Below are 112,211 nucleotides of genomic sequence, written 5' to 3'. Positions count from 1 at the left end.
GCTCGACAAAGCAGTATCGTCTGAACTGGCCCCATTGAAAATGGAACGTGCTGTCTTTGCGACCCAGATCACACCCGAGGACGCCGGGCCAGAGGGCCGCGATGCGGTGTCCTTCACTGTGGCCACCAACCCCGGTGCGCCCGCGGGGCCATTGGGCAAAATCGCGTCGGGCGGGGAACTGAGCCGGTTTCTTCTGGCGCTCAAGGTCTGCCTGACCCAAGGCCAATCCGGTCTGACGTTGATTTTTGACGAGATTGACCGCGGTGTCGGCGGTGCCACCGCAGATGCGGTGGGCCGGCGGTTGGCGGCATTGGCCGAAGATGGACAGGTATTGGTCGTAACCCATTCACCGCAGGTGGCCGCCCTTGGCGCGCATCATTGGCGGGTGGAAAAGGCCGTGAGCAAGGGTATGACGACGTCGACTGTGACGCCGCTGTCACCAGCCGAGCGTGTTGACGAGGTTGCGCGCATGCTGGCGGGCGATGTCATTACCGATGCCGCACGCGGGGCCGCCGAGGTGCTGTTGGCCGGGTGATGTCAGTGTTTTCGAATAAAATCGACTGTATTTCGGTTCTGATTTCCATCACGTACTTGACCTTGACACCCGCGCTCCGTGATCATGAAATCTTATGAGTGAACCTGACCCTTCCTTTTTGTCGCAACAACTTCAGTTGGCAAAGGCGTCGATCAAACGCGGGTATGAGGTGATCCGACTGCGCGGCCCGGGCAAGGTGACATTTTGGTTCATCGCGCTGTTGATCGGCATTGCAGCGGGCTTTGCGGCGTTGTTTTTCCGCAAGGGGATCAACTGGTTGCAGGCCACTCTTTATGGAACAGATGATGTGCAGCAGTTGCACAGTTTCATCACTGGCCTGCCGTGGTACTGGGTGGTCCTGATCCCGACATTTGGCGGGCTTACTGTCGGGCTGATCTTGCATCATTTCACCCGGGATGCGCGCGCGCGTTCGGTGGGCGATGTCATTCTGGGGGCCGCCTTGCATGATGGCCGGGTCGAGACCCGCGCCGGGATCGCATCGGCCATCGCCTCCTGGATCACGTTGAGCACAGGCGGTTCGTCAGGCCGCGAAGGGCCGGTTGTGCACATGGCCGGGGTCATCTCCACCTGGGTCAGCCGCCGGATAAACGCGGATGGCATCACCGGGCGCGATCTTTTGGGCTGTGCGGTGGCGGCCGGGGTCTCTGCGAGCTTTAACGCGCCTATTGCGGGGGCGCTATTCGCGTTGGAGGTCGTGTTGCGCCATTTCGCGGTACATGCTTTTGCCCCCATCGTCATCGCCTCGGTTGCGGGCACCGTGATCAACCGCCTTGAATTTGGCGGTGTCACTGAATTTGTGCTGCCGACCTATGGCGATTTGCAGTTCTATGTCGAATTGCCCGCATTCTTGTTGCTGGGGCTGACGTGCGGATTGATCGCCGTGGCATTGATGCGCAGTATATTTTGGGCTGAGGATTTTGGGAATTATGTGCAAAAACGCACCGGGTTGCCGCGCTGGTTGCGCCCTGCCGTGGCGGGCGCGCTGCTTGGCATATTGGCCCTGTGGTTTCCCCATATCATTGGCGTCGGCTATGAGACAATGTCGTTGGCGCTGACCGGGCAGTTGGGTCTTTATGAGGTGATCATCTTTGCGATGCTCAAGGTCGCGGCTGTTTCCATCACGCTTGGGGGGCGCATGGGCGGCGGGGTGTTTTCACCCTCATTGATGATCGGGGCGTTGTCGGGGTTGGCCTTTGGCCTGATTGCGACGGGCATATTTCCGGACGTATCCGGGGCATCAACGCTTTATGCGCTGGCGGGCATGGGGGCTGTGGCGGCGGCGGTCCTTGGGGCACCGATTTCCACCACACTGATCGTATTTGAACTTACCGGGGACTGGCAGACAGGATTGGCGGTGATGGTCGCGGTCAGCATGTCGACCGCGCTTGCGTCGCGCATCGTTGACCGCAGTTTTTTCCTGACCCAGATGGAGCGGCGGGGCATTCACCTTGCGGCCGGGCCACAGGCCTATCTGCTCGCGATGTTCACGGCGGCCCGCATCATGCGCCGCCCAGAGGACGACCGCGCCGCCGATGAAGACGAATGCTGGGACTTGATCAATGCGGGCACGTACATTGACGGCACCGCGACACTTGAGGCGGCGATGCCGATCTTTGAACAATCATCAGCGCGGTTCATTCCGGTGGTCACGCTTTCCGCAGACGCGCCGCCTGAATTGATGGGCGCGTTGTTCCATGTCGATGCACTTAAGGCCTATAACCGCGCTTTGGCTGCGACGGCGGCAGAAGAACATTCTTGAGCGATGAGCGCTCAGATCTGTTCGACCGTGATCTCATCAATGGGGTAAAACGCAAGGTGATCTTTGATTGCCGCGACGGCGTCATTGGGGTTTTCATAGGACCAGACAGCATCGTTCAAGGTGCGGCTTTTGGTCACCACGGAAAAATAACTGGCATCGCCTTTGTGCGGGCAGTGTGTTGTCTTGTCTGAAGAATCCAGAAACGCCATGGCAATATCGCCGCGTGGGAAATAGATGACGGGCGGATAATCCCCTTCGGTCAATTTAAGCGCGTTTGTGGTTTCACCAAGAACGGCACCGCCCGCGCGGACGCTCCATGTGCCTTCGGCTTTCGTGATCTTGATATGGTCGGCCATAGTGAACCCTTTCAAACGCGTGATTTTACAGGTGCCTAGAGCGGCGCTGTTGCGGCATCCAACCACAGTTTCGCCTCTGGTGAAAGCCGCGGGCCAATTTTTTGCGCAACCTGTGCGTGGTAGTCATTCAGCCAGTTACGCGCGGCAACTTCGAGCATTTCTGCGACGATCAGACGTCGGTCTATCGGTGCAAAGCTAAGCGTTTGCCAATACAACATCTTACGGTGTGCATCGCCGCCGGGCAGGGCGGGGGCGTCGCGCACCACCAACAGGTTTTCGAGGCGGATGCCAAAGGCTCCCTCGCGGTAATATCCCGGCTCGTTGGACAGGATCATGCCCGCCAACAAGGGGACATGGCTGATCTTGCTTAACCTTTGTGGCCCTTCGTGCACACTTAAGTATGCACCGACACCGTGGCCCAGCCCGTGGTCGAAATCTTGACCCGCAAGCCACAGCGGCACCCGGCCAATCATCTCGATGTCACGTCCGGCAAGACCCTGGGGCCAGCGCAGTCGGCTCATCGCGATCATCCCGGCCAGTACGCGGGTGAACGCGACGCGTGCGTCATCGCTGGGTGTGCCGATTGGGACTGTGCGGGTGATGTCGGTGGTCCCATCCAGATACTGCCCGCCCGAATCCAGTACCAGCAGGTGACCATCCTCAAGGGTGCTGTCGGTTTCCGTCGTCACACGGTAATGCATGATTGCGCCGTTCGGCCCGGTGCCGGCAATGGTCTCAAAACTGATGTCCTGCAAGGCATTGTCACGGCGGCGGAAGGTTTCAAGCTGGGTCACCACCTCGGTCTCGGTCAAACTGCCGGGGGCCTTTGTATCGAGCCATGCCAGCAGTTCACACAATGCCGCGCCATCCCGCAGATGTGCTTCGGCTGACCCTGCAATCTCGGCGTCGTTCTTGCAGGCCTTTGGCAAGGCACACGGGTCATCCCCCCACACCGCCCGTTCGCCCAGGGTATCGGCGATGATCACCGGGACAGATTGCTTGTCCACCCGCACCGGGCCGGTCAGGGTCCCCAGATGCGCCAGTAGGTGATCAGGTGCATGTACCGTTACCTGATCGCCCAGATGGTCACCAAGGGCGGCAACTTTTTGTGGTTCCATAAAAAGATCAACGGCACCGTCTGCATGTAGCACGCCAAACCCATGCGCCACCGGGTTGCGCGGAATGTCGGCGCCGCGAATGTTCAGCAGCCAGTTAAGGCTGTCGGGCAGGGTGATCACCGCCGCAGTCTGTTTTGCGTCGGTTAGTGTTTTGCCCAACCGCGCGCGTTTGTCATTGTGGCTTTCACCGGCAAATTCAAGGGCGTGCGCTTTTGCGTCTTGCATCGGGGGGCTGGGTTGGTCCGCCCAGATGCGGTCGACCAGATTGGCACAGCGCCGCATTTCAATGCCGCTGTCCGCCAGCGCCTCATCCAGTTGTTCCAACTGTTCTGCGGTATGCAGCCACGGGTCAAATCCCACCACACCGCCATTTGGCAATTGTTCAATCAACCACTCAGCGAGGCTGACCTCGGGCCAGGGCACCGGGGTAAAATCGGATGCCACCTGGGCCTTGACCTGCGTGCGGTACCGCCCGTCGATGAACACCCCCGCGACATCCATCAGGGCGGCGCAGAACCCGGCAGATCCGGTGAAGCCTGTGAGCCATGCCAGTCGTTCATCATGGGCCGCGACATATTCGCCTTGATGCGCGTCGGCGCGGGGGATCAGGAAACCGGCAAGCCCTTCAGCCGCCAATTTAGCGCGCAACGCCTTGAGGCGGGGTGGTCCTTGTTCCGGCCGTGCCGTGACCTCGAAACTCTGGAACATCGCGTTCTCCCTCAATTGCCCAATAGGTCTGTGGAATGAGTGCCTTAGCTGACGCGGCGCATCCCCATGACGCGCGCGCGCGCCCGTGGATCGCTGTCAAACAGCGCTGCAAGTTGTTCGGTCATGGCACCGGCCAACTGATCCACATCGGTGATCGTAACGGCGCGTTCATAATAGCGCGTTACGTCATGCCCGATGCCAATCGCCAGCAACTCAACCGCTTTGCGTTTTTCGACCATCGCAATCACATCGCGCAGGTGCTTTTCAAGGTAGTTCGCAGGGTTCACCGACAAGGTGCTGTCATCGACCGGCGCACCATCACTGATCACCATCAGGATTTTGCGGGACTCGTGCCGCGCCATCATGCGGCGGTGCGCCCATTCCAGCGCCTCACCGTCGATATTTTCCTTCAGCAGACCTTCTTTCATCATCAGCCCCAGATTGAGATGGGTGCGCCGCCAGGGCGCATCTGCGGATTTATAGATGATGTGACGCAAATCATTCAGGCGACCGGGCTGCACCGGGCGGCCCGCGTTCAGCCATGCCTCGCGGGCCTGGCCCCCTTTCCAGGCGCGGGTGGTAAAGCCAAGGATCTCGACCTTTACATTGCACCGCTCCAGCGTTCGGGCCAGCACGTCCGCACAGATCGCCGCGATTGAAATGGGGCGGCCGCGCATCGACCCAGAGTTATCAAGCAGCAGTGTCACGCAGGTGTCGCGGAATTCGGTGTCTTTTTCGACCTTAAAGCTGAGCGGTGTTGTCGGCGTCGCCACAATCCGCGCCAGCCGGCCCGCATCAAGCGTGCCTTCCTCCAGATCAAATTCCCAGGACCGGTTTTGTTGGGCTTGCAGGCGGCGCTGGAGTTTGTTGGCCAAACGACTTACCGCGCCTTTCAAAGGCTCCAACTGTTGATCCAGATAGGCCCGCAGGCGTTCCAGTTCAATCGGGTCGGCGAGATGTTCGGCACCGATCACCTCGTCTTCGCTGTCCATATAGACCAGATAATTGGGGTCGGCGTCTGACACGGGCTGCGGGGCAGGCGGCTCCAGCGGGGCGTCGCCTTCGGGCATTTCCGCCTCGTCTCCAAGCTCCTGATCGGCCATGTCGTCCATGCTGACCTGAGCTTGTGATGCATCCTGGCTGTCTTCCTGCGACTGTTCGGGCGATCCTTCGGCTTCTTCATCGTCCTGGTCGTCCTGACCGGTGCTGTCTGGGTCTTGCTCTTCTTCGGCCCCTTCTTCGGCTTCGTCTTCCTGATCTTCGTCCAGCGTATCAGGGTCGTCGCCCAGCTGGTCGCCATAGCCCAGATCACTGATCATCTGGCGGGCAAATTTGGCAAAAGCGGATTGGTCATCGAGGATATCGGTCAGGTTTTCCAGTGTGCCGCCCGCGCTGTCCTCAATGAACCCGCGCCACAGTTCCATCGCGTTGTCAGCGCCCGCAGGCAGGGGGCGACCGGTGGCCAGATGGCGCACCAGATACCCCGCAGCGGTGGCCAGCGGAATGTCACTGGCCTGCTTGGCCTGATCATAGCCCTTGCGCAGCGCGTCATGCTTGATCTTGACGTCGATGTTGCCAGCAGTGCCCGGCATGTCCCGAGCGCCCACAGCCTCGCAGCGCGCGGTTTCCATCGCTTCATAAAGATCGCGTGCCATTTCGCCTTGCGGCTCGTAACGCGCATGGGTCTGTCCGTTGTGATAGCGGCGGTTCAACGCCAGCGCGTCAGCGGTGCCACGGGCCAGCAAAACTTCCTCGCGGGTCATGCGGCGGCTGACCTGCGGCAGGCGCATGTTATCGCCCGACAAGCCCGAGGGATCGACTGAATAGCTGACGTTCAGATCAGGGTCATTGGCCATCACCTTGGAGGCTTCGGCCAGCGCCTTTTTGAACGCGTCTGCGGGGTTGTCAGATGGTTTGCTCATATCGCCTCCGTCCGAACCTTGGGTGAAAAACTCTTCAAAGAGTTTTGGCAAATTTCTTTGAAGAAATTTTCACCGCTCACCCCAAACTCACACTCGCCGCTGATTCCGGCAATTCCTCATCAAACAAACGCTGATAGAATTCTGCCACGGTCTGGCGCTCCAATTCATCACATTTGTTCAGGAATGACAGCCTAAAGGCATAGCCGACGTTGCGGAAAATCTCGGCATTCTGCGCCCATGAGATGACGGTCCGGGGCGACATCACCGTTGACAGCTCGCCATTCATGAAGGCCGTTCGGGTCAGGTCCGCAACGGTGACCATCTGTTTGATGGTCTTGCGACCCTTGTCGGTGTTGTAATGCGGGTTTTTGGACAGCACGATGGCGACTTCGGCATCAATCGACAGATAGTTCAGCGTCGCCACCAGTGACCAGCGGTCCATCTGACCCTGGTTGATCTGCTGGGTGCCGTGGTAAAGGCCGGTTGTGTCACCCAGACCCACGGTATTGGCGGTCGCAAAGATGCGGAAATAGGGGTGCGGCGTGATCACCTTGTTCTGGTCCAGCAATGTCAGCTTGCCGTCCGTTTCCAGCACGCGCTGGATCACGAACATCACATCGGCGCGGCCTGCGTCGTATTCATCAAACACAATGGCGGTGGGGTTGCGCAGCGCCCAGGGCAGGATGCCTTCCTGAAACGCCGTGACCTGCTTGCCATCCACCAGCTTGATCGCGTCTTTGCCGATCAGGTCAATCCGGCTGATGTGGCTGTCAAGGTTGACGCGCACGCAGGGCCAGTTGAGCAGGCTTGCCACCTGTTCGATGTGGGTCGATTTGCCCGTCCCGTGGTAGCCTTGGATCATGACGCGGCGGTTGTGCGTGAACCCGGCCAAAATGGCCAATGTGGTATCGGGATCAAACTTGTAGGTGCTGTCCAGCGCCGGCACGCGGTCAGTGCGATCGGCAAAGCGTTTGGCCACCATGTCAGTATCGATGCCAAAGACGTCACGAACGGAAATCTCTTCGGTTGGTCTTGCGTTGATGTCCAGTGCGCCGTCGTCCATGCCGTATCTTCCTTTTGCCCCATGCGCCGCGACTTTGCGACGCGCGTATCTGGTGCAACATATCTTGGTGAGGCGCAAGGGAAAGAGGCAACTGGCATCATCCGGTGTCGCCAGTTATCGGGGCGCTGGAAAAACGTCACTTCTCTGCGCAAATGTTGCACAAAGGTGTACGATTTAGGGTCAAAACACTCTGTGGCTGATCCAGAGAATGTGCGCAGAAATAACTTCGCAAGAATATCCTGCCGCCCAGCGGTGCCGGGCGGGCATGAAAAACTCAGTCTTTGAAGTTGCGGCTGCCTTTGATCTGGTCCCATGCCCAGACGACTTGCTGCAATTGTTCTTCCTGGGATCGGTCGCCGCCGTTCATGTCGGGATGCAGCACCTTGATCAACAGTTTATAGGCTTTGCGGATTTCCGGCTTGGTCCAGGTGTCCTTGGCTTCCAGAATTTCCAATGACCGCCGCTCCGTCGGGGGCAGGCGTCGCCCGGCCTGGGGGCCTCTGCCGGGATTTTGCGTGGCATTTGCACCCAGCACCTGATGGGGGTCCTCAATACCAAGCCGCGCCCAAGCCCGTGCCTCAGGATCGCCCAATGGTTTGGTCGGGCGTTCCCATACCTTGTCGCTGGACATCTGCGCGTTCAGTTCGGCCTCGGTGGTGCCGTCAAAGAAATTCCACTTGAGATTATATTCGCGCACATGGGCCTGACAGAACCAAAAGAAGTCGTCCAACACGTCCGGCGCTTTTGGCGCGCGGTATTTGCCCGCCTCGTCACATCCCGCATGATCGCAGGTCCGCCGAGATGTCTCTGACGCGCCGGACATGCCGCGCCTGCCGCGTGGATTTTTCTTTTTCGAAGACGACACGGACATGTCGAATCCGAAGGGATCAGCTTTGGGCATGGGTTAGACCTTTCCGACTCAGGCCGGTCACTTTAGACGCTGTGGGGCGAGATTGAAGGGGGTAGGATAAAAAAATGTCAGTTAACAAAGGAACGGTCACCCGCGAAATTGAGGAGAAGCTGCTCGCGGCGCTTGCGCCACGTGTGTTGGAGGTTGTCGACGACAGCGAAAGTCACCGAGGGCATGGCGGATATCGCGAGGGCGGTGAAAGCCATTTCAACGTGATGATCCGTGCCGATCATTTCAAGGGCTTAAGTCGTGTGGCGCGGCATCGTGCGGTCCATGCGGCACTTGGCCCGGACCTCATCGCGCGCATTCATGCCCTTGCACTTGATCTAGATGTTTAAGAACGTCACCTAATTACTTGATTTTCCAGAGTCTCGCACCGCTGCAAGATTTGTGAGCGAGGCACCGACACGGTCCATGCTGTCGGTATCCTCGACGCCGTTGTCGAAAGGCTCGTCTTTTCCTGGCACTGCATCTTGCTGCTGGGGATCGGCCTTGGGCGCGGTCTCTTCCTGTTTGGCCGCAAGCGGTGCGACCTTTTCCTCTACGCGCGGTGTGTCGGCCTTTGCAGCAGGTGCCGCGACGGTTTCCGGTGGAGTCTCGTCAGGTGCTGGCAGCAACTCGGGCGCAAACAACTCTGCTTCATTTTCACGCATCCGGCGGAACACCAGCACATTGCGCCATTCAGTCGTGGAGCCGGTCAGCCCCACACGTTCCAACGATGGCAGGGTCTCGGCGCGCTGATATTCCCAGCCGTCTGCGGCCAGGCCATTCATCAATTCCTGCAGCGCATGGGAAAACCGCGCCTCGGCCCCTTTGATACCTTTTCCCTTGAGGCCTTTGGCGGGGGCGGGAACAACTTTGTACTCAAAACGCGGCATAAGCGGATTTCTCATATTTGGACGTGACAATTGTAGCAAGCGTGGCGCGATTGGGGAAGGGAGACGGTGCCACCCTCAACCGCCCAGTTTTTTCGCCACCAGTTCATTCACGGCCTTCGGATTGGCCTTGCCGCCCGTGGCTTTCATCACCTGACCCACGAACCAACCGGCAAGCTTTGGGTTCTCGCGGGCTTTGGCGACCTGATCGGGGTTCGCGGCAATGATCTGATCTACGGCGGCCTCAATTGCACCCGTGTCTGTGACCTGCTTCATGCCTTCGGTTTCCACAATCTCGGCGGGGTCACGGCCTGTGGTATAGGTGATCTCGAACACGTCCTTGGCAATCTTGCCCGATATCGCGTCAGAGGCGATCAGGTCGATGATGCCACCCAGATGGGCCGGGCTGACCGGGCTGTCAGCGATGTCTTTCTCGTCCTTTTTCAGGCGGCCAAAAAGCTCGTTGATCACCCAGTTCGCTGCCATCTTTCCATCACGATCCCGTGCGACTTCCTCAAAATAACCAGCCGAATCCAGATCCGCGGTCAGCACGGATGCATCATAATCGCTGATGCCGAAGTCGCTGATAAAGCGCGCCTTTTTGGCGTCGGGCAATTCGGGAAGGGTGGCGGCGATGCCATCGACCCATGCCTGTTCAATTTCCAAAGGCAGCAGATCGGGGTCCGGGAAATAGCGGTAATCATGCGCCTCTTCCTTGGACCGCATCGACCGGGTTTCCTGTTTGTCTGGATCAAACAGCCGGGTTTCCTGTACCACTTCGCCGCCCGCCTCAACGATGGCAATCTGGCGGCGGGCCTCAACCTCAATCGCTTGCTGGATAAAGCGCATGGAGTTCATGTTCTTGATCTCGCAGCGGGTGCCAAGGTGCGAGAAGTCCTGAGATTCGTGATACTTTTCGTACTGGCCGGGACGGCAGATAGACACGTTGACGTCCGCGCGCATCGCGCCGGACTGCATGTCGCCATTGCAGGTGCCCAAGTACCGCAAGATCTGGCGCAGTTTGGCGAGGTAGGCGGCGGCCTCTTCGGGGCCACGAATGTCGGGACGGCTGACGATTTCCATCAGGCAAACGCCGGTGCGGTTCAGATCAACAAAGGACATGTTGGGGTCCATGTCGTGAATGGATTTGCCTGCGTCCTGTTCCATGTGGATGCGTTCAATACGGACCAGACGCGCGGTTCCGTCGCCCATCTCGACCAGAACTTCGCCTTCGCCCACGATGGGGTGATAAAGCTGCGAAATCTGATAGCCCTGCGGCAGGTCCGGATAGAAATAGTTCTTGCGGTCGAAGGCAGATTTCAGGTTGATTTCGGCCTTGAGGCCAAGCCCGGTGCGCACCGCCTGTTCCACGCAGTAATCGTTGATGACCGGCAACATGCCGGGCATGGCCGCGTCGACAAAAGCCACGTTCGAATTGGGTTCGGCCCCAAATTTGGTCGAGGCCCCAGAGAACAGTTTGGCATTGGACTGCACCTGCGCATGCACTTCCATGCCGATGACCAGTTCCCAGTCATGCTTGGCCCCTGCAATCACACGGGGTTTCGGGGTGTCATAGGTCAGGTCAAGCATTGGTCGCCTCGCGCACGATGTGGATCAGTTGGGTCTTAGATCACGTGCCAAGGCGTCGCAAGTGGGATGAGGGTTGAGGTGCTGTCGCGACGGTCGCTTGAAAGGGCGCTCAAGGTCAGCCGCAGGGGGTTTAGCTCGCCATCGCAACCGGGCCCGTTTCGGTAAAGACGATCTTTTGACCTGAAGAAATTTCGCGTTGAAACAGCATTGAGATGATGCGCATTGCGTCATCGCGGCCCGACGCCGCAAAGCGGGAGAGCGAATGAACGCGCAAATTGTTGTCAAATCCGCGGGCTGCATGGGCCCAGATCATCGGATGCAATTCGGTCAGATATTCGCGCACGATCCAGCGGGCGGCATCCGCAATCTGGGTACGGACCTGATCGGCTTCGTCGTTGCCTGAAAAAGTGAGGCCGACAGCATTGGCACAATAGGCAGCCAGAAGGTTGGTGGTGTAGGGATCCGCGCGTCGATCAAGGATGTCACGCAAGCCTTCGATAAAGAATGGCAAATCCAGATTTGCGCAGGCCTGATCGTCGCAGGCAATTGCGTCAAACATCACCCAAGTATAACCGCCAGCGCCCCAAATACTTTGGGTGCGTGCCGCAGTGCGCCGCGCCTCAAGCTCCAACTCGGCGTAGCTGCCGCACCAGCGTGGTAGCAGGTAATTGCCCATCGCGCGCATGGATCGCGGGTTGGACGGGTTCAGATCAATCAGCTTTTCATAAAGGTCTGCGACGGTCAGCCGGCCCTGTTCTGTGCCGCCGACCAAGGCGCAACAGGTTGCGGCAAGAAGGGGGGAATCCAATGCCTGACCGCAATACGGTTTCAGGATGTCGCGCGCGCGGTCAAAGTGCGCAGAGAATGCTTCGCGGTTCTGGCTCGACAATTCTGCGTCCCACCCGGTGCCGCGCCATGCCCAGCCGATATCAATATGGGCTTGTGCCACGATCGCAGCGATGACGTAATTTCCTGGAAATTCGGATAGAATATATTCGAGCGCCTCAATGCCAGCCATCATGGGGGCCCCTTTTGGGGGTCTGCCATCCTGCAGGGCATGTTCGACAGCCAGAACCACATCCGCCCGTGCGCCAAACGCCATCAGGTCCGCAATTGGCATGGCACCGGGGGTCATTTCGCGGTTTTGATCAGCATGATAAATCATCTCTGCAAGATCGGCCCAGCGTTCTTGCCGCGCGAGGCGCTGGGCGCTGCGCTGATGTTTGTCGCGCAACATTTCTTCTGCCGTCGGATCAGGGCAACTGATGTTCAGAAGCGCTTCAATGGGTTGAGCGAGGTTTTGGTGCATTGGGACGGGGCGCCGGCGCAAGGACGTGGCAAGATGGCCCTCATCCAATGTCTCAATAAGGCTATCTGACGGGTAGTCGCCTTGTTGGCTCAGCACCCTTTTGAAAAAACTGGTTAAACGTTTCATACCTGAAATCCGAACTTAATACTTCACATGCCCGAGAATATGCGGGTCCATTGGGGCGTAACGGTGGCGCAGGCACGGTAATATCGCGATTTTAGTACACCTTTAACGTGCAATAACAAATGAATGCCGCATTCTCGGCGCGAATGGTTCAATAAGCTGAGCGAATCAAAATTGCGTATCGCTTTGTTTCGCCACATGCGGGTGTTTGCGTGAATTGCTTGCAAAATTCCCATAAGAGCGTTTAAATCATGGGTGATGAAACATGTTCTTTGGGGGGGCGCGCTGGCTTTGTTGGCGGCGTCGGTTGCTGCGGAAACGCCAAGAAGCGTTCGCTTGTCCGGGAATCATGTGCAAATATCACAACCCCTGATTGTGTCTGAGTCTGGCGAATTGGCCAAATCGACCGTTGGCGTGGATGATGTCGCGCTGGCTGGAAAAAGGACCTTTTTGATGTCGCCGGACCACCCTCTGACATTGGCGTCACGAAGCGATGCCCCCGCTGACCTGACTGTCCAGGTGCCAAGATTTTACACGGATGTCCGCCCCCCGGCACGCAGCAGTTATTTACCGCGCACAAGGTGGCAACACATGGGCGGACATGAGGTTTGGACGCGCGCTGCCCTTTCTGCGCTCAAGGCGCATGGTAAGCCTTTGGTTGATCTGGTGCCCGGTGATATTGAAACGTGGTGTCCTGCATACAAGACCGCCACAGATCAGACGCGCGGTGCGTTCTGGGTTGGGTTCCTGTCCGCTTTGGCCAAACACGAAAGTACCTACAAGCCCTGGGCCGTGGGCGGCGGTGGCCGCTGGTATGGATTATTGCAAATTCTGCCGGGCACTGCGCGGGGGTATAAATGCAACGTCGGATCGGGCCAGGCGCTCAAGAATGGTGCCGCAAATTTAAGCTGTGCCGTGCGTATCATGGCTGTAACCGTGCCGCGGGACGGGGTGATCTATGGCCGGGGCGGGCGTGGTGTTGCCGCCGATTGGGGACCGATGCGCAGTGCAGCCAAGCGTCGGGACATGGCAGGGTGGTTGCGCGGGCAGAATTACTGCAAACCCGTCAATGCAACCCGACCCAAAGAACGCCCGTAATCCTTTATCATTGCAACAACTGAAAATGGTGCCTCTGGGTTTTGACCCCGCGGGCTTCCAACGCGTTCTGGAATGCCTGATGTGGCGGGGTCGATTCAAATGGCAACCTGATCTTGCGCCCTGTGGTCAACACTGCCGTGACCCGCACCGAAAAATCGAGCCGCGTATCAAGGCGAATGTGATCAATCTCGGACAGTTCCAGCGTTCCGTTTCGGCGGCCGGAAAACCAACTGAGGGTCTGGTTGTTCAGCGTAAGCCCGCTGAGCGGATTGCGGATCAGGTCAGAGACGGCGGGCAGGGTGAAGGCCGCCAGAAAAGCCACGATCCACAGTGCCGCATCCAACCAGATCCAAGCAGCCACGAGTGCCACCCAGATGCTGACCACAATCAGCAGGGTTTTGCGGCTGCGCGCCTGTTGGTCAAAAACAAAGGGTGCCGTCATTTCAGCCGAAAGACCCGTGCCAGATCGCTTAGCGCTTTGGTTTGCCGGGTGCTTGGACCGCCTGCGCTGGTGTGGGTCATGTCGTTCAGAATTGCCATCAGATCATCGAAATAAGATGCGCCATCCATTTTGTGCAGCTTTTTCGCCAGACGGGGAAACGCCTGAACCGGCCCGTGGCATTCCTCGACAAACCAGCGGCCCAGAATGGCAATTTCCTGCGCTGTATCTGCATCAAGGTTCAAATGCTTGCGCATTGAGATATCCATCTGGGCCCGCGCATCTGTTGTCGGCAGGTCGTCCATCTCAAGAAAAGCGACCGCAAGCCCGCCGATGGCGAGTTTGGGATCGTCAATGCCCTCAACCGGGTGCTGGTTGGCCCGGCGGCGAAACCCAAAGCGGCGTGCGGCGTTTTTCACGTCACCGGCGGCATCCATCAATTCTCCGGCAATTTCGGTACCCCGTTTGACGCGGTTCATCCAAATATAGGCGGTGATGGCGATGCCGATCAGGGCAATGAGAAACGGCATGGTCTACGCGCCCCTGATGCGGGTCAGCATTTCAGTAGTGTCGGGGCTTAGCTCAGACGTTGCAAGGATGCGGTCCAGTTGCGCTGCGATCTTTGCCTGTCGGTCAGCATCATAACGTGCCCATGTCTGAAATGCCGAACACATGCGCGCTGTGGTTTGCGGGTTCACCGGATCAAGCCGGATCAGCCAGTCGGCCATCAGGGTATAGCCCTTGCCGCTCGCGTGGTGGAACCCGGCATGATGCATGGACAGCGCGCCCAGAACGGCGCGGAACCGGTTCGGGTTCTTCCAGTTGAAATCGGGGTGCCGGGTCAGGGCATCAGCAACATGAGCGGCGTCCTGGGGGTCCGCTTCAAGCACCTGCAGGCCGAACCATTTGTCCATGACCAGCCGGTCGTCCTTCCATTGCGTCTCGAACGCCTGCAACAGCCCGTCGCCCTGGCCCGCGCGCAGCGCGCAGCCGAGCGCGGAGAGTTGTAGTGTCATATTATCGGCAGCTTTGTATTGCTGCGCTGCCAGTTCCGCGCCCTCGCGACGAGAGATCAAGCTGAGCATGGCCCCTGCCAGCGCCCGTTTGCCCGATTGTTCTGCATCGGGGCGATAGGTTTCCTCAACTTGATGCGCGTCATAGAGAATGCGCAAGTCATCACCCAAATGGCGGGCGATGATGTCTCGCAGGCTTTCGAGCGCATCGTAGATTGCCGCCGGATCTGGCGTTTCGCCTGAATCGTGAAGGGCTGTGGCAAGGTCAGACTGGCTGGGCAGCCCCAGCATCAGCGCGCGGTAGGCAGGATCGAGCGTGCCATCGGTCACGACATTACGCAGCCCGTCAAGGTAACGGTCGGCAGGCGCAGCACCTGTTCGGATGATCGCCAGAAGCGCCTGCCGGGCCAGTGTGCGCCCCTGTTCCCAGCGGTTGAAGGGGTCCGTGTCATGGGCAAGCAGATGTGCCCGGTCCGCGTCGCTAAGTGGCTGATCCAGTACAACAGGCGCGGAAAAGCCGCGCAGGATCGATGCAACTGGGGCGGCGTCCAACCCGTCAAAAGTGAAGCTCTGCTCGGCTTTTGTCATCTCCAGAATATCTGTTGGTACGACTTCACTGCCATCTTTCGCAATAAGACCCACGGAAATTGGAATGACATACGGCTGCGGATCGGGCGTTGCTGTGCTGGCCGGTGTGGACTGCGTGAACGCCAGCGTCAGTGTGCCGTTCTCAAAGCTTTCTTTGACAGAAAGCCGTGGCGTTCCGGCCTGCGAATACCAGCGTTTGAATTGTGTAAGGTCACGACCCGTGGTGTCCTCAAATACCTTGAGCCAGTCCTCGATCGTGGCTGCATCGCCATCATGGCGGTCGAAATAGAGGTCAAGCGCCTTTGCATAAGCCTTATCCCCGACCAACCGTTTGAGCATGCCAATCACTTCGGCCCCTTTTTCATAAACGGTGGCCGTGTAGAAGTTATTGATCTCCTGAAAACTTTCTGGCCGGACAGGGTGCGCCAGTGGGCCTTGATCTTCGGCAAACTGACGCCCGCGCAGATCGATGACATCCGAGATGCGCTTGACCGGGGCTGATCGCATGTCCGAGGTGAACTGACTGTCGCGGAAAACAGTCAGGCCTTCCTTTAGACACAACTGAAACCAATCACGGCAGGTGATGCGGTTGCCGGTCCAGTTGTGGAAATATTCATGCGCGATGATCGCCTCGATCCGTTCAAAATTCGTGTCGGTCGAGGTTTCGGGCGAGGCCAGCACAGCAGAGGAGTTGAAAACGTTCAGCCCCTTGTTCTCCATCGCGCCCATGTTGAAATCATCCACAGCCACGATATTGAAAAGCGCCAGATCGTATTCGCGGCCATAGACATCCTCGTCCCATTTCATCGACGCTTTCAGCGCTTCCATGCCAAAAGCGCATTTGCCCTCGTCACCGGGGCGGACATAGAGGTTCAGTTCAACCTCGCGCCCGTTCATGGTGGTGAAATGATCGGAGTGGGCGACCAGTTCGCCGGCCACCAGCGCAAAGAGATAGGCCGGTTTGGGCCATGGGTCATGCCATTCGGCATGGTGAATGTCAGAGACCGCGAGATTGCCGTTGGACAGCAACACAGGATGCGGGCCGTTGATGGTGACGCCAAAGGTCGCCATCACATCGGGGCGGTCGGGGTAATAGGTGATCTTGCGAAATCCTTCGGCCTCACATTGAGTGCAATACATGCCGTTCGACATATAAAGCCCCTCAAGTGCTGTGTTGCCTTTTGGGTCAATCTCAACCTCGGCCTCCCAGATGAACGGCGCGTTCGGCACGGGGCAGGTCAGCCCCGCATCGGTGAGCGTGGGGGTGACAGGTGCGCCATCAATGGCCGCACTGATGAGTTTGAGCATTTCACCGTGCAGAAAGAACGTGTTGTCCTTGGCATCGGGATTGGGGCGAAACGCGATGCGGCTTTTGACGCGGGTGTGATGGGGGTCCAGATCAAAGGTCAGCTTGACATCGTCCACTACGAAGCCAAATGGGGAATAATCGGCCAGATAAATGGTATGGGGGGCAGCATCACGCATCGCGGAACCTCAACTTGGAACGAACTTGTTGGCCATACGTTATGTCCGTAGCAATGGACCCGCAAGCAGGGTTCCCAACTGAATGAAACACGAGATAGGAGAAGAATATGTCAGCTCCCGATACGAACGTTGAAAAGCAAAAAGACCGTCACAAGGCCCCGCTACTGGGGATGAAGGGTGTGATCGTTTTCGCTGCCCTGATGCTTATTGGTCTGGTGTTCTACACCGTCCTACAAAGTGACGAGGCAGAGACCGAAGCGGTGATCGAGAGCACACCGACTGTGGATACGACTGTCGGCAACTAAGCATATTGCGATGATTGAAAGAAAGGTGCGGGGCCATTGGCCGCCGCACTTTCTTTTTTGTACCAGTGACAGTGGCGGCAATGCTGAGCAGTCCAATTCACCTTACATGCGAAAATTGGTAATAAGTTTTTACCAGTTATGCTTGATCATCCAAAATTTTCTGGGTAAGCCTTCGCTAAGGCTGGCTTTTACGAGATGTCTGAGGGGCGAATAATGACAAGAGTTGATAAAGATGGCTTGCAGGTTGATCTGCAGCTTGTTGATTTCCTAGAGAAAAAGGCCCTTCCCGGGACGGGCGTCGCCGCAGACGTCTTTTGGACGCAGTTTTCCAGACTTGTCCATGAGCTCGGCCCCAAAAATCTCGCTCTGCTGGCCAAACGTGAATACATTCAAAAGCAGGTCGACAGCTGGCACGTGCAGCACAGAGGTCAGGATCATGATGCGGAAAGCTATACCGCGTTTCTGCGTGAGATCGGCTATCTGATCCCCGAAGGACCGGCGTTCGAGATTGAAACCGAAAATGTCGATCCCGAGATTGCACAGGTGCCGGGACCACAGCTTGTTGTTCCGATCACAAATGCCCGGTTTGCGCTGAATGCGGCGAACGCCCGTTGGGGCAGCCTTTATGATGCGCTTTATGGGACTGATGCGCTGGGCGATCTGCCGAGCGGCAAAGGGTATGATGCGGCGCGGGGTTTGCGGGTCGTTGCAAAGGCAAAGGCATTTCTGGACGAGGTGGCACCGCTCGCCGTCGGGTCGCATGTGTCTGCCGAAGGATACCGCATTGAGGATGGCAAATTGATTGCCGCCGTGGGGGACGGTGTTCCGCTTGCTGTCTCATCACAGTTTGTAGGGTTTCAGGGCGCTGCCGAGGCACCGACAAGTATCTTGTTGAAAAACAATGGGCTGCACATCGATATTCATGTGAACTCAGATCATCCGATTGGCAAGGACGATCCTGCGCATGTCTCAGACATCACGCTGGAATCGGCGATGTCCACGATCATGGATTGCGAAGACAGCGTTGCAGCCGTCGATGCCGAAGACAAAGTTGTGGCCTATAGCAACTGGTTGGGCCTCATGAAAGGCGATCTGACGGAAACCTTTGAAAAGGGCGGAAAAACCCTGACGCGGGTGATGAACACCGATCGCGTCTATGAAGGACCGGACGGTGACGCGGTGACGCTTAAGGGGCGGTCGTTGATGTTGATCCGAAATGTCGGGCATTTGATGACCAATCCGGCGGTGCTGGACCGCGATGGGGCGGAAGTGGGCGAAGGCCTGATGGATGCGATGATCACCACACTGATTGCGATGCACGATCTGCAGCGCGAGGGCGGCAATTCGGTCACCGGCAGCGTCTATGTCGTCAAACCGAAAATGCATGGTCCCGAAGAGGTCGCCTTTGCTGACGAGATATTCACGCATGTTGAGACCGCATTGGGCCTGCCACAGAACACGGTCAAGCTGGGTATCATGGACGAAGAACGGCGCACCTCGGCCAATCTGGCTGAATGCATTCGCGCCGCAAAGCACCGGGTCGCCTTTATCAACACAGGGTTTCTGGACCGGACGGGGGATGAAATTCATACCTCTATGGAAGCCGGACCGATGGTGCCGAAAGGCGACATGAAGAACACCGCGTGGATTGCAGCCTATGAGGATCGCAATGTCGATATCGGCCTTGCCTGCGGGTTGCAGGGGCGGGCGCAGATCGGCAAAGGCATGTGGGCGATGCCCGACCTTATGGAAGATATGCTGAAAACAAAGATCGGCCACCCAAAATCTGGTGCCAATTGCGCCTGGGTGCCGTCACCAACCGCGGCCACATTGCACGCCACGCATTACCACCAGGTTGACGTGCTGGCCCGTCAGGAAGAGATCAAAGAGGGCGGTGCGCGTGGCACATTGGCGGATCTGCTGACGATACCGGTGATGGCCGGACGCAACCTTTCTGAGGCCGAAATTACCCGCGAGATTGAAAATAACGCCCAAGGCATTCTGGGATATGTGGTGCGCTGGATTGATCAGGGTGTGGGGTGTTCCAAGGTGCCCGACATCCATGATGTTGCACTGATGGAGGACCGCGCAACATGCCGCATTTCGGCGCAGGCATTGGCAAACTGGTTGCATCATGGTGTGATCAGCGAAGACCAAGTACTGGCCGGACTGAAAAAGATGGCCGCAGTTGTGGACCGCCAGAATGCCGGTGATCCGCTTTATACGCCAATGGCACCGGGATTTGACGGCATCGCGTTTCAGGCGGCCTGTGATCTGGTTCTCAAGGGGCGCGAGCAGCCGTCGGGATACACTGAGCCTGTTTTGCACGCGCGGCGTCTTGAACTGAAAGCCGCAGCGGGCTGACGCTTGCCTGACCATGTGGGTGTGAGGGCCTCTTGCCCCACGCCTTCGACGCGCAGAATATCAACAGGGACATAAAGGAAATTTTCATGGCACTATCGCTCAACAAAGCCCGCACGATTATCCGGAATACCTTGAAGAAAGGCCGCGAGATGGAGCTGAAACCTCTGTCTGTTGTGGTGCTGGACGCAGGCGGCCATGTGCAGGCGTTTGAGCGCGAAGATGGGGCGTCTCCCGGTCGTTTTGCGATTGCCCATGGCAAGGCATACGGTGCGGTCATGCTTGGCATGGCCGGCACCGCCCAGATGAAGCGCGCTGATGAACAGGCGTATTTCATGGCCGCCGTTAACGGTGTTTTTGGTGGCCAGGTGATCCCGGTGCCGGGGGGCGTGTTACTGCGCGATAAGAAAAACCAGGTCATTGGTGCCGTGGGTGTGACGGGCGATACGTCGGGCAATGACGCGATTGCGGCCATGGCGGGCATCGAGGCGGCGGGTGTCATCGGAGAGATTTAAGCGTTGCCCGGTTGAGGTGGCAGATTTCTGAGCGTATCATCTGCCAAAAAGACTGGGATAAGGTGAGTTATGGCGCGACCTATCGTCGGAATTATTGGAAATTCATATCTTTTGAATGACCAATATCCCGTTCATGCTGGCGGGCAGATGAATTCGGATGCAATATCCGAAGTGTCAGGTTGTGTTCCCCTGATCATTCCCAGCGATCCGCGCCACGTGAGCGTGGCCGAGTTGCTGGACATCTGCGACGGTTTCTTGCTGACCGGCGGGCGACCCAATGTGCATCCCGAAGAATACGGCGAGGCCGAAACCGCAGCCCATGGTGAATTTGACCGGGCGCGTGATGCCATTGCATTGCCGCTGGTGCGCGCCTGCGTCGAGCGGGGACAGCCGTTCTTGGGAATTTGCCGCGGCTTTCAGGAGGTGAATGTCGCCATGGGTGGCACGCTCTATCCCGAAATTCGCGATCTGCCGGGCCGGATGAACCACCGGATGCCCCCCGATGGGTCGCTGGAAGAGAAATTTGAGCTGCGCCATGATGTGACCTTTGCGCAGGGGGGCGTGTTTCATGATGTCATGGGCGCGCAGATCGTGCGCACCAATACGCTGCACGGGCAGGGTATCAAAGAACCGGGGATGCGCATCGTGGTTGACGGGCACGCCGAGGACGGCACGCCAGAAGCGATTTATGTCAAAGGTGCTCTGGGCTTTACGCTGGCGGTGCAATGGCATCCTGAATGGGATGCGGCAAATGATCCGGTGTCACGCCCCCTGTTTGAGCGTTTTGGCGATGCGGTTCGCGGATGGACGGCAAAGACTGACGTGCCTGCGCTCAAAGCTGTCTGATTGCCATAGCGGTGGCGCATACGTCACATGGCGCGCTGAATATCGTCGCGGTAGCGATGGGGAGGAGGCGGCATATGGTTCAATCGTGCTGCACCGTAGCCGATCGGGTCGGGTGCCCGAACCCCGGTGGCCATATCTCGGTGCAGTGACGTGTGGGGCCAGTCTTGCGGAGTTTCACAAAGACCCGCGTGGACCGGGCTGAGATAGACCAGATCGCGGTGGCGGGCAAAGTCCAGGCTGTCGTTGATCTGATGTTCCCAATGGCGACGTTGCCAGATGCCTTTTTCACCACGTTGGATTTGATGCAGGGTGCGATGGGCAGGCATCGGCTGGCTGCGTGAAAACCTGGATTTGAACATGCGGATGCGATTCGCATAGCCGGTTTCGCCCTCTGGCAAGGTCCAGATTGTGTGGATCACAGAGGGCAATACGCAGATTGCGTCGATCTGGAAGGCATGGCGCAGCTTTGTTTCGCGCATGGCGGTGCGCAGGTGCGCAATGTGCCGGATCAGCAGGTCACTGCTGCGGTCCGCAAGGCGGATCGTGAAAAAGAAGGTGCCACCGGGGCAGCGTCTGGGAATTTGGTCTGACATGAGCACGAAGGTAGGGTCTGGGTGGTTAACGCGCATTTAACGGATGCCACAGGTGCCGCCCCTCATGACGTCACATCTGCCCGCCCGCAATCTCGATGCATTGGCCATTGATGCTGCCTGATCCGGGTCCGATCAACCACGCGGCGGCGGCGGCAACTTCGCTGGGTTCAATCAGGCGCTGGTGGCGGTTGGCCTTGATCATCATGTCGCGGGCCTTGTCTTCGGTCACACCGGCACGTTCAGCGATAGAGGTTGTGTTGCGTGTCACGATGGGGGTGTCCACATAACCGGGGCAGAGCGCGTTAAACGTAAAAGCAGACCCCATGTAATCCTCGCTCAGCGACCGGATCAGCCCGATCATCCCGTGCTTTGACGCAGAATAGCAGGCGGCCCCCGGCAGGCCCCGTAATCCTGCCATGGAAGACACGCCAATGACCCGGCCCCAATCGGTCTGGCGCATGGTTTTCAGGCTTTCACGGATGGTCAGAAACGCCCCATCCAGATTGGTTGCCATCATGTTGCGCCAGAACGCCATGTCGGTCTTGTGCAGGGATTTACCTTCGGCGATGCCCGCGTTGGCGATGCATATCTGAACCGGACCCCGGGCCGCGACCGCGGCAGCAATGGCGTCAGTGACGCTTTGCTCATCCCGCACATCCATCGTCAAGCCGGATATCCCGTCGGTGGCGACCTCATCCAGGACCGCCTGACGCCGCCCGGTGATTGTCACCTGCGCGCCTTTGGCCGCAAGATCCTGCGCGATGGCCAGACCGATGCCGGTCCCGCCGCCGGTGACAAGCGCGTGTTTGCCTTGCAGATACATACATAGCCTCCCTTTGAATGGCCTGATGCTGGCCCTTAGCGGGCCAAGGTGCAAGAGATCGTTTTCAGGTGCTGGAGACGCGCTTTATCGCAATCTTGCTGCTCTTTAACGACAATCTGATGCGGCGGGCACAATTCCAGATTGTTCTTTTGATTTGAGAAAGATAGCATGTCCATCACGGCAACCTGAAAACAGGGCCAGTTTTAAAAACCCGTATTGGAGCAGTAAAAATGAAAATCCTTCCGCTCGCCGTTTTCGGCGCAACTTCCCTGTGGATGCAGGCCGCGCATGCGGTCGAAGTCACGGGTGGCTCCATTGGGCTGTCCTATTCCGCGTTCACCGAAGACACGAGCGTCAGCCGGGTTGGCATCGACGGGTCAGTTGAGCTGGGTTTTAACAGGAACATCAGCGCGCAGGTCGATTTGGGATACAGTGACTTCAACATCACGGGGCTGAACACCACCACCTTGGGTTTGCACGGCATCTATCATGTGAATGACGCGACATCGTTTGGTGCGTTCTATGCCAACGAAAACGCCAATGGGGGCGGTGATGCGGATATTTACGGCATCGAGGCTGGTCATGAAGCAGGACAATTCGAATTTGAAGGCTATCTCGCACGGGTTGATGGGGCCACTTCGGATGGCGACATGCTGGGTGTTATGGCGCGGTATGAATTTGCAACCGCGCTGGGCGTGACAGGGTCGTACGATTACGTTGACGCTGCCGGGTCGGACTTTTCCAAATTGGCGGTCAAATTGGACCGGGACGTGGCACCCAACGTCAACCTATATGTGGAGCTTGGCACAGCCAAGGCCAGTAGCGGTGGTCTATCTGGCACCGAACCCTTTGTCGGGCTTGGCGGCAAATTCGTATTCGGTGCCGAGCGTGGGGCGACATTCGAACAACGCGGCTTTACGCGGGTTTTCCCCGGTCTTTAAGGGGCTGCCCAAATCAAAGAAGTAAAAAGGCTGGAATCCATGGGTTCCAGCCTTTTTTATTGTTGGCTAAGTGCCTCACATGCTGTCCCCGTGTCTTGTGAAAAACGACGTGGCACGTTATCGCTGGATAGGAAAATCGTGCCACGGGGGACACGATCAGATCGATGCGGGGAATTCTGAATTGAAGATCGGAACACCAAAAGAGATTTTTGAGGGCGAAGCCCGGGTTGCAATGACGCCAGACTCAGCGCAGCAACTGCAAAAGCTGGGTCATGAGTGTGTGATCGAGGCGGGCGCGGGTGCTGCGGCAGGGTTCGATGATGCGTCCTACAAGGCGGCGGGCGTTGAGGTTGTGAAAACTGCGGCGGCCCTTTGGAAAGCCGCTGATGTGGTTGCCAAGGTTCGCGCGCCGGATGCCGCAGAAATGAAAAGACTTCGCGAGGGACAGACGCTGATCTCGTTCTTCAGCCCTGTCGCCAATGAAAAAGAGATGAAGCAGGCTGCCGACAAAGGTGTCACCGTGGTTGCGATGGAGATGATCCCCCGTATCAGCCGGGCCCAGAAGATGGACGCGCTTAGCTCCATGGCGAATATCGCGGGCTACCGGGCTGTGATCGAGGCGGGCAATAACTTTGGTCGTTTCTTTACCGGGCAAATCACTGCGGCGGGTAAAATGCCGCCCGCAAAAGTGCTTGTCGTGGGCGGCGGCGTCGCTGGTTTGGCTGCGATCGGCACATCGACATCGCTTGGTGCCATCACACTGGCGTTTGACGTGCGCCCCGAAGTGGCCGAGCAGGTTGAATCGATGGGTGCCGAATTTGTGTACCTCGATTTTGAAGAAGAACAGGCAGATGGCTCCGCTTCTGGTGGGTATGCTTCGGTGTCGTCCCCCGAATTCCGCGAGGCACAGCTTGCCAAGTTCCGCGAATTGGCCCCTGAAGTTGATATTGTCATCACAACGGCGCTGATCCCGAACCGCGAAGCGCCTGAATTGTGGACCGAAGATATGGTTGCGGCGATGAAGCCGGGATCGGTGATCGTCGATCTGGCGGCGGAAAAGGGCGGCAACTGTAAGCTGACCGTGATGGACGAAAAGATCGTCACCAAGAACGGCGTGACGATCATCGGCTATACGGACTTCCCCAGCCGGATGGCGGCGCAGGCTTCGACGCTTTATGCCACCAACATCCGCCATCTGATGACCGATCTTACGCCGGAAAAAGACGGTGTGATCAATCACAACATGGAAGACGACGTGATCCGGGGTGCGACCATTGCGCATGACAATGCCGTCACATTCCCGCCGCCGCCCCCAAAGGTGGCGGCCATCGCAGCCCAGCCGAAAAAACCCGCCGCCAAAGAGATGACGCCGGATGAAAAGAAAGCGGCAGAGACGGCAGCGTTCAAGGCGGCAACCAAATCTCAGGTCACTTTGCTGGCCGTTGGCGGTGCTGTGATGCTGTTGATCGGTGCCTTCGCACCGGCCAGCTTTATGCAACACTTTATCGTGTTTGCGCTGGCCTGTTTCATCGGCTTTCAAGTGATCTGGAACGTCAGCCATGCGCTGCACACTCCGCTTATGGCGGTGACAAACGCCATTTCCGGCATCGTGATCATTGGTGCGTTGTTGCAGGTGGGGTCTGGCAGTTTCCTGGTGATCCTGCTCAGTTTCATCTCGATCCTGATTGCATCTATCAACGTGGTGGGCGGGTTCCTCGTCACGCGTCGGATGCTTGCCATGTTCCAGAAATCTTAAGGGGGTAGGGTTCCATGTTCTCACTCGGAATTACATCTGCCGCCTATATCGCGGCATCGGTACTTTTCATTCTCAGCCTTGGTGGGTTGAGCAATCAAGAAAGCGCCAAGCGCGCTGTTTGGTACGGCATCGTCGGCATGGGTGTAGCGATCTTTGCCACGGTCTTTGGCCCCGGTGTCAGCAACGTTCTGCTGATCCTCATCGCCATCGCTGCGGGCGGCTATGCCGGTCACTATGTGGCAGGCCGCGTGCAAATGACAGATATGCCACAGCTGGTGGCGGCGCTGCATTCCTTCGTGGGCCTCGCGGCGGTCTTTATCGGCTTGAATGCTGATCTGATGCTGGGCTCTGTGGTGGCGATGCGCGACAGCGGCTTGTCGATCTATGACGCGGATCTCACGGGCTTTGGTGAAAAGCTCTGGAAAAAGGATGCAGTGGAAATTGCGATCCTCAAAGTTGAAGTGTTCCTGGGCATCTTTATTGGTGCAGTGACCTTCACAGGGTCGGTCATTGCCTTTGGCAAACTGGCGGGCAAGGTCGATGGGAAACCAACGCAACTGCCGGGCGGTCACATGCTCAATGCCGCAGCCTTGATCGTCGCGCTGATCCTGGGCGTGATGTACTTTAACGGTTCTGGCATCTGGACGATGGTGCTGGTCACGTTGATTGCCGGTTTTATCGGCTGGCATCTGATCCTTGGTATTGGTGGCGCGGACATGCCCGTCGTCGTCTCGATGCTCAACAGCTATTCAGGCTGGGCGGCGGCGGCGATTGGTTTCACGCTTGGCAACGATTTGCTGATTGTTACCGGTGCGCTGGTTGGCTCGTCTGGTGCGATCCTCAGCTACATCATGTGCAAGGCGATGAACCGCAAGTTCATCAACGTGATCCTTGGCGGCTTTGGCGGGACAAAAGGCCCGCAGATGGAAGTCGAAGGGGAACAGATCGCCATCGAAGCGGATGGTGTCGCTGCAGCGTTGAACGATGCTGAATCGGTTATCATCATTCCGGGTTACGGCATGGCGGTGGCGCAGGCGCAGCAGGCGGTCAGCGAGTTGGTCAAGAAACTGCGTGCACGGGGCAAAAATGTGCGGTTCGCCATTCACCCCGTTGCCGGGCGTCTTCCCGGTCACATGAACGTGCTCTTGGCCGAGGCAAAGGTACCTTATGACATCGTGATGGAAATGGACGAGATCAACGATGATTTCCCCAAGACGGACGTTGCCATTGTGATCGGTTCCAACGACATCGTGAACCCGGCCGCACAGGACGATCCCAACAGCCCCATTGCCGGTATGCCGGTGCTGGAATGCTGGAAGGCTAAAACGGTTTTCGTGTCCAAACGCGGGCAGGGGACGGGCTATTCAGGGATCGAAAACCCGCTGTTCTTCAAAGAGAACACACGGATGTTTTACGGCGATGCCAAGGCCAGCCTTGATAAGCTGATCCCGCTGATCGACTGAAGAATGCGGCGGACCGCGGGTCCGTCGTGTTTGAGTCAGGGAAAAGGTGGGCCTTTCGAGGTCCACCTTTTTTCAGTTTAACCGGGCAAGGCGCGACGTGGCACATCAACAAGCCAGGATTCCAGCGCCAGCAGCCCGGTCGCTCGCGTCGCAACAAGGCCACCCCAGGACCCAAGCACATTGGCAACCACCGCAGCCCCCACAATCCCAGGATAGCCAAACGTCAACGCGCCAATCCACGCCAAAGGCAGATAGAGCACAAAGATGCGCCCCAGGCTGAGCGACATGGACCACAGCGCCTTGTCGCGTGCATTCATCGCCGCATTGGCAGTGATCACAATGCCGTAGCCAAACAAAGACAAACCAACATAGCGCAGGTAGGTGGCGGCATAGGACGCGTCCTCTGCGCTGGCGGCGATCAGGTTTGCAAGGGGCGTGGCGAAAAGACCCAGTACCACAGCCACAAGGGCCCCGTACCCAAGACAGAACCAAAACGTATGGCCAACGCCTTTTTGCGCGCGGTCCTTGGCATCTGCCCCCCAGTTCTGTCCAACCACTGGACCGATGCCAGCGGATAACGCCAAGAGCGGCACGATGGCCATGGATTGGACCCGCGTTGCGGCACCAAAGCCTGCCACGGCGGTTTCTCCTATGGTCGCAACGGCGGCCGTCACAAGCGCCATGCCGGCGGGATTGATCGCGTTGGAAAAGGCAGCGGGCAGGCCGACATTCAGGATATTCCGGGCGGATGCAACCGCCCCATCCAGCAGCTTGCCACACCAGCCAAGCAGGCCGCGCCGCCAGGCGATCCATAGGGCAAGGGCAACAGCAATAATGCGCCCAATCAATGTGGCGATCGCAGCCCCCAGAACGCCCAGCTCCGGCAACCCCCAAAGCCCAAAGATCAACAAGGGGTTCAGGCCAACGTTGACCACCGCCGCAAGCACCATGATCCAGGCGGATGTAATGCTGTCTCCGTGTGCGCGAAAGACTGCATTGGTGATCATCATTGTCACCAGAAAAGGAAAGCTCAGTGCCCAGAACGGCATGTATTCAGCAATCTTGCCGCTGACCTCTTCACCCGCACCCAAAGCGTAGAAAATCCAAGGATAGCAAAGCGAAACCAACCCTGCCGCCAGCAGAGACAGGCCAAGCCCAAGGCCAATACCATGCAATCCCAAACGGCGCGTGTCCTCGTCACTGTCGCCGCGCCCGACCCCTTGGCTAAGCGCGGCATTGGCACCGGCACTTAACCCGATTGACAGGGAGGTGATGGCCGTTGTGACCGGATAGATAAACCCGACTGCGGCAAGGGCGGTGCCGCCAATCTGGCCCAGAAAAACCGCATCCGCCAACCCGACACTCAGCACCGCAAAAATCCCAAAACTCATGGGCGCGGACATCGCCGCTAGGGCGCGCCACACAGGTCCTTGGGTCAAATCACGACTTTTATCTTGATCAGCGTCATCGTTTTTCGGGTCAGACAAGGCGGTATCCTTTCGCACTCAACAGCGTCTTGATCTAGGCCGCAGTGTGTGGCTGGCCAGTAGGATGGTCGCGCGCATGTGTCTCAGTATGCAGATGTACACCGCAATATCCTGAAATATATGGATTTTTATCTATTCAATCCCGATAAAATGCGTATGTTGGCCCGCAAATTGAAGCTGCTTAACGGACAGGTGATATGGTCCCGATCAAAGATTATCCGCACCGCTATGCCCTGACGGGTGAATTGCATGCGCGCCCGTTTCCAGCGCTCAATGCACCTTCGACGGCGGTGTTCCTGTCCGTCAAACAGCCTCATGATGCTGCGGCCCGTGACAAGTCGCTTGACCTCGCACATCTGAGCCAGCTGCTGGAGCATTATGGTGCGCCGCTGCCCGACCCCGCAGCGACCCATTATTACGGGGAGATGGGGAAATACTGGCTGAAATGGGAACAACACACTGAATTTGTGACCTACACCGTCTTTCTTGAAGGGGTCAGCGACCGCGCTTTTGATCCCGGCGCGTTTGAGGTGTTTCCCGATTATTGGCTCGAAGCCGCACCGGGCGGGCGGATCACCTCGGCACTGCTGCGGCTGATGCCGATGCCGCATGACGAAGGCGCAATCGCGGATCATCTGTCCGACTGGTTTGTGCCTGAGAGCCTTGCAGTGGCGTCTGTCCTGGACCGCGCTGCAGTGGTGGCGAGCGACTTTCGCATCGATTCTGCCGGGCATTTGCGGATTGCAGTGTTTGTAGACCCCTCCACCGGCAGCCGCAGGACCGGGCGCATCGTGCAGCGGCTATGTGAGATTGAAACGTATAAATCCGCTTCGATGCTTGGTTTTGAGATGGTGCGCGGCATGGGACCGCAGCTTAGCCTGCTGGATGCAAAGCTGACGGATCTGATGGCCCAGATGCGCGGGTCTTCGGCGCTGGCCGAAGATACGCTTCACGCATTGTTGGATATCTCGGTCGAACTGGAAACGCTGGCGGTGAAATCTGCGTTTCGATTTGGCGCAACAGGGGCCTATCAGGCAATTGTCAATCAACGCATTCAGGTGCTGCGCGAAGAACGGTTTATGGGGCGACAGGGCTTTGGCGAATTCATGATGCGCCGCTATGAGCCTGCGATGCGCACCGTCGCGTCCACGGATACCCGGCTGCAATCCATGTCAGCCCGCGCGATCCGGGCCAGCGAGCTGTTGCGGACCCGCGTCGATGTCGAACGGTCTGCACAAAATCAGGCGATCCTTGCCAGCATGGACAAACGCGCAGACCTGCAATTGCGGCTGCAACACACCGTTGAGGGGCTGTCGGTGGTTGCCATCAGCTATTACGCGGTGTCGCTGGTGGGGTATCTGGCCTACCCGCTGGTCGAGGTCTTTGGGGTCAGCAAAGGCATGCTGACCGCGATGATCACATTGCCGGTTGTTGCGGGCGTGTGGTGGAGCCTGCGCCGCCTTCGGAAAAAGATCGGCTGAGCAGCACGTTCATCAAAACCGCACCCGCCGCAATCATGACAATCGTAAAGATCGCAGCAACAGAAAGGGTCGGCACGCCTGACAGGCCCGCTCCCAGCGTGCATCCGCCGGCCAGCACGCCGCCCACACCCATCATGCCCGCACCCGCCATATAGCGTCCGGTCTGGCGGGCCGAGGTAAAGCTTTGCCATTCAAAGCCGCCAAAGATCAGGCTGGCCGCCAGCGCACCGACAAACACGCCACCCAAAAGCCCGGTGCCGAACCCGGCCGGGATTGCGCTGCTTGCGATGCTCCAAAAGAGTGTCTCGGCACCGGGTGATGTGAACGACAGGCTTTCCATCGCGATCGGATCAAAATCATCAAAGAGCACAAAGCCGGTTCCGACCCAGGCAAGCGGGACCAATAGACCAATGAGGGCCGCCAAAAGAAGGGATCCCGCCTTGTTGCCAGACCGTAATGCAAATGCAATTGCAGTGATCGCAATCAGGCCCGCCCAAAACAACGCCCCGCCGGGCAGGGCGGCAAGGCTCACGATATCACCGATGTCGATGGTCACGCTGCCCACCGCGACACGCAGAGGGGCCAGAATGCCCTTCAGGGTCATATGCGCCACCACAGCAAAGACCAGCACCACCAGCCCCGCACGCAGGTTGCCTGACCCGGTCAGCACGCTGAGCCGGGAAATACAGCCGCGTGTCAGCACCATACCTGCGCCAAACAAAAGCCCACCAAGGGCGATCGCCAGCACCGGCAGGTCCGACACCATGAAACGATGATCGGCAAAGGTGATCCACCCTGCAAGAACAGCCGCCTGGGTGCCAAGCACCGCGACTGCCAGGGCGGTCAGCCACACGCCTGCGGCTGCACGACGATCATCGCCAACAAGGGCACGGCGAAAACAGAATTGGGTGCGCTGGGCAAGCAGACCGAAAGCGGTGCCAATCACCAGTGCCAAGAGCACAGAAGCTTGCCGGGTCGTGACGTCTTCAAATCCAAATGACTCAAACATCGGAAAAATCCTCAAAAGCAGAATTATTTCCCAGATGAAGCCTTGCTCACGCGTAATCAAGTGCGTTTGAATATGTTGATCCAAAGCCCAGCAGAACAATATTCCAAAATTCTGACGGATCCGGACTAAAGTTCATTGTTCTTCAAATACACAAAATGCATCACCCGCAAAGGGCGATGCATTTGCTATTGTGGTTCTTATTTTACTCAGCGGCCTCTGATCCGTGGATCAAGCGCATCACGCAGCCCGTCGCCAAGGTAATTCACACTCAGCACCGTCAGCGAAATCGCAATACCGGGAAGCAGCACGCGCTCAGGAAACTCCTGCATCCGCTGAACCGCATCGGCCAACAGCTTGCCCCATGTGGGATAATCGGACGGGAAACCGACACCCAAAAAGCTCAACGCGCTTTCCGTGATGATCGCGGTTGCCAGACCCAAAGTGGCCGAGACCATGATTGGTGAGATCACATTGGGCAGCAAATGTCTGCGAATGATCTTGCCCGGCGTCGTACCGATGGACCGCGCCGCAAGGATGAATTCGCGTTCCTTGAGCGCCAGAATGTCACCGCGCACAATCCGCGCGGTCTGCATCCAGGACGTCAGACCTATGACCGAGACGATCAGAATAAACATCCCGCCTTCCGGTCCAAAGCTCGCGTTCAGCGGTTGACGGAACAAGGTAACGGCCAGCAGAACCAACGGCAGAATGGGCAGCGACAGCACCAGATCGGTAAAGCGCATCAGCCAGAAATCTATGCGCTTGAAATATCCTGCAACGACCCCGATGGCCGTACCGATGAGCAATGCCAAAATCATCGCCAGCCAGCCAACCGCCATGGACACACGTCCCCCGGCAATCATCTGGGCCATGATGTCGCGGCCCAGCTGGTCTGTGCCAAAGGGATGCGCCCAACCGGCTTTGGCCTCGCTGTCAAAGAGCAACTGATAAACGGGCCGCCAGTTCTTGTTGCGGATGTCCAACCCCTTGGGGTCTACATCCCAAAGCCAGGGGCCAAAGATCACCGCGCAGGTGATGAACAACAAAAAGCCGCCGCCAAACAACGCACCTTTGTGTTTGCGAAATTGATCCCAGACATCGCGCCACTGGCTACGCGGCGGCTTTTGCGGCTCTTTGTCTTGCAGCGCGCCGAATGTTTCCAGATCGGCTTCGATGGGGCTGGCAGGGATTGCTTGCTCAGTCATAGCGGATCCTCGGATCAAGCAGTCCGTAAAGCACGTCTGCGATAAGGTTGAAGAGCACGATCAGGATCGCAAAGATAAAGGTCAGGGTCATGACCATCGGCAGGTCATTGGCAAAAAGTGCGGTGAGCAGCAGTTGCCCGATACCGTTCACCTTGAACACGTTCTCGGTGATGATCGCACCGCCAAAGATCGCAGGCATGCCAAGTGCAATCACGGTGACGACGGGGATCATTGAGTTGCGCAGAACATGCACCATGACCACCACGCTTTCGCTCAAACCCTTGGCGCGGGCGGTGCGCACATAATCCTGATTGAGGTTGTCCAGCATCGCACCGCGCATGTAGCGGCTGATCTGTGCGGTCGTTTGCAGGGCCAAGACCATCACCGGCATGATCATCTGATAGATTTGCACTTTGAACGACGCCCAGTCTTTGACGACGTGGGTGGTGTCATAGATCGACGGCAACCAGCCAAAATAAACCGAAAAGATCACGATGAGAAGGGGGCCTGTAAAGAACGGCGGGATCGAAAAGCCGACCATGGTGACAAATGTCCCGGCCTGATCAAACAGCGAATAATGCCGATAAGCGGAATAGATCCCGATGGGGATCGCGATCACGATGCCGACAACATAGCTCAGGCCGACAACCCACAGGGTCTGCGGCATCCGCTGGACCACGATATCCATGACAGGCGAACGGGTCTGCCAGCTGATCACACGCAACTGACCTTCGGAAAATGACGTGTTGGGCAACCAGCCAAACAGGGTGGTCTTGTTGGTCAGCCAGTCGATGAACACCATCGGTTCAATCCAGAAGAACTGGATAAGCCATTTGTAATACTGGATGTACCACGCCTGACCCAGACCAAGCGCCTCGCGCATCTTCTGTTTGACCTCTGGCGGTACGGTCAACGGGACCTGCGCCATCGGATCGCCGGGGGCAAGCTGGAGCAGGCCAAAAATGATGAAACTGATGAACAAAAGCGTCGGGATTGAAAGTAGTAAACGTCGGATGGTGAAGGTCAACATCGGGCGGCGCCTTTGCAGATCGGTCTTGAGGGAATGCAGGGCGGAGTTTTATCCCCGCCCTGCGAAGAAAAAGGGTTGGCGGGTTTGCACCCGCCGTTCCCAATCACTTTTTGCGGTACCAGTCAGCCACATTCCACAGCTCAGAGTCCCAGGTGTTCAGGATCACACCACCAAGGGTGTTTGATGCTGCAGAGACACGACCACGGTCAACCAATGGGACAATTGTCATTGTCTCTTTGGTGATGATCTCGTTCAAGCGCTTTGAGATCTCTCCGCGCTTGTCGAGTTCACCAGTGCGCGACAATTCGTCGAGCAGGGTATCGTACTCTTCGTTGCAGAAGCGGTTGATGTTCTCACCCTGCCACTGGCTCGAAGGCTTGGGCTCGTTGCCGCAACGGTAGGCCGACAGATATGCCTGCGGGTCCGTGCCGTCAAAGTTGTTGGCGTACATTTCCACGTCCGCATAGAACTTCTGGAATGTGTCAGGCGACCCTGGGTCACCGCCAAAGAACACAGACGCGTCCAGATTGCGCAACTCGACTTCGACGCCGATCTGGTTCCACCAGTCTTTGATCAACGCCTGGAAATCCTGGCGCACAGCGTTGGTGGATGTCTGGTACAAGATCGATAGTTTCACGCCGTCTTTGTCACGCACGCCATCACCATCGCTGTCAACCCAGCCGGCCTCGTCCAGCAGCGCCTTGGCACCGTCAAGATCCTGCGTCAGACATTCTGTGTTGTCAGAGGCATAAAGCGCAGGGGCAGGCACGAGGTTACAGGTCGGACGACCGGCCTGACCATAGCCCACTTCAACCAGCAATTCACGGTCGATCGCCATTGAAAGCGCTTTGCGCACGTTGAAGTCGCTCAGGAACGGGTGCGGGTGTGCAACCGTTGACCGCTCGCCTTCTGGCAGATCAGGAGATGGGTTTGTGAGGTTCATCTCAAGACGCTCAACCAATGTCCCGAAAGCCGAGATTGGTGTGCCTTTGCCCGCTTCGGCCATTTTGGCCAGAACGTCCGGTGCAAGCTGCATGTTCCAGGCATAATCGTATTCGCCTGTTTCCATGACCGCACGACCGGCCGCAACCGCGTCACCACCACCTTTGAAGGTCAGCGATGCAAAGGCGGGTTTGCCTTCGTGGCGGAAGTTTTCGTTGGCTGCCATCGTGATCACGTCATTTGGACGGAATTCGGTGACCGTGAACGGACCTGTGCCAATTGGGTTAAAGTTTGCTTCGGTACATTCAGGAGCTTTCGCGCCCAGACAATCCGCGAATTGTGCCTTTTGAAGGATTGGCGACTGGCCACCCATGAAGGGGCCATAGGGATTCGGCTTGGGCTCAGAGAAGGTCACTGTGACGGTGCGGTCATCAACCGCTTCAACGCCAGAAACGCCATCGAATTTGGACGCCTGTGCACAGCCACCTTCGGGGTGCATGCAGTATTCCGCCGTAAAGACGAGGTCAGCAGAGGTCACTGGGGTGCCGTCTGACCATTCCATGCCTTCAGCGATTTTCCAGGTGATGGATGTCAGGTCTTCGCTGACGCCACCGTTTTCAACGGTCGGGATCTCTTCGGCAAGATAGGGCACCAAAGCACCGGTTTCGTCATAGCGGCCCATCGGTTCCAGGACCAGCGATGCTGATTCCAGATCTTTTGTACCACCGGACAGATAGGGGTTCAGGATCGATGGCGCTTGCCAATAGATGATCTTGACCTCGCCGTCGCGCCCGCGTTCGCCTTCATGGCCATCCGCAAGGGCGAAAGGCGCAAATGCAGTAGATGCAATAGCGCCCATCAGTAGGGTTCTCATTTTCATAACTCACTCCTTGTTGGACACATTTATGGTGTCACGTTATTGGGGCAGGTTTGTTCCCGCCGGTTTATGATCGTTCCGGGGTTGTGCAAAGAACAACAGGTAACTTCGCGTTATCGTGCGGAATTTGTTGCTTTCTGCCAATGCTTCCCCAAAGCGCATGCGCACATCGAAACAGGTTTGGACAAAAAAGCAACCCTTGTAGCGCCCCCTGACCGGCAAAATGTTCAGTTCGTAACTTTGGGCTGCCAGATTATGTGGTGTTTGACTTGTTTGGTGAATTGGCCTTAGCGTCACGAGAAACGCATTCCAAATAATTGCGATAGGGGAAAAGATGCTGGATCACGCAAACGCGGCACCGATCGCCCAGATTAGAGAGCTCAGAGTAGAGTTTCAGACCAAAGATGGTCCGGTGGTGGGCGTCGAACACGTCAGTTTTGATGTGCGGTCGGGCGAAACCGTCTGTGTGGTCGGCGAATCAGGTTCAGGCAAATCTGTCTCTTCGCTGTCACTGATGCGCCTTGTTGAATATGGGGGTGGCGAAATTGCGGGCGGTCGCCTGCTTTTTGATCGGCTGGAGGGCGGTGAGATTGATCTGGCAAAAACAGATCAGGACGTGATGCGCCACATTCGCGGCAATGAGATCGGGATGATCTTTCAGGAACCGATGACCGCGCTCAATCCGGTTTTTACCGTTGGCAAACAACTCACTGAAGGGCTGCGCCTGCATAAGGGAATGAACAAGGCGCAGGCCGAAGAACGGGCACTGGCGTTGATGAAGCAGGTGCGTATCCCGGAGCCAGAGGCGCGTCTCAAACAATATCCGCATGAGCTTTCTGGCGGCATGCGCCAGCGTGTGGTGATTGCAATGGCCCTGGCCTGTGAGCCGCGTCTGTTGATCGCGGATGAACCGACCACCGCGCTTGATGTGACGATTCAGGCCGAAATCCTGGCGCTGATGGATCGGCTGAAGCGCGAAACCGGAACTGCGGTCATGTTCATCACGCATGACATGGCGGTTGTTGCCCAGATGGCGGACCGGGTTGTTGTCATGTTCCGTGGCAAAAAGGTCGAAGAGGGCACCGTCGAAGAGATATTCGAGAACCCGCAGCATCCCTATACCAAAGCTTTGTTGGCGGCGGTGCCGAAATTGGGCGAGATGACCGGCAAACCGTACCCGGAGCCGATGAAGCTTTTGGGGACCAAGGACAAGGAAATCGTGCCGATCAAAGGGACCGACGAGGTGCTGCTGACGGTCAAAAACCTCACCACGCGGTTCCCGGTCAAAGGCGGATTTCTGCGCCAAACGGTTGCAAATGTGCATGCGGTTGAGGACTTGTCGTTTTCGATCAATAAGGGTCAGACGTTGAGCCTTGTCGGCGAAAGCGGGTGCGGTAAATCCACTGCCGGCCGGTCTATATTACGGCTGGTTGAACCGATGACCGGCGAGATCAATCTGGCCGGCAAAGACATCATGGCATTGAATTCTCACGACCTGCGCACCGCGCGGCTGGACATGCAGATGATCTTTCAGGATCCCTTTGCGTCTCTCAACCCGCAAATGCAGCTGAGCGATCAGGTCGCCGAACCGATCCATAATTTCAATACATTAACGGGCTCGGCAGTTACAGAACGGGTTGAAATGCTGTTTGACCGTGTAGAATTGCCGCGCAGTTTCATGCGGCGTTTTCCACACGAATTGTCGGGCGGTCAACGCCAACGGGTGGCCATCGCCCGCGCATTGGCGCTTAACCCCAAGCTGATCATCGCAGATGAAGCGGTGTCCGCACTTGATGTGTCGGTACAGGCGCAGGTGCTGAACCTGATGCTGGAATTGCAGCAGGAAATGGAACTGTCGTTCCTGTTCATCAGCCATGACATGGCCGTGGTTGAACGGGTCAGCCATCAGGTGGGCGTGATGTATCTGGGCCGGATTGTGGAACTGGGCCCTCGTGGCCGGGTGTTCGAGAATCCGCAACATCCCTATACGCAGGCCTTGATGAAAGCGGTTCCCATCGCCGATCCCCGCAAGCGCAAAGATGAAAAAGACTTGAATTTCAAGCCGATACCGTCACCCATTCATCCGACAAGCTATGTTGCGGAACCATCGGTTTACGACGAAGTAGAAAAAGGTCATTTCGTGTTGACCACTGACAGCGGCTACTGAAGAGCGGCATTCAAAGGACAGCTACAATGGCAGAACGCATGACCCCCTTTGCGTTGATGGAAAAGTTGATCAGCTTTCCCACAGTCAGCCGTGATACCAACATCCCGCTGATTGACTGGGTTGCCGGTTATCTGGACGGTCACGGGATCGAAAGCCACCGCTACATCGATCCAGAACAGCCCAAACATGCACTTTTTGCCCATGTTGGCCCATGGGAAGAAGGCGCAATTGTACTTTCCGGTCACACGGATGTGGTGCCTGTTGACGGCCAGCCATGGGACACTGACCCGTTCAGCGTGGTTGAAAAGAATGGCAAGTACTACGGGCGGGGCACCTGTGACATGAAAGGGTTCGACGCGCTGGCTCTTTGGGCGCTGGTTGAGGCGCATCATGCGGGGGTGAAACGTCCACTGCAAATCGCGCTCAGCTTTGATGAGGAAGTCGGATGTACCGGCGCGCCGCCGATGATCAAAGCCATGCAGCCGGTTTTGCCCAAAGGGTCGGCGGTGATTGTCGGTGAGCCGTCAACCATGCAGGCTGTGACCGGGCATAAGGGGGGTACCGGTTTCAACACCCATGTGGTTGGGTTCGAGGTTCATTCATCACTGTTGCACACCGGCGTCAACGCGATCATGGCGGGGGCCAAGCTGATTGAATGGGCCAACGAGATGAACACCGAAAACATGGGCCGCAAACCAAGCGCGCTGGCGGCGATGTTCGATCCGCCCTTCACCACCGTGCATGTCGGTATGATTGAGGGTGGCACGGCGCATAACATCACCGCCAAGGATTGCTTTTTCGCGATGGATTTCCGCGTGGTGCCGGGCGAAAACAAGGATGCCTGGGGCACCGCCTATCTCAAGAAGGTGCGTGAGGTCGAAAAGCAGATGCAAAAGGTGGTGGCAGATACCCGCATCGAGGTGACGCCGCGCTTTGATGTTCCCGCTTTGGAGCCCGAAGAAGACGGTGAGGCGGAAACGCTGGTCCGCCAGATCACAGGTGACAATGCCAGCCATAAGGTCAGCTATGGCACCGAGGCCGGGCAGTTTCAGGAGGCGGGGTATAGTGCGGTCATTTGTGGGCCCGGTGACATCGCGCAGGCCCACCAGCCCAACGAATTCATCGAAGTGGCGCAGTTCAATGCGGGCCATGATTTCATGCGCAAACTGGTGGCGCGGTTGCAAAGCTGACCTCGGGGTGGGCGATGCGCCCGTCTTGGTTGGCACAGAACGCAAGGGGCGCGCGCCGGCTGAACTTTGCCCAGAAAGCCCAAGTCAAATGACCCCGTTTCCCTTCAACGCTGCGACCCCCGTAACGTATCCGGGTCCAGCCCCGGACCGGGCTGACGTCGTTGTCATCGGCGGCGGGATCATTGGTGTTTGTACGGCACTTTTCCTGGCGCGCGGCGGTCACAGCGTTGCGTTGCTTGAAAAAGGCCGCATCGCAGCTGAACAATCTTCGCGCAATTGGGGTTGGATCCGGCAGCAAGGCCGGGACCCCGATGAAATCCCGATCATGATGGAGGCGCTGCAGTTGTGGCGCGCATTGGCGGGCGAGACCAATATCGACATAGGATTGCGTCAGCAGGGCGTGACCTATCTGGCAAAAGATGCCCGCGCGCTGGACCGTTACGAGGCGTGGTTGCCCCATGCGCGCGCCCATGGGATCAACAGCCGTATTTTGTCATCCAGTGAAACGGCGGCGATGTTTCCGGACTGCGCACAGCGCTTTGCAGGGGCGTTGACGACGCCTTCCGATATGCAGGCTGAACCCACACTTGCGGTGCCAGCCTTGGCCGCGATTGCCGCGCGGGCCAGCGTTGCGATTGTCGAGAATTGCGCCGTGCGGATGCTGGACATTGCCGCTGGCCGGGTTGCGGGGGTGATCACGGAGAATGGCCGCATCAGCACGACCCAGGTTGTATTGGCGGGCGGGGCGTGGTCATCGCTGTTTCTGCGCAACCATGGCGTGGCGTTGCCGCAACTTTCGGTGCGCGAAAATGTGGCGGCGACAGGCCCCTTGCCTGATATTCATGCCGGTGCTGCGGCTAACCAAAAAGTGGCGTTTCGCCGCCGCAAAGACGGTGGATACACATTGGCCCGCCGGGGCGCATCAGATTTATTTGTCGGGCCGGATGCGTTCCGCAGTTTACCCAAATACCTTACACAACTGCGTGCGGATCCCTTTGGTCAGCGGTTGCTGCCCGCAGCGCCAAGGGGTTTTCCGGATGCCTGGACGACACGCCGGCACTGGACCGGTGATGAGCGTACCCCGTTTGAGGACATGCGGATCCTTGATCCGGCACCAAACATGCGTGAAATCAACCATTTGTCAGGTGATTTTGCCGAAATGTTTCCGGCGCTGCCTCCTGTTACGATCAAATCTGTTTGGGCGGGTATGATCGACACAATGCCCGATATCGTTCCCGTGGTGGATGTTTGTGCGCAATTGCCGGGTCTGACCATTGGCATGGGGATGTCCGGTCACGGGTTTGGCATCGGTCCGGCGATGGGGCGGGTGCTGGCGGCTCTGGTCACTGGTGACGCGGTAGGGCATGATCTGAGCAGATTGCGTGCCACCCGATTCACCGACGGCAGCGCGATGCGGCTGGGGCCGAACGTCTGACCCCGCCGAACAGGGGAAAGCGACATGCCAATCAAGAACCGATTTGCTGAAACGCACGCCGAGATTACCGGGTGGCGCAGGCATCTGCACCAATATCCCGAGTTGCTGTTTGACGTGCATGAAACCGCAAAATTCGTTGAGCAGAAGCTGCGTGAATTTGGCATAACCGATATCACCACCGGCATTGGCCGTACGGGCGTTGTTGCGGTGATCGAAGGCAAGACCAACACATCCGGGCGCACCATCGGTCTGCGCGCGGACATGGATGCGCTGCCAATCCATGAGGCGACAGGCCTTGAATACGCGTCAAAAATACCGGGCAAAATGCATGCCTGCGGTCATGACGGGCACACGGCAATGTTGTTGGGGGCCGCCCAGTATCTGGCTGAGACGCGAAATTTCGATGGCCGCTGCGTCTTGATTTTTCAGCCCGCCGAAGAAGGCGGCGGTGGGGGCAATGAGATGGTCAAAGATGGCCTGATGGACCGCTGGGACATTCACGAAGTGTACAGCATCCACAATATGCCGGACCACCCCGTGGGCGAGTTTGCAATTCGCCCCGGTGCCTTGCTGGCCGCCACAGATCAGTTTGACATTGTGATTGAGGGGCAGGGCGGCCATGCCGCTGCACCTCACGAGGCGATTGATGCCAATCTGGCGGCAGCGCATGTGCTTGTTGCGTTGCAATCTATTGCCAGCCGCAATGTGGACCCGATCAAGCAGGTGGTTGTGTCGGTATCCACCCTGCGCAGCGATACCGATAGCTATAATGTGTTGCCGCAGCAGGTGATCTTGCGCGGCACCGTGCGCACGCTGGCCGATGACATTCGTGCTTTGACCGAAGAAAGGTTGCGTGCCGTGGTGACCCACACGGCGGCGGCCTATCAATGCACGGCTGAGATCACCTATCACGGTGGCTATCCGGTGACGGTGAACCACGAAGAGAATACGGTTTTTGCTGCCGATGCCGCCGAAAGCATCACGCCCGGTGTCTGGCGCGATACGCCGCCGATCATGGCGGGCGAGGATTTTTCCTATATGCTCAATGCGCGCCCGGGTGCCTATATCATGATCGGCAACGGTGATGGGCCAACGGTGCATCACCCCAAGTATGATTTCAACGACGATGCCATTCCGGCGGGCTGTTCCTGGTTTGCCGAAATGGTCGAAACGCGGCTGCCTGCGGCCTGACAACACCGGTGGGCGATATGCCCATCTCAAACCGACCCAAGTAGGGGGGCGCATCGCCCGCCGCGCTGACAAAAAAGGACGACCTCAATGCCCGTAAAGAACCGTTTCGCAGAATTGCATGACGACATCACCGCATGGCGGCGTGACCTGCATGAACACCCTGAGATCCTGTTTGAAACCCACCGGACCTCGGCCACGGTCGCCGAAAAGTTGCGCGCCTTTGGCTGTGACGAGGTTGTTGAAGGGATCGGGCGCACCGGCGTTGTGGGGGTGATCAAAGGCAAGGATACCAAATCGGGCAAGGTCATCGGGCTGCGCGCCGATATGGATGCGTTGCCGATCCATGAACAGACAGGGGTTGAATACGCCTCAAAAACGCCGAATGCGATGCATGCCTGCGGCCATGATGGCCATACGGCGATGCTGCTTGGGGCGGCGCAATATCTGGCTGAAACCCGAAACTTTGACGGCACTGCCGTGGTCATCTTTCAGCCCGCCGAAGAGGGCGGCGGCGGCGGTCTTGAGATGTGCAAAGACGGGATGATGGACCGCTGGGGCATTCAGGAAGTGTACGGCATGCACAATTGGCCGGGCATGCCCACGGGGCAATTTGGCATCCGTACCGGCCCGTTCTTTGCCGCAACAGATTTACTTGAGATTGAAGTTGAAGGGCTGGGCGGGCATGCCGCCAAACCCCACGAAACCATTGATACCACAGTGGTCGCCAGCCACATCGTGACCGCGCTCCAGACCATCGTGAGCCGCAATGCCGATCCGATTGGCAATATCGTGGTGTCGATCACATCATTTGAAACCTCATCCAAGGCTTTCAACGTGATCCCGCAGCGGGTGAACATGCTGGGCACCGTGCGCACGTTGAGCAATGATCTGCGCGATCTGGCAGAAAAGCGGGTTGTCGAGATATGCGAAGGCATGGCCACCTCGTTGGGGGCCAAGGCGACCGTGACATATACCCGCAACTATCCGGTTATGGTGAACCACGATGTGCAGACCGAATTTGCCGCCGATGTGGCGCGCTCGGTCTCGGGGGACTGTGTCGAGGCACCTCTGGTGATGGGGGGCGAAGACTTTGCCTTCATGCTCGAAGAGCGTCCGGGTGCCTATATCCTTATGGGTAACGGCGACGGCGCAATGGTCCATCATCCGATGTACAACTTCAACGATGAGGCGATCCCGGCGGGGTGCAGCTGGTGGGCCGGGATTGTGGAACAGCGGATGCCGGCGTCAGGTTGAAAGGCAAGGTCGGCCTCGCGCCGCCTTAACGACCGCTCTTACTTGTCCCAAAGCGCACGATAAACAGCGCCAATGCCATCCGCTTCGGCTTTGGCGCTGAAATGGGTTTCTGCGATCTCACGGGTCTGCATGGCCTGCGCACCGGGGGTGTCGGCTGATAGCCAGTCCATTGCGGCCGCAGCCGCAGCTTCGGCGTCCAGGGGGACGATGCTGCCGGCACGTCCCTGAGCCGAAAAGCTGCGGTAATATCCGGCGTCGCTGCCGACAAAGGGCACACCTGACGCCAGCCCTTCAAGGGGGACCATACCGTAGCCTTCGTAACGCGGCAGTTGCATGACCAATGACAAGGCACGCATCAACGCTGGCAGGTCTGACGCTGGAACTTCACCTACAAACAGCAATCTATCGGCAAGGCCAGCCGCTGCCACTTTGTCTTTCAGGCCCTGCAGGAAACCTTCAAATTTGCCACCTGCGCGACCTACAACCAATGCTGTGGCACCGGGTCGTTGCGGCAACAGGCGCAGCATCGCATCAACAAAGACATCCGTGCCTTTTTCGGGGCGGATGCGGCCAACGGTGGCAATGCCATGGGTGCCGCTGTACCCTAAATCGGCCCATGCGGCAGCGCGATCCGGGGCGGGGCAGAACACGTCGGTGTCTACGCCATGCGGCACCACGGCGCGTACGTGGGGGACAAATTCGGCGGCTTTATCGGTCGTGGCAATCACCGCGTCCATCCGGGAAATCAGCCAGCGGGGATAGGCGGAATGCAACCGCTGCGCGGCAGAGGTAAAGACGATTTTGATCGGCGCACGGCGCACGTCACGCAGCCAGATGGCACTGCGCATTTCAGGGTTGCGGCGGACATGCCAGATGGCAAAGGGCTTGTCCTTGGGCGCGGTCATCGACGCCCGATGGGCATCGCTGCGGCTTAGTGGGGCAGGGCAGGCGGGCAACGGTTGTCCTACCAAAGCCATGTCATAGCGCGCGGTTTGCTGGCGCACCACATTGGCGGTCGTGGCCGAGACGCCGGTGAAATGCGGGTTGTAATTGGTAACAAAAAGCTCAGGCATCCGTATCCAACCCCAGGGCTTTGATCAGCCTCGCGGCGATACTGTCCAATATGTCGGTTTGACCATCAGCAAATTCGCGCGCGGCGGTACAGGCTTTTGTGCGCGCCGCGTCATCGGACAGCCACGCCTCCAGCTTCTCAATCAAATCATCGGCATCTGCGACCAGTTGGGCGGCACCCAAACCTTCCATCTCGGCAAAGGTTTCGGCGAAATTGGTGACGTGGATACCTGACAGGACAGCCGATCCTGATTGCGCCACTTCGTAAGGGTTATGCCCCCCGATTGGGCGCAGCGACCCGCCCAGAAAAACAACATCGCTCAGCGCATACCAGGTCCCAAGCTCGCCCAGCGTGTCGGCCAGAAACACCTGTCCGCCCGGTGCATCGCCGCGCGTTCGGCGGGTCAGGCTAAGACCTGCACCGGCAATCAGATCCGCCACTTCGTCGCCGCGTTCCGGGTGGCGGGGCACCAAGATCAGGCACAGATCGGGATGGCGCTTGAGCAAGGCCCCATGCGCCCTCAGCACCACTTCCTCTTCGCCCGGATGTGTCGAGGATGCGACCCAGACCGGGCGATGGCTCAAAGCGGCGCGCGCCTCAAACACTGCATCATGATCGATGGGCAAAGGCCCGGCCATGGATTTGAGGTTGATGCCGCGCGCCACCCGATCAGCAGGCGCGTTCAATCCCACCATGGCCCCTGCCATCGCATTATTCTGGGTCAGGATCAGGTCGAACACCTCCAGCATATAGGCGCTGAGTTTTGGCATTTTGCGCCATTGCGCCATCGAAGCCTCGGACAGGCGGGCGTTGACCATCGCCATGCGCGCACCGCTTGCATAGGTCCGGCGCAGCATTTGCGGCCACAACTCGCTTTCCACAAACACGGCCGCATCTGGCCGCCAGTGTTTGAGAAAGCGTTTGAGAGGGCCGGGCGCGTCTAGAGGGGCAAATTGATGCACCGTGCGCGGCGGCATCCGCTGTGCCACCAGACGCGCGGATGTTTCCGTGCCAGAGGTGATCAGAAAATGCGCACGCGGCAGGGCCACGCCGATGCGGGTGATCAATGCCAGCACAGACAGGCTTTCCCCCACAGATGCGGCATGAAACCAGATCAGCGGGCCACCACCCTGGCGTACTTCGGTGGCATGGCCCAATTTCTCGTGGGCGCGGGTCACAGACACGCCTGCGTCGCGCAGTTTGCGGATGCTGCTGCGCGCGGCAAATGGCACGATCAGGCTGCTGGCCATCACCCAGGCACGATAAAGAAAAGGTGCGTCCATGACGCCTTAACCGCCTGTGTGGCTCATGTGGCGGGGCATTTTCCCGTCCAGCCGCTGGCGTGAATAGTCGAAATCGTGGCCCTTGGGTTTGCGATCAATCGCGGCGCGAATGGCGTCTTTCAGCGGGGTGTCATCGTGCGGATGGTCGCGCAGAGGTGCGCGCAGATCGGCTACGTCCTCTTGACCCAGGCACATGTAAATCTCGCCTGTACAGGTAATCCGCACCCGATTGCAGCTTTCGCAGAAGTTATGGGAAAGCGGCGTGATAAAGCCAATTTTCTGGCCCGTTTCCTCAAGCCTTACATAGCGCGCCGGTCCGCCCGTGCGTTCAGCCAGATCAGTGACGGTATAATGATCGGCGTAGCGCGCACGCACATCTTTAAGCGACCAGTATTGGTCCAGCCGGTCCTCATTGCCGATATCGCCCATCGGCATCACTTCGATCCACGTCAGATCCATATCGCGCGCTGCGCACCATGCGGTGATCGTGGGCAGTTCGTCTTCGTTAAATCCTTTAAGTGCGACCGCATTGATCTTGACCCGCAGTCCGGCCTTTTGCGCCGCATCCACACCGCGCAGCACCTGCGGCAGGCGGCCCCAGCGGGTGATGTCGGCAAATTTCTGATCATCCAGCGTGTCGAGTGAGATGTTCACCCGGCGCACCCCGGCGGCATAAAGATCGTCCGCAAAGCGTTCCAGCTGACTTCCGTTGGTGGTCAGGGTCAGCTCCTTGAGGGTGCCCGCCTCAAGATGGCGCGACATGCCATCAAAGAACGTCATGATGCCGCGCCGCACCAAAGGTTCGCCCCCGGTGATGCGCAGCTTTTCCACCCCAAGATCAACGAAGTTGGTGCACAGACGGTCCAGTTCCTCAAGGGTCAGCAGCTCTTTCTTAGGCAGAAAGGTCATATTTTCCGACATGCAATAGACGCAGCGAAAATCGCAGCGGTCTGTCACAGAGACCCGCAAATAGGTGATGGCGCGTGCAAAGGGGTCGATCAAAGGAGCATTCATCCTTCATAGGTAATCACCCGCCCAAGCAGGGGCAAGCGACAATTGGGTGATTGATGCCGTGCGCAGGTGTGGATAGGGTTTGGACATGACACGTATTTTTATCATTGGTCTTTTGGTAGTCGGCATCGCGGGCTGCGGCGATATGGCGGCGCGCCTTGGGATTGGACGTGGGGCGAATGCCCCGGACACCGCTTTGCCTGCTGACACGCCGGTCACCGAAGCGGCTTTGACCCCTGCAACAGCCGCGCCCCGCCCGCCCGCCGCCGCCAAGACGGCCGAGGCTTTGGATACCACGACCCCTGAACAACGCGCCGCAGCAGCAGCCCCGGCAACGGCACCGACAAGGGCGCTTGGGAAAACAATTGCTTCGCTGGGCAGTCCGACAGAACCCGGATTATGGTTAAAGACACCGCTGGTCAAAGCCGAAGCGCAGGGTCGGGTGACCAACCTTGCCAATGGCAAGTCGTCTTTGGTGACGCTGATCCCGATTGACGGGCCTGCGACCGCTGGCAGCCGCATGTCTTTGGCGGCACTCCGACTGATTGATGCGTCGCTGACGGATTTGACCGAAGTTGAGGTTGCGCTGGAAGGCTGATGCGGCGACGGGGGCCAGCCCCCATCGCGGCCAGCCGCGATTCCCCCCCGTGAGTATTTTGGCGAAAAGAAATTGGGAAGGGGCGGCTAGCGCTTGTTCAGCAACCGCATGGCTTCTTTTGCGGCAAAGGGCTTCATCTGTGGGCCATGGTTGGCGATGAACGCCCTTGTCCGGTCCGGATCATGTTTGCTGAGGTCACGCAGCCACCAGCCAATGGCCTTTTGAATGAACCAATTGCGATCCGGGACGAGGGTTGCGGCCCAGTCCAAGACGCGATCACGGATGATCAGATCCTCCGGTTTTGGGTGGTTCTGTTTGGTCCAGGGCAGGGTGCTGACCAAGGCGGCACGGCGGGTCCACATGTGATCTGAGGCGACCCATTTCTCCACCTGGTCAAGGCGGCTGGGGTCCGCCACCAGACGTTTTTGCCCGGCCATTGCGGCGTGATCGGCGATGGCCCAGCTGTCAAAGTCAGGTGTCCAGGATGCAATGAGATCCCATGCCGGGCCATCGTCAGGCCGAATGCGCGCCTGGGTGAGCAGTTTGGCGGCGGCAAGGCGTGCCTCGTAAACATCTGTTTTCCATAAAGCGTCGGCCAGGGCGACACGGGCCGGGGCATCCAGTTCGCTGCGCCAGCTTTGGGTCAGATCGTTAATCTGCGGGTTCGAGAGCCCCAGGTAAAAGCGATCCGCCTTGTGATAGCGACGCATGTCTTGTGCACGGGCGGGATCGCCAAGCGTGACGAGTTGGTCGACAAACCTTTCAATCATCAGCGTCGGCGAGAATATGCGTGGGCAGGCCATCAATGGTGGTTTGATTGCTGTTTTCCCAATGGGCGGCAATGCCTTCTGGCCCTTTGTTGGTGGCCCATTGCGCAAGCACATCGCGTGGACCTGCATGGTCGTAGAACGGCACGGCATAGCCGCAGCTTGATTGAACCAAATCAACCGTCAGATCATACATCTGACGCGCGCCTTCTGAAGGTGGGAAATGCGCGTTCAGTTCGGCAAATTCTGCATCCCGCGGATGCAATGTGCGCGCCGTGCCATACGCGCGCAGGATCATCGGGCGTTTTTCAAATCCACACCACATCAACGTCATGCGGTTGACCTGTGCCAGATGACCCGCGGTTTCATTTCCCGACCCGGTCAGGTTGCGCCAGATGATCCGGTTGGGGCCCAGCACGCGCAGGCTGTCCATCCCTTTGGGCGAGACGTTCACCCGGCCATCCGCAGCAGCAGTGCCGCAGAAAAACATGTGCTGTGCGGCGATGAAAGCCGCGTGATCATCGCTGATCTTGTCGAACTGCTTTGCCATTATTCCACCGTCACTGATTTGGCGAGGTTGCGGGGCTGATCCACATCGGTGCCTTTGGCGACCGCCGTGTGATAGGCCAGCAACTGCGCAGGGATTGCGTATAGGATCGGGGCCAGTGCGTCAGCAATGGGTGGCATTTCAATGCTGGCCCAGACGCCATCGCTGGCCTCGGCCAAGCCATTGGCGTCTGAGATCAGGATCACTTTGCCCTTGCGCGCCATGACTTCCTGCATGTTGCTGACCGTCTTATCAAAAAGCGCATCGCGGGGTGCCATGACCACAACTGGTACGTTTTCATCCACCAACGCAATTGGCCCATGTTTCAATTCGCCAGACGCATAAGCTTCGGCGTGTATATAGCTGATTTCTTTAAGTTTTAATGCGCCTTCATGGGCCAGAGGATACATCTGGCCACGCCCCAGAAACAGCACGTCGCGGGCCGAGGCAAGCTTGCGCGCCGCCGCGCGCATGGCGTCGCTTTGTGCAAGGCTGGCGTTGATCACCGAGGGCAATCCACGCAGGGCACTGATGTGATCGGCGATAGTGTCTTCGTCCAGCACCCCCCGGTCACGGGCCGCCTTGAGCACCAACATAAACAGCACTGTCAACTGGCAGGTGAACGCCTTGGTTGAGGCCACGCCCACTTCAACGCCTGCATAGATCGGCAGCGCCAGATCGCTTTCGCGTGCGATCGAGGATTCCGGCACGTTGATCACCGATGTGATGCTGCTGGCCTTGCCTTCGCAGTAGCGCAGGGCTGCCAATGTATCAGCGGTTTCGCCCGATTGGCTGACAAAGAGCGCCATGGTGCGGGGCGGGATCGGTGGCTCACGATAGCGGAACTCTGATGCCACATCGACCTCAACGGGCAGGCGGGCAATCTGTTCGAACCAGTATTTCGCGGTCAGGCAGGCATAGGACGCGGTGCCACAGGCCACCATTGTGATGCGGTCAACACTGGTGAAATCAATGCCCTTGCCGGGCAGGTTGATCGCGCCATCCTCACCGAGGTAATGCGCCAACGCCTGTCCGATCACAGCGGGCTGTTCGGCGATTTCCTTGGCCATGAAATGTTTGTGGCCGTCTTTGTCGATGCGGGTGGAGTCCATTTGAATGGTTTTGATGGCCCGATTGGCCAGCGTGCCATTGGCATCCCTGATTTCGACGGATGTTCGGGTGATGACCGCACTGTCGCCTTCCTCAAGATAGCTGATCCTGTCGGTGAGCGGCGACAGCGCAATCGCATCGCTGCCAACAAACATTTCGCCGTTGCCATAGCCGATGGCCAAAGGTGATCCCTTGCGCGCGGCAATCATCAGATCGTCGTGGTCCTCAAAAAGAAAGGCGAGTGCAAAGGCACCCTCAAGCCGGGCGAGGGTTTTTGACGCTGCTTCGATGGGGCTGTCACCTTGGGTGATATAGTGCTGGGTCAGCAGGGCAATGGTTTCGGTGTCGGTTTCCGTGACAAATTTCACGCCATGTTCGGCCAACTCGGCGCGCAATTCGCGAAAATTCTCGATGATGCCATTGTGGACAACCGCCACGCCACCGGCCTGATGGGGGTGTGCATTGGTCACGCTTGGTGCGCCGTGGGTCGCCCACCGGGTGTGGCCGATGCCGGACTTGCCTGCCAGTGGTTCATGGACCAGCAGATCGCTGAGGTTCACAAGCTTGCCCACCGCGCGGCGGCGCGCCAGTTTTCCGGCGTTTACCGTTGCGATTCCCGCGCTGTCGTAACCGCGATATTCAAGGCGTTTGAGCGCCTCAACCAATATAGGCGCTGCTTCGTGGTTGCCCAATACCCCAACAATTCCACACATTTTTAGCTGCTCCGCTGCGCTTTGGCTTTCTTTGCCTTTAACATTTCGAACATTTTTCGCGCTCTGCCCGGTTTTTCAACTTGTGGCGCACGCGACAGGGCCAAGGCCCCCGGTTCCACGTCAGAGGTGATCACAGACCCCGATCCTGTCAGGGCATCGTCGCCGATTGACACAGGGGCGACCAACATGGTGTTGGATCCGATGAAAACCCGGTCACCGATGTGGGTGTGATGCTTCATCACGCCATCATAATTGCAGGTGATTGTGCCTGCGCCGATGTTGGATTTGGTGCCGATTGTGGCGTCACCGATATAGCTCAGGTGGTTGATCTTGGCCCCTTCGGCGATCTGCGCATTCTTGATCTCGACAAAGTTGCCGACGCGGACATCTTCGGCCAGTTCAGCGCCAGGGCGCAGGCGGGCGTAGGGCCCGATGATGCCGCCGCGCGACACGTGACAGCCTTCGAGATGCGAAAAAGCGCGGATCGTTGCACCGGATTCGACGGTCACACCGGGGCCGAAAACGACGTTGGGTTCAATGGTCGTATCTCGGCCAATCACCGTATCGCGCGCCAGATAGACGGTATCGGGTGCCATGAGGGTCACGCCATCTGCCATCAGTGCCGCGCGGGCGCGCGCCTGAAAGGCGGCATCGGCCCGGGCGAGGTCGGCACGTGAATTGATGCCCATGGTCTCGGCCTCATCACAGGTGACGGCAGTTGCCGATAGCCCGCGTTCATTGGCGATACCTATGATGTCGGTCAGATAGTACTCTTCCGAAGCATTGTCATTGCCTACCGAGTCGATCAGATCGAACAGCAGATCTGCTTTACACGCGATCACGCCGCTGTTGCACAGGGTGATGGCGCGTTCATCTTCGTTTGCGTCCTTGAATTCAACAATCCGCTGCAGCGTTTCGCCCTGCAGGATCAGACGGCCATAGCGGGCAGGGTCAGCCGCCTCAAACCCCAGTACCACAAGGTCATGGCTGCCAAGGGCGGTCTGCATTTTCGCAAGTGTTTGAGGCTGCACAAACGGGGTATCGCCGTACAAAACCAAAGCCATACCATCAAACCCGGCCAAGGCATCTTTGGCCTGTGCGACGGCATGGGCGGTGCCCAGCTGTTCGACCTGTTCAACAATTTCAGCACCTTCATGAAAATCCAGTGCCGCCTTGCGCACCAGATCGGCACCATGACCCGCCACCACAACGATGCACGCAGGGTCGAGCACGGCACCCGACGCCATCGCATGTTCCAGCATCGGCGCATGGGCAATGGGGTGCAATACTTTGGGCAGGTCCGAATTCATCCGTGTGCCTTTGCCAGCGGCAAGGATGATCAGTGCGGTTTTCATTATCAGTCTCTTTATGGTCTTCTCTTGCATTCTCTTTACGCGGTTCCCAAAAAGGCGCAAGTGCGGGGCGTTCAAACAAGATTGCGGGTTGCAACATCGCGCAGAGCACAAGCGGCGGGTAACCGCCAATTAGGGATGACACATGGAAACTGTTGTTTTTGATCTTGATGGCACGCTGGCGGACACCAGTGGTGATCTGATCGCTGCTGCCAATGTGTGTTTTCGCGACATGGGGGCCGGTGATATGCTGGATGCCGCCGCTGATGCAGGCACCGCCCTGCGCGGTGGCCGTGCGATGCTGACCTTAGGGATGCAGCGGCTGGGGCGCGCTGATGATGCGGCCACAATTGACCAGTATTATCCAGTATTGCTTGAAGCTTACGCGGCCGACATTGACACCCATACGGTGCTTTACCCCGGCGCGATGGATGCGGTTGCGGCGCTGAAAGGTGGCGGATACCGGGTGGCAATTTGCACCAACAAGCCCGAAAGGCTCGCGGATTTACTGCTGACACGTCTGGGTGTGCGGGATGCCTTTGGGGCGATGCTTGGTGCTGACACATTGGCGGTGCGCAAACCTGATCCGGAACATTTATTTGAAACCGCGCGGCGGGCGGGCGGTGATCCGGCCCGCTGTATTTTGATCGGTGACACGGACACCGACCGCAAAACCGCGCGGGCGGCGGGTGTGCCTTGTGTTCTGGTGACATTCGGTCCGGCTGGTGGTGATATGGCCGCACTTGAGCCAGAGGCGCTGCTGGACGATTATGCAGATCTGCACGGCATTGTTGAACGGTTAATGGGAAAGGCTGTGGCATGAATGAGATGTTCAAGGGAAGTTTTACCCAGCAGGAAGCCATTCCCGAAGACGGGATTGCGGCGGCGATTGCCGTGATGCGGCATGGGCGATTGCATCGCTATAACACGGTAGCGGGAGAGGTGGCCGAAACCGCGCTGTTGGAGCAGGAGTTTGCCGCCCAGGTTGGTGCGAAATATTGCCTTGCGGTGGCATCTGGGGGCTATGCCATGGCAACCGCCCTGCGCGCTGTTGGCGTAAAGCCTGGTGATAAGGTGCTGACGAATACGTTCACGCTCGCCCCGGTGCCGGGGGCCATTGCCGCCGTGGGGGCCGTGCCAGTGTTTGTCGGGGTGACGGACCAATTGGTGATTGATCTCGATGATCTGGCTGCAAAGGCGGACCAGGCGGATGTGCTGCTGCTCAGCCATATGCGGGGGCATCTGGCAGATATGGACGCGTTGATGGCGATTTGTGATGCCGCAGGCGTCACGGTGATCGAGGATTGCGCGCACACGATGGGTGCCTCATGGAACCGGGTCGCATCAGGCACCCAAGGCAAAATCGGGTGCTATTCCTGCCAGACCTACAAGCATGTGAATTCCGGCGAGGGCGGGTTGTTTGTGACCAATGACGCCGAAGTTGCGGCGCGGGCGATCATCCTGTCGGGCTCCTACATGCTTTATGAACGGCACGCGGCGGGCCCTTCGAAAGAGGCGTTTGAGACCATACGGTATGAAACCCCCAATATATCCGGACGCATGGACAATCTGCGCGCGGCGATCCTGCGTCCGCAGCTGCGTAAACTTGATGCGCAACGCGCGCGTTGGAATGCGCGGTACTATGAAATTGAGAAAGGGCTGCGCGACACGCCGGGCCTGACGGTCATCGACCGCCCCGCGCAAGAGGTGATCGTTGGCTCGTCCATTCAGTTTTTGCTGAAAGACTGGGCCGAGGACGCCGTGCGCGAGGTGCTGAAACGCTGTGCCGCGCGCGGGGTCGAATTGAAATGGTTCGGCGGGGCCGAGCCGGTTGGCTTTACCAGCCGTTACGATTCATGGCGCTATGTCGATGCGCCCCGGATGCCTGCAAGCGATGCGATTTTGTCCGGGATCGTGGATATGCGTGTGCCGCTGACATTCAGTCTGGAGGACTGCGCGTTGATCGCCCGGATCATCCGGGCCGAGGTAAGCGCAGTCTATCAGTCGCAAGAATAACCCCCCTCCGAAATCGGAGAAGGGTTGAGACGTTTCAAATCAGGCCGCATTGAAATGGATGGTGCCATGGTCGCCCATGTCAGGTTTGCTGTCGGTTAGATGGGCCTTGGCGACTTCATACAGAAACTTGAGGCTGCCACCGGTTGCCCAGACTTCGGCCTCGGTCAGATCAAAGCGGATCAATTGAACATCATCATCCTGTTTTCCACCCTCAAACCAAGCGGCCGCGATCCCGTTCCAAATCTCATCCAGCTTTGCGGCATCGGTTGAAATTCTGACATGACCTTCAATGCGGGCGTAAAGCGCCTCGTCATTACTGGATATGATGTATTCTCCTGCTGCACCCTTTGTTGCCGCCTTGGCCAGATCGGTGCCTTTTGCCGTGATAAACCAGATCACCGGTTCTTTTGTGTCGTCATCGACATAGTGGCTCATTGGGACAGCGCGTGCGCCCTCTGCGGCCATCATGCCTGTGCGGGTGTCTTCAAGGCGGTCCCAGAATTTCTCTTTCAATGTATCGGTCATTTTCTGCTCTCTTTGCTAAATCATGTTATCGTCTTCGCAGGGCTAACGACGACACAGCGCTTGCAGTTCCGTGTGGCGCAAAATGCTTGACGGAAAACGGCTTGTTGCGTAAGTAATGAACAAGCGTTCAATAAATTTGGGGGAAGTCAATGTTCAACGCCAGCATGCAGTTTGATCTGGGTGAAGATGTTAACGCGCTGCGCGAGATGGTGCACCGTTGGGCGCAAGAGCGGGTCAAGCCGATGGCCGCCGACATCGACAGCAAAAATGAATTTCCCGCTGAACTTTGGACGGAAATGGGCGAACTGGGCTTGCTTGGCATGACCGTTGACGAAGAATTTGGCGGATCGGGCCTTGGGTATGTCGCGCACACCGTTGCGGTTGAGGAAATCGCGCGCGCTTCGGCGTCGGTATCGTTGTCATATGGCGCACATTCAAACCTCTGCGTTAATCAGATCAAGCTGAATGGCACGGCTGAGCAAAAGGCAAAGTATCTGCCGAAATTATGCTCGGGCGAACATGTGGGCGCGTTGGCGATGTCTGAAACAAGTGCGGGCAGCGATGTGGTCAGCATGAAACTGCGCGCCGAAAAGCGGAACGATCATTTCCGGCTATCGGGCAACAAATACTGGATCACCAATGGCCCGGATGCCGAAACGCTGGTGGTCTATGCAAAGACGGATATGGATGCCGGATCAAAAGGCATCACCGCATTTCTGATTGAAAAGTCGATGAAGGGGTTCAGCACCAGCAACCACTTTGACAAGCTGGGCATGCGCGGGTCGAACACCGCAGAGCTGATCTTTGACGATTGCGAAGTGCCGTTTGAAAATGTGTTGGGCGAAGAGGGCAAGGGCGTGCGGGTGCTTATGTCCGGCCTTGACTACGAACGCGTCGTCCTGGCGGGCATCGGCCTTGGCATCATGGCGGCCTGCCTGGACGAAATCATGCCCTATATGGCCGAGCGCAAGCAGTTTGGTCAGCCGGTTGGCAGTTTCCAACTGATGCAGGGCAAGATGGCCGATATGTACACCGCGATGAATTCGGCACGCGCCTATGTCTATGAGGTAGCCAAGGCCTGTGACCGGGGCGATGTAACCCGTCAGGATGCCGCAGCCTGCTGCCTTTATGCGTCAGAGCAAGCAATGGTGCAGGCGCATCAGGCAGTGCAGGCGATGGGCGGGGCAGGGTATTTGTCGGACAACCCGGTGGGTCGCATTTTCCGCGATGCCAAGCTCATGGAAATCGGGGCCGGCACGTCCGAGATTCGCAGGATGCTGGTGGGTCGCGAGATGATGGGGGCGATGGGGTGAGAGGTTTTGGTGTCATCGCCGCCCTGTTGGCCAGCCCGGTTTTGGCGCAGGATTGGCCCTATTCCGATGTGCAAACCCTGCAATGCCTGCAATATGCCGCCGATCCCGACGCGCAAACAGCCTGTATCGGCCTGTCATCGTCGGCCTGTATGAACACAGAATTGGGTGGGACAACCGTGGGCATGGGCGGGTGTCTGGACGCCGAATGGCAGCTTTGGGACCGGATGCTGAACCAGAACTATCAATTGCGGATGGCCGAAGCCAAACAGATTGACGCCGAGATGCGTGTTATCGGGGCGACAGTTCCTTCACAGGCCAGCGCCTTGCGCGCCATGCAACGCGCCTGGATCACGTTTCGCGATGCATCCTGCGATTATGAGCGCAGCAAATGGGGTGGTGGCACCGGAGGCGGGCCAGCGACCGTGGCCTGCTGGCTGGAATTGACCGGGCAGCAGGCGCTTGCGTTGGCCGCGACGGACAGGTGATCGGATAATGCTGCCGGGCTTGGATCAGAACGGACAATGGGACATTCCGGCGCGGCTGAACATGGCCGCGCAGTGTTTGGCACATCCTGCCGATGCTTTGGCTGTTGTTGATCTGACAGGGGAGACACGGCGCGATGTGACCTTTGGTGCACTAGGAGAAATGACCGACGATCTGGCGCGCGCGCTTGTGCAAAAGGTACAGCCTGGAGACCGGGTTGGTGTGTTGTTGTCGCAGTCACCCTGGTGTGCCGCTGCCCATCTGGCAATCTGGAAAATCGGTGCGATTTCAGTGCCTTTGTTCAAGCTCTTCAAGCGTGATGCCCTGTCGTCGCGGTGCGGTGACGCAGGTGTGGCGCTGGTTCTGACCGATGATGAAGGGGCCGCATTACTGGGCGATCTGGCGGAACCTTGGCTGGTCAAACAGGCCGGTGTCAAAGGTGATCCGATTGCCTTTGCCGACACGGGCCCGGATGATCCTGCGGTGCTGATCTACACCTCTGGAACCACTGGCAGCCCCAAAGGGGCCCTGCACGGCCACCGCGTGCTGACGGGGCATTTGCCGGGGGTGGCCCTGAGCCATGATCATTTGGGTCAAGCCGGTGATTGCCTTTGGACACCGGCGGATTGGGCGTGGATTGGCGGGCTCTTTGATGTGTTGATGCCGGGGCTGGCGCTGGGCGTTCCGGTGGTGGCGGCGCGGATGGTGAAATTTTCGCCAGACGGCTGCGCGGATGTGATCGCGCGCGGGGACGTGCGCAACGTGTTTTTCCCGCCGACAGCGCTGCGGATGCTCAAGGCCGCGAACGTGTCATTGCCCGGTCTGCGGTCTGTTGCCAGTGGCGGGGAGCCCTTGGGCGCTGAGATGCTGAACTGGGGCCGGGGCGCATTTGGTTTAGATATCAATGAGTTCTACGGCCAGACCGAATGCAACATGGTGGCCAGCAGTTGTGGCGCTGATTTCCCAGCCAAGGCGGGTTGTATCGGCAAATCGGTGCCTGGGCATGATGTCGCTGTGGTTGATGAAACAGGTCAGCCCACGCTGGACGAAGGCGATGTGGCCGTGCGCCGGGGCTCGGCCTCAATGATGCTGGGCTATTGGAACAGGCCCGATGAAACGGCCGCCAAGTTTCGCGGTGACTGGTTGATCACCGGGGATCGGGGACTGTGGGAGGGCGATTACCTGCGCTTTGTCGGCCGCGAGGACGATGTGATCACCTCGGCCGGCTATCGGATCGGCCCGGCAGAGATTGAGGATTGCCTGATGATGCACCCCGGTGTGGCGACGGTGGGGGTTGTGGGCAAGCCGGATGCTTTGCGAACCGAGGTGGTGAAGGCTTACGTTGTAAGAAATGCCGGGTCTGATGTTGGCGCGGAAGAATTGCGAAATTGGGTTAAGGAACGGCTTGCAAGCTATTCTTACCCAAGGGAAATCACGTTTCTGGAGGCGCTGCCGATGACGGTGACGGGCAAAGTTATTCGGAAGGAATTGAAGGCGATGGCTGTGGCGGAGGGTGCGGCATGACCGGCCTTCTCAACTTTGTTGCAGGTTTCCGTTGCCCCAATTGCAAATCACGGCAGGAATACTGGCATGTGCGCAAGTTGCTTTGGATCAACCGAATTTGGCCGTTTTTCGTAAAAAGTTACGGAAACTACTTTAAGATGTACAAAGAGCCGGAACTGGGGAAAGTCCGCTGCTATAGTTGTAAGATGGACTTGCGGGTCCTTAAGGGAACGATGGTTAAGCTGGAGGTTTTATGCTGGGTCATAGCCTGCGCGATTTTCTATGCAATTATGAACTGGGCTTTGCACCAGTCCGCCCTCGCAGGACCGCCCTCGTGGAATGGTAGGAACACCGAGGAAATTCTGCGTAGCATCGAGCAAATTCAAAGCGGGAAAGATCCCTTTAGTGGCAGACTGCCGCTGATCATCTTGGCGGTTTGTGTTGCGGCACCTGTAAGTTATGTGATCGGCAGGTTCCTATCCTACCGTATCGTGAGGCTGGAACGAAACCCACGTGCAGCCCCGTTGATGCCACCCGTATTTGAAAATTAGAGGCTATCCAATGAAACTCATATCCCAAGCTCTCCCATCCTCTGAGGCTTTCAAGGCCAATCAGGCGGCTCATTTGGAAGCGCTTGAAACCGTCCGAGAAGCCGCCGAAGCCGCAGCGCTCGGCGGCGGTGAAAAGTCCCGTGCACGCCATGAAAGCCGGGGCAAGATGCTGCCGCGCGAACGGGTGGCGAACCTGCTTGATCCCGGCTCACCGTTTTTGGAGATCGGGGCGACGGCGGCGCATGGGCTTTATGATGGGGCGGCCCCTTGTGCGGGGGTGATTGCGGGTATTGGCCGGGTGCACGGGCTTGAGGTCATGGTGGTCTGCAATGATGCCACGGTGAAGGGCGGCACATATTATCCGATGACGGTCAAAAAACACCTGCGCGCTCAGGAGATTGCCGAACAGAACAATCTGCCGTGCCTGTATCTGGTGGATTCAGGTGGGGCCAACCTGCCCAATCAGGATGAAGTGTTCCCGGACCGCGACCACTTTGGCCGGATTTTCTACAATCAGGCCCGGATGAGCGCTAAGGGCATTCCACAGATTGCCGTGGTGATGGGGTCCTGTACGGCGGGCGGGGCCTATGTGCCTGCAATGTCGGATGTGACGATCATCGTAAAAGAACAAGGCACGATCTTTTTGGCCGGACCACCCTTGGTCAAGGCCGCGACGGGCGAGGTTGTGACGGCCGAGGATCTGGGCGGCGGCGATGTGCACACGCGCCTTTCCGGGGTGGCGGATTATCTGGCTGAGGATGACGCCCATGCACTGGCCTTGGCGCGGCGGGCCGTGGCGTCACTGAACCGCGCCAAACCCGCGACAGTGCAATGGGAAACGCCCGAAGACCCCGCCTATGACCCGGATGAGGTCTTGGGCGTTGTGCCCAGCGATCTGCGCACGCCCTATGACATCCGCGAAGTGATCGCGCGCACGGTGGATGGGTCCCGCTTTGACGAATTCAAACCCCGCTTCGGCGAGACATTGGTGACCGGCTTTGCGCATCTCAAGGGCTGTCCCATCGGGATCATCGCCAACAACGGTGTGTTGTTTTCGGAATCCGCGCAAAAGGGCGCGCATTTTGTCGAACTGTGCTCAGCACGCGGCATCCCCTTGGTTTTCTTGCAAAACATCACCGGCTTCATGGTTGGGCGAAAGTATGAAAACGAAGGCATCGCGCGGCATGGAGCCAAGATGGTGACGGCGGTGGCCTGTACCAATGTGCCGAAAATCACCATGCTGGTAGGCGGCTCGTTTGGGGCTGGCAACTACGGCATGGCCGGGCGCGCCTATAGCCCTCGGTTCTTGTGGACATGGCCCAATTCACGCATCTCAGTCATGGGCGGGCCGCAGGCGGCGGGTGTGCTGGCCACGGTGAAACGGGACGCGATTGAGCGGGCAGGCGAGACGTGGAGCGCCGAGGATGAGGCCAGGTTCAAGCAGCCCACAATTGATATGTTCGAAGAACAATCGCACCCGCTTTATGCGTCTGCACGGCTTTGGGACGACGGCGTCATTGATCCGCGCAAAAGCCGGGACGTGCTGTTTCTAAGCCTGTCTGCGGCGCTGAATGCGCCAATCGAAGAAACGAAATTCGGCATTTTCAGAATGTAAGGATGGACCATGACAAAAACGTTGCAGCAGATCATAGATGCCAATCCGGACGCGGAAACCTTTCGGTTCGGCGATGGGCCTGAATTGTGCGCCGAGATTCTGGCTTTGGTGCGCAGTGGTCACAAAACGGCGACCTGCGATGCGGCGTCCTTTTACGGCGATGGTGGCGATGCATGGCCCGAGGTGGGACGTCGGGACATAGCTCTCAATTGGGATGGGACGCCAGCGGTCATGACCGAAACGGTAGAGGTGCAAACGCGCCGTTTTGATGAAATGGATGCCGAATTTGTCGCCGCCCAAGGCGAGTTTCGCGATCTTGAGCATTGGCGCAAAGGATATGAGGCGTATTTTCGGCGTGCCGGTGTGTTTGCGCCGGATATGAAGCTGATGTGTGAGCGGTTTAAAATGGTTGAGGATTTTGGCTGATGTTTGAAACGATTTTGATTGCGAACCGGGGCGAAATTGCCTGTCGGGTGATGGAAACGGCGCAAGCGATGGGCGTGCGCTGTGTTGCGGTTTATTCGGACGCTGATGCGCGGGCCAAACATGTGCAGATGGCAGATGTGGCTGTGCATGTCGGCGGATCGGCCCCGGCAGATTCCTATCTCAAAGGCGATGTGATCATTCAGGCGGCGCTGGATACGGGCGCGCAGGCGATCCATCCCGGCTATGGGTTTCTGTCTGAAAATCCTGATTTTGTCGAAGCGGTCGAAAAGGCCGGGCTGACCTTTATCGGGCCCTCGGCGTCGGCCATTCGGGCGATGGGCCTCAAGGACGCGGCCAAGGCGTTGATGATCAAGGCAGGCGTGCCAGTGGTGCCGGGTTATCATGGGGCCGATCAGGATGACGCGTTGCTGGAGGCGGAAGCAGACAAGATCGGCTATCCGGTGCTGATCAAGGCCGTCGCTGGTGGGGGCGGCAAGGGGATGCGTTTGGTCGAAAAGGCCAAGGAATTTCAGAGCGCGTTGGCATCCGCCCGGTCCGAGGCCAAAACTGCCTTTGGCAATACGGATGTGCTGGTTGAAAAATTTGTCAGTAAACCGCGCCATATTGAGGTGCAGGTTTTTGGCGATGGCACCCAGGCCGTGCATTTGTTTGAGCGCGATTGTTCGCTGCAGCGCCGCCATCAGAAGGTGATCGAAGAAGCGCCTGCACCGGGCATGACCGCAACGATGCGCGAGGCGATGGGGCAGGCCGCGGTCAAGGCGGCCGAGGCCATTGGGTACGCCGGGGCCGGGACGGTTGAATTCATTGTGGATGGGTCCGGCGGGCTCAGCGCGGATGGGTTCTTTTTCATGGAGATGAACACGCGGTTGCAGGTTGAACATCCGGTGACAGAGATGATCACAGGTGTCGATTTGGTCGAATGGCAGTTGCGGGTGGCGGCAGGGGACGGGTTGCCGAAACGCCAGAACGAATTGAGCATCACCGGCCATGCCTTTGAGGCGCGGCTTTATGCGGAGGACGTGCCAAAGGGTTTCTTGCCTGCAACCGGAACGCTGACGCATCTGAAATTTGCCCCGAATAGCCGTGCTGACAGTGGCGTGCGGGCGGGGGATACGATCAGTCCGTTTTACGACCCGATGATTGCCAAGATCGTTGTGCATGGACCAAACCGTGCGATCGCCCTGTCGCGTTTGCGCTCGGCGCTGGCGGGCTGTCAGGTGGGCGGCACGGTGACCAATCTGGCATTCCTTGGGGCCTTGGCGGGGCATGAAGGGTTCGGTCAGGGCGATGTCGATACCGGGCTGATCGCCCGCGACATTGACGCGCTGACCAAGGTGCCTGACATCGCGCCACGCCATGTGGCACTGGCGGGCATGGCAGCACTTGGGCTGTTGGAAACGGGGCCTGAGACCGGGTTGACCCTGTGGCGGCCCCTGCGACGGCAGGTGATGCTGGCCTGGGGCGATCAGGAACAGGTGATCAAGGTGCGCGTGCTGTCACCGGATGCGCAGATCTGGACGGTTGGCGATCAGGATGTGACCGCTGAGCGGATCGGCGGCCAGTGGCAGATCGCCGGGCAATTGGCCGCGCAGGTCGCGGTCGCGGGTCAGACCATCACCATCTTTGAAAATCACGGAATGGTTTTTTCCCTGATTGATCCGCTTGCAAGGGCCGCTGGCGCGCATGGCGATGGCAATCTGGTCGAAGCACCGATGCCCGGTCTGGTCCGAAGTGTTGATGCTAAGGTGGGTCAGGCTGTGATAAAAGGCGACAGGCTGGCGGTGCTGGAGGCTATGAAGATGGAACATTCGTTGCTGGCGGCACGCGATGGTGTGGTGGCCGAGGTGCTGGCAACCGCGGGGGATCAGGTTGAAGCAGGGGCCGCACTGGTGCGGCTGGAGGCGGAAGAAGCGGCAGCCGCATGAGGGTCCGCACATCCGCGCAATACCGGAATACGGGGCCTATAATGGACAAACTATGATCACATTGCACCACAGCCCCCAAACCCGCTCGATGCGCACCTTGTGGTTGTTGCACGAGTTGGACGTCGAGTTTCACGTCAAACTGCATGCCTTTGACAAAAGCCTGCGAGAGCCTGAATACCTCAGCCTGTCGCCAGCGGGCCGGGTTCCTGCACTTGAAATCGACGGCGAGCGGATGTTTGAGACAGGGGCAATCACGCAATATCTATGTGAACGGTTCAGCCCGGATCGGCTGGGCAGGCCGGTCCATGCGCCCGACCGGATGGCGTGGCTGGTCTGGGTGCATTTCGCCGAGACCATCAGCCAGCATACGGCCGCCCTGACACAGCAACACATTGCGCTGCGCGAGGATCACATGCGCAGCCCCATCGTGATGAAGCTGGAGGCAGCGCGGGTCGCCAAATGCTATGACGCGCTTGAGGCGCGGCTCAGCACCCCCATTGAAAACCGCGACTACATGCTGACTTCTGGGTTTTCGGCGGCGGATATCTCTGTGGGTCAGGCGGTTTACATGTCGCGCTACTTTGTGACCTTGGACAGGCATCCGGCGGTTTCAGAATGGTATGACCGGATCACTGAGCGTGCGAGTTTTGGCAAATCGCTGCCTCAAAACGGTGGGATATACGAAAAAGACTTTTATCCGCCTTGGCCTATCGAATGAAGCAAGGTTAAGGTTTGACCATATCGGTCCGAAAAAAGGGCCGGATCAAATAGGGGGACGCGATGAGTTTGGGACCATGTGAGATTTTTGAGGTCGGTCCAAGGGACGGTCTGCAAAACGAAGCGCGAGAGATCTCTGTAGATAAAAAGGTGGCGCTGGTCGATCGCCTGTCGCAGGCTGGTTTTTTCCGGATCGAATGCGCCAGTTTTGTCAGCCCGACATGGGTGCCACAGATGGCAGGTTCGGCACAGGTTCTGGCCAAGATCACCCGCGCGGATGGCGTGCGCTATGCGGCGCTGACGCCCAACATGCGGGGCTACGAAGACGCGCTGGCCGCCGGTGCTGATGAGATCGCCGTTTTTGGCTCCGCCTCCGAAGGGTTCAGCCAAAAGAACATCAACGCGAGTATCGCGGAATCGCTCGAACGGTTTGCACCCATACTTGAAGAGGCGCGGCATGTTGATATCCCGGTGCGCGGGTATGTGTCGTGTGTGGTGGAATGTCCCTATGATGGCCCGATTGCCCCGGCTGATGTGGCAAAGGTCGCCGACAAACTCTTTTCGATGGGATGTTACGAGATATCGCTGGGCGATACCATTGGCGCAGGCACCCCGGACAGCATTGCACGCATGTTGTTGGCGGTGCGCGACGTGGTGCCGGCGGGCCGGTTGGCCGGGCATTACCATGACACCAAGGGCCGGGCGATGGCCAACATCGATGCGTCGCTGTCGATGGGCGTGCGGGTGTTTGATGCGGCTGTGGGTGGGCTTGGAGGCTGTCCATATGCCCCCGGTTCGCCGGGCAACGTGGCAACAGAGGCGGTGAACCGTCATCTGACGGCACTTGGCTATCAGACGGGCCTTGACCAATCTGTGCTGGATGATGCCGCAGCGATGGCTCAGATGATGCGAACGGCATGAAACTGGCGGCCTGGGCCGAGCGGTTGATGGGCATGAACGATGTCGTCTGGGCACGTCATGCGAACCCCTGGTCGGGCTGGACCCGGATGGCCACGGGCCTGCCACTGTTCAGTCTGGCAGTCTGGAGCCGTGTGTGGCTTGGCTGGGGGGCGGTGCTTGCGGTTGCCGTGGCGATTGCGTGGATCTGGTTCAACCCGCGCGCTTTCGCGCCACCCGACAACATTGATAACTGGATGAGCAAGGGCGTTTATGGCGAGCGCATTTACCTTGAGCATAAAGCAGAGCTGCCCGCCCATCATCAGCGCGCAGCCTTGGTGCTGGGGTGGCTGACGTTGCCGGGCATTGTCATCATGACATGGGGCCTTTGGGGTTTGTGGTGGGAAGGGGCGGTGTTTGGCACGGCTTTGGCCATGCTGCCCAAGATCTGGTTCGTAGACCGGATGGTATGGATATTTGAGGATTGGCAAAGAGCCGGGCGCGCGGTGCCGGGGTTACCCCCAGAATTAACGCAAGGAGCGGACAATGTTTGACACAATCAGCTTGGATGTGGATGGACGCGGTGTCGCGACCTTGACGCTGAACCGACCGGAAAAGCACAATGCGATGTCAGCCCGGATGCTGGCAGAACTGACGCAGGCAGCGACACAGCTGGGTTCTGATGCTGCCGTGCGTGTGGTTGTCCTAACCGGGGCGGGCACGTCGTTTTGTGCCGGTGGCGATCTGGGCTGGATGCGCGATCAGGCGGATATGGATGCGGCAACCCGGTCAAAAGAAGCGGGCAAGCTGGCCGCGATGCTGGGCGCGCTCAATACCTTGCCAAAGCCGCTGATTGGCCGGGTGCAGGGCAATGCGTTTGGCGGTGGTGTTGGCATGGCAAGCGTCTGCGACGTGGCAATTGGCGTTGATACCCTGAAGATGGGGTTCACTGAAACCCGGCTGGGGATCATTCCCGCGACCATCGGGCCTTACGTTCTTGCCCGGATGGGCGAAGGACGGGCGCGCCGGGTGTTCATGTCTGCGCGGCTTTTTGGCGCGTCTGAAGCCGTTGATCTGGGATTGCTGGCGCGCAGCGTTCCACTGGCAGATCTGGATACGGCCATCGAGGCAGAGGTCACGCCCTATCTTTCCTGTGCGCCGGGGGCTGTGGCCGCGGCCAAAAAACTGGCCCGGGAATTGGGGCCGCGGATTGACGATGCGGTTGTGGCCCACACCATCGCGGCCCTGGCCGCGCGGTGGGAAACCGACGAAGCAGCCGAGGGCATCGGCGCGTTTTTCGACAAACGCAAGGCCGCCTGGGTGACTTAACCGTTGCAAAAGTTACCCAAAAGACCCGGCAGATGCCCTTAAAACGGATGTCTTTTCGGTCAATGCGGCTTTAACACTTGCTATGTATCTGCATTAGGCTATCCGGGATGGCAAAACCAAAAGAAGCAGGTCATGGCAGAAATATCGCACAACACTCCCGCAGCAGCAGCCGCCCGCGATTGGGTCAAAATACTGGCGAGTTACCGTGAACCAAACACGTTGCGCAGCAGCTTTGAATTGGCAGTCAGCCTTGTGCCTTTCGTTGTCCTGTGGATCGCAGCATGCTGGGTTGCGCAGTACAGCTATCTCGGGGCCTTTTTGCTTTCTGCGCTGAACGGCGGGTTTCTGTTGCGCCTGTTCTGCATCCAGCACGATTGTGGCCATGGGTCTTTCTTTGGCAACCGCAATGTCAGCGACTGGATCGGTCGGGCGCTTGGCGTGATCACCTTGACGCCCTATGATGTTTGGCGTCGGACCCATTCCATTCACCACAGCCATGCCGGCGATCTGGATCAGCGTGGCATTGGCGATGTCATGACCCTGACGGTTGAGGAATATCACCAGCGCACTGCCTTTGGCCGGTTCTTGTACCGCGCCTATCGCCATCCACTGGTATTGTTCGGGATCGGGCCTGCATATCTGTTCATGCTTGAGTACCGCCTACCATTGGGTCTGATGAATCAGGGCCGCTATTGGGTGTCCGCTATGGCCACAAATCTGGCAATTGCCGCAATCCTGACGGTGATCATCTATTTTGGCGGGCTGCAGGCGCTTTTCCTGGTGTTTTTGCCAACAACATTGATCGCAGCGTCCGTGGGTGTGTGGCTGTTTTATGTACAGCACCAGTTTGAGACGACCCATTGGGAAAATCACGAGACATGGCAGTTGCACGAGGCGGCGCTGCACGGCAGCTCGCACTATGACCTGCCGCCCATTCTGCGCTGGTTCACGGCCAATATTGGCATCCATCACGTGCACCACCTTTACAGCCGTATCCCGTTTTATCGGCTGTCTGAGGTTCTCAATGACCACCGCGAATTGGTGGAATGCAGCAGGATGACATTCATGCAAAGCCTGAAATGCGCCAGTCTTGATCTGTGGGACGAAAAAAGCCGCCGATTGATTTCTTTTGCCGCGGCGCGCCGACTGGCCGCTTGATGCTTGGCGGGGCAGCGCTATCGCTAGATCAGCTGTTTAATTAACGAAAACTGCTTTCCTTTTTGATTTGCGCTGATTGGTTTCAGATGAAGTTATTGAGTTTCCTTTTCAAGGAACGTGAGATCGAAAAAACCGGCGACGATGCTGCGGTTTCGTCGCTGTTGGCCTTTGTCTGGCGGATGACGCGTTGGCATCAGGTCTGGGCCTGCCTTCTGGCCGTGGTGGTTGCGGTTCTGAACCTCGCCCCGATTGAATTGCAGCGGCGGATCGTGAACGAGGTTGTCGAGACCCAGAATGTGCCGCTGCTTTTGCAGTTTGGGATGTTCTATCTTGGTATCATTGTCCTGCATCAGGCGGTCAAGTTTGCGTTAAACACCTATCAGGTCTGGATGACCGAAAGCACCAACCTCTATACGCGCCAGCATCTTTTGGGCCTTTATGGCAATGCCGTTGATGAGGACGGCAACGAAAACAGCGGCCGTGTCGTCTCTATCATAGGGACCGAGGTGGACAAACTTGGCGGTTTTGTGGGCGAGGGGTTGTCGCAATCCTGTGCCAATGTGGCGCTGCTGCTGGGCGTGCTGGGCTATATGGCTGTGGTCGAACCCTCAATTGCCCTTTTTGCCGTCGGGTTCATGGTCCCTCAGATCATTGTGACCCCTTTTATGCAAAAGTATCTCAACAAACTTGTGGAACGCCATGTGGGCTATATGCGCACGCTTGGTGATGAGGTGTCCGAACTTGACGCCACGCCAGAGGGTGGCGATCTGCCGATCCTCAAGAAAATATTCTCGAACCGATTGCGGTTCAACATGCTCAAGTTCGTCCTCAAGGCGGTTCTCAACCTGCTCAATTCATTGGGCCCGCTGTCTGTGCTGCTTTACGGGGGATACATGGTGATGATGGGCGAGACGCAAGTTGGCGTCATCGTCGCGTTCATTTCAGGGTTTGACCGCATCTCGGGCCCGGTGCGCGAATTGGTTGGTTTTTACCGGGTCTATGCACAGGCCAGCGTCCAACACACAATGATTGCCAAATGGATGGACAAGGTGAGGGATTGATATGGCGCATGTGCCTGATGATCGGCAGGGCAGACCCCGAAAAGCCCCCGCTTTCCGCCGTTGCGCCCGTTGACCCCACTGACTGCCACGGTTAAACCCGTTTTAAGTCTGTTCTGCACAGGTCTTTGCTCAAGATCAAAGACCACGCACCGCTAAAGGAGCCACCCCTTGGACGACATGCTGCGGGAATACCTGCCAATCCTCGTTTTTCTGGCCGTTGCCATCGGTTTGGGGATCGTTTTGATCCTTGCCGCTGTGGTTCTGGCTGTGCGCAACCCGGACCCTGAAAAGGTTTCTGCCTATGAATGTGGGTTCAACGCCTTTGATGATGCGCGGATGAAATTTGATGTGCGGTTCTATCTGGTATCGATTCTGTTCATCATCTTCGATCTGGAAATTGCTTTCTTGTTCCCGTGGGCCGTGGCCTTTCAAGAGGTCAGCATGGTTGGCTTCTGGTCGATGATGGTGTTCCTTGCGGTGCTGACCGCCGGATTCGCCTATGAATGGAAGAAGGGGGCGTTGGAATGGCAGTAACTCAAACGCACAGCCCGGCAACCGCAGGCATGGACCGGGACGTTGCCACCCAGAACCTGAATGCAGAATTGCAGGACAAGGGTTTTCTTGTCACATCGACCGCCGACATCATCAACTGGGCCAGAACAGGTTCGCTGCATTGGATGACATTTGGTCTGGCCTGCTGTGCGGTTGAGATGATGCACACCTCGATGCCGCGCTATGACCTTGAACGCTTTGGCACCGCGCCGCGCGCCAGCCCGCGTCAATCCGATCTGATGATCGTGGCCGGAACACTGACCAACAAGATGGCCCCCGCGCTGCGCAAGGTCTATGATCAGATGCCAGAGCCCCGCTATGTGATCTCGATGGGGTCCTGCGCCAATGGCGGTGGGTATTATCACTACAGCTATTCGGTGGTGCGCGGCTGTGACCGGATTGTTCCGGTCGATATTTATGTGCCCGGCTGCCCGCCCACAGCCGAAGCGCTGCTCTATGGCATCCTGCAATTGCAACGCAAGATGCGCCGGACAGGGACGATTGTGCGATGAGCGATGCGCGGGCAGGCCGCGTCAGCGTCGGCGACGTTGTGCGGCTCAAGAGCGGCGGGCCGGTGATGACGGTGGAAGCGACGGTCGGAGACGGCGCCGCGATCTGCTGCTGGTTCACCCACGGCCTGCAGCGTTACAACGCGACATTCGCCAGCGAGACACTGATGGCGTGCGACGCGCCGGAAACCTGGCCAGCCGGGAAGGAGGAGAACGGATGAGCGAACAACTGCAAGAGCTTGGCGCCTATATCGAAGCCAAGCGCCCCGATTGTGTGCTGGCCTGGGACGTGACCCAGGGCGAGCTGAACATGGATGTGACGCTGACCAACATTGCCGGACTGGTGGAGTTCCTGAAAGGCGATGCCACCTGCCGGTTCTCCACGCTGGTGGACATCACGGCGGTCGATTACACCGGGCGCGCCAAGCGGTTTGATGTCGTTTATCACTTTCTCAGCATGTACCAGAACCACCGCATCCGTCTGCGTGTCGCGGTGCGGGAAAAGGACATGGTGCCGTCGCTGGTCGATGTGCACCCCTCGGCCAATTGGTTCGAGCGCGAAGTCTTTGACATGTTCGGCATCCTGTTTTCCGGCCACCCCGATTTGCGCCGCATCCTGACCGACTACGGCTTTCGCGGCTATCCGCTGCGCAAGGATTTCCCGACCACGGGCTATACCGAAGTGCGTTATGACGAGGTCGAAAAGCGGGTGGTTTATGAGCCGGTGAAACTGGTTCAGGAGTACCGCCAGTTTGATTTCATGAGCCCTTGGGAAGGTGCGGAATACATCCTGCCGGGTGACGACAAGGCGGATGCGAAATAATGGAAGGCATGTGGTGGCTCATTCTTTCGGCACTGACGGCCATCCCGATGGTCAAGCTGCTGCCGTTCTTTGGCATCAATAAATATTGGGCCGCGGCGTGTCTGGTGCCGTTCGGCACGATTGCACTGCTGTGGTGGATGGGGATGAAGCTGCAAGAGTTGGAGAAACTGTGATGGAACTGCTTTTTGGCGGCGTTTTTGTGGTGGCTGCAGTACTGACAGCCCGTCTTGCTGCGATGACCGTTTCTAAAACGACCACTGGGTACACGGTTTGCGAACAGTTGGTGAAAGTGAGATCATGATGGACGGCGACATTCGTACAAACACCTATGACGATGGTTCGACCGATTTCCAAACCGGCGAACAGAAAATCCGTAACTTCAACATCAACTTTGGCCCGCAGCACCCTGCGGCGCACGGCGTGTTGCGTTTGGTGCTGGAACTGGACGGCGAAGTGGTCGAGCGCTGCGATCCGCACATCGGCTTGCTGCACCGTGGCACCGAAAAGCTGATGGAAAGCCGCACCTATCTGCAAAACCTGCCGTATTTTGACCGGCTTGATTACGTTGCCCCGATGAACCAGGAACATGCCTGGTGTCTGGCGATTGAAAAGCTGACGAATACGCCGGTGCCGCGCCGCGCCTCGCTGATCCGGGTGCTCTTTTGCGAAATTGGCCGGGTGCTGAACCACCTGTTGAACGTCACCACACAAGCGCTGGATGTTGGCGCGCTGACCCCACCGCTCTGGGGCTTTGAAGAGCGTGAGCAGTTGATGGTGTTTTATGAACGTGCCTGTGGTGCGCGTCTGCACGCCGCCTATTTCCGCCCCGGTGGGGTGCATCAGGACCTGACACCGGAATTGCTCGATGACATTGAAAAATGGGCCGAACAGTTCCTCAAAGGTTTCATGGTCGATATCGATGGGCTGCTGACCGAAAACCGGATTTTCAAACAGCGCAATGCCGATATCGGTGTGGTGACCGAACAGGACATTCTGGATTACGGGTTCAGTGGTGTGATGGTACGCGGCTCTGGTCTTGCATGGGACCTGCGCCGTGCGCAGCCTTATGAATGTTACGACGAATTTGAATTCCAGATTCCGGTGGGCAAGAACGGCGATTGCTATGATCGTTACCTCTGCCGGATGGAGGAAATGCGCCAGTCGACCTACATCATCCAGCAGGCGATTGAGAAGTTGCGCGCGCCCGAAGGACAGGGCGATGTGCTGGCCCGGGGCAAGATCACCCCGCCATCCCGCACCGCGATGAAGACCGACATGGAAAGCCTGATCCACCACTTCAAACTTTATACCGAAGGCTTCCACGTGCCTGCGGGCGAAGTCTACTGCCCGGTTGAAGCGCCCAAAGGCGAGTTTGGCGTGTACCTCGTTGCCGATGGCTCCAACAAACCCTACCGCGCCAAGATCCGCGCGCCGGGGTTTTTGCATTTGCAGGCGATGGATTTCATTTCCAAGGGCCATCAGTTGGCTGATGTTGCCGCAATCATTGGCACCATGGATGTGGTGTTTGGGGAGATTGATCGGTGATCAGCCGCCCCGTTTTTCTTTTCGCTGAAAATACTCCCGCCGGAGGCATCTGTCGCCACCGCATGCACGAAAGCCTATTCTGATGCTCCGTCGTCTACACCCCGACCAACCCGCCTCATTCGCCTTCACCCCCGCCAATCAGGCATGGGCCGAGGCGCAGATCACCAAATATCCCGAAGGCCGTCAGGCCAGCGCCATCATTCCGCTGTTGTGGCGGGCGCAGGAACAGGAAGGCTGGCTTAGCCGTCCGGCGATTGAGCATGTGTCCGAGATGCTGGGCCTTGCCTATATTCGAGGTCTCGAGGTTGCGACATTCTACTTCATGTTCCAGTTGCAACCGGTTGGTTCTGTGGCACATATTCAGGTGTGTGGCACCACCTCCTGCATGATCTGCGGGGCCGAAGATCTGGTGGCCGTTTGCAAAGAGCGCATCGCCCAGCATGCACATGAGTTGAGCAGTGATGGTAAATTCAGCTGGGAAGAGGTCGAATGCCTCGGCTCCTGCTCGAACGCGCCGATGGCCCAGATCGGCAAGGATTACTATGAGGATCTGACCAGCGCGCGTCTGAATGAGATTCTGGATGAACTGGCTGCGGGCCGGGTGCCGACACCGGGGCCGCAAAATGGCCGCTACGCCGCAGAGCCGCTCAGCGGTCTGACCAGCCTGAAAGACCATGACAGCGGTAAAACGCAGTATAATGCCAGCGTGCAATTGGCGGTGGATATTGGTGACACGGTCAAGCGCATTGATGGCACCGAAGTGCCGCTGCTGGCCCCATGGCAGGGCAAGCCGGCCAATTCGGCAAAGAAACCGAAAGCCAAGCCAGCCACCAAAGGGCCCGTTCCGAGCAAGGGACAGCCTGCGGATGCGACGGGGGTGACGGTGCAACAGGCCAAGAATCAATCCAAGGCCAAGCCACCATCAAAATCTGACCCGAAACCTGCAAAAGCAGACACAGCTGTACAAGAATATGACACACCGGGCAAAAAGCCACGCACGATGAAGGCCCCGCGAAAAGCAGGTGCGGATGACCTCAAACTGATCAGAGGGGTTGGCCCAAAGCTTGAGACCTTGCTCAACACAATGGGGTTTTACCACTACGATCAGATCGCCAAATGGGGCGCAGACGAAGTCGCATGGGTGGATCAAAACCTCGAAGGGTTCAAAGGCCGCGTGAGCCGGGACAATTGGGTCGATCAGGCCAGCAGTCTGGCCTCAGGTGAAGAAACCGAATTTTCGAAACGCGCAAAGAAAGACGGCATCTATAAATAAGCCGCATTTTCCGCAGAAGCGGGGAGAGGGACAAACATGAGTAACACATCCGAAAAAGAGGCCTGCACAAAGCGATGCTGGTATATGGGCGGCGGCATTGGATTGCTTTTGGCGCTTATTTTGTGGGGGATCGGCGGTTGGGGCTTCGTGTCATCCGTCTTTGCCGGGATCATCGTTGCGGTGATCGCAGGATGGCTTTTGCAGAATTTCCTGTGCGCAGGGATTGAAACAGCGCCATCTGCATCCAGCAGTTCAGCCTCGCAAAGCCGCCCGGCAAGCCAGTCCGCTGCGGTTGCGTCAACAGCGACAACTGCGGGCGCTGCGGCACCTGCTGCGGCCAAGGCATCAACCGCCGCCAACGCGGACCAAAACACCACGGCGTCGGGCTTGATGAGCGATCCTGTCGCGAAGGAACCGGACAACAAAACGGCGGCGAAAAAACCCGCTGCAAAGAAGAAGGCTCCGGCCGAAAAGACCACAGCGAAAAAGACTGCGGCCAAATCGGCAGGGTCGGCAACAACCAGTTCCGAACCAGTGGCAGCACCGGCAGCCAAGAAACCTGCCGCCAAGAAAGCAACCGCCAAGAAAGCAGAAGCTGCGCCAGCGGCTGCAAAAACTGCATCCAAGAAGGCGGCAGCCGCCCCCGCCAAGGCAGCAGCAAAACCAAAAGCAGCGGCCAAGCCTGCGCGCAAGCCCGTTGCGGCGGATGGCAAGCCAGAAATGCTGAGCAAAGCCCGCGCAGGCGGCGCGGATGATCTCAAGCTGATCAGCGGTGTTGGGCCAAAACTGGAAGGCACCCTGAACGAATTGGGCGTTTACCATTACGATCAGGTTGCGGGATGGCGCAAAAAGGAAATCGAATGGGTCGATGCCCGTTTGCGTTTCAAAGGCCGGATTGAGCGGGACGGTTGGATCGCACAGGCCAAGATATTGGCAAAAGGCGGCGAGACTGAGTTCTCAAAGCGCAAGAAAAAGACCTGAGCCGGGGCAGGGTGATCCATGACCAACGCCGACGACAAAGCACTTGCACGCAAAGGCCAGACAGTTGGTCTGGTCATTGCTGTAACGATGGTTTTGTGGGTGGCGGCACAATGGGTCGGCCCTGCGATGGGGTTGCCTGGGCGCTTTGCCCTGCTGTTTGATTTCGCAGCATTGGCGGCGCTTTTCTGGGCAATGGTCGTGATTTATCAGATGTGGCAGGCCCGCAGGGCCGCCAAAGAAAACCAAAGGTAGGCGTCATGCTTCAAGATAAAGACCGCATTTTTACCAACATCTACGGTATGCATGACCGCACGCTGAAAGGCGCGCAGGGGCGCGGCCATTGGGATGGCACCGCCGGCATCATCAAGAAGGGCCGCGACTGGATCATTGATCAGATGAAGGCATCCGGTCTGCGTGGACGTGGCGGTGCGGGTTTCCCTACGGGTCTTAAATGGTCCTTCATGCCCAAGGAAAGTGACGGCCGCCCCTCTTATCTGGTGGTTAATGCGGACGAATCCGAGCCCGGCACCTGTAAGGACCGTGAGATCATGCGCCATGATCCACATACGCTGGTTGAAGGTTGTCTGATCGCGAGTTTCGCGATGAACGCGCATGCCTGCTATATCTATATCCGTGGCGAGTATATTCGCGAAAAAGAGGCGCTTCAGGCCGCAATTGATGAGGCTTACGCCGCGGGTCTGCTGGGCAAGAACGCCTGCAAGTCCGGGTGGGATTTTGACCTTTATCTGGCGCATGGTGCCGGGGCCTATATCTGTGGCGAGGAAACCGCATTGCTGGAAAGCCTGGAAGGCAAAAAGGGCATGCCACGGATGAAGCCGCCGTTCCCTGCGGGTGCGGGTCTTTATGGCTGTCCGACCACGGTGAACAACGTTGAATCGATTGCCGTTGTGCCGACAATTTTGCGGCGCGGGCCGGAATGGTTCGCGGGCTTTGGGCGTCCGAACAATGCGGGTACCAAGCTCTTTGCGATATCTGGTCACGTGAACAACCCTTGCGTCGTCGAAGAGGCGATGAGCATTGGGTTTGAGGAATTGATCGAAAAACACTGCGGCGGTATTCGCGGTGGCTGGGACAATCTCAAGGCGGTGATCCCCGGTGGGTCGTCGGTGCCAATGATTCCCGGCGCGCAGATGCGCGATGCGATTATGGATTTTGATTATCTGCGCGAACAACGCTCGGGCCTCGGCACGGCAGCGGTGATCGTGATGGACAACAACACCGATGTGATCAAAGCGATCTGGCGGTTGTCGAAATTCTACAAGCACGAAAGCTGTGGCCAGTGCACACCGTGCCGTGAAGGTACCGGATGGATGATGCGGGTGATGGACCGTTTGGTGACAGGCGATGCGGAGCCTGAGGAAATCGACATGTTGCTGGATGTGACCAAGCAGGTCGAGGGGCATACGATCTGCGCTTTGGGCGATGCGGCGGCCTGGCCGATTCAAGGTCTGATCCGGCATTTCCGCGATGAGATTGAGGACCGGATCAAGCACAAGCGGACAGGACGGGTGAGCGCGGCGGTGGCGGCGGAGTGAGATTTCTACTTGTTGTTGCCGTTTTTGTGTTCGGAGGCGTACAGATGCCCCTTGCACAGGCAAACCGGGATGGCTTTCAACGCGTTCTGGTCGCGGGCCCGGTGCCTGAGATTTTGGCGGCACGGTTTTTGGCCAGACGCCTTGCAAAGGGCTGTGCACGGATTGATGTGCATGCCGATGTCGAGCTGGATGTTTCAGCCTTGCGATTTTCCCGGCCGGACGAATTTTTTGCAGTGAAGTCCATCTCGGTTGCGGCGGCAGCGCGACGTTTGTCGAATGAGTTTGATGCTGAGAACAACACGCCTTTTAGATTGGATACCTCGCGTGGCCCCCTTGATCCGGCTGTGTGCAAGGCGGCTGAGCGGCGGGTTGGTTTGGACAACCTTGTGGGCCTGATGCTGGACATTTAATCAATATTTGCGACTGGCACCGGACCTCACGTTTCTTTTTTCCAGGGAGAATGCACCATGCAGCAATTCGCTGAATACAGTCACGCCATCGCTTCGCTCGGTCTGTGGGCTTTGATCAGTCTCATTCTCGCGGGCCTGTCCACACGGGGGCGCACGCCGGAAAATCGTTGTGATTGTGGTAAGCCAAAGCGGGACTATGCCAACCCTGTCTATCGGGCTGACCGCGCGTTCATGAATGCGATTGAGAATTCCGGTCCCTTCATTGGCGCAACCATTGCTGCGATACTTGCCGGGGCCACGCCGTTCTGGGTGAACCTCTTTGCGTCGGTGTTCATCGTATCGCGCGTCGCTATGGCAATTGTTCACATCCGCACAGAAAACCAACCTGCACGTTCTGCGATGTTTATGATCGGATTTGTCTGCATGGTCGGTTTGGCCCTGCTGGCCGTGATCGCGGCTTTCTAAGACCATGAAACAACCCGCAGGCCATCACCTTGCCGAGTTGAACCTTGGTATTCTCAAATACGACTGGGACGACCCGCGGGTGCAGGGGTTTGTCGATGGCCTTGATCTGGTCAACGGTGTGGCGCAACGCAGCCCCGGTTTTATCTGGATGATGTCCGAAGATGAGATGAACCAGGAGCAGCGTGCCTCGGATGGCGCTTTGGGCGGCAATCCTCGCACGGCGAGCACGCTTTCGGTCTGGCGCGATGTCTCATCCCTTGAGCATTTTGTTTGGAACACGGTGCACAAGCAATTCTATGATCGCAAGGCAGAATGGTACGATGCGGTTGAGAGCCTGCGTTTTGCCATGTGGTGGGTGCCGATTGGCCATCAACCCACAATGACCGAGGCGATGGCGCGGTTTCGGCATCTGGGCGACCACGGCGACAGTGATCATGCCTTTGGCTGGGCCCATGTGAAACAAGCGCAGCTGTGGAAGACCAAAAGTTGCGATGAGGGAACAGCGGCATAATGGGATTCTTCCGAAACATCTGGGATGGATTGCTGAGCCTTGGGGCGGCGATCCTTTCGTTTGCGATTTTTGCGGTCCCCGTCTGGGCGACCCATCAGGCGATCACCTATGGGATTGTACCGATCTGGGCCTATGCGGCGCTGGTGGGTCTGGTCTATATCGGCGGTAATCTGACGATCGCATTTTTGCGCAAAGCTCTGGATGGGGTGGCACCGCTAAAAGAGAGGAAGAGACGATGAAAGACATGCATCTGGCGGAATTGAATGTGGGGCGTTTGTTGGCCGCAACTGACGATCCGCGCGTCAAGGAATTCATGGATAACCTCGACCGCATCAACGGCCTTGGCAAACGCATGCCGGGATTCGTCTGGATGATGGAAGGATCAGGTGAGCCGGGCACCGGCAATACCGAGGCTGCGATTGGGGGTGACCCGCAATATGTTTCGAATCTGACAGTCTGGCAAAGCGTCGAGACACTGGAGAAATTCGTTTGGGGCACGATCCACAAGCAGTTTTATGAAAAGCGCGAAGAATGGTTTGAGGTACTGGGGGCGATGCATTTTGTGATGTGGTGGGTGCCAAAGGGCCATCAACCGACACTGGATGAGGCATTGGCCCGGCTGGAGCATCTGCGTGAGAATGGCGACAGCGATCACGCCTTTGGATGGTCCCATTTGAAACAGGCGCAGATGTGGCAAAGCCACGGGTGCACACAGGCGAAGGTTGCCTGAACCGGCGTTTTGCAGAATAACGGAAGCGAAGACGATAAAGTGGGGCGACCTAGCGCCTCCGGCCGCAAGAGCAGGACAGGTTGAGATGTGGAAATTCAAGTTCCCCCAAGAGGGCGATGTGGCTGCAGACATCCGCGAACGCTATGGCTTTGATGGTGATCTGCTTGATATCTATGCGGGCAACAAGGGGGCGAAAGTCCATAAATGGCATCATTATCTGCCGATCTATGATCGCTATTTTTCCCGCTATCGGGGCACCCCGGTCAAATTCCTTGAGATTGGTGTGAACAATGGTGGCAGCCTGCAGATGTGGCGACGGTACCTGGGCAAGGATGCTGTGATTTGCGGTGTTGATATCAACCCCGACTGTGCTCAGTACGATGGCCAGTCTGCGATGGTGCGGATTGGCTCACAGGATGACCCTGCGTTTCTGGCCGATGTGGTCCGCGAAATGGGCGGTGTTGATGTGGTCCTAGATGATGGCAGCCACCAGATGGAGCATGTTCATACATCGCTCGAGGTTTTATTTCCGCTTCTGACCATGGGGGGTACCTATATGATCGAGGATTTGCATACTTCCTATATCGCGCGGTTTGGCGGCGGGTTTAAACAGCCGGGAAATTTCTTTAATACGGTGCGCAGGATGATAGATGATATGCACATGTGGTATCACAATAAGGGCAAACCGCAGGTGCCTGCATTGGCGCGTGAATTCAGCGGCGTGCATGTGCATGATTCTATTGTCGTTATCGACAAGGCAGAACTACAGCGACCGACACATTCAAGGGTACAGAAATGAAGAAATCAACTTTGGTAATTCTGGCTTTGATCACAGCCGGGCTGATGGCGGGCTGCACCAAGAAATCAGATCGCATTTTGTTTGACGGCAAATACTTTCGCACCAAGGTCAGCAAAGTTGATAAGCAACGCGATGTATTTCTGGTGACCGTCAGTGAGCCAGGAAAATCCATTGATGGTGCCCGCGAGGCGGGGCGGCATGCAGGCGTGTCTTATTGTGTGAAAAACTACGGTAATTCGGACATCGATTGGTCGATCGGACCAGACATGGAACAACTGCGGATCAGCGACAACAAGTTGATCTTTCAAGGCACTTGTCCCCAGTGATCAGATGCGCGGCATATCGCGCGCAATTGTCCAAAGGGCGCACTGATATTGCATATCAGCATCGCAAATCCCCATGTGCGGATCGGGCCATTGTGCCCGGCGTACATGAGGAGCGTAAAAATGCGTAAGATATTGATTATACTGTTGAGCGTTGGCCTGCTGGGAACACCTGTCGCGGCCAAACAGCCCTTGAACAAGGTGGCGGCCATCGACGATGCGCTTTTTGATTTGGGGATCGCGGACCGCGTCCGCAAAAACTGTCCAACAATCAGCGCGCGGGTGTTTCGGGCCATCACCTATGTCCGAAAACTAGAATCAGAAGCCAAGGCTTTGGGCTATACAAGCGCGGAAATAGAGGCCTACACCGACAGCGAGGCCGACAAAGCACGTTTACGGGCAAAAGCAGCTGCATTTTTCAAGGCAAAGGGGGTCGATACTTCGGACCCGCAAAGCTATTGTGCCTTTGGACGTGCAGAGATTCAAAAATCGAGCCGTATAGGTTCGTTACTAAAAGCGAAATGAGCATATGAGCGATATCCGCAAGATCATCATCGACGGCAAGGAAATCGAAGCCGAGGGTGCGATGACACTCATTCAGGCCTGTGAATTGGCGGGCGTGGAAATCCCACGTTTTTGCTATCACGAACGCCTGACGATTGCGGGCAATTGCCGGATGTGTCTTGTGGAAGTTGTTGGTGGTCCACCCAAGCCTGCGGCATCCTGCGCGATGCAGGTCAAGGATTTGCGTCCCGGACCCGAAGGGCAGCCGCCCGTGGTAAAGACCAATTCACCGATGGTAAAAAAAGCCCGCGAGGGCGTGATGGAGTTTCTGCTGATCAATCACCCGCTGGATTGCCCGATCTGCGATCAGGGGGGCGAATGTGATTTGCAGGATCAGGCGATGGCCTACGGCGTTGATTTCAGCCGGTTCCGCGAACCCAAACGTGCCAGCACCGATCTGGATCTGGGGCCGCTGGTCGAAACCCACATGACACGCTGCATTTCCTGCACCCGTTGCGTACGTTTCACCACCGAGGTCGCGGGCATTCATCAGATGGGCCAGACAGGCCGGGGTGAGGATGCTGAGATCACAGCGTATCTGGGGCAAACGCTCGACAGCAATCTGCAGGGCAACATCATTGATCTGTGTCCGGTTGGCGCGCTGGTCAGCAAGCCTTATGCGTTTACCGCGCGGCCTTGGGAGTTGAGCAAGACCGAAAGCATCGACGTGATGGATGCGCTGGGGTCCAATATCCGTGTCGATACCAAAGGCCGCGAAGTGATGCGGATCTTGCCGCGCAACCATGATGGCGTGAACGAGGAATGGATTTCCGACAAGACGCGTTTTGTCTGGGACGGGTTGCGCCGCCAGCGGTTGGACACGCCCTATTTGCGCGAGAATGGCAAACTGCGCCCGGCGGAATGGCCAGAGGCGCTGGCCGCTGCTGCTGCTGCGATGAAAGATAAGAAGGTCGCTGGCTTGGTCGGTGATCTGGTGTCGGTTGAAGCGGCCTATGCGCTTAAAACGATGATCGAGGGGCAGGGTGGTGTTGTCGAGTGCCGCACCGATGGGGCCAAACTGCCAGCGGGGAACCGTTCAGGCTATGTTGGGACCGCAACCATTGAAGACATTGACAGCGCCCAGATGATCCAGTTGATCGGGACAAACCCGGCGATTGAAGCACCAGTGCTTAACGCACGTATCCGCAAGGCTTGGGCGCGGGGGGCCAATATCGGATTGATCGGTGAAGCCGTCGATCTGACCTACGAATACGCGCATATGGGCACTGACCGCGCGGCGCTGGACAAGGTGCTGGGCACCAAATTCAAACAGGTTCTTGACGTGCCGTCCCTTGTGATCGTCGGCCAGGGCGCGCTGCGCGAGGCGGATGGTGCCGCTGTGCTGGCCGCCGCGATGGAACTGGCCGAAAAGACTGACAGCAAGTTGATGGTGCTGCACACGGCGGCGGGCCGGGTGGGTGCGATGGACATCGGTGCGGTTGCACCGGGCGGCATGGACGATGTGTCGGGTGCCGATGTGGTCTATAACCTTGGCGCGGATGAGGTCGACATCGCTGCGGGCCCGTTTGTGATCTATCAAGGCTCGCATGGGGATCGCGGTGCGCACCGCGCGGATATCATCCTGCCGGGTGCCGCCTATACCGAGGAACCGGGTTTGTTTGTGAACACCGAAGGGCGGCCACAACTGGCATCGCGCGCAGGGTTCGCGCCGGGCCAAGCCAAGGAAAACTGGGCGATCCTGCGGGCATTGAGCGCAGAGATGGGCGCGACATTGCCGTTTGATTCCATTGCGGCATTGCGCAAGTTGCTGGTAAAGGATGTGCCGCATCTGGCTGATGTTGATCAGGTGCCGGAAAACGAATGGTCCGCGTTGCCCAAGGGCAAACTGGGCAAAGCCAGCTTTGCGCCGGCGCTCTCGGATTTTTACCTCTCGAACCCGATTGCACGCGCAAGCGAATTGATGGCGGAATTGTCGTCAAATGCGGCCGCGCGCCGTGCCAACCCAATGGCGGCGGAGTGAAGGCCATGTTGGCCCTCGTCCCTGTCCTGTTAGCCGCCTGCGAACCTCAGGTGCCAACGGCAGAGGATTTTATCCCTGAATACAAAGGGGTAGAGACCACCTTGCTTGACGGCGATCTGGTGCAGTTCAACGTGGCGATGACCAAAGCGCTGTCAACGCGTGACGTATCGGACTATGCGGAATGTGCAGCGGCACAATATACGCTGATCCGTGGCTATGGTTTTGCACGTCATCTGCGGACAAATGTGACCCAAGAGGCTGGCATATGGCGGGCAGATGCTGTTTACACAATCTCGCCAAGCCTGCCACGGGGCTTGAAGACAATTGATGCCGAAGTAACCGCACAGAATTGTGCGGAAAAGGGCATTCCGGCGGTGTGAGGGACTATGGCTGACTTCTTTTACAACACATATCTGGGCATTGGCCTGCTGACTGTCGGTCAGGTGTTGCTGCTGGTGGTGCCGCTGCTGTTGGCGCTGGCGTTCCTGATGTATGCGGACCGCAAAATCTGGGCTGCGGTGATGATGCGGCGTGGCCCTAACGTTGTTGGCGTCTTTGGCCTGTTGCAGTCCTTTGCAGATTTCCTGAAATACATCGTCAAGGAAGTGGTCGTGCCTGCGGGTGCGGACCGTCCAGTGTTTTTCCTGGCCCCGATGATATCCTTTGTCATGGCGATGATCGCATGGGCGGTGATCCCGTTTAACGAAGGCTGGATCCTTGCCGATATCAACGTGGCGATCCTGTATGTCTTCGCGATTTCCTCGCTCGAAGTTTACGGTGTGATCATGGGCGGTTGGGCGTCGAACTCGAAATACCCCTTCCTCGGCTCGCTGCGGTCCGCCGCTCAGATGATTTCATATGAAGTTTCCATCGGTTTGATCATCATCGGGGTGATCCTGTCGACGGGCTCGATGAATTTTACCTCGATTGTGAACGCGCAGGACGGCGACTGGGGCATCTTCAACTGGTACTTCCTGCCGCATTTCCCGATGCTGATCCTGTTCTTTATCAGCGCCTTGGCCGAAACCAACCGGCCGCCGTTTGACCTTCCGGAAGCGGAATCAGAACTGGTGGCGGGTTATCAGGTTGAGTATTCCTCGACACCTTTCCTGCTTTTCATGATTGGTGAACTGGTCGCGGTTGTGCTGATGTGCGCGCTGGTGTCGCTGTTGTTCTTTGGTGGCTGGTTGTCACCCATTCCATTCCTGCCTGACGGGTTCTTGTGGATGTTCATCAAGATGCTGATGGTGTTCTTCATGTTCTCGATGGTCAAGGCTATCACGCCGCGCTACCGCTATGACCAACTGATGCGTCTGGGTTGGAAAGTGTTCCTGCCGTTCTCATTGTTCTGGGTGGTGTTCGTGGCCTTTGCGGCGAAATTTGACTGGTTCTGGGGCGTCTATGCCCGCTGGACAGTAGGGGGCTGAGATGGCACAGACCGATTATACCCGCGCGGCAAAATATTTTCTGCTGCAAGATTATGCCAAGGCGTTCATGCTGGGCATGCGGTACTTCTTTGCGCCTAAAGTCACGCTGAACTATCCGCATGAAAAGGGGCCGCTTTCCCCGCGCTTTCGTGGTGAACACGCGCTGCGCCGCTATCCGAACGGCGAGGAACGCTGCATCGCGTGCAAGCTCTGCGAAGCGATCTGCCCGGCACAGGCGATCACCATCGACGCGGAACCCCGCGAAGACGGCAGCCGTCGCACCACGCGCTATGACATCGACATGACCAAATGCATTTATTGCGGTTTCTGTCAGGAAGCCTGCCCGGTGGATGCGATTGTCGAAGGTCCGAATTTCGAGTTCTCAACAGAGACCCGTGAAGAGCTGTATTACGACAAGAACAAACTGTTGGAGAACGGTGACCGCTGGGAGGCCGAGATTGCCCGGAACCTTGAAATGGATGCGCCGTACCGATGACAGATCCCACAAACCCCTTTGAAGCGATGATGAAACAGGCGCAGGAAATGGCAAAGTCGTTTCCGGCGATGGATGCGTTTTCGCCGAAAGGTTTTGAGGCGATGATGGGCACGATGCCCAAGGAATTGATGGAAACCTTCTTTGGCAACACGCTGAACCCTGATGGGCTTGACGCGCGCACGCGGTTGTTGCTGACGCTGGCCGGGCTGACCATGCAGGGTGCACAAAACGATGTGGCGATGCGCCAGACCGTCCGTCACGCGCTGGAGGCAGGGGCCACCAAGCAGCACATCATTGAGACAATTGGACAGATGTCGGTTTTTGCCGGCATCCCCGCCATGACCCGCGCGCTGGAACTGGCGCAGACGGTGTTGGATGAAAAGGCGGATACTAAAAAGGAAGACGGGGCATGACGGTCTTTTCATTCTATCTGTTTGCGATCAGCGTGATCGCTGGCGGCCTGTTTACCGTGATCAGCCGTAATCCCGTGCATTCGGTGCTGTGGCTGATCCTGTCGTTTCTCAGTGCGGCAGGGCTGTTCGTGCTGTTGGGCGCGGAATTTGTCGCGATGTTGCTGATCATCGTCTATGTCGGCGCGGTTGCGGTGCTGTTCCTGTTTGTCGTCATGATGCTGGACGTTGATTTCGCCGAACTGAAGGCCGAAATGGCGCGCTATATGCCGCTGGCCTTGCTGATTGGTCTGGTGATCCTGATGCAGTTTGTCATGGCCTTTGGCGCATGGGAAACCAACGCGGCCGCCGAAGGGCTGCGCGCGCAAGCGATTGATCCAAATACGTTCAACACCAAGGCGTTGGGTCTGATCCTGTATGACCAATACTTCCTGCTTTTCCAACTGGCGGGTCTGATCCTGCTGGTGGCGATGATCGGTGCGATTGTCTTGACGTTGCGCCACCGTGTGGATGTCAAACGCCAGGATGTGGTTGCCCAGATGATGCGCGACCCGGCCACGGCAATGGAACTGAAAGACGTAAAACCGGGGCAGGGGCTGTAGCGCACCGGCATTTTTGAGATAGTCCAGAGCGTTTCTGTGCAGAAGAACGCAACCGGACGAGACAAGGGACGCAAACGATGTCGAGGAATACAATTGTGGTGCTGGTTGTCGTGCTGATCATTCTGTTCGGCGGCTACAACTTGATCGGCTAAATCCATATCCCGGTGGAAGTCGGGGTGGAACAAGACTAAGAAGCCTGAAAACGGGCGATGTATGAAAGACCCGGGTAAACGGGGAACAAACCGAGGGACGATATGATCGGACTTGAACACTATCTGACAGTGGCGGCGACGCTGTTTGTCATTGGCATCTTCGGGCTCTTCCTGAACCGCAAGAACGTGATCATTCTGCTGATGAGCATTGAGTTGATGCTGCTTGCGGTAAACATCAACCTTGTGGCGTTTTCCAGTTTCCTTGGCGATCTGGTGGGCCAGGTCTTTACCCTTTTCGTGCTGACCGTTGCCGCCGCCGAGGCCGCGATTGGTCTGGCTATTCTGGTTTGTTTCTTCCGTAATCGCGGCACCATTGCTGTCGAAGACGTCAACGTGATGAAGGGCTGAGGGCTATGGAAACCACAATCCTATTTGCCCCGCTTGTCGGTGCATTGATTTGCGGCTTTGGCTGGAAGATCATCGGAGAGACCGCTGCGATGTGGGTCTCGACCGGCTTGCTGTTCCTTGCGGCCCTGCTCAGCTGGGTGGTGTTCCTGACCTTCGACGGTCCCACCGAGCATATCCAGATATTGCGCTTTATCGAAAGCGGCACGCTTTCCACTGATTGGGCCATTCGCATGGACCGGTTGACCGCGATCATGCTGATTGTGGTGACAACGGTGTCGAGCCTCGTGCATCTTTACTCGTTTGGCTACATGTCGCATGACGTGAATTTCAACGAAGATGAATCCTACAAACCGCGCTTCTTTGCGTACCTCTCGTTCTTTACCTTTGCGATGTTGATGCTGGTCACATCCGACAACCTTGTGCAGATGTTCTTTGGCTGGGAAGGGGTCGGCGTGGCGTCGTATCTGCTGATCGGGTTCTATTACAAAAAACCATCGGCCAATGCCGCAGCGATCAAAGCGTTCGTGGTGAACCGGGTCGGTGATTTCGGCTTTGCGCTGGGTATCTTTGGTCTTTTCTATCTGACCGACAGCATCAAATTCGACGATGTGTTTGCCGCAGCACCTGAGCTGGCCGAACAAACCGTTGGGTTCCTGTGGTCCGAATGGAACGCTGCGAACCTGATCGCCTTTTTGTTGTTTGTTGGTGCAATGGGTAAATCGGCCCAGTTGTTTCTGCACACATGGTTGCCCGATGCGATGGAAGGTCCGACCCCTGTGTCCGCCCTGATCCACGCGGCGACCATGGTGACAGCGGGGGTTTTCCTTGTCTGCCGCATGTCACCGCTGATGGAATTTGCACCTGAGGCGATGATATTTGTCACGGTCATCGGGGCGTCGACGGCATTTTTTGCCGCCACCGTGGGTCTGGTGCAGACCGATATCAAGCGCGTCATTGCGTATTCCACCTGTTCGCAGCTGGGCTATATGTTCGTGGCCGCAGGTGTTGGCATGTATTCGGCCGCGATGTTCCACCTCTTTACGCATGCGTTCTTTAAAGCGATGCTGTTTCTTGGGGCAGGTTCGGTCATTCACGCCATGCACCATGAGCAGGACATGACCAACTATGGTGGTCTGCGCAAGAAGATCCCCTACACCTTTGCGGCGATGATGATTGGCACGCTGGCGATCACCGGTGTCGGCATCCCGCTGACGCACTTTGGGTTTGCCGGCTTCCTGTCCAAGGATGCGATTATTGAATCCGCATGGGCAGGCGGGTCGATGTATGGTTTCTGGTTGCTGGTTGTGGCGGCGGCAATGACCTCGTTCTATAGCTGGCGCTTGATGTTCATGACGTTCTACGGCACGCCACGCGGCGACAAGCACACCCATGAACACGCCCATGAAAGCCCGATGACCATGCTGGTGCCGCTGGGCGTGTTGAGCCTTGGCGCGATCTTTGCGGGCATGATCTGGTACAACAGCTTCTTTGGCCATGCCGAGGACATCGCGGAATTCTATGACATCCCACTGGCTGAGATGGCAGCGGACGGCACGGCCCATGCTGAGGGTGCCGAGAAAGGCCATGATGACGCTGCAGCGACCGAGGGCCATGGTGATGATGCAGCCGGAGGCGGCGAACACCACGCATCCTTTGGCGGCGCGCCGGGTGAAGGGGCGATTTATTTTGGGCCAGACAATCATGTACTGGACGATGCCCATGCGGCACCGGCCTGGGTCAAGGTCAGCCCCTTTATTGCGATGCTGGGCGGATTCGTAATGGCGATGTGGTTCTATATCTGGAACCCAAGTCTGCCGGCGCGCCTGGCGGCAAACCAGCAGCCCTTGTATCAGTTCCTGAAAAACAAATGGTACTTTGATGAGCTCTACGATGTGATCTTTGTCGGCCCGGCTAAAGCAATTGGGCGTTTCTTGTGGAAACGCGGGGACGGCAATGTGATCGACGGCACGCTCAATGGTGTGGCGATGGGGATCATCCCGTTCTTTACCCGCCTCGCGGGCAAGGCGCAGTCCGGCTATATCTTTACCTATGCCTTTGCCATGGTAATCGGCATCGCTGTGCTGGTGACCTGGATGTCGATGAGCGGGGGGGCCAACTGATGCCGACCGAATTCTACCTCATCATCGGGGGCTGTGTCGCGGTGATGGGCCTTTCCGCTTTTTATCTCGGTGACGAGAACAAATCGACACGCGCGCTGGCCCGCGTCGGCATTGTCATGGGAGGCTCAGGTCTCTTTGTTGCCACCCTGTTTTATGCCGCGATTTTTGCCGCGGTTCTAATTGTCATGCTGCCGATCCTCTTGATTGCGGCCTGGTGGAACGGAGCATTCTGATGGACCATCACCTGCTTTCCATAATCACCTTCATGCCTGCCTTCGCGGCATTGATTTTGGCCGTGTTTCTGCGCGGTGATGATGCAGCGGCTGGCCGCAATGCCAAATGGCTGGCGATGATCACCACGACTGTGACTTTCCTGATCTCGCTGTTTGTGCTGTTTGATTTTGACGCCAGCAATCCGGGTTTTCAGCATGTGGACGAGGCCGAATGGCTGCTGGGCATGCAATACCGTCTGGGCGTTGACGGTATTTCGATCCTGTTTGTGATGTTGACCACCTTCATGATGCCGCTGGTGATTGCCGCATCCTGGAATGTGGAGACCCGCGTCAAAGAATACATGATTGCGTTTTTGCTACTTGAGACGCTGATGCTGGGCGTGTTCATGGCGCTGGATCTGGTCCTTTTCTATCTGTTCTTTGAAGCAGGTCTGATCCCGATGTTCCTGATCATTGGCATCTGGGGCGGCAAGGACCGCATTTATGCCAGCTTCAAGTTCTTTCTTTATACCTTCCTCGGTTCGGTTCTGATGCTGGTCGCGATGGTGGCGATGTTCACCGAAGCGGGCACCACCTGTATCGGCGGATGCGAGATCAGCCTTTTGACCCATACCTTTGGGTCCGAAACCTTTAGTCTGATGGGCATCCAGATTGTTGGCGGCATGCAGACCCTGATGTTCCTTGCGTTTTTTGCCAGCTTTGCGGTCAAAATGCCGATGTGGCCGGTGCACACCTGGTTGCCGGATGCCCACGTGCAGGCCCCAACGGCGGGTTCTGTTGTTCTGGCGGCGATCCTGCTCAAGATGGGCGGCTATGGCTTTTTGCGGTTCTCGCTGCCGATGTTCCCGGTTGGGTCTGACGTGATGGCACCCTTTGTCCTTTGGATTTCGGCAATTGCGATTGTCTATACCTCGCTGGTGGCGCTGGTGCAGGAAGATATGAAAAAGCTTATTGCCTATTCATCGGTCGCACATATGGGGTTCGTGACCATGGGCATCTTTGCCGCGAACCAGCAGGGCGTGGACGGTGCGATTTTCCAGATGATCAGCCACGGCTTTATCTCGGGTGCATTGTTCCTGTGTGTCGGTGTGATCTATGACCGTATGCACACCCGCGAGATTGACGCCTATGGCGGTCTGGTGAACCGGATGCCGGCCTATGCCCTGATCTTTATGTTCTTCACAATGGCGAACGTGGGCCTGCCGGGCACATCGGGGTTTGTTGGTGAATTCCTGACATTGATGGCGGTTTTTCAGGTCAATACCTGGGTCGCAGCGGTTGCGACAACCGGTGTGATCTTCTCTGCGGCCTATGCGCTTTGGCTGTACCGCCGGGTGGTCATGGGCGATCTGATCAAGGAAAGCCTTAAGGCGATCACGGACATGACCACGCGCGAACGCTGGATATTTGCGCCACTGGTGGTGATGACCCTGCTCTTGGGGGTCTACCCTGCGCTGGTGCTCGATATGATCGGGCCGTCGGTTGCGGCCTTGGTGGGAAATTATAACGTGGCGCTGGAGGCGGCAGGCGATGTCGTTCAATCCGCCGCTGTGTCAAACTAGGAAGGTCCGAGTGATGATTTCCAATGATCTGAATGTCATCCTGCCGGAAATCCTGCTGGCGGTGTTTGCCATGCTGGGGCTTTTGGGGGCGGTTTACACGTCCAAGGACAAGGCCGGTGGCCTGTTGGTCTGGTTGACAGCCGCGGTATTTGTCGTGCTGGCGGCATGGATCGGGATGACCGGTGAAGGGACCCGCATTGCCTTTGGCGGCATGTTCATCGAGGATTCTTTTGCACGTTTTGCCAAGGTGACGATCCTGCTGTCTGCTGCGGCCGTGCTGATCATGTCCGAGGGGTATATGAAAAGCCGTGGATTGCTGCGCTTTGAATATCCGATGTTGGTCGCGCTCAGTGCCGTTGGCATGATGATGATGGTCAGCGCCGGTGATCTGATGGCGCTTTACATGGGTCTGGAGCTGCAATCGCTGGCGCTTTATGTGGTCGCGTCCCTGCGCCGCGATTCCGTGAAATCAACCGAGGCGGGCCTGAAATATTTCGTGCTCGGCGCGCTGAGCTCTGGCATCCTGCTTTATGGGGCATCCCTGGTTTATGGCTATGCCGGAACCACCTTGTTCAGTGGCATCATCACCACGGCGCAATCGGGCGAGACATCACTTGGCCTGCTCTTTGGCTTGGTGTTCCTGATTTCGGGTATGGCGTTCAAAGTATCTGCCGTGCCGTTCCACATGTGGACGCCGGATGTCTATGAAGGTTCGCCCACGCCGGTCACCGCGTTTTTTGCCACAGCACCCAAGGTTGCCGCGATGGGGCTTTTTGCGCGGGTGCTGCATGATGCCTTTGGCAATGCGGTCAGTGACTGGAGCCAGATCATTGCGCTGCTGTCGGTATTGTCGATGTTCCTTGGTGCCGTGGCGGCCATTGGGCAGACCAACATCAAACGGCTGATGGCGTTCTCGTCCATTGCCCACATGGGCTATGCGCTGATGGGTCTGGCGGCAGGCACGGTGTTGGGTGTGCAGGCCATGCTGGTCTATATGACAATCTATGTGACCATGAATGTCGGGACCTTTGCGTTCATCCTGCTGATGCAGAAAGATGGCGCGCCGGTGACGGATATCCGGTCGCTCAATATGTATTCCAAACGCAGCCCGGGTCGGGCGCTTGCAATGCTTGTGTTGCTCTTTTCTCTAGCCGGTGTGCCACCGATGCTGGGTTTCTTTGGCAAGCTTTACGTGTTGCGCGCCGCCTATGAGGCCGGCTTGGTCTGGCTGGCGGTTGCCGGCGTGATCGCTTCGGTGATCGGGGCCTATTATTACCTGCGCATCGTGTTCTACATGTATTTTGGCGAAGAGGGATCGGAGCAGTTGGACAATCAGGGCGGTGCCTTGCTGTCCGGGTTCCTGATGGCGTCCGCCTTGGTCATGGTGCTTGGCATCGTGAACATGTTCGGGGTCGAAGGGGCAGCGGCGGCGGCGGCGGCGACACTTGTCAACTAAGGTGCATTCCGCGCGGGCGGACATGTGTATTTTTGGAACAATGAAATCATGAGCGCGTGGCCTGTCGCATATGGGCGGCGCGTTTTTGATGTGTTGGATTCGACACTGTCAGAGGCGGGGCGCATTGCGCCGTCACTTACATGTCCGACATGGATTTTGGCGCTTGAGCAAACCGCGGCGCGAGGGCGGCGTGGGCGGGCATGGTCAACTGCGCGCGGAAATTTTGCAGGCACATTGATCTTGCGGCGGACCGAGGCACCGGGGGTTGCGGCCTTGCGCAGTTTTGTGACCTCATTGGCGTTGTTGCGTGCCTTTGTGGCGCTGACAGGACAGGTTGATCGTTTCGCGTTGAAATGGCCCAATGACGTGTTGCTTGATGATGGCAAAGTGGCCGGTATCTTGCTGGAAAGCAGCGGCGATCAGTTGATCATCGGGGTGGGCGTCAACCTTGCCCATGCGCCCATGGCTGCTGATGTCGAACCGGGTGCCGTGACGCCCGTATCGCTTGCGGGTGCGTTTGACCTGAAGGTCAGCCCAGAGGCGTTTCTCGAAGTGCTTGCCGTTGAATACGCAGCATTGGAGACCCAGTTTACCACTTATGGCTTTGCCCCCATACGCACGGCGTGGCTGGCACATGCCGCCCGGTTGGGTGAGGTGATCACCGCACGGACCATGCGTGATCAAACCGTTGGCACCTTTGAGGATGTGGACCCAGAGGGTAATCTGATCTTGCGCACGGGCAGCGGTGCGGTCGCCATCACGGCGGCAGATGTATTTTTCTGAACGGGGGGCGACCTGCATGCTTTTGGCAATCGATTGCGGCAACACCAATACTGTATTCTCAATATGGAACGGGACTGAATTTATCGCGACTTGGCGCACGTCCACCGAATGGCAGCGCACGGCAGATCAATACTACGTCTGGCTCAGCACGCTGATGAAGTTTCAGAATGTCGAGGCTGACATCACCGATGTGATCGTCAGTTCAACCGTGCCGCGCGTGGTGTTTAACCTGCGGGTATTTGCGGATCGTTATTTCAACACGCGCCCCATGGTGGTGGGCAAACCGGAATGTGCGCTGCCTGTTGATGTCAGGGTGGACATTGGCACAGCGGTAGGGCCGGACCGGTTGGTGAACACTGTGGCGGGCTATGACCTTTATGGGGGCGATCTGATTGTCGTGGATTTTGGCACTGCCACGACCTTTGACGTGGTCGATCACGATGGGGCCTATATCGGCGGTGTAATTGCACCCGGCGTGAACCTGTCGCTTGAGGCGTTGCACAATGCCGCTGCGGCGCTGCCTCATGTAGACATATCAAAACCGCAGATGGTGATCGGCACCAATACTGTTGCTTGTATGCAATCGGGTGTTTTTTGGGGTTATGTCGGACTGGTTCGTGAGATATGTGCGCGGATAAAGGCGGAACATGGGCGCGACATGCGTGTGATTTCCACCGGGGGCCTTGCGCCGCTGTTTCAGCAGGCCGTGGACCTTTTTGATGAATACCAAGATGAACTGACAATGCACGGCCTGACCGTGATACATAAATATAATAAGGAATTAGCTGGATAATGAGCAGCGAAAGATTAATCTATCTGCCCCTCGGTGGGGCAGGCGAAATTGGCATGAATGCCTATGTCTATGGGTACGGGCGGCCCGGTAAGGAACGGCTGATCGTCGTAGACATCGGCGTGGCCTTTCCCGATATGGACACAAGTCCCGGCGTGGATCTGATCCTGCCGGATATTGCGTGGTTGAAAGAACGTCGCGACCAGATTGAAGCGGTGTTTGTCACCCACGCGCACGAAGACCACGTGGGTGCCATTGCCCATAGCTATGAGGCGCTTCAGGCCCCAATTTATGCGCGCAAGTTCACCGCCAACATCGCGCGCCGCAAGATGAGCGAACATGGTCACCCCGATGATGCCGTGACGGTTGTGGGGGCCTGGCCCCAGCAGATCAAAGCGGGGCCATTCACCGTTGGCTTCATGCCGATCTCGCATTCGATCCCTGAATCCTCTGCCATGGTGATTGATAGCCCGGCAGGCCGGGTGATCCATTCGGGTGACTTCAAGATTGACCGCACGCCTGGTGTTGGTGAACCCTTTGACGATGCCTTGTGGGCTGAGCTTTGCAAGGACGGGGTCAAGGCGCTGGTGTGCGATTCCACCAATGTGTTTTCACCCCTGCCGGGCCGGTCAGAGGCCAGTGTCGGACCAGAGATTGAGAAACTGGTCAGCGGCCATGACGGTATGGTGGTGGCGACAACTTTTGCCTCGAACGTGGCGCGTGTGAAAACGCTGGCTGTGGCGGGCGACCGGGCGGGGCGGTCGATTGTCCTGTTGGGCCGGTCAATGAACCGGATGGTTGAGGCCGCGCTTGAAAGCGGCGTGATGAAAGATTTCCCAACCTGCATCAGCCCCGAAGAGGCACGCGGGATTCCACGCGAGAACCTGATGTTGCTGGTAACAGGCAGCCAAGGCGAACGCCGTGCGGCATCCGCACAGCTGGCGCAGGGCAAATTTCAGGGGCTTGAGCTGAAAGAGGGCGACTTGTTCCTGTTTTCATCCAAAACAATTCCCGGAAATGAGCGTGGTGTGATCAGGATCATCAACCAATTCTCTGAAAAGGGCGTGGATGTGGTCGATGATTCGTCCGGTCTTTATCATGTGTCCGGTCACGCCAATCGCCCGGATCTGGAAGAATTGCATGACATTGCCAAACCGCAGATCCTGATCCCGATGCACGGCGAACACCGGCATTTGCGCGAGCACGTCAAGATTGCCGATGGCAAGGGCATCAAAGGTGTGCTGGCCATAAACGGCATGATGATCGACCTTTCCGGCAATGCGCCAAAGGTTGTCGAATACATCGAAACGGGCCGCACCTATCTGGATGGATCGGTCAAGATTGGCGCGCTTGATGGTGTCGTCCGTGACCGTATCCGTATGGCGCTGAATGGCCATGTGACCGTAACGGTGATCATGGACGCCGATGACGAGCCTTTGGGCGAGCCTTGGGTAGACATCATGGGTCTGCCGGAAACCGGACGCAGCAATGCGTCGCTCGTGGATGTTCTGGAAGAGGACCTGAGCCAATGGCTGAACCGGTCCGGAGCCAAAACATTGCGCGATGATGACAAGCTGAACGACGGGCTGAAAAAGACCGTGCGTCAATCAGCGCAAAACGAGATCGGTAAAAAGCCAGAAGTGACGGTGGTGGTCAGCCGCCTGAATTAACGGCGGCACATATAGACCGTGCCACCAACCGCGAGCACTGACACCCCGGCGGCGGCCAAAACTGCCGGGGCAGACAGCGCGGTCATCATGGTTGAGCCTGTGCTTGCCAGATTTGCGGTAATCGTCCCGGCGCTGCCCGACAGGATCAATGCGCCGGATTGATGGGCGATCGCGCGTGCGCCACCGGGTTCTGTGAGGGCCTTTGTCGCGCCTTGGGCAATTGATTTGCTGATTTCGGTGGTTTCATCAACGGTTGTATTGACCCGTTCACAGACTGTCTTTCGACATAGCCCGCGAAAATTCCGAGGCCCGGGGATCAGGAAATATCCGTCATCTTCGGTGGATGTCAGGCAATAGGTGGCGATCTCTTCGGTTGGGACGGTTGTGGCCAGATAATCGTATAAAACGCCACTGTTGCACGCTGGTGGGCTGCCCCAGGCCTTGTTCCACTTGCGTGAGGGCCAGCTTAGCAGTTTTTCCCGTCGCTTTACGTCATTGGCAAAAGTGGTGAAATTCTCGCTGTCCACAACGATTTCGCTGCCGTTTACAACAGCGCTACAGCGTTCGGCACTGGCCTGGCTGGCGGCAACGACAAAAAAGAAGGCAAGCAAAAGACGCGGCATGAGGCGTTGATCCGTTAGGGAAGTATTCCCTTACCTAGGGTGCTGCCAGCGCCGCACCAAGGTCAAATGGCACAGCTAGGATCGGCGCGCTGCTTGTCGCCGATCCGCTTGTCACCTGATCGGCTAGTTTTCGCGTTCCTCAAAGCTTAGACCGATGAAATCGGGCAGGTGATCGCCCAGACCCACAACCTTGTTGCCGTCACGATTGTCATTGTTGCGGCTGCGGTTGTTGTTGCTTCGCGGATTTTCTTTTCGCGGCGTGTCCTGCTTTTGACGAGGTTTCTCTTGCGTTGCTGGCTTTGCCTCGGGCGCAGGTTTCGCGGCCTCTGTCGTGGCGGGCGCTTCGGTAGCCGGCTTTTGATCTTTCGGTTTTTCGTCGGACTTGCGGCTGCGTGAGCGGCTACGCTTGGGCTTTTCGCTGTCATCGGCTGGTTTCGCCGCTGATTCTGACGTGGGGGCAGCACCGCCGCCCAGTGGGTTTTCAAGGCGCGGGATTTCGCGTTGTACCAGACGTTCCACATCCTCGAGATTTTTCTCGTCGCGCGGTGCACAGATCATGATCGCCTTGCCGTCGCGGCCCGCACGACCTGTGCGGCCAATCCGGTGCACATAGTCTTCGGCGTGGCTTGGCACATCAAAGTTGAACACGTGGCTCACCGCAGGCACATCAAGGCCGCGTGCGGCCACATCAGAGGCCACAAGGAACCGCAGATCACCGGCACGGAACCCATCAAGTGTCTTGGTACGTTGGCTTTGGTCCAGATCGCCGTGGATGGGTGCCGCGTCATAGCCATACTTTTTCAATGACTTAGACAGTGTATCCACATCCATCTTGCGGTTGCAGAAGATGATCGCGTTGGTACACTTATCACCCTCAGCATCAATCAGCGCGCGAAGTACTTTGCGTTTCTCGGTCGCTTCGCGGTCTTTCTTAGACGCTTTGAACATCAGCACGCCTTGCTCGATGTTCTCGTTGGTCGTCTGCTTACGTTCAATTTCGATACGCTCAGGATTGCTGAGGAAGGTGTTGGTGATCCGCTCAATCTCGGGGGCCATTGTGGCCGAGAAGAACAGTGTCTGACGGGTAAAGGGCGTCAGGCCGAAGATGCGTTCGATGTCAGGGATGAACCCCATATCAAGCATGCGGTCAGCTTCGTCCACCACCATGACCTTGACGTCATTCAGGATCAATTTGCCGCGTTCAAAATGGTCAAGCAAACGGCCCGGTGTGGCGATCAGCACGTCCACACCCTTGTCGATCAGGGTGTCTTGTTCCTTGAACGACACGCCACCGATCAGCAATGCCTTGGTCAGTTTCACATATTTGGAATAGGTGTCGAAGTTTTCGGCCACCTGCGCGGCAAGCTCGCGTGTGGGGCAGAGCACCAAAGAGCGCGGCATGCGCGCGCGTGCGCGGCCCCGTGCCAAAAGCGTGATCATCGGCATCACGAATGCGGCGGTCTTGCCTGTACCTGTCTGGGCGATGCCCAAAACGTCGCGGCCAGCCAAGGCTGGCGGGATAGCACCTGCTTGAATGGGGGTGGGGGTTTCGTACCCGGCCTCTTCAACAGCTTTGAGGACCTTGGGATTGAGACTGAGATCAGAGAATTTTGTCATATGTATCCGGTATGAGCGGACACTTGTTTGGCCCGCGGCGCATTCAATGCCGGCCCGAATGGCCCAAGTGGCGATCCTGTGATCGCTGCATCGTTGGAAGCGCATACCAAGTTGCGGGAATGGCGTCAAATGATTGTGCGATCAGGGGTTTACGTTGGGGAAATGGGCCCGCATCGGGCCATCGAGGTCAAGATTGACCAAAGCAAGCAATCCATGGGCGTCCAACCTGGCACGCAATCCGGGCGTGTCGGCGGAAACTTCTTCGAAAAACGCGCGCAGACCCGCTTCGCCATCTTCCTTTTCGATCATGGTGAAAAGCTCGTGCATGGACAGCCCGCCTTTTTCATGGGGCTTGTTGGGGCCAAGTTCCGCGCGGTAGGACCCTTTGGTCAGCCGGTAGGGATAGCTTGATCGCCACTCGTCCCACGTTTTGGCGTGCACATGGGCGAGGTCGATGCCGGGTTGATCGTCGATGCCTGTGATCTGTTCGCCATTCTGAAATGCATTGTGGATTTTCACAGTCACGTCGGGCAGTCCGGTGCGCACAAAGACTTTGCCCGCCAGATGGCTGAGAAACCCACCCTTGGTGTAAAGGCCGTAGGTCGGATAAAGCGATGTCACGATGCGGTCGCGGTTCGGGCCACCGGGGATGAACCGTTTGAAGGCAGTTGTGCCACCTGACAGCGATTCCATCGGGCGGATGCGGGTCAGGGGTGTGTCGCCGGGCAGGGTGGCCAGAATGCTGCCGATGTGCTGATCGCAAATCAGAAACTCGTCCACATCCATGTGAATCAGCCAATCCACCTCGGCGCGGCGGCGGTAGGCGTGCGTTGCATTGGCGGTCTGGCGCGCCTGATGCATCTCGGGCCGTTGCTTGCGGCGTTTTTGCCACCATGCGTCATCACACTTGGTCACCCGGACCTTGGGATGCGCGCTCAATGCCTCAAATGCCGACGGGTTTTCCTCATCGAGATAGATAAAAAGCCGATGCGCGCCTTTTTCCAGATGATAGGCGGCAAACTGCAGTATGTCGTCCGCCGGGGCCTTGATCGTCGCCGAAATGCCCCAGGTCGTCATCAGACCATCATTTCCTTGGTCGCGGTCAGCCGTACATCAGGATAATCACGCTCAATCCGGTCAATGTCCCACTGCAGGCGGGTCAGATAAACGATGTCACCGTCATGGTCATGTGCGATATGCTGTTTGTTGGCTTCGGTAAATTTATCAACGGCTTGCTTGTTGCCGTTCACCCAACGCGCAGAGGTGAACTGCGATGCCTCGAACCGAACGGGCAGCCCGTATTCCAATTCAATCCTGCTGGCCAACACTTCAAACTGCAACTGGCCCACAACGCCCACGATAAAACCGGACCCGATGGAGGGTTTGAACACCTTGGCCGCGCCTTCCTCAGCAAATTGCATCAGCGCCTTTTCCAAATGTTTCGCCTTGAGCGGATCGCCCGCGCGTACCGTTTGCAAAAGTTCTGGCGCAAAAGAGGGGATGCCGCTGACCCGCAAAGCTTCGCCTTCGGTCAGGGTGTCACCAATGCGCAGCTGACCGTGGTTGGGGATGCCGATGATGTCGCCGGCCCATGCTTCTTCGGCCAATTCGCGGTCTGAGGCCAGAAACATCACCGGATTGGTGATCGTCATCTGTTTCTTGGTGCGCACATGGGTCATTTTCATGCCGCGCAGGAAATGCCCCGAGGCCAGCCGCACAAACGCGACACGGTCGCGGTGCTTGGGATCCATGTTGGCCTGTACCTTGAAGACAAAGCCGGAAACCTTTGTTTCTTCTGGTAAAATTGCGCGCGGCGTGGCCGTCTGAATTTGCGGTTCCGGGCCATAAGCCGCAATGCCGTTCATCAATTCCTTGACGCCGAATGAGTTGATCGCAGAGCCGAACCAAATCGGTGTCAACGTTCCCTCATGCATCGCCTTAAGGTCTAGTGGCGGCAGCAGTTCGCGGGCCATCTCAAGGTCTTCACGCAGTTTTTCAAGCAGGGCGGCGGGCACGTATTCGGCCAGTTTCGGGTCTTCCAACCCTTCGATCTGCACGCTTTCAGCAACCTTGTTGCGGTCTGCGCGGTCCATCAATTCCAGACGGTCGCGCAGAATATCGTAGCAGCCGATAAAATCACGGCCCACGCCAATCGGCCAGGAGGCCGGGGTCACGTCGATCGCCAGGTTTTCCTGTATTTCGTCAATGATCTCAAAAACGTCCCGGCTTTCTCGGTCCATCTTGTTACAGAAGGTGAGGATCGGCAGGTCGCGCATACGGCAGACCTCGAACAATTTCTGGGTCTGCGATTCAACGCCCTTGGCCCCATCAATGACCATCACCGCGGCATCCACCGCCGTCAGCGTGCGATAGGTGTCTTCAGAAAAGTCAGAGTGGCCGGGCGTGTCGACCAGATTGAATCGGTAATTGCGGTCCTTCGTGGCAAAATCAAACGACATGGCAGAGGCAGAAACCGAGATGCCCCGGTCCTTTTCCATCGCCATAAAGTCTGAGCGGGTGCGCCGCGCCTCACCTTTGGCGCGCACTTGACCCGCCATCTGGATCGCGCCGCCAAACAACAGAAATTTTTCCGTGAGCGTGGTTTTCCCCGCATCCGGGTGGCTGATGATCGCAAATGTGCGACGGCGCGCAATCTCGGCGGGCAGGTCGGGGCGATTTGAGGCGGTGTCTAACATGGGACGCATATATCCATGCCGGACAGGCACGGCAAGCGATGGTCGTGCATTTGCGTGCTGCCCTTACCGCGCGCTGGATTTGCGCAGAAGCTCCGCGGCATCGGGCCGGTTGAGCAGTCGTTCATTCACGTCCAGACCCGCGTGGGGCAGGTCGGAATGCCCGGGGATCACATCGCCCAATGCGCTTGCCAGATCAGCGGGCAAGACTGGTTTGGTACGCGGGTCGATCAGCATGCTTTCAGCGGCAATCCCTTCGGCATAGATGATCTGGTGACTGTCAAAGAGCAGCTGGAAATAATCAACATAACCGCCGTCCCTGACCACGACCGTATCGCCATTGATCAGATGCCGGGCCTTGACCAGCAACTCGGACCGTCCGGCCCCCACCTCATCGGTGCGCTGATAGATGAACAGGCGGTGATCGGGGCTGATGATCAGATCGTTTATGTTGTTGAGGGTCCCCGCACGGACACAGATCGGGGCAAATTCACCCACGGCGCGCACGGTGCTTTGCCCGATCCACCGGATCGCCTGTGCGCCATCATCGCGGGTCAGGACCTTGTCACCGATGCTCAGATTTTCAATCAGGCACTGCGCGCCGGTGGCAAGTGTTATATGGGTGCCACGTGTGAATGAAACACAGGCAACTTGCGCATATTTCTGCGTGGGGTTCAGGGTGTCGATGCCAACAAGACGGTATTCCGTTTTTGTCGAAAATGCCGACAGGGGCAGCAGAAACATATCGCCTGCATTGCCGTCATCGCTCACGTCAACCAGCAACAGACCCTCGCTGATCTGTCCGTCAGGCGACATGAAGGTCAACGTGCAATCCAAATGCAGGCGCGCGCCAGCCGTGCCGACGAGCGTTTCATCGGCCAGCTGGAAACTTCCGTCTTGCAGCGGCTGCAGTGACAGCAGGTCTGGGGTTATGCCGGACCGGATCTTGTACACATCGTCCAGATGCAGTTCAGCCGCAAACGACAAGCAGTCGCCGCTGTTCGCCCCATCGGTCGAGATGACATCGTCGGCCCGGTAGACAGGGACGTTTTGGGCTGTGGGCAGGCGAGAACGGGTCATGGCGAACTTTCATTGCGGTACCAAAGAGTGCTGCAGAGTTAGCTGGACGGGGTCAGCATAGGATACTGGCCCGCCCCGGTCCACTGCAGGGTGTTTTGCTGGCAAGATCGGACAGTCGTGTTAGGAATTGATTAACCAACACAAAAGGAATCAATGAGATGGATCTGGGGATCAAAGGAAAATCAGCGCTGGTGTGCGCGTCATCCAAAGGGCTGGGCCTTGGCTGCGCTGAAAATCTGGCAGCGGCTGGTGTGAATTTGATCATGAACGCGCGTGGGTCTGACGCGCTTGAAGCTGCAGCACAGCGTGTGCGCGACGAATATGGTGTGACCGTCACAACCGTCGCGGCGGATGTTGCGACCGAGCAAGGGCAGGCGGCGGTGATCGCGGCAGCAAAAGACGTGGATATTCTGGTCAACAACGCTGGCGGGCCGCCCCCCGGCATGTGGCACGAATGGGACCGCGAAGATTTTATCAAAGCACTCGACGCCAATATGCTGGCCCCGATCGCGCTGATCAAAGCGTTGGTGCCGGGCATGATGGACCGCGGATGGGGGCGGGTGGTCAACATCACCTCACAATCCGTGCGCGCGCCTATCGGGGTGCTGGGTCTGTCAAATTCAGCGCGCACCGGATTAACCGGCTATGTTGCGGGCACATCGCGTCAGGTCGCGGGCAAAGGTGTCACCATCAACAATCTGCTTCCCGGTATCCACGCGACCGACCGCGCCGATGGACTGGACGGCGGCGTGGTAAAGGCAAAGGGCATTACACTGGAACAAGCCCGTGCAGAACGCGCCGCGACCATTCCGGCGGGCCGCTATGGCACGCGGTCCGAATTTGGTGCGGCCTGTGCGTTTTTGTGCTCACAGCATGCAGGGTTCATTGTCGGTCAGAACATCTTGCTGGATGGCGGTGCCACCAATCTCACAATGTAATGGCTGAAAAATTTTCGCTCAAAGACCATTTGTTTAACGAAAGAACCGTGGCGCAGCTGGCTGGTGAATATGCCGCTGCGCTGCCGTTCTTTCATGCAGACAGGTTTCAGGCCGAGGCATTGTCAGGCTTTGGTTCCCGTGAATTACTGGCGCGGCTCGATTGGATGGCTGATTGTCTGGAGGCGCAATTGGCCACAGACTTCCCGACCATGGCCGATCAGCTTACCGCAGCCATGCAACCGCCGCTGGACCCCAATCTTCAGGACGATGATTTCGGCCAGTTCATTCACGCGCTGCCCGGCATACTGGCGGTTCGACACGGGCTTGAGGATCACCGCGACCGGGCGCTTGATCTGCTTTATGAGGCGACAAAGCGTTTCTCGATGGAATTCTATATCCGCCCCTTCCTAAACCGCTGGCAAAATCAGACGTTGGCGCGCATGGCCGCTTGGGCAGAGGATGAAAATTACCACGTCCGGCGGTTGGTCAGCGAAGGCACCCGGCCCAAATTGCCTTGGGCAAAGGCGGTCACGCTGGATACATCTCATACCCTGCCGTTGCTTGATATTCTGCACGCGGATCAAACCCGTTATGTGACAAGGTCGGTGGCCAACCACCTGAATGATATCACAAAAACCAAACCCGATCTGGTGGTGAAAACGCTGCAGAACTGGGCAAGGGCCGCGCAGCAGGACGACAATGAACTGGCATGGATGACACGGCACGGGCTGCGCACCCTGATCAAGCAGGGCCATGGGCCTGCGTTGGCCCACCTGGGATATCGGGGTGATGTGGATGTGTCGGCCAGGATGACGCTCTCACAAGAGGCTTATGCGATTGGTGATGTGCTGGAGTTTACCTCTACCCTGAAAGCTGCCACTGCCTTGCCAGTGATTGTCGACTACCGCATCATCTTTGCCCGCCCGGGCGGCAAAACAGCGGAAAAGGTGTTTAAGCTGAAGGTTGGTCAGATCGCCAAGGGCAAGGCACTGACGCTGAGTAAAAAGCACCGCCTCAAAGGGGATGCGACCACATTCAAGCTTTATCCCGGTGCGCATCAGATCATCTTGCAGGTTAATGGTGTCGATGTGGCGCAAGCAGCGTTTGAGCTGACCTGATACACGCACGTTCACATTTCAGACAGCGGCGATGTCACGTCTGGCAGCGGGCGGGGCGCTGATCTAAGGCTTGGACGAAATTCACGTCATAGGCCCGTTCTTCATGCAAACCACTGTTCTGATTGTTGTCTTTGGGGCCATCATTCTGGCCAGCCTTTTGGCGGCACCACGTCGGGCCTCAATCGAAGGGTTCTTTGGCGGGGCCGGAGCCACGGGCCGCGCGCCCGGACTTTGGGTGCTGGTTCTGAGCCAGGTGACCACATGGATTTTTGCCCGCTCGCTGATGAACGCGGCGATTTTGGGCTATTACTACGGGATCGCGGGCACGCTTGCTTATGCCACCTATTACGGGTCGTTCCTGACAGGCGGATTTATCGTGGGACGCCTGCGTGCCAAGGGTGCGCGGTCTATGCAGGATTGGCTGGGCGCGCAGTTCGGAAATGTGGGGCATGGATGCTACAATCTGGTTGTTGCCTTGCGGCTCTTGTCCGAGGTTTTTGCAAACTTGCTGGTGGTCGGCTTGATCTTCAACGCCGTGCTGGCGGGCAGTGGCACCTCTGCGATCCTGATCGTCGCGGCCTTGGGGCTGGCCTATTCCGCATGGGGTGGATTGTCGGCGGCATTGCGCACGGATGTGGTTCAGATGCTGGTGTTTCTGGTGGTCTTTGGCGCGGCATTTGTGGCGCTGATTGCCAGCCCCGGCTTTGACTTCGGGGCAGTGCTGACCGCTCCGGGGGCATCGGGGCCTAACAATGGCTGGGTCCTTCTGGTCGTTGCGCTGTTGCAGGTGTTCTCGTATCCTGCCCATGATCCTGTGATGATGGACCGTGGCTTTCTGGCAGACGCGGCCACAACGCGCGCCTCGTTCCTGCACGCGTTCTGGATTTCGACGCTGTGCATCATCGGGTTTGGGTTCTTTGGCATTCAGGCCAGCCTGACCGGGGCCGCGTATGAGGGGGAGTTGATCGGCACGTGGGGCGTGATGTTTCCGGGGTGGATATTCACGGCCCTGATGATCTCGTTGCTGGTCTCCGCGCTCAGCACCCTTGATTCCGCACTCGCCTCTGCCGCGCGGCTGGTGGTTGAGGAACTGCGGCTGGCTCCACGTACCCTGAACGGTGGCCGGGTGGTCATGGTGCTCTTTATGGGGGTTGGCGCGCTGCTGACGCTTTGGGGGAATGCCACGCTTTTTGACGCGGTTGCGGTGTCCGGGACAGCATCGATGTTCCTGAGCCCGGTGTTGATCGTGGGTCTGGTGATGGGGCGTGACATTGCCCCTTGGGCCTATGTTGCGGCCTTTGGCGCGGCGGTTATCGGGGCGTTGGCCTATTTTGGCCGGGGCTGGACCTTGTTTGCCGCGATCCTGCCTGAGGGACATAAGTACGAGCAGTTGCTGGTGATCTGTGTGGTCGTCTTGGTCGCAGGTTTTGCAGCAGTGCTTGTGGGGACGCGCCGTGGCTGATAGCTGGGTATCCGAGTGATTTTATCGGATACGTAGTTTGCCGCAAGTTCCACGCCTAGAAATCAAGAACCTGCGCCGCAGTTATCAGGGCCGCGCGGTTGTCGATGATGTGTCATTGCAGATCATGCCGGGGCAGGTGACATGCCTGTTGGGGCCATCGGGATGTGGCAAGTCCACGACCTTGCGGATGATCGCGGGTGTCGAGATGCAGGACAGCGGCACCATTCACGTTGATGGCAAGCTGATCTGCGACACGGTCTTTCGCATCCCACCCGAACGCCGCGAGATCGGCCTGATGTTTCAGGACTTTGCGCTGTTTCCGCATTTGAGCGTCGCTGGCAATGTGGGGTTTGGGCTGAAGTCCGGGACCAAGGATGAACGCCGCGCGCGCATTGAAGAATTGCTGGCCCGTGTCGATATGAAACGTTTCATTGACGGATATCCGCACCAGCTGTCGGGCGGTGAACAACAACGGGTGGCATTGGCCCGTGCCTTGGCCCCGCGGCCCCGCATCATGCTGATGGACGAGCCGTTTTCCGGTCTTGATAACCGGCTGCGCGACGGTATTCGTGACGAGACGCTGAGCATCCTCAAAGAAGAAGACACCGCCGTGTTGCTGGTCACCCACGAACCGGACGAAGCGATGCGGATGGCCGATGAAATCGCACTGATGCGCGATGGCAAGATCGTGCAGCAAGGCGCGCCCTATAATGTCTATACGCGCCCGCTTGATCGGTCTGCATTGGCGTTTTTCAGTGATGCGAATGTGTTGCGGGCCGAGGTCACGGGTGCGCTGGCGCATACGCCATTTGGTCGGTTTCTTGCTCCGGGCGTGCCGGACGGGACGCAGGTCGATATCGTGTTTCGCCCCCAGCACGTGCGCATCGACTTTGACCGCGCTGGCAAGGGGCCAGCCCCCACACCCACTGACGGGACAGCCGCACGCGGTTCGGTGGCGCGGGCGCGGTTTATGGGCAACGAAAGCCTGGTTGAGTTCAAGATGGATTACGATGGCTCCATGTTAAAGGCCACTGTGCCGAACGTGTTCTTGCCACAACCCGGTGCTGTGATGTGGCTGACGATCCGGCGGGACCGTTGTTTTGTATTTCCAGTGACATGAGGGAACAGATGCAGACATTGATGGTGGAGTTTGGCATGGGGTCGTCGCTGCGGCGTGGGGATTACACCCAAGCGGCAAAGCGGGCGGTCCAGGATGCACTGTGGCACAATTCGATCAATCTGGCCGAATTGTTCGGCTTTGATAAATCCGACATGCACATCACATTGGATGTCGGGGTGCAGCGCCCTGACGCTGTGGATGCCGACGTCCTGCGCGCTGTGTTTCCCTACGGCCATGTGACGGTGAATGTGCAGCCCGGCGGATTGGACGTGGCCCGCCCTGATGGCGACGGGCATCCGACAATCATGGCCAATGTGGCCTTGTCGGTGGCTTTTGATATGGAGCGGGCCGATGGGTGATCTGAGGTCAGAACAGCGCGTGATCATTGAAATGGGCATGGGCAACGACCTGCACGGGATGGATTACACCAAGGCAGCGTCCCGCGCGATTGAGGACGCATTCCGGCATTCATCGCTGCCCCTCTTTGACGTCACAGGGCTGAAGCATGATCAGATGCGGGTGCAGGTGACCGTCGCGGTGCAGGAACCCGATCAGGTGAATGTGGCCGCATTGGTTGCAAAACTGCCGCGCGGACGGGCCGAGGTGACAGCGGTCTTTGGCGGATTAAATGTGCCGACTGGCGGCGATACCATCGTGATCGCGCAGGCCAGTGTCGAGGCGTTCTTGCCGCCCCAGACCGGGTGGCGGTTGAAACCGTCGCGCAGCGGTATTTGAAAAAGGGTGAAATGGGCAGTGGGTCCCCTTCAAGGCACGTAGTCGCTTAACATCTTGCCGGGTTCATTGGTGAAAAGTTCTGGCAGGGCTTCGGCCGTTTCAATCAGGTCGATGCGAAAGACCCGGAATGCCTCGCGCAGTTCGCACCACGCGGTCAGGGTCCAGACACGGCCCCAGTATTCCATATGCAGTGGGCGGATTGTGCGGGTCGTGACCATGCCCCCGATCGATGTATAGACGATCCGAAGTTTTTGCCGGGCCTTGATCGCTGCGCGCAGGGTTGGCATGTGGGTGGCACCGCGCAGGGCATCGGCAAAGGGGTAGACCGCGAATTTCCACGCATCTGCTTCCTCTACCACTGCTGTGGGCAGCACGGCGTCAATCTTTTCTGCCAATGACAGACCCGCGGCGCGCAGATCGGGGTCGGCAACTTCGGCCACGATTGCAAGGCCCAGGTTCAAGGCCTCCAATTCCGGGGCGGTCAGGGTCAGCGGGGGCAGGGTGATCGCATCGGTGATCATATACCCCACGCCACGTTCACCGGCCACGGGCACGCCTGAGGCCACCAGCGTGTCCATGTCGCGGTAGATGGTGCGCACCGACACTTCCAATTGATCGGCCATGTCCTGCGCGCGGTGCAGTTTGCCATCGCGCAGGATCTGGATGATGTCAAACAGGCGGTCGGTGCGGCGCATGTTACTCCAGTTGTGTTTGCATCAGGATCGGTGCGTGGCGCATGGACATCGCCTCGGGGTCGATCATTTGCATAAAGGGGCCGGCCTCGGGGCGTTCAAACATCTGGCTGGCTGCGGATTTGGCGGCCTCAAGCGATGTCCACGTGATGTGATCCGTCCATGTGCCGTCGGGGTCGCACGACAGGACGCGCCCGGTCATGGACCCGGTGCCGTGCAAGAACGGCATCATATCTTGGGCGGCCTTGGCAAAGGCTTCAGGGTTGGTGCCAGTAACCAGGCGAAAGGTCACGATTTCTGCGACGGGTGAATTTGACATGGGTAAGCTCCTTTTTAATGTCTGAGGGGGTCTTACCGGCATGCAACTGACATAAACCTGTCAGTTGAGTGCAGCAAGCACGAAAAAATCACTGATCTGGTGCGTTCGCCTTGTGCAATCGGCGCATTGCCGCTTTTGCAGCGCATCTCTTTTCCATAAAAGAAAGCAAATCGTGCCGCCCTTTGGGGGGTGGCTGTCACTTTGGGAGTAATATCATGTTGAATAATATCGGCCTGCCGGGCCTGCTTTTGATCGCAGTCGTGGTTCTGGTGCTGTTTGGGCGCGGCAAAATCTCTTCTCTGATGGGTGAAGTTGGCAAAGGCATCACCAGCTTTAAAAAGGGCATCAACGAGGGTGAGAAAGAAATCACCGACGCTTCTGACGTCGACGGCACTGATTTGCCGGGCCACACGGATGCGGGTACCCATCCCAAGACCAAGGTGAAAGCCGAAAAGGATCAGGTGTAATCAACCATGTTTGATCTGGGCTGGACCGAATTACTGGTCATTGGCGTCGTTGCATTGATTGTGGTGGGGCCCAAAGACTTGCCAATCCTGTTTCGCAGGGTGGGGCAATTTGTTGGTAAAGCCAAAGGTATGGCACGCGAATTCAGTTCGGCCATGAATGACGCGGCAGACGAAAGCGGCATGCGCGAGATGTCATCGAGCCTCAATAAATCACTGAAAGCCGCCACAAACCCGCTTGGATCGGCCATGGACGGGGTCAAATCGGCGGCAAGTTCGCTGACTGATCTGGACCCAGACAGTGAAACAGGAAAGTTGGCCGCGCAACGGGCTGAAGATGTGAAGAAAATTCAGGCATCAACGGCGCGGGCCGCTGCAGAGCGCAAGCAGCGTGAAGCCACAGAAGCTGTTGCAAAAGCGGATGCAGCCGAGGCCGAATTGAAACCAGCACCTGTGAAAAAGCCTGCGTCAAATAAGCCAGCGGCGAAAAAGGCCGCGCCGAAAGCACCGCCTGCGAAGAAACCAGCCGCAAAGAAAGCCGCTGTCAAAAAGCCAGTGGCCAAAAAGAGTAACACATGAGCGCCAGCAACGATATTGACGACAGCGCGGCACCGCTGATCGAACATTTGGCAGAGCTGCGGACGCGGCTGATCCATTCGGTGATCGCGTTTATCATCGGGATGATCATCTGTTTCACCGTCTGGAACCCGATCTTCAACTTCCTGACCCATCCCTTGTGTTCGGCAATGGCGGAACGCGGACAAGAGGATTGCGGGCTGATCCTGATCAAACTGCAAGAGGGCTTTTTCGTTGCGATATCCATCTCGCTTCTGGGCGGTTTGGTGCTTGGGTTTCCCTATATCAGCTATCAGATGTGGCGGTTCGTGGCACCGGGGCTGTATAAGAACGAAAAGGGCGCATTCCTGCCTTTCCTGATCTCAAGCCCGCTTATGTTTTTCATTGGTGCGGCGTTTGCATTCTATGTTGTCACCCCCCTGGCATTTGATTTCTTTCTTGGTTTTCAACAAGCTGGCACACTGATTGGCGAGGGTGATGCGGAGGGCGGCGGCATCGCCGCAATCGCGTTTCAGGGATCTGCCCAAGAGTACCTGAGCCTGACAATCAAATTTATAGTGGCCTTCGGTCTGTGTTTCCAACTGCCCGTTCTGTTGACGTTGATGGGCAAGGCCGGATTGGTCAGCGCCGAGGGTCTGAGCAATGTGCGCAAATATGCAGTGGTGGGTATTCTGCTCCTTGCTGCGCTGGTCACGCCGCCCGATGTCATCACGCAAGTGATCCTTTTCGTTGTGGTTTATGGTCTTTATGAGGTTTCGATTTTCCTGGTCCGTCGGGTCGAGGCCAAGCGTGAGGCCAAGCTACGTGCCGAAGGCTATTATGACGACGAGGACGATCTGATTGCGGAATTTGACGATGAGGACGCCAAGTGATTGACGATCCGATGGACCGTATCGCGCGGGCGTTGGAGCGGATGGCACCAGCGCCATTGGATGCTCCGGATTTTGACGCCGCTTCCGCCTTTGTCTGGCACACGGATCCGGACCGGTTGGAGCCTGTGCCGGATGTGTCGCGTGTCCATTTGAGCCTGCTGATCGGCGTGGACCGGGCGCGGGATACATTGCTGGCAAATACGCGTCAGTTTGCCGCCGGATTGCCAGCGAACAACGCCCTGCTCTGGGGCGCACGTGGTATGGGTAAATCCAGCCTTGTCAAAGCGGTACATGCGGATGTTCATGCAGCACATGAAGCATTGCGGATTGTCGAGTTACAGCGTGAGGACCTGCCATCAGTTGGCCGATTGCTCAATCTTCTGCGCGGCGCTGAGCAGCGCTTTATCCTGTTCTGCGACGACCTGAGCTTTGGTCATGATGATGCCCATTACAAATCTCTCAAGGCGGTGTTGGATGGTGGAATTGAAGGGCGGCCAGAGAATGTCGTGCTTTACGCCACCTCGAACCGACGCCACCTGATGCCACGGGACATGATTGAAAATGAACGCGGCTCGGCGATCAATCCCGCTGAAGCTGTGGAAGAAAAGGTGTCACTTTCTGATCGTTTTGGCCTGTGGCTGGGCTTTCATGCCTGTGATCAGGATCAGTATCTGGCGATGATCCGGGGCTATTGTGATGCGCACGGCGTTGAGATTGCCGATGATGTGCTCCGGGCTGAAGCCATCGAATGGCAGGCCACACGCGGGGCGCGATCAGGGCGGGTGGCGTGGCAGTATTTTGTCGATCTTGCCGGGCGCAAGGGCGTGCATCTCTGAGCGGAGCAACTCGCGCGCCGAACCAGTCAGTTCTCCAAATCCCGTGCTGTGGCGTGGGAACCAGATCAAAACGGCTAAATCTCTGATCCACGGGGTTATGGTCCGCCATGACCCCTGCTGGATCAGTTGATAAAGGGTGCCGGATCGACGCTGTCAAAGCCTTTGCGGACCTCGAAATGCACATAGGCGTCATCGCCGCTGCGCAACTTGGCGATCTGTTGACCGCGCGAAACAGTATCGCCTTTCTTGACGCTGACGCCGGTGACATTGGCATAGACCGTCAACAGGTTGCCAGCGTGGCGCACGACGACAATTGGCACGCCCTCGGCGCTTTTGGTGATCGCGGCCACGGTCCCGCTGTCAGCGGCTTTGACCGGGGCACCAGCGGCGGCCTTGATGTTGATGCCTTCGTTCTTGCCCTTGGAATAGCCGCGAATGATGCTGCCCAGAACCGGGGTCTGCATCTTTGTGGCTTTCGCAGGCTTGGTGGTCTGACCCACGTCTGCCACGGGTTTGGTTGGCGCGGTTGCGGCCGGCAGCGGCTTGGCGGTTGAATCCTGCGGCAAGGGTTTGGCCGCCGAGGGCGGGGTGGGCGTGGGGCTGCCTGCACCGGGAAGCGTGGTCGTGACCGGGGCCGCAGCAGTACGGCTTGGCGGATTTTGCTGCGGTACCGGGATCAGCAGAAACTGTCCCGCGCGGATCGCGAAATCAGGACCAAGGCCGTTCCATTCGGCCAATGCCTTGACCGGAACGCCATAAAGGCGCGCAACGGTATAGGCGGTTTCGCCCCGTTCAACGCGGTGACGTACGGGTTCTTTGCCGGTCTGCGCTGCCGGTTGGTTTGCCGGTGGCAACGTGGCGGTCTGAACACCGGGGGTTGCGGGGGCGCGGGCAATCGCCCCGCCTGCAATCGCCGAAATATCAACAGGCTGGATCGGTCCGGTCCCCAAGGCCCCGGTCGCGGGTGATGGCTCTGCGACACGGTTGGGCAGGGCAATGATCTCGTCCTGGCGCAGCGGCACGTTTGGTTCGATCCCGTTGTAGCGGGCCAAAGCAGTGGTATCGGCCCCGATCCGGGCGGCAACATCGGCAAGGGTGTCGCCGCGCCGCGCAACGGCGACCTGATAATTCGGATACGAAATGACACCGCGATTGTCCGGGCTGGGGCGTGCTGCCAGCGGTCCGGTGGCGGCTTGGGCGGTGCTAAACCCGCCCCCAACGCCGCGCAGATCAAAATCAAGTGGCTGACCTTCGCAACCGGCCAATAAAATGGCACTGGCCCCGGCCAGCAGGGTCAACCGCGTCTGGCGGCGCGAAATGGTGTGGCGCATCTGCTTGTCCTCATTAACATCGACCCCCCGTGTAATCCGGGAGTTTTGCGTACCTTAACCTATTTATGTGTCTTTGCCCAACCCTTCTAGCAAGGGAACAAAGCGCACGGCACGCAATTCGTCATATTCCAGACCATCGGCGGTTTTTCGCACTCGGATCAGGTGCTGCACGGCATCAGACTGCCCCACGGGGACGACCATGATGCCGCCTTCCTTGAGTTGGGCCAGCAAAGGTCCGGGTGGGTCTTCTGCCGCTGCGGTCACGATGATGCGGTCAAACGGGGCCTGTTCGGCCAGTCCAAATGATCCATCGGCGGTGATCGCCGTGATGTTGTTCAAATCAAGTCTCTCAAAGATCTCCCGCGCCTCACGGACCAACCGGCGGTGGCGGTCGATGGTATAGACCCGCCGCGCCAGTTTGCTCAGGATTGCGGCCTGATATCCAGATCCGGTCCCGATTTCCAACACCTTGTCACGGGGGCTTATTTCTAGGGCCTGGGTCATCAACCCAACAACCGAAGGCTGGCTGATGGTCTGGCCACATGCAATCGGCAGCGGCATGTCTTCGTAGGCCCGTTCGGCAAAGAGGCCACGGATGAACGGGCCACGGTCCACGGATTCCATCGCGGACAAGACCCGCGCGTCCGTCACACCCTTTGAACGCAGCGCATAAAGGAACTGCATTTTGCGTTCCGCCTCGCTGTCGGCGGTTTCATTCATGTGTTGATGCCTGCGTGTGCGTCCAGCACCGCGTGATCCGTCAGATCCGCGCGCATTGGCGTGACCGAGACATAGCCGTCCAAGTTCACCGCCGCGTCAGAGGCATCGGCGGTGCGCACGGTCTGATCGCCCCCCCTGATCCAGAGGAACCGGCGACCCGAGGGCGAGAGATGCGGTTCTGTCGAAAACCCGGTGCCGGGGCGCATGCCCTGGGGGGCCACGCGGATGCCTGCAACGTTCGCTGCGGCCACGGGCGGGAAATTCACGTTGTAAAACAGACGGTAGCCGGTTTCATCACCAGATGTGTGCGCCAATATGCGACGCACCACATCCACGCCGTAGCTGGCTGCCGCCTCAAACGGGTTGTCCAGATCGCGGTTGCCCGGCCCATAATATTGCGACAGCGCAATGGCGGGCAGCCCTTGCAGGGCCGCTTCCATCGCCGCACCAATGGTGCCGGAATAAAGCGTGTTCTCAGCCGAATTATTACCCCGGTTGACGCCCGAGAGGACCAGATCGGGCGGTGCGGCGGTCATTGCGTCATGGATCGCGGCCAGCACGCAATCGGCGGGGGACCCTTCGGCGGCAAAGACGCGTGCGCCCAGTTGGCTGATCATCATCGGATGGGTGTAGCTGATGCAGTGACCCACGCCCGATTGTTCGAAGGCCGGTGCACAGGTCCAGACCTCGCCGTCGGATCCGGCCAGTTCCGTCGCGATGTCGTGCAAGACGGACAGACCCGGTGCGTTGATGCCGTCGTCATTGGTGATAAGAATGCGCATGAATTGTCCCTTTTTCCCTTGATAAGCGAGGGGTGCACGCGCGGCAAGCGTGGTGCCGCGGTATTTGAAAAAGGGTGAAGCCTAGAGTTGCGTCAAAACCGCAGATGCTTGTGCATGTGGGTCGAAAAGCACCGCGCGGTCCTCGCCGGGGAAAAACCGGGCACGGGTGGCTGTTGGCATCGGCTCGGGCGTGAGGATGTGTACTTTGGGTCCGATCTTGTCGGTCTCACTTTGCCAGGACCGGGCCAGCGCGATCTGGGCGGCCTTGGTTGCGCCATAGCTGCCAAAGAATTTCTGACCGCCGCGCGGATCGTCAAAAAAGACGGCCTGACCGCCATGACCCAGAAGCGGTGCGACAAAGGTGATCAGTGTCGCTGTGGCGGTGATGTTGCCGGCAATCGATTTGGCCATATCCTTGGCGTCAACATGGTCGGTTGGGGTGAGGGGGGCGGCATGAATGGCGGTGTGCAGCCAGAGATCAAGATTGCCCCAACGGTCGTAAATCCCACGGCACAAGGTCGCCATTGCATCGGTGTTGGTGATGTCCATCGGGGCAAGCGTTGCTGAGCCGCCTTTGGCTTTGATGCGGTCGTCCAGGTCTTCGAGCGCGCCGGTTGTGCGTGCCACGGCGATGATGTGGTGCGTGGGGACCAGCGCCTCGGCCAGAGCGGCACCAAGGCCGCGCGATGCGCCTGTGATCAATGCGGTTTTTGTCATGCCCTGCGCTTTGCACCGCAGGTGCCTGCGCGTCAAGGGGGGGCTTAGGCTTTGGGCATTTTCATCACTTTTGATTTGCCGCCGCGCGACAAAATCAAACTGTCTTTGCTGATCGCTTCGACCAGACCACCGTTAAAGCTGTCGCCGACGGTAACCCGCGCAATATCGCCATTGCCTTCGCGCACCAGCGCGCTGAGGCCGGCGTCGCTGCCAAAGATGCCAATGACTGTCACCGGGTTCAGTGCCACACTTTCGGTTGCAATTTTTGCCACGCTTGCTGGGGTTGGCAGGTTTTTTTCTTTCGAGGCCATTTTCGTACTTTCCGGCGCATTCGCAGACGCGATGCGCGACTCAGGTGTTGATTATGCTGCGGTGCAGCTAACAACGCGGTGGGGCATGCGAAAGAGGGGGGACATTGCATCGGCCAAAGCCCGCCGGTGGGGCCGGGATCATGGGTTCAAGGGGCCGTGCGGCTTTTGGTGCGGTGATAGGTAAATGTCATATCAGCCAGATGCGCGATGGCCTGCTCAGGCAGGGGCGCATCAAGGGCAACTGCCAGATGACGCTGACCATCATTTTCGGGCAGATCGGGGTAGAGCATTTGCATCCGGGCGGCCAGATCGGTTTTACAATCCACATAGAGCGACAACCGGCTGGGGTATTTTGGGGACCAGTCGATCCGCAAGGTTGACCCGGTGCGGGGCTTCATGGGGCACCACGATGGCTGTCCCCATTTCAGGGTCTCGTCCAAAGGACCTGCTCCGGTCTTTTCCGCCACGTCATGAAACATCGCGCGGCAGTGCCAAAGGGTGCGCTGCGCAGGCTCAGACCATCGTGCAATCCGCATCAGCAGGGGCGAGGGTGCGTTTTCCATTGCGGGACTATGCCAGTTCCTGCTGACAGAAAACGGCAGTGGCGTTACTCAGCCGCCGGTTTCATCTCAAATCCCTGATCAATTTGATCCGCAGGGGTCACCGGATATTCGCCAGAAAAACAGGCATCGCAGTATTGCGGGCATTTTGCATTGCGGCCACCCGCCTCTCCGACAGCGCGGTAAAGCCCGTCGAGTGAGATGAACTTGAGGCTGTCGACCTGCAAATGATCGCGCATCTCATCCTCTGACATGGTCGCCGCCAGCAGCTTTTCACGCTGCGGTGTATCGACGCCATAAAAGCAGGGCCATGCGGTCGGAGGGCTGGCAATGCGGAAATGCACCTCGGCAGCGCCGGCATCAAGGATCATTTCCTTTATCTTGCGGCTGGTCGTGCCGCGCACAACACTGTCGTCCACCAGAATGACCCGTTTGCCCTTGATCAGCGCGCGGTTGACGTTGAGTTTCAGGCGCACGCCCATGTTGCGGATCTGCTCTGTCGGCTCAATGAAGGTGCGGCCCATGTATTGGTTGCGGATGATGCCCATCGCATAGGGAATACCGGATTCGAGGCTGTAGCCGATGGCGGCGGGTGTGCCGGAATCTGGGACAGGACAGACCAGATCAGCATCAACCGGGCTTTCCTTGGCCAATTCGCGGCCAATCGCCTCGCGGGTTTCATAAACGCTGCGCCCGCCAAGGATGCTGTCGGGGCGGCTGAAATAGACATGTTCAAAGATGCAGAACCGTGGGGCGACGCGGCGGAACGGGAAATGCGATTCGACGCCCTTGCTGGTGATCACAACCATTTCGCCCGGCTCAATCTCGCGGACAAACTCGGCCCCAATGATGTCGAGCGCGCAGGTTTCGGAACTGAGCGCCCAGCCATCGCCGATCTTGCCCAGAACCAGCGGACGCACGCCCAGTGGATCGCGCACGCCGATCAGTTTGGTGCGGGTCATCGCAACCACCGAAAACGCCCCCTCGACCCGGCGCAGCGCGTCTTCCATCCGTTCAGGAATGTTGCGCTGCAGGGACCGCGCCATCAGGTGGATGATACATTCGCTGTCCGAGGAGGACTGAAATATGCTGCCCCGTTCAATGAGTTCTCGGCGCAGGGCATTGGCGTTGGTGATGTTTCCGTTGTGGGCAATGGCGGCACCGCCCATGGCAAACTCACCAAAGAAGGGCTGTACGTCACGGATTGCTGTGGGCCCCTTGGACCCTGATGTGGAATAGCGGACATGCCCGATGGCCAATTCGCCCGGTAGCGTCTCCATCACCTTTTGCGAGGTAAAATTATCGCGGACATAGCCAAAGCGGCGTGCGGATTGGAAGCCCATCGCGGGATCGTGGCTGACGATGCCGCCTGCCTCCTGTCCGCGGTGTTGCAGGGCGTGCAGGCCAAGTGCCACAAAATTGGAGGCATCGGCCAGATTGACGACGCCGAAAATGCCGCATTCTTCTTTCAGCTTATCCTCGTCGTCCCCATCGCGCAGATAGGACGTATCGAATGGATGGGCGGGTGGCATGATCTTGGCAGAGGCTTTGGGCGTGTTTTGGGTCACGGGGTGGCAGCTCCGAATCCGACAAACTGGATAGTGCCTGTTTAGGGGCAATGGAGGCGGGTGTCACCCCGCAACACAACCCTCAGGCACAAGAGATTGCACCGTGTGGCACCGCCGCAAGCGCAATGATCGGGCTGTCGCCGTTATCGAATTTACTCAACTCAGCCTGC

Annotated in this window: 116 protein-coding genes (1 of these 116 only partly in view); 76 read left to right on the top strand and 40 right to left on the bottom strand. The window is 57.9% G+C overall.

The genetic code is table 11. The features are described from left to right. Both recN and C1J02_RS13790 read left to right on the top strand, forming a co-directional pair. On the top strand, positions 1-535 hold the 3' portion of the coding sequence (gene recN / locus C1J02_RS13795; protein WP_114879093.1) for a DNA repair protein RecN. The gene continues 1,115 nt to the left of window position 1, outside the view; 535 of the gene's 1,650 nt are visible here — the last part of the coding sequence; its start codon lies off the left edge, out of view; it ends in the stop codon at positions 533-535. A gap of 94 nt (positions 536-629) precedes the next feature. Then, positions 630-2,315: a chloride channel protein gene (locus C1J02_RS13790; RefSeq protein WP_114879092.1), complete on the top strand. Its 1,686-nt coding sequence runs from the start codon at positions 630-632 to the stop codon at positions 2,313-2,315. 11 nt (positions 2,316-2,326) lie between these two features. Here the strand turns inward: C1J02_RS13790 and C1J02_RS13785 are convergent, their stop codons facing one another. From C1J02_RS13785 to C1J02_RS13765, 5 genes are all read right to left on the bottom strand, one after another. Then, a complete protein-coding gene (locus C1J02_RS13785) occupies positions 2,327-2,671 on the bottom strand; it encodes a DUF427 domain-containing protein (RefSeq protein WP_114879091.1) in 345 nt (114 codons plus the stop codon). A gap of 35 nt (positions 2,672-2,706) precedes the next feature. Continuing rightward, positions 2,707-4,497 (bottom strand): aminopeptidase P family protein, encoded by a 1,791-nt coding sequence (locus C1J02_RS13780; RefSeq protein ID WP_114879090.1) that lies wholly within the window; start codon positions 4,495-4,497, stop codon positions 2,707-2,709. A gap of 44 nt (positions 4,498-4,541) precedes the next feature. Continuing rightward, complete coding sequence (cobT, locus tag C1J02_RS13775) at positions 4,542-6,419, bottom strand: cobaltochelatase subunit CobT (RefSeq protein WP_114879089.1); 1,878 nt, start codon at positions 6,417-6,419, stop codon at positions 4,542-4,544. 76 nt (positions 6,420-6,495) lie between these two features. Beyond that, complete coding sequence (gene cobS, locus C1J02_RS13770; RefSeq protein ID WP_114879088.1) at positions 6,496-7,482, bottom strand: cobaltochelatase subunit CobS; 987 nt, start codon at positions 7,480-7,482, stop codon at positions 6,496-6,498. Between the two features lie 274 nt (positions 7,483-7,756). Next, positions 7,757-8,383: a J domain-containing protein gene (locus C1J02_RS13765; RefSeq protein ID WP_114879087.1), complete on the bottom strand. Its 627-nt coding sequence runs from the start codon at positions 8,381-8,383 to the stop codon at positions 7,757-7,759. Between the two features lie 74 nt (positions 8,384-8,457). On the opposite strand from C1J02_RS13765, the gene C1J02_RS13760 reads away from it, so the two are divergent. Then, a complete protein-coding gene (locus C1J02_RS13760; RefSeq protein WP_114879086.1) occupies positions 8,458-8,730 on the top strand; it encodes a BolA family transcriptional regulator in 273 nt (90 codons plus the stop codon). Between the two features lie 9 nt (positions 8,731-8,739). Here the strand turns inward: C1J02_RS13760 and C1J02_RS13755 are convergent, their stop codons facing one another. From C1J02_RS13755 to C1J02_RS13745, 3 genes are all read right to left on the bottom strand, one after another. After that, positions 8,740-9,270 (bottom strand): DUF4177 domain-containing protein, encoded by a 531-nt coding sequence (locus C1J02_RS13755; protein WP_114879085.1) that lies wholly within the window; start codon positions 9,268-9,270, stop codon positions 8,740-8,742. 75 nt (positions 9,271-9,345) lie between these two features. Then, complete coding sequence (gatB, locus tag C1J02_RS13750) at positions 9,346-10,857, bottom strand: Asp-tRNA(Asn)/Glu-tRNA(Gln) amidotransferase subunit GatB (RefSeq protein ID WP_114879084.1); 1,512 nt, start codon at positions 10,855-10,857, stop codon at positions 9,346-9,348. A 130-nt stretch (positions 10,858-10,987) separates the two neighbouring features. Further along, entirely contained in the window at positions 10,988-12,292 is a 1,305-nt protein-coding gene (locus C1J02_RS13745; RefSeq protein WP_254693101.1) for a hypothetical protein, read from the bottom strand. A 504-nt stretch (positions 12,293-12,796) separates the two neighbouring features. Here C1J02_RS13745 and C1J02_RS13740 point away from each other — a divergent pair. Beyond that, positions 12,797-13,387, top strand: a complete 591-nt coding sequence (locus C1J02_RS13740; RefSeq protein WP_254693288.1) for a transglycosylase SLT domain-containing protein — start codon at positions 12,797-12,799, stop codon at positions 13,385-13,387. Positions 13,388-13,394: 7 nt separating this feature from the next. Here the strand turns inward: C1J02_RS13740 and C1J02_RS13735 are convergent, their stop codons facing one another. From C1J02_RS13735 to pepN, 3 genes are read right to left on the bottom strand one after another with little or no spacing between them, the layout of a single operon-like run. Next, positions 13,395-13,829 carry a hypothetical protein gene (locus C1J02_RS13735; RefSeq protein WP_114879083.1) on the bottom strand — a complete coding sequence of 145 codons (435 nt, stop codon included), beginning with the start codon at positions 13,827-13,829 and terminating at the stop codon, positions 13,395-13,397. Further along, complete coding sequence (locus C1J02_RS13730; protein ID WP_114879082.1) at positions 13,826-14,356, bottom strand: hypothetical protein; 531 nt, start codon at positions 14,354-14,356, stop codon at positions 13,826-13,828. The genes C1J02_RS13735 and C1J02_RS13730 overlap by 4 nt, the downstream gene beginning before the upstream one ends. A gap of 3 nt (positions 14,357-14,359) precedes the next feature. Then, entirely contained in the window at positions 14,360-16,912 is a 2,553-nt protein-coding gene (gene pepN, locus C1J02_RS13725) for an aminopeptidase N (RefSeq protein WP_114879081.1), read from the bottom strand. A gap of 107 nt (positions 16,913-17,019) precedes the next feature. Between pepN and C1J02_RS13720 the strand changes: the two genes are divergently transcribed. The 4 genes from C1J02_RS13720 to C1J02_RS13705 all read left to right on the top strand — a co-directional run bounded on the left by C1J02_RS13720 (position 17,020) and on the right by C1J02_RS13705 (position 20,939). After that, positions 17,020-17,217: a hypothetical protein gene (locus C1J02_RS13720; protein ID WP_114879080.1), complete on the top strand. Its 198-nt coding sequence runs from the start codon at positions 17,020-17,022 to the stop codon at positions 17,215-17,217. Between the two features lie 213 nt (positions 17,218-17,430). Then, entirely contained in the window at positions 17,431-19,581 is a 2,151-nt protein-coding gene (locus tag C1J02_RS13715) for a malate synthase G (RefSeq protein ID WP_205389810.1), read from the top strand. An 86-nt stretch (positions 19,582-19,667) separates the two neighbouring features. Beyond that, positions 19,668-20,093: a heme-binding protein gene (locus C1J02_RS13710; RefSeq protein ID WP_114879079.1), complete on the top strand. Its 426-nt coding sequence runs from the start codon at positions 19,668-19,670 to the stop codon at positions 20,091-20,093. A 69-nt stretch (positions 20,094-20,162) separates the two neighbouring features. Next, positions 20,163-20,939, top strand: coding sequence for a gamma-glutamyl-gamma-aminobutyrate hydrolase family protein (locus tag C1J02_RS13705; RefSeq protein ID WP_114879078.1), 777 nt, complete (start codon positions 20,163-20,165; stop codon positions 20,937-20,939). A gap of 23 nt (positions 20,940-20,962) precedes the next feature. On the opposite strand, the gene C1J02_RS13700 is transcribed toward C1J02_RS13705, so the two are convergent. Together C1J02_RS13700 and C1J02_RS13695 are read right to left on the bottom strand one after the other, a co-directional pair. Further along, positions 20,963-21,568: a transposase gene (locus C1J02_RS13700; protein WP_205389809.1), complete on the bottom strand. Its 606-nt coding sequence runs from the start codon at positions 21,566-21,568 to the stop codon at positions 20,963-20,965. Positions 21,569-21,602: 34 nt separating this feature from the next. Next, positions 21,603-22,355: an SDR family NAD(P)-dependent oxidoreductase gene (locus C1J02_RS13695; RefSeq protein ID WP_114879076.1), complete on the bottom strand. Its 753-nt coding sequence runs from the start codon at positions 22,353-22,355 to the stop codon at positions 21,603-21,605. Positions 22,356-22,585: 230 nt separating this feature from the next. Between C1J02_RS13695 and C1J02_RS13690 the strand changes: the two genes are divergently transcribed. From C1J02_RS13690 to C1J02_RS13680, 3 genes are all read left to right on the top strand, one after another. Further along, positions 22,586-23,296 (top strand): porin, encoded by a 711-nt coding sequence (locus tag C1J02_RS13690; RefSeq protein ID WP_114879075.1) that lies wholly within the window; start codon positions 22,586-22,588, stop codon positions 23,294-23,296. 181 nt (positions 23,297-23,477) lie between these two features. Then, a complete protein-coding gene (locus C1J02_RS13685) occupies positions 23,478-25,052 on the top strand; it encodes a Re/Si-specific NAD(P)(+) transhydrogenase subunit alpha (RefSeq protein WP_114880581.1) in 1,575 nt (524 codons plus the stop codon). A 14-nt stretch (positions 25,053-25,066) separates the two neighbouring features. Then, entirely contained in the window at positions 25,067-26,515 is a 1,449-nt protein-coding gene (locus C1J02_RS13680; RefSeq protein WP_114879074.1) for an NAD(P)(+) transhydrogenase (Re/Si-specific) subunit beta, read from the top strand. A 77-nt stretch (positions 26,516-26,592) separates the two neighbouring features. On the opposite strand, the gene C1J02_RS13675 is transcribed toward C1J02_RS13680, so the two are convergent. Then, entirely contained in the window at positions 26,593-28,002 is a 1,410-nt protein-coding gene (locus tag C1J02_RS13675; protein WP_368073757.1) for an MATE family efflux transporter, read from the bottom strand. A 197-nt stretch (positions 28,003-28,199) separates the two neighbouring features. Here C1J02_RS13675 and C1J02_RS13670 point away from each other — a divergent pair, with 197 nt between their 5' ends. Next, positions 28,200-29,483, top strand: a complete 1,284-nt coding sequence (locus C1J02_RS13670; protein WP_114879073.1) for a DUF3422 family protein — start codon at positions 28,200-28,202, stop codon at positions 29,481-29,483. Here the strand turns inward: C1J02_RS13670 and C1J02_RS13665 are convergent. The 4 genes from C1J02_RS13665 to C1J02_RS13650 form a co-directional block, all read right to left on the bottom strand. Further along, a complete protein-coding gene (locus C1J02_RS13665; protein WP_114880578.1) occupies positions 29,419-30,492 on the bottom strand; it encodes a YeeE/YedE thiosulfate transporter family protein in 1,074 nt (357 codons plus the stop codon). The genes C1J02_RS13670 and C1J02_RS13665 overlap by 65 nt on opposite strands. A gap of 206 nt (positions 30,493-30,698) precedes the next feature. After that, entirely contained in the window at positions 30,699-31,697 is a 999-nt protein-coding gene (locus tag C1J02_RS13660; RefSeq protein ID WP_114879072.1) for an ABC transporter permease, read from the bottom strand. After that, positions 31,690-32,727, bottom strand: coding sequence for an ABC transporter permease (locus C1J02_RS13655; protein WP_114879071.1), 1,038 nt, complete (start codon positions 32,725-32,727; stop codon positions 31,690-31,692). Before C1J02_RS13655 ends, C1J02_RS13660 begins: the two co-directional genes overlap by 8 nt. 103 nt (positions 32,728-32,830) lie before the next feature. After that, a complete protein-coding gene (locus C1J02_RS13650; protein ID WP_114879070.1) occupies positions 32,831-34,549 on the bottom strand; it encodes a peptide ABC transporter substrate-binding protein in 1,719 nt (572 codons plus the stop codon). 331 nt (positions 34,550-34,880) lie between these two features. Here C1J02_RS13650 and C1J02_RS13645 point away from each other — a divergent pair, with 331 nt between their 5' ends. From C1J02_RS13645 to C1J02_RS13625, 5 genes are all read left to right on the top strand, one after another. Continuing rightward, entirely contained in the window at positions 34,881-36,713 is a 1,833-nt protein-coding gene (locus C1J02_RS13645) for an ABC transporter ATP-binding protein (RefSeq protein WP_114879069.1), read from the top strand. A gap of 26 nt (positions 36,714-36,739) precedes the next feature. Beyond that, on the top strand, positions 36,740-37,903 hold the full coding sequence (argE, locus tag C1J02_RS13640; RefSeq protein WP_114879068.1) for an acetylornithine deacetylase: 1,164 nt from the start codon (positions 36,740-36,742) through the stop codon (positions 37,901-37,903). An 88-nt stretch (positions 37,904-37,991) separates the two neighbouring features. Continuing rightward, the gene (locus C1J02_RS13635) at positions 37,992-39,338 is read left to right on the top strand and encodes an FAD-binding oxidoreductase (protein WP_114880577.1); all 1,347 of its coding nucleotides are present in this window, start codon (positions 37,992-37,994) and stop codon (positions 39,336-39,338) included. Positions 39,339-39,362: 24 nt separating this feature from the next. Then, positions 39,363-40,529 (top strand): M20 aminoacylase family protein, encoded by a 1,167-nt coding sequence (locus tag C1J02_RS13630; protein ID WP_114879067.1) that lies wholly within the window; start codon positions 39,363-39,365, stop codon positions 40,527-40,529. An 87-nt stretch (positions 40,530-40,616) separates the two neighbouring features. Further along, entirely contained in the window at positions 40,617-41,783 is a 1,167-nt protein-coding gene (locus C1J02_RS13625) for a M20 aminoacylase family protein (RefSeq protein WP_114879066.1), read from the top strand. Between the two features lie 38 nt (positions 41,784-41,821). Here C1J02_RS13625 and C1J02_RS13620 read toward each other — a convergent pair whose 3' ends face one another. The 3 genes from C1J02_RS13620 to moaA are packed head-to-tail and all read right to left on the bottom strand — an operon-like array spanning position 41,822 to position 45,152. Further along, positions 41,822-42,856 (bottom strand): glycosyltransferase family 4 protein, encoded by a 1,035-nt coding sequence (locus tag C1J02_RS13620; RefSeq protein ID WP_114879065.1) that lies wholly within the window; start codon positions 42,854-42,856, stop codon positions 41,822-41,824. Further along, positions 42,849-44,138, bottom strand: a complete 1,290-nt coding sequence (locus C1J02_RS13615; protein ID WP_114879064.1) for a 3-deoxy-D-manno-octulosonic acid transferase — start codon at positions 44,136-44,138, stop codon at positions 42,849-42,851. The genes C1J02_RS13620 and C1J02_RS13615 overlap by 8 nt, the downstream gene beginning before the upstream one ends. Positions 44,139-44,144: 6 nt before the next feature. Further along, the gene (gene moaA / locus C1J02_RS13610; RefSeq protein ID WP_114879063.1) at positions 44,145-45,152 is read right to left on the bottom strand and encodes a GTP 3',8-cyclase MoaA; all 1,008 of its coding nucleotides are present in this window, start codon (positions 45,150-45,152) and stop codon (positions 44,145-44,147) included. A gap of 85 nt (positions 45,153-45,237) precedes the next feature. Here moaA and C1J02_RS13605 point away from each other — a divergent pair, with 85 nt between their 5' ends. Further along, a complete protein-coding gene (locus C1J02_RS13605) occupies positions 45,238-45,747 on the top strand; it encodes a hypothetical protein (protein WP_205389808.1) in 510 nt (169 codons plus the stop codon). Positions 45,748-45,833: 86 nt separating this feature from the next. Here the strand turns inward: C1J02_RS13605 and C1J02_RS13600 are convergent, their stop codons facing one another. The 4 genes from C1J02_RS13600 to glmU are packed head-to-tail and all read right to left on the bottom strand — an operon-like array spanning position 45,834 to position 50,239. Beyond that, on the bottom strand, positions 45,834-46,517 hold the full coding sequence (locus C1J02_RS13600) for a DNA alkylation repair protein (protein ID WP_114879062.1): 684 nt from the start codon (positions 46,515-46,517) through the stop codon (positions 45,834-45,836). Next, positions 46,510-47,064: a pyridoxamine 5'-phosphate oxidase family protein gene (locus tag C1J02_RS13595; protein WP_114879061.1), complete on the bottom strand. Its 555-nt coding sequence runs from the start codon at positions 47,062-47,064 to the stop codon at positions 46,510-46,512. Before C1J02_RS13595 ends, C1J02_RS13600 begins: the two co-directional genes overlap by 8 nt. Continuing rightward, positions 47,064-48,884 carry a glutamine--fructose-6-phosphate transaminase (isomerizing) gene (gene glmS / locus C1J02_RS13590; RefSeq protein ID WP_114879060.1) on the bottom strand — a complete coding sequence of 607 codons (1,821 nt, stop codon included), beginning with the start codon at positions 48,882-48,884 and terminating at the stop codon, positions 47,064-47,066. The genes C1J02_RS13595 and glmS overlap by 1 nt, the downstream gene beginning before the upstream one ends. A gap of 2 nt (positions 48,885-48,886) precedes the next feature. After that, the gene (gene glmU / locus C1J02_RS13585; RefSeq protein WP_114879059.1) at positions 48,887-50,239 is read right to left on the bottom strand and encodes a bifunctional UDP-N-acetylglucosamine diphosphorylase/glucosamine-1-phosphate N-acetyltransferase GlmU; all 1,353 of its coding nucleotides are present in this window, start codon (positions 50,237-50,239) and stop codon (positions 48,887-48,889) included. 142 nt (positions 50,240-50,381) lie between these two features. Between glmU and C1J02_RS13580 the strand changes: the two genes are divergently transcribed. Beyond that, the gene (locus C1J02_RS13580; RefSeq protein ID WP_114879058.1) at positions 50,382-51,059 is read left to right on the top strand and encodes an HAD-IA family hydrolase; all 678 of its coding nucleotides are present in this window, start codon (positions 50,382-50,384) and stop codon (positions 51,057-51,059) included. Continuing rightward, positions 51,056-52,252, top strand: a complete 1,197-nt coding sequence (locus C1J02_RS13575; protein WP_114879057.1) for a DegT/DnrJ/EryC1/StrS aminotransferase family protein — start codon at positions 51,056-51,058, stop codon at positions 52,250-52,252. Before C1J02_RS13580 ends, C1J02_RS13575 begins: the two co-directional genes overlap by 4 nt. 39 nt (positions 52,253-52,291) lie before the next feature. On the opposite strand, the gene C1J02_RS13570 is transcribed toward C1J02_RS13575, so the two are convergent. After that, positions 52,292-52,777, bottom strand: coding sequence for a pyridoxamine 5'-phosphate oxidase family protein (locus C1J02_RS13570; protein WP_114879056.1), 486 nt, complete (start codon positions 52,775-52,777; stop codon positions 52,292-52,294). 149 nt (positions 52,778-52,926) lie between these two features. Between C1J02_RS13570 and C1J02_RS13565 the strand changes: the two genes are divergently transcribed. The 46 genes from C1J02_RS13565 (at position 52,927) to C1J02_RS13350 (ending at position 90,907) form a co-directional block, all read left to right on the top strand. Next, complete coding sequence (locus C1J02_RS13565) at positions 52,927-54,090, top strand: isovaleryl-CoA dehydrogenase (RefSeq protein ID WP_114879055.1); 1,164 nt, start codon at positions 52,927-52,929, stop codon at positions 54,088-54,090. Beyond that, complete coding sequence (locus C1J02_RS13560; protein ID WP_114879054.1) at positions 54,087-54,575, top strand: lysozyme inhibitor LprI family protein; 489 nt, start codon at positions 54,087-54,089, stop codon at positions 54,573-54,575. Before C1J02_RS13565 ends, C1J02_RS13560 begins: the two co-directional genes overlap by 4 nt. 7 nt (positions 54,576-54,582) lie before the next feature. After that, complete coding sequence (locus C1J02_RS13555; protein WP_114879053.1) at positions 54,583-56,097, top strand: AMP-binding protein; 1,515 nt, start codon at positions 54,583-54,585, stop codon at positions 56,095-56,097. Then, positions 56,094-56,627 carry a hypothetical protein gene (locus C1J02_RS13550; RefSeq protein WP_114879052.1) on the top strand — a complete coding sequence of 178 codons (534 nt, stop codon included), beginning with the start codon at positions 56,094-56,096 and terminating at the stop codon, positions 56,625-56,627. Before C1J02_RS13555 ends, C1J02_RS13550 begins: the two co-directional genes overlap by 4 nt. Before the next feature lie 10 nt (positions 56,628-56,637). Further along, entirely contained in the window at positions 56,638-58,242 is a 1,605-nt protein-coding gene (locus C1J02_RS13545) for a carboxyl transferase domain-containing protein (RefSeq protein WP_114879051.1), read from the top strand. A gap of 9 nt (positions 58,243-58,251) precedes the next feature. Further along, positions 58,252-58,668, top strand: a complete 417-nt coding sequence (locus tag C1J02_RS13540) for an ASCH domain-containing protein (protein WP_114879050.1) — start codon at positions 58,252-58,254, stop codon at positions 58,666-58,668. Further along, positions 58,668-60,614 carry an acetyl/propionyl/methylcrotonyl-CoA carboxylase subunit alpha gene (locus tag C1J02_RS13535; protein ID WP_114879049.1) on the top strand — a complete coding sequence of 649 codons (1,947 nt, stop codon included), beginning with the start codon at positions 58,668-58,670 and terminating at the stop codon, positions 60,612-60,614. The genes C1J02_RS13540 and C1J02_RS13535 overlap by 1 nt, the downstream gene beginning before the upstream one ends. A gap of 52 nt (positions 60,615-60,666) precedes the next feature. Beyond that, a complete protein-coding gene (locus tag C1J02_RS13530; RefSeq protein WP_114879048.1) occupies positions 60,667-61,332 on the top strand; it encodes a glutathione S-transferase family protein in 666 nt (221 codons plus the stop codon). A 62-nt stretch (positions 61,333-61,394) separates the two neighbouring features. Continuing rightward, positions 61,395-62,252 carry a hydroxymethylglutaryl-CoA lyase gene (locus tag C1J02_RS13525; protein ID WP_114879047.1) on the top strand — a complete coding sequence of 286 codons (858 nt, stop codon included), beginning with the start codon at positions 61,395-61,397 and terminating at the stop codon, positions 62,250-62,252. Further along, positions 62,249-62,782, top strand: coding sequence for a DUF6653 family protein (locus C1J02_RS13520; RefSeq protein WP_114879046.1), 534 nt, complete (start codon positions 62,249-62,251; stop codon positions 62,780-62,782). Before C1J02_RS13525 ends, C1J02_RS13520 begins: the two co-directional genes overlap by 4 nt. Beyond that, positions 62,775-63,557: a crotonase/enoyl-CoA hydratase family protein gene (locus tag C1J02_RS13515; RefSeq protein WP_114879045.1), complete on the top strand. Its 783-nt coding sequence runs from the start codon at positions 62,775-62,777 to the stop codon at positions 63,555-63,557. The genes C1J02_RS13520 and C1J02_RS13515 overlap by 8 nt, the downstream gene beginning before the upstream one ends. Positions 63,558-63,689: 132 nt before the next feature. Beyond that, on the top strand, positions 63,690-64,715 hold the full coding sequence (locus tag C1J02_RS13510; protein WP_114879044.1) for a fatty acid desaturase: 1,026 nt from the start codon (positions 63,690-63,692) through the stop codon (positions 64,713-64,715). Positions 64,716-64,801: 86 nt separating this feature from the next. Beyond that, complete coding sequence (locus C1J02_RS13505) at positions 64,802-65,776, top strand: ABC transporter ATP-binding protein (protein WP_254693100.1); 975 nt, start codon at positions 64,802-64,804, stop codon at positions 65,774-65,776. A 168-nt stretch (positions 65,777-65,944) separates the two neighbouring features. Further along, positions 65,945-66,310, top strand: a complete 366-nt coding sequence (locus C1J02_RS13500) for an NADH-quinone oxidoreductase subunit A (protein ID WP_114879043.1) — start codon at positions 65,945-65,947, stop codon at positions 66,308-66,310. Further along, on the top strand, positions 66,301-66,840 hold the full coding sequence (locus C1J02_RS13495; RefSeq protein WP_114879042.1) for an NADH-quinone oxidoreductase subunit B family protein: 540 nt from the start codon (positions 66,301-66,303) through the stop codon (positions 66,838-66,840). Before C1J02_RS13500 ends, C1J02_RS13495 begins: the two co-directional genes overlap by 10 nt. After that, entirely contained in the window at positions 66,837-67,058 is a 222-nt protein-coding gene (locus tag C1J02_RS13490; protein ID WP_114879041.1) for a YodC family protein, read from the top strand. The genes C1J02_RS13495 and C1J02_RS13490 overlap by 4 nt, the downstream gene beginning before the upstream one ends. After that, positions 67,055-67,660, top strand: coding sequence for an NADH-quinone oxidoreductase subunit C (locus C1J02_RS13485; protein WP_114879040.1), 606 nt, complete (start codon positions 67,055-67,057; stop codon positions 67,658-67,660). The genes C1J02_RS13490 and C1J02_RS13485 overlap by 4 nt, the downstream gene beginning before the upstream one ends. A gap of 8 nt (positions 67,661-67,668) precedes the next feature. Then, positions 67,669-67,833, top strand: coding sequence for a hypothetical protein (locus tag C1J02_RS20925; RefSeq protein WP_162798193.1), 165 nt, complete (start codon positions 67,669-67,671; stop codon positions 67,831-67,833). Beyond that, complete coding sequence (locus tag C1J02_RS21250; RefSeq protein ID WP_302622754.1) at positions 67,833-67,961, top strand: hypothetical protein; 129 nt, start codon at positions 67,833-67,835, stop codon at positions 67,959-67,961. Before C1J02_RS20925 ends, C1J02_RS21250 begins: the two co-directional genes overlap by 1 nt. After that, positions 67,958-69,205, top strand: a complete 1,248-nt coding sequence (locus C1J02_RS13480) for an NADH-quinone oxidoreductase subunit D (protein ID WP_114879039.1) — start codon at positions 67,958-67,960, stop codon at positions 69,203-69,205. Before C1J02_RS21250 ends, C1J02_RS13480 begins: the two co-directional genes overlap by 4 nt. A gap of 82 nt (positions 69,206-69,287) precedes the next feature. Continuing rightward, positions 69,288-70,478, top strand: coding sequence for an NADH-quinone oxidoreductase subunit E (locus C1J02_RS13475; RefSeq protein WP_114879038.1), 1,191 nt, complete (start codon positions 69,288-69,290; stop codon positions 70,476-70,478). Positions 70,479-70,514: 36 nt separating this feature from the next. Continuing rightward, entirely contained in the window at positions 70,515-71,459 is a 945-nt protein-coding gene (locus tag C1J02_RS21245) for a hypothetical protein (protein ID WP_302622753.1), read from the top strand. An 18-nt stretch (positions 71,460-71,477) separates the two neighbouring features. Further along, the gene (locus tag C1J02_RS13465; RefSeq protein WP_114879037.1) at positions 71,478-71,711 is read left to right on the top strand and encodes a DUF5337 domain-containing protein; all 234 of its coding nucleotides are present in this window, start codon (positions 71,478-71,480) and stop codon (positions 71,709-71,711) included. Between the two features lie 5 nt (positions 71,712-71,716). Then, positions 71,717-73,015: an NADH-quinone oxidoreductase subunit NuoF gene (gene nuoF, locus C1J02_RS13460; protein WP_114880572.1), complete on the top strand. Its 1,299-nt coding sequence runs from the start codon at positions 71,717-71,719 to the stop codon at positions 73,013-73,015. A gap of 44 nt (positions 73,016-73,059) precedes the next feature. Continuing rightward, complete coding sequence (locus C1J02_RS13455) at positions 73,060-73,425, top strand: hypothetical protein (protein ID WP_114879036.1); 366 nt, start codon at positions 73,060-73,062, stop codon at positions 73,423-73,425. Between the two features lie 57 nt (positions 73,426-73,482). Next, complete coding sequence (locus C1J02_RS13450; RefSeq protein WP_114879035.1) at positions 73,483-73,890, top strand: MAPEG family protein; 408 nt, start codon at positions 73,483-73,485, stop codon at positions 73,888-73,890. 4 nt (positions 73,891-73,894) lie between these two features. After that, positions 73,895-74,401 carry a DUF3291 domain-containing protein gene (locus C1J02_RS13445; RefSeq protein ID WP_114879034.1) on the top strand — a complete coding sequence of 169 codons (507 nt, stop codon included), beginning with the start codon at positions 73,895-73,897 and terminating at the stop codon, positions 74,399-74,401. Further along, positions 74,401-74,640 carry a hypothetical protein gene (locus C1J02_RS13440; protein ID WP_114879033.1) on the top strand — a complete coding sequence of 80 codons (240 nt, stop codon included), beginning with the start codon at positions 74,401-74,403 and terminating at the stop codon, positions 74,638-74,640. Before C1J02_RS13445 ends, C1J02_RS13440 begins: the two co-directional genes overlap by 1 nt. Continuing rightward, positions 74,637-75,131: a DUF3291 domain-containing protein gene (locus C1J02_RS13435; RefSeq protein WP_254693099.1), complete on the top strand. Its 495-nt coding sequence runs from the start codon at positions 74,637-74,639 to the stop codon at positions 75,129-75,131. Before C1J02_RS13440 ends, C1J02_RS13435 begins: the two co-directional genes overlap by 4 nt. Before the next feature lie 85 nt (positions 75,132-75,216). Then, complete coding sequence (locus tag C1J02_RS13430; RefSeq protein ID WP_114879032.1) at positions 75,217-75,930, top strand: class I SAM-dependent methyltransferase; 714 nt, start codon at positions 75,217-75,219, stop codon at positions 75,928-75,930. Further along, the gene (locus C1J02_RS13425; protein WP_254693098.1) at positions 75,927-76,256 is read left to right on the top strand and encodes a hypothetical protein; all 330 of its coding nucleotides are present in this window, start codon (positions 75,927-75,929) and stop codon (positions 76,254-76,256) included. The genes C1J02_RS13430 and C1J02_RS13425 overlap by 4 nt, the downstream gene beginning before the upstream one ends. Positions 76,257-76,376: 120 nt before the next feature. Then, positions 76,377-76,778: a DUF5333 domain-containing protein gene (locus C1J02_RS13420; RefSeq protein WP_114879031.1), complete on the top strand. Its 402-nt coding sequence runs from the start codon at positions 76,377-76,379 to the stop codon at positions 76,776-76,778. Positions 76,779-76,782: 4 nt separating this feature from the next. Then, positions 76,783-78,798 carry an NADH-quinone oxidoreductase subunit NuoG gene (nuoG, locus tag C1J02_RS13415; protein WP_114879030.1) on the top strand — a complete coding sequence of 672 codons (2,016 nt, stop codon included), beginning with the start codon at positions 76,783-76,785 and terminating at the stop codon, positions 78,796-78,798. A 5-nt stretch (positions 78,799-78,803) separates the two neighbouring features. After that, on the top strand, positions 78,804-79,178 hold the full coding sequence (locus tag C1J02_RS13410; protein WP_114880568.1) for a hypothetical protein: 375 nt from the start codon (positions 78,804-78,806) through the stop codon (positions 79,176-79,178). A 6-nt stretch (positions 79,179-79,184) separates the two neighbouring features. After that, entirely contained in the window at positions 79,185-80,225 is a 1,041-nt protein-coding gene (nuoH, locus tag C1J02_RS13405) for an NADH-quinone oxidoreductase subunit NuoH (protein ID WP_114879029.1), read from the top strand. 1 nt (position 80,226) lies between these two features. Then, entirely contained in the window at positions 80,227-80,721 is a 495-nt protein-coding gene (gene nuoI / locus C1J02_RS13400; protein WP_114879028.1) for an NADH-quinone oxidoreductase subunit NuoI, read from the top strand. Next, positions 80,718-81,134 carry a carboxymuconolactone decarboxylase family protein gene (locus C1J02_RS13395; protein WP_114879027.1) on the top strand — a complete coding sequence of 139 codons (417 nt, stop codon included), beginning with the start codon at positions 80,718-80,720 and terminating at the stop codon, positions 81,132-81,134. Before nuoI ends, C1J02_RS13395 begins: the two co-directional genes overlap by 4 nt. Then, on the top strand, positions 81,131-81,733 hold the full coding sequence (locus C1J02_RS13390; RefSeq protein ID WP_114879026.1) for an NADH-quinone oxidoreductase subunit J: 603 nt from the start codon (positions 81,131-81,133) through the stop codon (positions 81,731-81,733). The genes C1J02_RS13395 and C1J02_RS13390 overlap by 4 nt, the downstream gene beginning before the upstream one ends. 254 nt (positions 81,734-81,987) lie before the next feature. Continuing rightward, positions 81,988-82,293 (top strand): NADH-quinone oxidoreductase subunit NuoK, encoded by a 306-nt coding sequence (nuoK, locus tag C1J02_RS13385; protein ID WP_008553673.1) that lies wholly within the window; start codon positions 81,988-81,990, stop codon positions 82,291-82,293. Positions 82,294-82,298: 5 nt separating this feature from the next. After that, entirely contained in the window at positions 82,299-84,413 is a 2,115-nt protein-coding gene (gene nuoL, locus C1J02_RS13380) for an NADH-quinone oxidoreductase subunit L (RefSeq protein WP_114879025.1), read from the top strand. Beyond that, a complete protein-coding gene (locus C1J02_RS13375) occupies positions 84,413-84,646 on the top strand; it encodes a hypothetical protein (protein ID WP_114879024.1) in 234 nt (77 codons plus the stop codon). The genes nuoL and C1J02_RS13375 overlap by 1 nt, the downstream gene beginning before the upstream one ends. Next, the gene (locus tag C1J02_RS13370; RefSeq protein ID WP_114879023.1) at positions 84,646-86,208 is read left to right on the top strand and encodes an NADH-quinone oxidoreductase subunit M; all 1,563 of its coding nucleotides are present in this window, start codon (positions 84,646-84,648) and stop codon (positions 86,206-86,208) included. Before C1J02_RS13375 ends, C1J02_RS13370 begins: the two co-directional genes overlap by 1 nt. Positions 86,209-86,221: 13 nt before the next feature. Beyond that, positions 86,222-87,664, top strand: a complete 1,443-nt coding sequence (gene nuoN, locus C1J02_RS13365; protein ID WP_114879022.1) for an NADH-quinone oxidoreductase subunit NuoN — start codon at positions 86,222-86,224, stop codon at positions 87,662-87,664. A 48-nt stretch (positions 87,665-87,712) separates the two neighbouring features. Further along, positions 87,713-88,447: a biotin--[acetyl-CoA-carboxylase] ligase gene (locus C1J02_RS13360; RefSeq protein WP_114880567.1), complete on the top strand. Its 735-nt coding sequence runs from the start codon at positions 87,713-87,715 to the stop codon at positions 88,445-88,447. A gap of 16 nt (positions 88,448-88,463) precedes the next feature. Then, on the top strand, positions 88,464-89,240 hold the full coding sequence (locus C1J02_RS13355; protein WP_114879021.1) for a type III pantothenate kinase: 777 nt from the start codon (positions 88,464-88,466) through the stop codon (positions 89,238-89,240). Beyond that, entirely contained in the window at positions 89,240-90,907 is a 1,668-nt protein-coding gene (locus C1J02_RS13350; RefSeq protein WP_114879020.1) for a ribonuclease J, read from the top strand. Before C1J02_RS13355 ends, C1J02_RS13350 begins: the two co-directional genes overlap by 1 nt. On the opposite strand, the gene C1J02_RS13345 is transcribed toward C1J02_RS13350, so the two are convergent. From C1J02_RS13345 to C1J02_RS13325, 5 genes are all read right to left on the bottom strand, one after another. After that, entirely contained in the window at positions 90,904-91,530 is a 627-nt protein-coding gene (locus C1J02_RS13345) for a hypothetical protein (RefSeq protein WP_114879019.1), read from the bottom strand. The two genes, C1J02_RS13350 and C1J02_RS13345, sit on opposite strands and share 4 nt — an antisense overlap. Before the next feature lie 123 nt (positions 91,531-91,653). Continuing rightward, positions 91,654-93,147 (bottom strand): DEAD/DEAH box helicase, encoded by a 1,494-nt coding sequence (locus C1J02_RS13340; protein ID WP_114880566.1) that lies wholly within the window; start codon positions 93,145-93,147, stop codon positions 91,654-91,656. Positions 93,148-93,288: 141 nt separating this feature from the next. After that, positions 93,289-94,224, bottom strand: coding sequence for a glycosyltransferase family 2 protein (locus C1J02_RS13335; RefSeq protein WP_114879018.1), 936 nt, complete (start codon positions 94,222-94,224; stop codon positions 93,289-93,291). Further along, a complete protein-coding gene (locus C1J02_RS13330; RefSeq protein ID WP_114879017.1) occupies positions 94,224-95,843 on the bottom strand; it encodes a peptide chain release factor 3 in 1,620 nt (539 codons plus the stop codon). Before C1J02_RS13330 ends, C1J02_RS13335 begins: the two co-directional genes overlap by 1 nt. Positions 95,844-95,906: 63 nt before the next feature. Beyond that, complete coding sequence (locus C1J02_RS13325) at positions 95,907-96,920, bottom strand: Hint domain-containing protein (RefSeq protein WP_114879016.1); 1,014 nt, start codon at positions 96,918-96,920, stop codon at positions 95,907-95,909. A gap of 158 nt (positions 96,921-97,078) precedes the next feature. Here C1J02_RS13325 and C1J02_RS13320 point away from each other — a divergent pair, with 158 nt between their 5' ends. From C1J02_RS13320 to C1J02_RS13295, 6 genes are all read left to right on the top strand, one after another. Continuing rightward, positions 97,079-97,858, top strand: coding sequence for an SDR family oxidoreductase (locus C1J02_RS13320; protein WP_114879015.1), 780 nt, complete (start codon positions 97,079-97,081; stop codon positions 97,856-97,858). Next, a complete protein-coding gene (locus C1J02_RS13315; protein WP_114879014.1) occupies positions 97,858-98,976 on the top strand; it encodes a DNA alkylation repair protein in 1,119 nt (372 codons plus the stop codon). The genes C1J02_RS13320 and C1J02_RS13315 overlap by 1 nt, the downstream gene beginning before the upstream one ends. A 103-nt stretch (positions 98,977-99,079) precedes the next feature. Beyond that, positions 99,080-100,438: a sodium:proline symporter gene (locus C1J02_RS13310; RefSeq protein WP_114879013.1), complete on the top strand. Its 1,359-nt coding sequence runs from the start codon at positions 99,080-99,082 to the stop codon at positions 100,436-100,438. A gap of 37 nt (positions 100,439-100,475) precedes the next feature. After that, entirely contained in the window at positions 100,476-101,558 is a 1,083-nt protein-coding gene (locus C1J02_RS13305; protein WP_205389806.1) for an ABC transporter ATP-binding protein, read from the top strand. Between the two features lie 8 nt (positions 101,559-101,566). Beyond that, positions 101,567-101,917, top strand: a complete 351-nt coding sequence (locus C1J02_RS13300) for a Lin0512 family protein (RefSeq protein ID WP_114880564.1) — start codon at positions 101,567-101,569, stop codon at positions 101,915-101,917. Further along, positions 101,910-102,293 carry a Lin0512 family protein gene (locus C1J02_RS13295; RefSeq protein ID WP_114879011.1) on the top strand — a complete coding sequence of 128 codons (384 nt, stop codon included), beginning with the start codon at positions 101,910-101,912 and terminating at the stop codon, positions 102,291-102,293. Before C1J02_RS13300 ends, C1J02_RS13295 begins: the two co-directional genes overlap by 8 nt. A 29-nt stretch (positions 102,294-102,322) precedes the next feature. Here the strand turns inward: C1J02_RS13295 and C1J02_RS13290 are convergent, their stop codons facing one another. After that, positions 102,323-102,988 carry a YafY family protein gene (locus tag C1J02_RS13290; RefSeq protein WP_114879010.1) on the bottom strand — a complete coding sequence of 222 codons (666 nt, stop codon included), beginning with the start codon at positions 102,986-102,988 and terminating at the stop codon, positions 102,323-102,325. A 1-nt stretch (position 102,989) separates the two neighbouring features. Further along, the gene (locus tag C1J02_RS13285; protein ID WP_114879009.1) at positions 102,990-103,304 is read right to left on the bottom strand and encodes a hypothetical protein; all 315 of its coding nucleotides are present in this window, start codon (positions 103,302-103,304) and stop codon (positions 102,990-102,992) included. A gap of 215 nt (positions 103,305-103,519) precedes the next feature. On the opposite strand from C1J02_RS13285, the gene tatA reads away from it, so the two are divergent. Genes tatA through C1J02_RS13265 form a run of 4 tightly spaced genes read left to right on the top strand, consistent with a single transcriptional unit; the run spans position 103,520 to position 106,052 of the window. Beyond that, entirely contained in the window at positions 103,520-103,771 is a 252-nt protein-coding gene (gene tatA, locus C1J02_RS13280) for a twin-arginine translocase TatA/TatE family subunit (RefSeq protein ID WP_114879008.1), read from the top strand. A 6-nt stretch (positions 103,772-103,777) separates the two neighbouring features. Beyond that, on the top strand, positions 103,778-104,347 hold the full coding sequence (gene tatB, locus C1J02_RS13275; RefSeq protein ID WP_114879007.1) for a Sec-independent protein translocase protein TatB: 570 nt from the start codon (positions 103,778-103,780) through the stop codon (positions 104,345-104,347). Continuing rightward, positions 104,344-105,216, top strand: a complete 873-nt coding sequence (gene tatC / locus C1J02_RS13270; RefSeq protein ID WP_114879006.1) for a twin-arginine translocase subunit TatC — start codon at positions 104,344-104,346, stop codon at positions 105,214-105,216. The genes tatB and tatC overlap by 4 nt, the downstream gene beginning before the upstream one ends. Next, complete coding sequence (locus C1J02_RS13265; RefSeq protein ID WP_114879005.1) at positions 105,213-106,052, top strand: ATP-binding protein; 840 nt, start codon at positions 105,213-105,215, stop codon at positions 106,050-106,052. The genes tatC and C1J02_RS13265 overlap by 4 nt, the downstream gene beginning before the upstream one ends. 122 nt (positions 106,053-106,174) lie before the next feature. Here C1J02_RS13265 and C1J02_RS13260 read toward each other — a convergent pair whose 3' ends face one another. From C1J02_RS13260 to purF, 7 genes are all read right to left on the bottom strand, one after another. Then, entirely contained in the window at positions 106,175-107,383 is a 1,209-nt protein-coding gene (locus C1J02_RS13260; protein ID WP_114879004.1) for a peptidoglycan DD-metalloendopeptidase family protein, read from the bottom strand. Between the two features lie 63 nt (positions 107,384-107,446). Then, positions 107,447-108,103 (bottom strand): protein-L-isoaspartate(D-aspartate) O-methyltransferase, encoded by a 657-nt coding sequence (locus C1J02_RS13255; protein WP_114879003.1) that lies wholly within the window; start codon positions 108,101-108,103, stop codon positions 107,447-107,449. Beyond that, positions 108,100-108,885, bottom strand: a complete 786-nt coding sequence (surE, locus tag C1J02_RS13250) for a 5'/3'-nucleotidase SurE (RefSeq protein ID WP_114879002.1) — start codon at positions 108,883-108,885, stop codon at positions 108,100-108,102. Before surE ends, C1J02_RS13255 begins: the two co-directional genes overlap by 4 nt. A gap of 81 nt (positions 108,886-108,966) precedes the next feature. Then, a complete protein-coding gene (locus tag C1J02_RS13245) occupies positions 108,967-109,602 on the bottom strand; it encodes an SDR family oxidoreductase (protein WP_114879001.1) in 636 nt (211 codons plus the stop codon). Between the two features lie 44 nt (positions 109,603-109,646). Beyond that, positions 109,647-109,913, bottom strand: coding sequence for a pilus assembly protein PilZ (locus C1J02_RS13240; RefSeq protein ID WP_114879000.1), 267 nt, complete (start codon positions 109,911-109,913; stop codon positions 109,647-109,649). A gap of 146 nt (positions 109,914-110,059) precedes the next feature. Continuing rightward, positions 110,060-110,476, bottom strand: a complete 417-nt coding sequence (locus C1J02_RS13235; RefSeq protein WP_114878999.1) for a DUF1801 domain-containing protein — start codon at positions 110,474-110,476, stop codon at positions 110,060-110,062. A gap of 44 nt (positions 110,477-110,520) precedes the next feature. Next, on the bottom strand, positions 110,521-112,005 hold the full coding sequence (purF, locus tag C1J02_RS13230; protein WP_114880563.1) for an amidophosphoribosyltransferase: 1,485 nt from the start codon (positions 112,003-112,005) through the stop codon (positions 110,521-110,523). Between the last annotated feature and the right edge of the window lie 206 nt (positions 112,006-112,211).

The sequence above is a fragment of the Sulfitobacter sp. SK011 genome (assembly GCF_003352065.1).
GTDB lineage: Bacteria > Pseudomonadota > Alphaproteobacteria > Rhodobacterales > Rhodobacteraceae > Sulfitobacter.
This window is presented reverse-complemented; position numbering and strand designations above follow the sequence as displayed.

Excerpts from the sequence above, each read along its gene's own strand:
- C1J02_RS13730 (WP_114879082.1), bottom strand. The coding sequence starts at position 14,356 with ATGCCGTTTCTCATTGCCCTGATCGGCATCGCCATCACCGCCTATATT.
- C1J02_RS13440 (WP_114879033.1), top strand. The coding sequence starts at position 74,401 with ATGGGATTCTTCCGAAACATCTGGGATGGATTGCTGAGCCTTGGGGCG.
- C1J02_RS13690 (WP_114879075.1), top strand. The coding sequence starts at position 22,586 with ATGAAAATCCTTCCGCTCGCCGTTTTCGGCGCAACTTCCCTGTGGATG.
- C1J02_RS13435 (WP_254693099.1), top strand. The coding sequence starts at position 74,637 with ATGAAAGACATGCATCTGGCGGAATTGAATGTGGGGCGTTTGTTGGCC.
- C1J02_RS13505 (WP_254693100.1), top strand. The coding sequence starts at position 64,802 with ATGAAGTTATTGAGTTTCCTTTTCAAGGAACGTGAGATCGAAAAAACC.
- cobS (WP_114879088.1), bottom strand. The coding sequence starts at position 7,482 with ATGGACGACGGCGCACTGGACATCAACGCAAGACCAACCGAAGAGATT.
- C1J02_RS13550 (WP_114879052.1), top strand. The coding sequence starts at position 56,094 with ATGACCGGCCTTCTCAACTTTGTTGCAGGTTTCCGTTGCCCCAATTGC.
- nuoN (WP_114879022.1), top strand. The coding sequence starts at position 86,222 with ATGATTTCCAATGATCTGAATGTCATCCTGCCGGAAATCCTGCTGGCG.
- C1J02_RS13290 (WP_114879010.1), bottom strand. The coding sequence starts at position 102,988 with ATGCGCCGCACCGACCGCCTGTTTGACATCATCCAGATCCTGCGCGAT.
- C1J02_RS21250 (WP_302622754.1), top strand. The coding sequence starts at position 67,833 with ATGGAACTGCTTTTTGGCGGCGTTTTTGTGGTGGCTGCAGTACTGACA.
- surE (WP_114879002.1), bottom strand. The coding sequence starts at position 108,885 with ATGCGCATTCTTATCACCAATGACGACGGCATCAACGCACCGGGTCTG.
- C1J02_RS13665 (WP_114880578.1), bottom strand. The coding sequence starts at position 30,492 with ATGTTTGAGTCATTTGGATTTGAAGACGTCACGACCCGGCAAGCTTCT.
- C1J02_RS13340 (WP_114880566.1), bottom strand. The coding sequence starts at position 93,147 with ATGACAAAATTCTCTGATCTCAGTCTCAATCCCAAGGTCCTCAAAGCT.
- C1J02_RS13530 (WP_114879048.1), top strand. The coding sequence starts at position 60,667 with ATGATCACATTGCACCACAGCCCCCAAACCCGCTCGATGCGCACCTTG.
- nuoG (WP_114879030.1), top strand. The coding sequence starts at position 76,783 with ATGAGCGATATCCGCAAGATCATCATCGACGGCAAGGAAATCGAAGCC.
- purF (WP_114880563.1), bottom strand. The coding sequence starts at position 112,005 with ATGCCACCCGCCCATCCATTCGATACGTCCTATCTGCGCGATGGGGAC.
- C1J02_RS13705 (WP_114879078.1), top strand. The coding sequence starts at position 20,163 with ATGGCGCGACCTATCGTCGGAATTATTGGAAATTCATATCTTTTGAAT.
- C1J02_RS13575 (WP_114879057.1), top strand. The coding sequence starts at position 51,056 with ATGAATGAGATGTTCAAGGGAAGTTTTACCCAGCAGGAAGCCATTCCC.
- nuoF (WP_114880572.1), top strand. The coding sequence starts at position 71,717 with ATGCTTCAAGATAAAGACCGCATTTTTACCAACATCTACGGTATGCAT.
- C1J02_RS13525 (WP_114879047.1), top strand. The coding sequence starts at position 61,395 with ATGAGTTTGGGACCATGTGAGATTTTTGAGGTCGGTCCAAGGGACGGT.
- C1J02_RS13620 (WP_114879065.1), bottom strand. The coding sequence starts at position 42,856 with ATGCCTGAGCTTTTTGTTACCAATTACAACCCGCATTTCACCGGCGTC.
- C1J02_RS13520 (WP_114879046.1), top strand. The coding sequence starts at position 62,249 with ATGAAACTGGCGGCCTGGGCCGAGCGGTTGATGGGCATGAACGATGTC.
- C1J02_RS13600 (WP_114879062.1), bottom strand. The coding sequence starts at position 46,517 with ATGATTGAAAGGTTTGTCGACCAACTCGTCACGCTTGGCGATCCCGCC.
- C1J02_RS13455 (WP_114879036.1), top strand. The coding sequence starts at position 73,060 with ATGCCCCTTGCACAGGCAAACCGGGATGGCTTTCAACGCGTTCTGGTC.
- C1J02_RS13735 (WP_114879083.1), bottom strand. The coding sequence starts at position 13,829 with ATGACGGCACCCTTTGTTTTTGACCAACAGGCGCGCAGCCGCAAAACC.
- C1J02_RS13760 (WP_114879086.1), top strand. The coding sequence starts at position 8,458 with ATGTCAGTTAACAAAGGAACGGTCACCCGCGAAATTGAGGAGAAGCTG.
- C1J02_RS13545 (WP_114879051.1), top strand. The coding sequence starts at position 56,638 with ATGAAACTCATATCCCAAGCTCTCCCATCCTCTGAGGCTTTCAAGGCC.
- C1J02_RS13630 (WP_114879067.1), top strand. The coding sequence starts at position 39,363 with ATGCCAATCAAGAACCGATTTGCTGAAACGCACGCCGAGATTACCGGG.
- C1J02_RS13295 (WP_114879011.1), top strand. The coding sequence starts at position 101,910 with ATGGGTGATCTGAGGTCAGAACAGCGCGTGATCATTGAAATGGGCATG.
- C1J02_RS21245 (WP_302622753.1), top strand. The coding sequence starts at position 70,515 with ATGAGTAACACATCCGAAAAAGAGGCCTGCACAAAGCGATGCTGGTAT.
- C1J02_RS13330 (WP_114879017.1), bottom strand. The coding sequence starts at position 95,843 with ATGTTAGACACCGCCTCAAATCGCCCCGACCTGCCCGCCGAGATTGCG.
- C1J02_RS13625 (WP_114879066.1), top strand. The coding sequence starts at position 40,617 with ATGCCCGTAAAGAACCGTTTCGCAGAATTGCATGACGACATCACCGCA.
- C1J02_RS13395 (WP_114879027.1), top strand. The coding sequence starts at position 80,718 with ATGACAGATCCCACAAACCCCTTTGAAGCGATGATGAAACAGGCGCAG.
- C1J02_RS13765 (WP_114879087.1), bottom strand. The coding sequence starts at position 8,383 with ATGCCCAAAGCTGATCCCTTCGGATTCGACATGTCCGTGTCGTCTTCG.
- C1J02_RS13490 (WP_114879041.1), top strand. The coding sequence starts at position 66,837 with ATGAGCGATGCGCGGGCAGGCCGCGTCAGCGTCGGCGACGTTGTGCGG.
- C1J02_RS13615 (WP_114879064.1), bottom strand. The coding sequence starts at position 44,138 with ATGGACGCACCTTTTCTTTATCGTGCCTGGGTGATGGCCAGCAGCCTG.
- C1J02_RS13515 (WP_114879045.1), top strand. The coding sequence starts at position 62,775 with ATGTTTGACACAATCAGCTTGGATGTGGATGGACGCGGTGTCGCGACC.
- C1J02_RS13510 (WP_114879044.1), top strand. The coding sequence starts at position 63,690 with ATGGCAGAAATATCGCACAACACTCCCGCAGCAGCAGCCGCCCGCGAT.
- C1J02_RS13235 (WP_114878999.1), bottom strand. The coding sequence starts at position 110,476 with ATGGAAAACGCACCCTCGCCCCTGCTGATGCGGATTGCACGATGGTCT.
- C1J02_RS13755 (WP_114879085.1), bottom strand. The coding sequence starts at position 9,270 with ATGCCGCGTTTTGAGTACAAAGTTGTTCCCGCCCCCGCCAAAGGCCTC.
- C1J02_RS13260 (WP_114879004.1), bottom strand. The coding sequence starts at position 107,383 with ATGCGCCACACCATTTCGCGCCGCCAGACGCGGTTGACCCTGCTGGCC.
- C1J02_RS13370 (WP_114879023.1), top strand. The coding sequence starts at position 84,646 with ATGGACCATCACCTGCTTTCCATAATCACCTTCATGCCTGCCTTCGCG.
- C1J02_RS13715 (WP_205389810.1), top strand. The coding sequence starts at position 17,431 with ATGACAAGAGTTGATAAAGATGGCTTGCAGGTTGATCTGCAGCTTGTT.
- C1J02_RS13430 (WP_114879032.1), top strand. The coding sequence starts at position 75,217 with ATGTGGAAATTCAAGTTCCCCCAAGAGGGCGATGTGGCTGCAGACATC.
- C1J02_RS13745 (WP_254693101.1), bottom strand. The coding sequence starts at position 12,292 with ATGAAACGTTTAACCAGTTTTTTCAAAAGGGTGCTGAGCCAACAAGGC.
- C1J02_RS13595 (WP_114879061.1), bottom strand. The coding sequence starts at position 47,064 with ATGGCAAAGCAGTTCGACAAGATCAGCGATGATCACGCGGCTTTCATC.
- C1J02_RS13570 (WP_114879056.1), bottom strand. The coding sequence starts at position 52,777 with ATGACCGATACATTGAAAGAGAAATTCTGGGACCGCCTTGAAGACACC.
- C1J02_RS13780 (WP_114879090.1), bottom strand. The coding sequence starts at position 4,497 with ATGTTCCAGAGTTTCGAGGTCACGGCACGGCCGGAACAAGGACCACCC.
- C1J02_RS13355 (WP_114879021.1), top strand. The coding sequence starts at position 88,464 with ATGCTTTTGGCAATCGATTGCGGCAACACCAATACTGTATTCTCAATA.
- glmU (WP_114879059.1), bottom strand. The coding sequence starts at position 50,239 with ATGAAAACCGCACTGATCATCCTTGCCGCTGGCAAAGGCACACGGATG.
- C1J02_RS13655 (WP_114879071.1), bottom strand. The coding sequence starts at position 32,727 with ATGTTGACCTTCACCATCCGACGTTTACTACTTTCAATCCCGACGCTT.
- C1J02_RS13650 (WP_114879070.1), bottom strand. The coding sequence starts at position 34,549 with ATGAAAATGAGAACCCTACTGATGGGCGCTATTGCATCTACTGCATTT.
- C1J02_RS13450 (WP_114879035.1), top strand. The coding sequence starts at position 73,483 with ATGCAGCAATTCGCTGAATACAGTCACGCCATCGCTTCGCTCGGTCTG.
- C1J02_RS13345 (WP_114879019.1), bottom strand. The coding sequence starts at position 91,530 with ATGCCGCGTCTTTTGCTTGCCTTCTTTTTTGTCGTTGCCGCCAGCCAG.
- C1J02_RS13790 (WP_114879092.1), top strand. The coding sequence starts at position 630 with ATGAGTGAACCTGACCCTTCCTTTTTGTCGCAACAACTTCAGTTGGCA.
- C1J02_RS13285 (WP_114879009.1), bottom strand. The coding sequence starts at position 103,304 with ATGTCAAATTCACCCGTCGCAGAAATCGTGACCTTTCGCCTGGTTACT.
- C1J02_RS13720 (WP_114879080.1), top strand. The coding sequence starts at position 17,020 with ATGTCAGCTCCCGATACGAACGTTGAAAAGCAAAAAGACCGTCACAAG.
- moaA (WP_114879063.1), bottom strand. The coding sequence starts at position 45,152 with ATGAATGCTCCTTTGATCGACCCCTTTGCACGCGCCATCACCTATTTG.
- C1J02_RS13710 (WP_114879079.1), top strand. The coding sequence starts at position 19,668 with ATGGCACTATCGCTCAACAAAGCCCGCACGATTATCCGGAATACCTTG.
- C1J02_RS13310 (WP_114879013.1), top strand. The coding sequence starts at position 99,080 with ATGCAAACCACTGTTCTGATTGTTGTCTTTGGGGCCATCATTCTGGCC.
- tatB (WP_114879007.1), top strand. The coding sequence starts at position 103,778 with ATGTTTGATCTGGGCTGGACCGAATTACTGGTCATTGGCGTCGTTGCA.
- C1J02_RS13635 (WP_114880577.1), top strand. The coding sequence starts at position 37,992 with ATGACCCCGTTTCCCTTCAACGCTGCGACCCCCGTAACGTATCCGGGT.
- tatC (WP_114879006.1), top strand. The coding sequence starts at position 104,344 with ATGAGCGCCAGCAACGATATTGACGACAGCGCGGCACCGCTGATCGAA.
- nuoL (WP_114879025.1), top strand. The coding sequence starts at position 82,299 with ATGGAAACCACAATCCTATTTGCCCCGCTTGTCGGTGCATTGATTTGC.
- C1J02_RS13255 (WP_114879003.1), bottom strand. The coding sequence starts at position 108,103 with ATGAATGAAACCGCCGACAGCGAGGCGGAACGCAAAATGCAGTTCCTT.
- C1J02_RS13320 (WP_114879015.1), top strand. The coding sequence starts at position 97,079 with ATGGATCTGGGGATCAAAGGAAAATCAGCGCTGGTGTGCGCGTCATCC.
- C1J02_RS13645 (WP_114879069.1), top strand. The coding sequence starts at position 34,881 with ATGCTGGATCACGCAAACGCGGCACCGATCGCCCAGATTAGAGAGCTC.
- C1J02_RS13495 (WP_114879042.1), top strand. The coding sequence starts at position 66,301 with ATGGCAGTAACTCAAACGCACAGCCCGGCAACCGCAGGCATGGACCGG.
- C1J02_RS13240 (WP_114879000.1), bottom strand. The coding sequence starts at position 109,913 with ATGGCCTCGAAAGAAAAAAACCTGCCAACCCCAGCAAGCGTGGCAAAA.
- C1J02_RS13390 (WP_114879026.1), top strand. The coding sequence starts at position 81,131 with ATGACGGTCTTTTCATTCTATCTGTTTGCGATCAGCGTGATCGCTGGC.
- C1J02_RS13480 (WP_114879039.1), top strand. The coding sequence starts at position 67,958 with ATGATGGACGGCGACATTCGTACAAACACCTATGACGATGGTTCGACC.
- C1J02_RS13785 (WP_114879091.1), bottom strand. The coding sequence starts at position 2,671 with ATGGCCGACCATATCAAGATCACGAAAGCCGAAGGCACATGGAGCGTC.
- C1J02_RS13375 (WP_114879024.1), top strand. The coding sequence starts at position 84,413 with ATGCCGACCGAATTCTACCTCATCATCGGGGGCTGTGTCGCGGTGATG.
- C1J02_RS13565 (WP_114879055.1), top strand. The coding sequence starts at position 52,927 with ATGTTCAACGCCAGCATGCAGTTTGATCTGGGTGAAGATGTTAACGCG.
- glmS (WP_114879060.1), bottom strand. The coding sequence starts at position 48,884 with ATGTGTGGAATTGTTGGGGTATTGGGCAACCACGAAGCAGCGCCTATA.
- C1J02_RS13425 (WP_254693098.1), top strand. The coding sequence starts at position 75,927 with ATGAAGAAATCAACTTTGGTAATTCTGGCTTTGATCACAGCCGGGCTG.
- C1J02_RS13465 (WP_114879037.1), top strand. The coding sequence starts at position 71,478 with ATGACCAACGCCGACGACAAAGCACTTGCACGCAAAGGCCAGACAGTT.
- nuoK (WP_008553673.1), top strand. The coding sequence starts at position 81,988 with ATGATCGGACTTGAACACTATCTGACAGTGGCGGCGACGCTGTTTGTC.
- tatA (WP_114879008.1), top strand. The coding sequence starts at position 103,520 with ATGTTGAATAATATCGGCCTGCCGGGCCTGCTTTTGATCGCAGTCGTG.
- C1J02_RS13315 (WP_114879014.1), top strand. The coding sequence starts at position 97,858 with ATGGCTGAAAAATTTTCGCTCAAAGACCATTTGTTTAACGAAAGAACC.
- C1J02_RS13670 (WP_114879073.1), top strand. The coding sequence starts at position 28,200 with ATGGTCCCGATCAAAGATTATCCGCACCGCTATGCCCTGACGGGTGAA.
- nuoH (WP_114879029.1), top strand. The coding sequence starts at position 79,185 with ATGGCTGACTTCTTTTACAACACATATCTGGGCATTGGCCTGCTGACT.
- C1J02_RS13300 (WP_114880564.1), top strand. The coding sequence starts at position 101,567 with ATGCAGACATTGATGGTGGAGTTTGGCATGGGGTCGTCGCTGCGGCGT.
- C1J02_RS13410 (WP_114880568.1), top strand. The coding sequence starts at position 78,804 with ATGTTGGCCCTCGTCCCTGTCCTGTTAGCCGCCTGCGAACCTCAGGTG.
- gatB (WP_114879084.1), bottom strand. The coding sequence starts at position 10,857 with ATGCTTGACCTGACCTATGACACCCCGAAACCCCGTGTGATTGCAGGG.
- cobT (WP_114879089.1), bottom strand. The coding sequence starts at position 6,419 with ATGAGCAAACCATCTGACAACCCCGCAGACGCGTTCAAAAAGGCGCTG.
- C1J02_RS13580 (WP_114879058.1), top strand. The coding sequence starts at position 50,382 with ATGGAAACTGTTGTTTTTGATCTTGATGGCACGCTGGCGGACACCAGT.
- C1J02_RS20925 (WP_162798193.1), top strand. The coding sequence starts at position 67,669 with ATGTGGTGGCTCATTCTTTCGGCACTGACGGCCATCCCGATGGTCAAG.
- C1J02_RS13540 (WP_114879050.1), top strand. The coding sequence starts at position 58,252 with ATGACAAAAACGTTGCAGCAGATCATAGATGCCAATCCGGACGCGGAA.
- C1J02_RS13605 (WP_205389808.1), top strand. The coding sequence starts at position 45,238 with ATGACACGTATTTTTATCATTGGTCTTTTGGTAGTCGGCATCGCGGGC.
- nuoI (WP_114879028.1), top strand. The coding sequence starts at position 80,227 with ATGGCACAGACCGATTATACCCGCGCGGCAAAATATTTTCTGCTGCAA.
- C1J02_RS13445 (WP_114879034.1), top strand. The coding sequence starts at position 73,895 with ATGAAACAACCCGCAGGCCATCACCTTGCCGAGTTGAACCTTGGTATT.
- C1J02_RS13420 (WP_114879031.1), top strand. The coding sequence starts at position 76,377 with ATGCGTAAGATATTGATTATACTGTTGAGCGTTGGCCTGCTGGGAACA.
- C1J02_RS13660 (WP_114879072.1), bottom strand. The coding sequence starts at position 31,697 with ATGACTGAGCAAGCAATCCCTGCCAGCCCCATCGAAGCCGATCTGGAA.
- C1J02_RS13350 (WP_114879020.1), top strand. The coding sequence starts at position 89,240 with ATGAGCAGCGAAAGATTAATCTATCTGCCCCTCGGTGGGGCAGGCGAA.
- C1J02_RS13680 (WP_114879074.1), top strand. The coding sequence starts at position 25,067 with ATGTTCTCACTCGGAATTACATCTGCCGCCTATATCGCGGCATCGGTA.
- C1J02_RS13535 (WP_114879049.1), top strand. The coding sequence starts at position 58,668 with ATGTTTGAAACGATTTTGATTGCGAACCGGGGCGAAATTGCCTGTCGG.
- C1J02_RS13555 (WP_114879053.1), top strand. The coding sequence starts at position 54,583 with ATGCTGCCGGGCTTGGATCAGAACGGACAATGGGACATTCCGGCGCGG.
- pepN (WP_114879081.1), bottom strand. The coding sequence starts at position 16,912 with ATGCGTGATGCTGCCCCCCATACCATTTATCTGGCCGATTATTCCCCA.
- C1J02_RS13700 (WP_205389809.1), bottom strand. The coding sequence starts at position 21,568 with ATGCGCGTTAACCACCCAGACCCTACCTTCGTGCTCATGTCAGACCAA.
- argE (WP_114879068.1), top strand. The coding sequence starts at position 36,740 with ATGGCAGAACGCATGACCCCCTTTGCGTTGATGGAAAAGTTGATCAGC.
- C1J02_RS13325 (WP_114879016.1), bottom strand. The coding sequence starts at position 96,920 with ATGACCCGTTCTCGCCTGCCCACAGCCCAAAACGTCCCTGTCTACCGG.
- C1J02_RS13475 (WP_114879038.1), top strand. The coding sequence starts at position 69,288 with ATGCTCCGTCGTCTACACCCCGACCAACCCGCCTCATTCGCCTTCACC.
- C1J02_RS13335 (WP_114879018.1), bottom strand. The coding sequence starts at position 94,224 with ATGACGACCTGGGGCATTTCGGCGACGATCAAGGCCCCGGCGGACGAC.
- C1J02_RS13485 (WP_114879040.1), top strand. The coding sequence starts at position 67,055 with ATGAGCGAACAACTGCAAGAGCTTGGCGCCTATATCGAAGCCAAGCGC.
- C1J02_RS13245 (WP_114879001.1), bottom strand. The coding sequence starts at position 109,602 with ATGACAAAAACCGCATTGATCACAGGCGCATCGCGCGGCCTTGGTGCC.
- C1J02_RS13695 (WP_114879076.1), bottom strand. The coding sequence starts at position 22,355 with ATGTATCTGCAAGGCAAACACGCGCTTGTCACCGGCGGCGGGACCGGC.
- C1J02_RS13360 (WP_114880567.1), top strand. The coding sequence starts at position 87,713 with ATGAGCGCGTGGCCTGTCGCATATGGGCGGCGCGTTTTTGATGTGTTG.